General features: G+C 73.0%; 96 protein-coding genes, 2 tRNA genes and 2 pseudogenes (1 of these 100 running past the window's edge). 48 read left to right on the forward strand and 52 right to left on the reverse strand.

Annotation, left to right across the window (positions count from 1 at the left end; translation table 11 throughout):
* Positions 1-974 (reverse strand): LLM class F420-dependent oxidoreductase (locus BAW75_RS24010; protein WP_244206247.1); only part of this gene is annotated, 974 nt, incomplete at its 3' end.
* A gap of 88 nt (positions 975-1,062) precedes the next feature.
* Here BAW75_RS24010 and BAW75_RS24015 point away from each other — a divergent pair.
* Positions 1,063-1,371 (forward strand): ArsR/SmtB family transcription factor, encoded by a 309-nt coding sequence (locus tag BAW75_RS24015; RefSeq protein ID WP_104115004.1) that lies wholly within the window; start codon positions 1,063-1,065, stop codon positions 1,369-1,371.
* A 3-nt stretch (positions 1,372-1,374) separates the two neighbouring features.
* Positions 1,375-1,896 carry an SRPBCC family protein gene (locus BAW75_RS24020; protein ID WP_104115005.1) on the forward strand — a complete coding sequence of 174 codons (522 nt, stop codon included), beginning with the start codon at positions 1,375-1,377 and terminating at the stop codon, positions 1,894-1,896.
* Between the two features lie 9 nt (positions 1,897-1,905).
* Here BAW75_RS24020 and BAW75_RS24025 read toward each other — a convergent pair whose 3' ends face one another.
* Positions 1,906-2,289, reverse strand: coding sequence for a hypothetical protein (locus BAW75_RS24025; RefSeq protein ID WP_043329122.1), 384 nt, complete (start codon positions 2,287-2,289; stop codon positions 1,906-1,908).
* A gap of 126 nt (positions 2,290-2,415) precedes the next feature.
* Here BAW75_RS24025 and BAW75_RS24030 point away from each other — a divergent pair, with 126 nt between their 5' ends.
* Positions 2,416-3,372 carry an ATP-binding cassette domain-containing protein gene (locus BAW75_RS24030; RefSeq protein ID WP_069089112.1) on the forward strand — a complete coding sequence of 319 codons (957 nt, stop codon included), beginning with the start codon at positions 2,416-2,418 and terminating at the stop codon, positions 3,370-3,372.
* On the forward strand, positions 3,369-4,193 hold the full coding sequence (locus BAW75_RS24035) for an ABC transporter permease (protein ID WP_064448199.1): 825 nt from the start codon (positions 3,369-3,371) through the stop codon (positions 4,191-4,193). Before BAW75_RS24030 ends, BAW75_RS24035 begins: the two co-directional genes overlap by 4 nt.
* Here BAW75_RS24035 and BAW75_RS24040 read toward each other — a convergent pair.
* Positions 4,175-7,342, reverse strand: a complete 3,168-nt coding sequence (locus BAW75_RS24040) for an AfsR/SARP family transcriptional regulator (protein ID WP_104115006.1) — start codon at positions 7,340-7,342, stop codon at positions 4,175-4,177. The genes BAW75_RS24035 and BAW75_RS24040 overlap by 19 nt on opposite strands.
* A 47-nt stretch (positions 7,343-7,389) precedes the next feature.
* Here BAW75_RS24040 and BAW75_RS24045 point away from each other — a divergent pair, with 47 nt between their 5' ends.
* Positions 7,390-8,082 carry a hypothetical protein gene (locus BAW75_RS24045; RefSeq protein WP_402928414.1) on the forward strand — a complete coding sequence of 231 codons (693 nt, stop codon included), beginning with the start codon at positions 7,390-7,392 and terminating at the stop codon, positions 8,080-8,082.
* Positions 8,083-8,097: 15 nt separating this feature from the next.
* On the opposite strand, the gene BAW75_RS24050 is transcribed toward BAW75_RS24045, so the two are convergent.
* A complete protein-coding gene (locus BAW75_RS24050; protein ID WP_104115008.1) occupies positions 8,098-8,868 on the reverse strand; it encodes a GNAT family N-acetyltransferase in 771 nt (256 codons plus the stop codon).
* 160 nt (positions 8,869-9,028) lie between these two features.
* On the opposite strand from BAW75_RS24050, the gene BAW75_RS24055 reads away from it, so the two are divergent.
* Positions 9,029-9,496: an SRPBCC family protein gene (locus BAW75_RS24055; RefSeq protein ID WP_043329119.1), complete on the forward strand. Its 468-nt coding sequence runs from the start codon at positions 9,029-9,031 to the stop codon at positions 9,494-9,496.
* Positions 9,497-9,546: 50 nt separating this feature from the next.
* Positions 9,547-10,734, forward strand: a complete 1,188-nt coding sequence (locus BAW75_RS24060; RefSeq protein ID WP_104115009.1) for an FUSC family protein — start codon at positions 9,547-9,549, stop codon at positions 10,732-10,734.
* 5 nt (positions 10,735-10,739) lie between these two features.
* Here the strand turns inward: BAW75_RS24060 and BAW75_RS24065 are convergent, their stop codons facing one another.
* Complete coding sequence (locus tag BAW75_RS24065) at positions 10,740-11,324, reverse strand: GNAT family N-acetyltransferase (RefSeq protein ID WP_104115010.1); 585 nt, start codon at positions 11,322-11,324, stop codon at positions 10,740-10,742.
* 153 nt (positions 11,325-11,477) lie between these two features.
* Here BAW75_RS24065 and BAW75_RS24070 point away from each other — a divergent pair, with 153 nt between their 5' ends.
* Positions 11,478-11,684 (forward strand): hypothetical protein, encoded by a 207-nt coding sequence (locus BAW75_RS24070; RefSeq protein ID WP_244206248.1) that lies wholly within the window; start codon positions 11,478-11,480, stop codon positions 11,682-11,684.
* A 143-nt stretch (positions 11,685-11,827) separates the two neighbouring features.
* On the opposite strand, the gene BAW75_RS24075 is transcribed toward BAW75_RS24070, so the two are convergent.
* From BAW75_RS24075 to BAW75_RS24100, 4 genes are all read right to left on the reverse strand, one after another.
* Entirely contained in the window at positions 11,828-12,862 is a 1,035-nt protein-coding gene (locus tag BAW75_RS24075; RefSeq protein WP_146074895.1) for a hypothetical protein, read from the reverse strand.
* Positions 12,862-13,926: a S1 family peptidase gene (locus BAW75_RS24080; protein WP_104115012.1), complete on the reverse strand. Its 1,065-nt coding sequence runs from the start codon at positions 13,924-13,926 to the stop codon at positions 12,862-12,864. The genes BAW75_RS24075 and BAW75_RS24080 overlap by 1 nt, the downstream gene beginning before the upstream one ends.
* Positions 13,923-14,264: a CU044_2847 family protein gene (locus tag BAW75_RS24085; RefSeq protein ID WP_146074896.1), complete on the reverse strand. Its 342-nt coding sequence runs from the start codon at positions 14,262-14,264 to the stop codon at positions 13,923-13,925. The genes BAW75_RS24080 and BAW75_RS24085 overlap by 4 nt, the downstream gene beginning before the upstream one ends.
* 1,081 nt (positions 14,265-15,345) lie before the next feature.
* Positions 15,346-16,266, reverse strand: coding sequence for an RNA polymerase subunit sigma-70 (locus tag BAW75_RS24100; RefSeq protein WP_104115016.1), 921 nt, complete (start codon positions 16,264-16,266; stop codon positions 15,346-15,348).
* A gap of 137 nt (positions 16,267-16,403) precedes the next feature.
* Between BAW75_RS24100 and BAW75_RS24105 the strand changes: the two genes are divergently transcribed.
* The gene (locus BAW75_RS24105; RefSeq protein WP_104115051.1) at positions 16,404-17,111 is read left to right on the forward strand and encodes a DUF899 family protein; all 708 of its coding nucleotides are present in this window, start codon (positions 16,404-16,406) and stop codon (positions 17,109-17,111) included.
* Between the two features lie 226 nt (positions 17,112-17,337).
* Here the strand turns inward: BAW75_RS24105 and BAW75_RS24110 are convergent, their stop codons facing one another.
* Positions 17,338-17,679, reverse strand: a complete 342-nt coding sequence (locus tag BAW75_RS24110; protein WP_244206252.1) for a hypothetical protein — start codon at positions 17,677-17,679, stop codon at positions 17,338-17,340.
* 593 nt (positions 17,680-18,272) lie between these two features.
* Between BAW75_RS24110 and BAW75_RS24115 the strand changes: the two genes are divergently transcribed.
* The gene (locus tag BAW75_RS24115) at positions 18,273-18,812 is read left to right on the forward strand and encodes an ATP-binding protein (protein ID WP_069088881.1); all 540 of its coding nucleotides are present in this window, start codon (positions 18,273-18,275) and stop codon (positions 18,810-18,812) included.
* A 302-nt stretch (positions 18,813-19,114) separates the two neighbouring features.
* On the opposite strand, the gene BAW75_RS24120 is transcribed toward BAW75_RS24115, so the two are convergent.
* The 4 genes from BAW75_RS24120 to BAW75_RS24135 form a co-directional block, all read right to left on the reverse strand.
* Positions 19,115-19,191: transfer RNA gene (locus BAW75_RS24120), tRNA-Ile, on the reverse strand.
* 125 nt (positions 19,192-19,316) lie between these two features.
* Positions 19,317-20,552: an FAD-dependent oxidoreductase gene (locus BAW75_RS24125; protein ID WP_104115018.1), complete on the reverse strand. Its 1,236-nt coding sequence runs from the start codon at positions 20,550-20,552 to the stop codon at positions 19,317-19,319.
* Complete coding sequence (locus tag BAW75_RS24130; protein ID WP_104115049.1) at positions 20,545-22,680, reverse strand: MMPL family transporter; 2,136 nt, start codon at positions 22,678-22,680, stop codon at positions 20,545-20,547. The genes BAW75_RS24125 and BAW75_RS24130 overlap by 8 nt, the downstream gene beginning before the upstream one ends.
* Before the next feature lie 174 nt (positions 22,681-22,854).
* Positions 22,855-22,927: transfer RNA gene (locus BAW75_RS24135), tRNA-Asn, on the reverse strand.
* Positions 22,928-23,195: 268 nt separating this feature from the next.
* On the opposite strand from BAW75_RS24135, the gene BAW75_RS24140 reads away from it, so the two are divergent.
* The gene (locus BAW75_RS24140) at positions 23,196-23,591 is read left to right on the forward strand and encodes a hypothetical protein (protein WP_104115019.1); all 396 of its coding nucleotides are present in this window, start codon (positions 23,196-23,198) and stop codon (positions 23,589-23,591) included.
* Between the two features lie 96 nt (positions 23,592-23,687).
* Positions 23,688-24,872, forward strand: a complete 1,185-nt coding sequence (locus BAW75_RS24145; protein ID WP_104115020.1) for an ROK family transcriptional regulator — start codon at positions 23,688-23,690, stop codon at positions 24,870-24,872.
* A 115-nt stretch (positions 24,873-24,987) separates the two neighbouring features.
* On the opposite strand, the gene BAW75_RS24150 is transcribed toward BAW75_RS24145, so the two are convergent.
* The 17 genes from BAW75_RS24150 to BAW75_RS24230 all read right to left on the reverse strand — a co-directional run bounded on the left by BAW75_RS24150 (position 24,988) and on the right by BAW75_RS24230 (position 47,032).
* Positions 24,988-25,995, reverse strand: a complete 1,008-nt coding sequence (locus tag BAW75_RS24150) for a sugar phosphate isomerase/epimerase family protein (protein WP_043329109.1) — start codon at positions 25,993-25,995, stop codon at positions 24,988-24,990.
* A 174-nt stretch (positions 25,996-26,169) separates the two neighbouring features.
* Complete coding sequence (locus BAW75_RS24155; protein WP_104115021.1) at positions 26,170-28,266, reverse strand: ThuA domain-containing protein; 2,097 nt, start codon at positions 28,264-28,266, stop codon at positions 26,170-26,172.
* Between the two features lie 20 nt (positions 28,267-28,286).
* Positions 28,287-31,121 (reverse strand): RICIN domain-containing protein, encoded by a 2,835-nt coding sequence (locus tag BAW75_RS24160; protein ID WP_104115022.1) that lies wholly within the window; start codon positions 31,119-31,121, stop codon positions 28,287-28,289.
* A 223-nt stretch (positions 31,122-31,344) separates the two neighbouring features.
* Positions 31,345-32,412: a polyprenyl synthetase family protein gene (locus tag BAW75_RS24165; RefSeq protein ID WP_104115023.1), complete on the reverse strand. Its 1,068-nt coding sequence runs from the start codon at positions 32,410-32,412 to the stop codon at positions 31,345-31,347.
* Complete coding sequence (locus BAW75_RS24170) at positions 32,409-33,803, reverse strand: alkaline phosphatase family protein (RefSeq protein ID WP_104115024.1); 1,395 nt, start codon at positions 33,801-33,803, stop codon at positions 32,409-32,411. Before BAW75_RS24170 ends, BAW75_RS24165 begins: the two co-directional genes overlap by 4 nt.
* Complete coding sequence (gene eboE / locus BAW75_RS24175) at positions 33,800-34,987, reverse strand: metabolite traffic protein EboE (protein ID WP_104115025.1); 1,188 nt, start codon at positions 34,985-34,987, stop codon at positions 33,800-33,802. Before eboE (BAW75_RS24175) ends, BAW75_RS24170 begins: the two co-directional genes overlap by 4 nt.
* On the reverse strand, positions 34,987-35,838 hold the full coding sequence (locus BAW75_RS24180) for a TatD family hydrolase (RefSeq protein WP_104115026.1): 852 nt from the start codon (positions 35,836-35,838) through the stop codon (positions 34,987-34,989). Before BAW75_RS24180 ends, eboE (BAW75_RS24175) begins: the two co-directional genes overlap by 1 nt.
* A gap of 1 nt (position 35,839) precedes the next feature.
* Positions 35,840-36,445 (reverse strand): EboA domain-containing protein, encoded by a 606-nt coding sequence (locus tag BAW75_RS24185; protein WP_104115027.1) that lies wholly within the window; start codon positions 36,443-36,445, stop codon positions 35,840-35,842.
* Between the two features lie 34 nt (positions 36,446-36,479).
* Positions 36,480-37,355, reverse strand: a complete 876-nt coding sequence (locus tag BAW75_RS24190) for a sugar phosphate isomerase/epimerase family protein (protein WP_104115028.1) — start codon at positions 37,353-37,355, stop codon at positions 36,480-36,482.
* Complete coding sequence (locus BAW75_RS24195; RefSeq protein ID WP_104115029.1) at positions 37,352-38,260, reverse strand: SCO3242 family prenyltransferase; 909 nt, start codon at positions 38,258-38,260, stop codon at positions 37,352-37,354. The genes BAW75_RS24190 and BAW75_RS24195 overlap by 4 nt, the downstream gene beginning before the upstream one ends.
* Positions 38,257-39,405: an inositol-3-phosphate synthase gene (locus tag BAW75_RS24200; RefSeq protein ID WP_104115030.1), complete on the reverse strand. Its 1,149-nt coding sequence runs from the start codon at positions 39,403-39,405 to the stop codon at positions 38,257-38,259. Before BAW75_RS24200 ends, BAW75_RS24195 begins: the two co-directional genes overlap by 4 nt.
* 206 nt (positions 39,406-39,611) lie before the next feature.
* On the reverse strand, positions 39,612-40,784 hold the full coding sequence (locus BAW75_RS24205; RefSeq protein ID WP_409073564.1) for a Gfo/Idh/MocA family protein: 1,173 nt from the start codon (positions 40,782-40,784) through the stop codon (positions 39,612-39,614).
* A gap of 53 nt (positions 40,785-40,837) precedes the next feature.
* Positions 40,838-41,890: a substrate-binding domain-containing protein gene (locus BAW75_RS24210; RefSeq protein WP_043329088.1), complete on the reverse strand. Its 1,053-nt coding sequence runs from the start codon at positions 41,888-41,890 to the stop codon at positions 40,838-40,840.
* A gap of 93 nt (positions 41,891-41,983) precedes the next feature.
* The gene (locus tag BAW75_RS24215) at positions 41,984-43,072 is read right to left on the reverse strand and encodes an ABC transporter permease (RefSeq protein WP_064448163.1); all 1,089 of its coding nucleotides are present in this window, start codon (positions 43,070-43,072) and stop codon (positions 41,984-41,986) included.
* Positions 43,069-44,637 carry a sugar ABC transporter ATP-binding protein gene (locus BAW75_RS24220; protein ID WP_104115032.1) on the reverse strand — a complete coding sequence of 523 codons (1,569 nt, stop codon included), beginning with the start codon at positions 44,635-44,637 and terminating at the stop codon, positions 43,069-43,071. Before BAW75_RS24220 ends, BAW75_RS24215 begins: the two co-directional genes overlap by 4 nt.
* Positions 44,634-45,812: an ROK family protein gene (locus tag BAW75_RS24225; protein WP_043329082.1), complete on the reverse strand. Its 1,179-nt coding sequence runs from the start codon at positions 45,810-45,812 to the stop codon at positions 44,634-44,636. The genes BAW75_RS24220 and BAW75_RS24225 overlap by 4 nt, the downstream gene beginning before the upstream one ends.
* Before the next feature lie 203 nt (positions 45,813-46,015).
* A complete protein-coding gene (locus BAW75_RS24230) occupies positions 46,016-47,032 on the reverse strand; it encodes a YihY/virulence factor BrkB family protein (RefSeq protein ID WP_104115033.1) in 1,017 nt (338 codons plus the stop codon).
* A gap of 907 nt (positions 47,033-47,939) precedes the next feature.
* Between BAW75_RS24230 and BAW75_RS24235 the strand changes: the two genes are divergently transcribed.
* The 5 genes from BAW75_RS24235 to BAW75_RS24255 all read left to right on the forward strand — a co-directional run bounded on the left by BAW75_RS24235 (position 47,940) and on the right by BAW75_RS24255 (position 54,960).
* Positions 47,940-50,168 (forward strand): TRAP transporter permease, encoded by a 2,229-nt coding sequence (locus tag BAW75_RS24235; RefSeq protein WP_244206250.1) that lies wholly within the window; start codon positions 47,940-47,942, stop codon positions 50,166-50,168.
* Positions 50,144-51,163, forward strand: a complete 1,020-nt coding sequence (locus BAW75_RS24240) for a TAXI family TRAP transporter solute-binding subunit (RefSeq protein WP_104115035.1) — start codon at positions 50,144-50,146, stop codon at positions 51,161-51,163. The genes BAW75_RS24235 and BAW75_RS24240 overlap by 25 nt, the downstream gene beginning before the upstream one ends.
* Before the next feature lie 64 nt (positions 51,164-51,227).
* A complete protein-coding gene (locus BAW75_RS24245) occupies positions 51,228-53,591 on the forward strand; it encodes a sensor histidine kinase (RefSeq protein ID WP_104115036.1) in 2,364 nt (787 codons plus the stop codon).
* Positions 53,588-53,980, forward strand: coding sequence for a roadblock/LC7 domain-containing protein (locus BAW75_RS24250; RefSeq protein ID WP_030503989.1), 393 nt, complete (start codon positions 53,588-53,590; stop codon positions 53,978-53,980). Before BAW75_RS24245 ends, BAW75_RS24250 begins: the two co-directional genes overlap by 4 nt.
* On the forward strand, positions 53,977-54,960 hold the full coding sequence (locus BAW75_RS24255; RefSeq protein WP_104115037.1) for a TAXI family TRAP transporter solute-binding subunit: 984 nt from the start codon (positions 53,977-53,979) through the stop codon (positions 54,958-54,960). The genes BAW75_RS24250 and BAW75_RS24255 overlap by 4 nt, the downstream gene beginning before the upstream one ends.
* Positions 54,961-54,976: 16 nt before the next feature.
* On the opposite strand, the gene BAW75_RS24260 is transcribed toward BAW75_RS24255, so the two are convergent.
* Positions 54,977-55,516, reverse strand: a complete 540-nt coding sequence (locus BAW75_RS24260; RefSeq protein ID WP_104115038.1) for a GNAT family N-acetyltransferase — start codon at positions 55,514-55,516, stop codon at positions 54,977-54,979.
* A gap of 78 nt (positions 55,517-55,594) precedes the next feature.
* On the opposite strand from BAW75_RS24260, the gene BAW75_RS24265 reads away from it, so the two are divergent.
* Genes BAW75_RS24265 through BAW75_RS24280 form a run of 4 tightly spaced genes read left to right on the forward strand, consistent with a single transcriptional unit; the run spans position 55,595 to position 58,171 of the window.
* Positions 55,595-56,518 carry an ABC transporter ATP-binding protein gene (locus BAW75_RS24265; protein ID WP_104115039.1) on the forward strand — a complete coding sequence of 308 codons (924 nt, stop codon included), beginning with the start codon at positions 55,595-55,597 and terminating at the stop codon, positions 56,516-56,518.
* A gap of 36 nt (positions 56,519-56,554) precedes the next feature.
* Entirely contained in the window at positions 56,555-57,346 is a 792-nt protein-coding gene (locus BAW75_RS24270; RefSeq protein WP_104115040.1) for an ABC transporter permease, read from the forward strand.
* The gene (locus BAW75_RS24275) at positions 57,343-57,894 is read left to right on the forward strand and encodes a TetR/AcrR family transcriptional regulator (RefSeq protein ID WP_104115041.1); all 552 of its coding nucleotides are present in this window, start codon (positions 57,343-57,345) and stop codon (positions 57,892-57,894) included. The genes BAW75_RS24270 and BAW75_RS24275 overlap by 4 nt, the downstream gene beginning before the upstream one ends.
* Before the next feature lie 22 nt (positions 57,895-57,916).
* Entirely contained in the window at positions 57,917-58,171 is a 255-nt protein-coding gene (locus BAW75_RS24280; RefSeq protein WP_043329066.1) for a type II toxin-antitoxin system Phd/YefM family antitoxin, read from the forward strand.
* A gap of 92 nt (positions 58,172-58,263) precedes the next feature.
* Here BAW75_RS24280 and BAW75_RS24290 read toward each other — a convergent pair whose 3' ends face one another.
* The 10 genes from BAW75_RS24290 to ppdK (BAW75_RS24335) all read right to left on the reverse strand — a co-directional run bounded on the left by BAW75_RS24290 (position 58,264) and on the right by ppdK (BAW75_RS24335) (position 69,989).
* A complete protein-coding gene (locus BAW75_RS24290) occupies positions 58,264-58,806 on the reverse strand; it encodes a hypothetical protein (protein ID WP_043329065.1) in 543 nt (180 codons plus the stop codon).
* Positions 58,806-60,704 (reverse strand): DNA primase, encoded by a 1,899-nt coding sequence (dnaG, locus tag BAW75_RS24295; protein ID WP_104115042.1) that lies wholly within the window; start codon positions 60,702-60,704, stop codon positions 58,806-58,808. The genes BAW75_RS24290 and dnaG (BAW75_RS24295) overlap by 1 nt, the downstream gene beginning before the upstream one ends.
* Before the next feature lie 73 nt (positions 60,705-60,777).
* Positions 60,778-61,023, reverse strand: coding sequence for a helix-turn-helix transcriptional regulator (locus BAW75_RS24300; RefSeq protein ID WP_013287928.1), 246 nt, complete (start codon positions 61,021-61,023; stop codon positions 60,778-60,780).
* Between the two features lie 10 nt (positions 61,024-61,033).
* The gene (locus tag BAW75_RS24305) at positions 61,034-61,885 is read right to left on the reverse strand and encodes an ABC transporter permease (RefSeq protein ID WP_043329061.1); all 852 of its coding nucleotides are present in this window, start codon (positions 61,883-61,885) and stop codon (positions 61,034-61,036) included.
* Complete coding sequence (locus BAW75_RS24310; protein ID WP_104115043.1) at positions 61,882-62,856, reverse strand: ABC transporter ATP-binding protein; 975 nt, start codon at positions 62,854-62,856, stop codon at positions 61,882-61,884. Before BAW75_RS24310 ends, BAW75_RS24305 begins: the two co-directional genes overlap by 4 nt.
* A gap of 44 nt (positions 62,857-62,900) precedes the next feature.
* Positions 62,901-64,535: a BCCT family transporter gene (locus BAW75_RS24315; RefSeq protein WP_104115044.1), complete on the reverse strand. Its 1,635-nt coding sequence runs from the start codon at positions 64,533-64,535 to the stop codon at positions 62,901-62,903.
* A gap of 165 nt (positions 64,536-64,700) precedes the next feature.
* A complete protein-coding gene (locus tag BAW75_RS24320) occupies positions 64,701-65,537 on the reverse strand; it encodes a siderophore-interacting protein (RefSeq protein ID WP_104115045.1) in 837 nt (278 codons plus the stop codon).
* Positions 65,538-65,575: 38 nt separating this feature from the next.
* Entirely contained in the window at positions 65,576-66,811 is a 1,236-nt protein-coding gene (locus tag BAW75_RS24325) for a deoxyguanosinetriphosphate triphosphohydrolase (RefSeq protein ID WP_104115046.1), read from the reverse strand.
* Positions 66,798-67,163: a VOC family protein gene (locus BAW75_RS24330; RefSeq protein ID WP_104115047.1), complete on the reverse strand. Its 366-nt coding sequence runs from the start codon at positions 67,161-67,163 to the stop codon at positions 66,798-66,800. Before BAW75_RS24330 ends, BAW75_RS24325 begins: the two co-directional genes overlap by 14 nt.
* Positions 67,164-67,280: 117 nt before the next feature.
* On the reverse strand, positions 67,281-69,989 hold the full coding sequence (ppdK, locus tag BAW75_RS24335; protein ID WP_104115048.1) for a pyruvate, phosphate dikinase: 2,709 nt from the start codon (positions 69,987-69,989) through the stop codon (positions 67,281-67,283).
* 310 nt (positions 69,990-70,299) lie between these two features.
* Between ppdK (BAW75_RS24335) and BAW75_RS24340 the strand changes: the two are divergent.
* A pseudogene (locus tag BAW75_RS24340) lies at positions 70,300-71,946 on the forward strand (beta-N-acetylhexosaminidase); the annotation flags it as partial.
* Here the strand turns inward: BAW75_RS24340 and BAW75_RS33050 are convergent.
* Positions 71,899-73,467: pseudogene (locus tag BAW75_RS33050) on the reverse strand (beta-N-acetylhexosaminidase); the annotation flags it as partial. The pseudogenes BAW75_RS24340 and BAW75_RS33050 overlap by 48 nt on opposite strands.
* Before the next feature lie 310 nt (positions 73,468-73,777).
* On the opposite strand from BAW75_RS33050, the gene ppdK (BAW75_RS24355) reads away from it, so the two are divergent.
* From ppdK (BAW75_RS24355) to BAW75_RS24400, 10 genes are all read left to right on the forward strand, one after another.
* Entirely contained in the window at positions 73,778-76,486 is a 2,709-nt protein-coding gene (gene ppdK, locus BAW75_RS24355; RefSeq protein WP_104115048.1) for a pyruvate, phosphate dikinase, read from the forward strand.
* A 117-nt stretch (positions 76,487-76,603) separates the two neighbouring features.
* The gene (locus BAW75_RS24360) at positions 76,604-76,969 is read left to right on the forward strand and encodes a VOC family protein (RefSeq protein ID WP_104115047.1); all 366 of its coding nucleotides are present in this window, start codon (positions 76,604-76,606) and stop codon (positions 76,967-76,969) included.
* Complete coding sequence (locus BAW75_RS24365; protein WP_104115046.1) at positions 76,956-78,191, forward strand: deoxyguanosinetriphosphate triphosphohydrolase; 1,236 nt, start codon at positions 76,956-76,958, stop codon at positions 78,189-78,191. The genes BAW75_RS24360 and BAW75_RS24365 overlap by 14 nt, the downstream gene beginning before the upstream one ends.
* A 38-nt stretch (positions 78,192-78,229) precedes the next feature.
* Positions 78,230-79,066, forward strand: coding sequence for a siderophore-interacting protein (locus tag BAW75_RS24370; RefSeq protein WP_104115045.1), 837 nt, complete (start codon positions 78,230-78,232; stop codon positions 79,064-79,066).
* A 165-nt stretch (positions 79,067-79,231) separates the two neighbouring features.
* Positions 79,232-80,866 (forward strand): BCCT family transporter, encoded by a 1,635-nt coding sequence (locus BAW75_RS24375; RefSeq protein ID WP_104115044.1) that lies wholly within the window; start codon positions 79,232-79,234, stop codon positions 80,864-80,866.
* Positions 80,867-80,910: 44 nt separating this feature from the next.
* Positions 80,911-81,885, forward strand: coding sequence for an ABC transporter ATP-binding protein (locus BAW75_RS24380; protein WP_104115043.1), 975 nt, complete (start codon positions 80,911-80,913; stop codon positions 81,883-81,885).
* Positions 81,882-82,733 (forward strand): ABC transporter permease, encoded by an 852-nt coding sequence (locus tag BAW75_RS24385; protein ID WP_043329061.1) that lies wholly within the window; start codon positions 81,882-81,884, stop codon positions 82,731-82,733. The genes BAW75_RS24380 and BAW75_RS24385 overlap by 4 nt, the downstream gene beginning before the upstream one ends.
* Before the next feature lie 10 nt (positions 82,734-82,743).
* The gene (locus tag BAW75_RS24390) at positions 82,744-82,989 is read left to right on the forward strand and encodes a helix-turn-helix transcriptional regulator (protein ID WP_013287928.1); all 246 of its coding nucleotides are present in this window, start codon (positions 82,744-82,746) and stop codon (positions 82,987-82,989) included.
* A 73-nt stretch (positions 82,990-83,062) separates the two neighbouring features.
* A complete protein-coding gene (gene dnaG / locus BAW75_RS24395) occupies positions 83,063-84,961 on the forward strand; it encodes a DNA primase (RefSeq protein WP_104115042.1) in 1,899 nt (632 codons plus the stop codon).
* A complete protein-coding gene (locus BAW75_RS24400) occupies positions 84,961-85,503 on the forward strand; it encodes a hypothetical protein (RefSeq protein WP_043329065.1) in 543 nt (180 codons plus the stop codon). The genes dnaG (BAW75_RS24395) and BAW75_RS24400 overlap by 1 nt, the downstream gene beginning before the upstream one ends.
* A gap of 92 nt (positions 85,504-85,595) precedes the next feature.
* Here BAW75_RS24400 and BAW75_RS24410 read toward each other — a convergent pair whose 3' ends face one another.
* From BAW75_RS24410 to BAW75_RS24425, 4 genes are read right to left on the reverse strand one after another with little or no spacing between them, the layout of a single operon-like run.
* Positions 85,596-85,850 (reverse strand): type II toxin-antitoxin system Phd/YefM family antitoxin, encoded by a 255-nt coding sequence (locus BAW75_RS24410; protein ID WP_043329066.1) that lies wholly within the window; start codon positions 85,848-85,850, stop codon positions 85,596-85,598.
* A gap of 22 nt (positions 85,851-85,872) precedes the next feature.
* Positions 85,873-86,424: a TetR/AcrR family transcriptional regulator gene (locus tag BAW75_RS24415; protein ID WP_104115041.1), complete on the reverse strand. Its 552-nt coding sequence runs from the start codon at positions 86,422-86,424 to the stop codon at positions 85,873-85,875.
* Positions 86,421-87,212 carry an ABC transporter permease gene (locus tag BAW75_RS24420; protein ID WP_104115040.1) on the reverse strand — a complete coding sequence of 264 codons (792 nt, stop codon included), beginning with the start codon at positions 87,210-87,212 and terminating at the stop codon, positions 86,421-86,423. The genes BAW75_RS24415 and BAW75_RS24420 overlap by 4 nt, the downstream gene beginning before the upstream one ends.
* A 36-nt stretch (positions 87,213-87,248) precedes the next feature.
* Positions 87,249-88,172 carry an ABC transporter ATP-binding protein gene (locus BAW75_RS24425; RefSeq protein ID WP_104115039.1) on the reverse strand — a complete coding sequence of 308 codons (924 nt, stop codon included), beginning with the start codon at positions 88,170-88,172 and terminating at the stop codon, positions 87,249-87,251.
* Between the two features lie 78 nt (positions 88,173-88,250).
* On the opposite strand from BAW75_RS24425, the gene BAW75_RS24430 reads away from it, so the two are divergent.
* Entirely contained in the window at positions 88,251-88,790 is a 540-nt protein-coding gene (locus BAW75_RS24430) for a GNAT family N-acetyltransferase (protein WP_104115038.1), read from the forward strand.
* Positions 88,791-88,806: 16 nt separating this feature from the next.
* Here BAW75_RS24430 and BAW75_RS24435 read toward each other — a convergent pair whose 3' ends face one another.
* From BAW75_RS24435 to BAW75_RS24455, 5 genes are all read right to left on the reverse strand, one after another.
* Positions 88,807-89,790 (reverse strand): TAXI family TRAP transporter solute-binding subunit, encoded by a 984-nt coding sequence (locus BAW75_RS24435; RefSeq protein WP_104115037.1) that lies wholly within the window; start codon positions 89,788-89,790, stop codon positions 88,807-88,809.
* Complete coding sequence (locus tag BAW75_RS24440) at positions 89,787-90,179, reverse strand: roadblock/LC7 domain-containing protein (RefSeq protein WP_030503989.1); 393 nt, start codon at positions 90,177-90,179, stop codon at positions 89,787-89,789. The genes BAW75_RS24435 and BAW75_RS24440 overlap by 4 nt, the downstream gene beginning before the upstream one ends.
* Positions 90,176-92,539 carry a sensor histidine kinase gene (locus BAW75_RS24445; protein ID WP_104115036.1) on the reverse strand — a complete coding sequence of 788 codons (2,364 nt, stop codon included), beginning with the start codon at positions 92,537-92,539 and terminating at the stop codon, positions 90,176-90,178. Before BAW75_RS24445 ends, BAW75_RS24440 begins: the two co-directional genes overlap by 4 nt.
* Positions 92,540-92,603: 64 nt before the next feature.
* Positions 92,604-93,623 carry a TAXI family TRAP transporter solute-binding subunit gene (locus tag BAW75_RS24450; protein WP_104115035.1) on the reverse strand — a complete coding sequence of 340 codons (1,020 nt, stop codon included), beginning with the start codon at positions 93,621-93,623 and terminating at the stop codon, positions 92,604-92,606.
* Positions 93,599-95,827, reverse strand: coding sequence for a TRAP transporter permease (locus tag BAW75_RS24455; protein ID WP_244206250.1), 2,229 nt, complete (start codon positions 95,825-95,827; stop codon positions 93,599-93,601). The genes BAW75_RS24450 and BAW75_RS24455 overlap by 25 nt, the downstream gene beginning before the upstream one ends.
* 907 nt (positions 95,828-96,734) lie before the next feature.
* Here BAW75_RS24455 and BAW75_RS24460 point away from each other — a divergent pair.
* The 15 genes from BAW75_RS24460 to BAW75_RS24530 all read left to right on the forward strand — a co-directional run.
* Positions 96,735-97,751: a YihY/virulence factor BrkB family protein gene (locus tag BAW75_RS24460; protein WP_104115033.1), complete on the forward strand. Its 1,017-nt coding sequence runs from the start codon at positions 96,735-96,737 to the stop codon at positions 97,749-97,751.
* Between the two features lie 203 nt (positions 97,752-97,954).
* Positions 97,955-99,133: an ROK family protein gene (locus tag BAW75_RS24465; RefSeq protein ID WP_043329082.1), complete on the forward strand. Its 1,179-nt coding sequence runs from the start codon at positions 97,955-97,957 to the stop codon at positions 99,131-99,133.
* On the forward strand, positions 99,130-100,698 hold the full coding sequence (locus tag BAW75_RS24470; protein ID WP_104115032.1) for a sugar ABC transporter ATP-binding protein: 1,569 nt from the start codon (positions 99,130-99,132) through the stop codon (positions 100,696-100,698). The genes BAW75_RS24465 and BAW75_RS24470 overlap by 4 nt, the downstream gene beginning before the upstream one ends.
* Positions 100,695-101,783 carry an ABC transporter permease gene (locus tag BAW75_RS24475; RefSeq protein WP_064448163.1) on the forward strand — a complete coding sequence of 363 codons (1,089 nt, stop codon included), beginning with the start codon at positions 100,695-100,697 and terminating at the stop codon, positions 101,781-101,783. The genes BAW75_RS24470 and BAW75_RS24475 overlap by 4 nt, the downstream gene beginning before the upstream one ends.
* A 93-nt stretch (positions 101,784-101,876) precedes the next feature.
* Positions 101,877-102,929 (forward strand): substrate-binding domain-containing protein, encoded by a 1,053-nt coding sequence (locus BAW75_RS24480; RefSeq protein ID WP_043329088.1) that lies wholly within the window; start codon positions 101,877-101,879, stop codon positions 102,927-102,929.
* Positions 102,930-102,982: 53 nt separating this feature from the next.
* Positions 102,983-104,155, forward strand: a complete 1,173-nt coding sequence (locus tag BAW75_RS24485) for a Gfo/Idh/MocA family protein (protein WP_409073564.1) — start codon at positions 102,983-102,985, stop codon at positions 104,153-104,155.
* A gap of 206 nt (positions 104,156-104,361) precedes the next feature.
* A complete protein-coding gene (locus tag BAW75_RS24490; protein ID WP_104115030.1) occupies positions 104,362-105,510 on the forward strand; it encodes an inositol-3-phosphate synthase in 1,149 nt (382 codons plus the stop codon).
* Complete coding sequence (locus tag BAW75_RS24495; RefSeq protein ID WP_104115029.1) at positions 105,507-106,415, forward strand: SCO3242 family prenyltransferase; 909 nt, start codon at positions 105,507-105,509, stop codon at positions 106,413-106,415. Before BAW75_RS24490 ends, BAW75_RS24495 begins: the two co-directional genes overlap by 4 nt.
* The gene (locus BAW75_RS24500) at positions 106,412-107,287 is read left to right on the forward strand and encodes a sugar phosphate isomerase/epimerase family protein (protein ID WP_104115028.1); all 876 of its coding nucleotides are present in this window, start codon (positions 106,412-106,414) and stop codon (positions 107,285-107,287) included. Before BAW75_RS24495 ends, BAW75_RS24500 begins: the two co-directional genes overlap by 4 nt.
* 34 nt (positions 107,288-107,321) lie before the next feature.
* Complete coding sequence (locus BAW75_RS24505; RefSeq protein WP_104115027.1) at positions 107,322-107,927, forward strand: EboA domain-containing protein; 606 nt, start codon at positions 107,322-107,324, stop codon at positions 107,925-107,927.
* A 1-nt stretch (position 107,928) separates the two neighbouring features.
* Complete coding sequence (locus BAW75_RS24510) at positions 107,929-108,780, forward strand: TatD family hydrolase (protein WP_104115026.1); 852 nt, start codon at positions 107,929-107,931, stop codon at positions 108,778-108,780.
* Complete coding sequence (gene eboE, locus BAW75_RS24515) at positions 108,780-109,967, forward strand: metabolite traffic protein EboE (RefSeq protein ID WP_104115025.1); 1,188 nt, start codon at positions 108,780-108,782, stop codon at positions 109,965-109,967. Before BAW75_RS24510 ends, eboE (BAW75_RS24515) begins: the two co-directional genes overlap by 1 nt.
* Positions 109,964-111,358, forward strand: a complete 1,395-nt coding sequence (locus tag BAW75_RS24520; RefSeq protein WP_104115024.1) for an alkaline phosphatase family protein — start codon at positions 109,964-109,966, stop codon at positions 111,356-111,358. Before eboE (BAW75_RS24515) ends, BAW75_RS24520 begins: the two co-directional genes overlap by 4 nt.
* Complete coding sequence (locus tag BAW75_RS24525) at positions 111,355-112,422, forward strand: polyprenyl synthetase family protein (RefSeq protein ID WP_104115023.1); 1,068 nt, start codon at positions 111,355-111,357, stop codon at positions 112,420-112,422. Before BAW75_RS24520 ends, BAW75_RS24525 begins: the two co-directional genes overlap by 4 nt.
* Positions 112,423-112,645: 223 nt before the next feature.
* Positions 112,646-115,343 carry the 5' portion of an RICIN domain-containing protein gene (locus BAW75_RS24530; protein ID WP_104115022.1) on the forward strand. The gene runs 137 nt beyond the window's last position, so the window shows 2,698 of its 2,835 coding nt (coding positions 1-2,698); its start codon is at positions 112,646-112,648; its stop codon lies beyond the right edge, outside the window.

Genomic DNA, 115,343 nt, shown 5'->3' on the forward strand with positions numbered 1-115,343 from the left:
GAAAAACCGGCCGAGAAATTCGCCACCGGAGGTGATCCGTCCGCGCCGTCGCTCCGTACCTGAGTGGGGAGCAGGGTCGGCCGGTGGGGGCGCCGCCGCGAGACGATCGAGGAGCAGATGGCCCGGGAGCTGCCCGCCTCGGAGTACCGGCCGAGCGTCTCGACCACCTCGGCAGGCGTGCCGGCGGCGCCGTTGGCGCGCAACTCGTCCGGGTCACGACCGATCGCCTCGGCGCGCCGCTTCACCTCGGCCTCGTTGCGGCCGCAGCACAGCACGAGCGCGTTGGACCAGGCCATTGTGGACGGATCGCGGTCGATCTCGGCGCAGGCGTCGCGTACCCGCTGGAACTGCGTGACGGTGTCCTCGACCGAGACGAACGGCAGGTTGAACTCGTCGGCGTACCGGGCGGCCAGGCGGGGCGTGCGCTTCGGTCCCATGCCGCCGAGCAGGATCGGCGGGCGAGGGCTCTGCACCGGCTTGGGCAGCGCCGGCGAGTCGCTGACCGGGTAGTACGTGCCGGGGAAGTCGAACGTGGAGCCCGCCGGGGTGGACCAGAGCCCGGTGATCACCGCGAGCTGCTCCTCCAGCCGGTCGAACCGCTCCCCCAGCGGCGGGAACGGGATGCCGTACGCGGTGTGTTCCTCGGCGTACCAGCCGGTGCCGATGCCCAGCTCGACCCGGCCGCCGCTCATCTGGTCGACCTGCGCCACCGTGATCGCCAGCGGGCCGGGGAGCCGGAACGTGGCGGCGGTCATCAGCGTGCCGAGCCGGATCCGGGTGGTGTCGCGGGCCAGCCCGGCGAGCGTGGTCCAGGCGTCGGTCGGGCCGGGGTCACCGCTCACCGAGCCCATCTTCAGGTAGTGGTCGGAGCGGAAGAACGCGGCGAAGCCGGTCTCCTCCGCGCGCCGGGCCACGGCGAGGAGCTGGTCGTACGTGGCGCCCTGCTGGGGTTCGGTGAAGATCCGCAGTTCCATGCCCCGAGCATATGGAGCCCGGCGGGGCCGGGCACGACGACCCAGCATTCCTTGACAGGCATATAACCAGCGGGGCATATTGCGAGGTGTGACAGTCGACGCCTTCGCCGTGCTGGCCGAGCCCTCCCGGCGCCGCATCCTGGACCGGCTGCGCCGGACCGAGAGCAGCGTCGGCGAGCTGGTGGACGCGCTGGGCATGAGCCAGCCGGCCGTCTCCAAGCACCTGCGCGTGCTCCGCGACGCCGGACTGGTCACCTGCCGTACTGCCGCGCAGCGGCGGATCTACCGGGTCGACACCGCGCCGCTACGAGCAGTCGACGACTGGCTCGAGCCGTACCGGTCGATGTGGACCACGCATCTCGACGCCCTGGAACGCCATCTCGACAGTCAGGAGTGACAGATGGACCGCGCCACGTTCCGCCCCGGCCCACTCGCCCGGGTCAAGCTGACACCCGAAAACGAACTGGTCTTCGTCCGCGACCTGCGGCACCCGCCGGAAACCGTGTGGGCCGCGCTCACCGACCCGGATCGGCTCGCCGAGTGGGCGCCGTTCCTGGCCGACCGTGACCTGGGCCGCCCCGGCGACGCCGTACTCAGCGCCGTCGACGGCGACCAGAGCTACCCGGCGCCGGCCCGGGTGCTGCGCGCCGACCGGCCGCACCTGCTGGAGTACACCTGGGGCGACGACCTGCTGCGCTGGGAGCTGGCCGCCAACGGCGACGGCACCACGCTCACGCTGCGGCACCGGGTCGGCGGTCCCGACCTCGCCGCGATGACTGCCGCCGGCTGGCACGTCTGCCTCGACGTCGCCGCGCATCTGCTCGACGGCGACCCGGTCGGCCCGATCCGGGGCGCGGAGGCGAAGGACTTCGGCTGGGCGGACCTGCGCGACGCGTACGCCGAACGCCTGAACCGCGACTGACGACTGCGGTCACCCGGTCCGGCGGCGCAGCCACCCGGCGGCGCCGCCGACAAGCGTCGTTCCGATGGTGGTGCCGATCGCCACGAGCGCCGCCCCGACCGCCCACAGGCCGGTGTCGTCGGTCGAGGCGGCGTGCACCGCCCACGGCACGGTGAACGCCACTGTCATCACTGTCGCCACCAGCCAGATGTTCAGCCACCAGCCGGCGACGGCGGCCAGCGCGCCCAGGGTCAGCACCGCGGCGGCGACCTGCCAGACCGCGTACGGCCCGCTCATGTCGCCGGTCTGCGGGTCCACGGTCCAGCCGGACTCCCAGCTCAGCCAGGCCACCCACGCGCCGGCCGTGGCCAGCGCCAGGAACAGACCGCCGAGCAGCGTACGTCTCGTCGTCACGCCTTCGATCCTGCCCGGCCGGCGGGGCGGGCGAATGAGCACGCGTACTCGATTTCGCCGCCGCGCACACGGCGGTGTGCGCGGCGTGTGCGCCCGGTGCCAGCGGCCCCGGCCATCGTCGGCGTCATGAGTTACGCATTCGAAGCGGAGGGCCTGGTCAAGCGGTTCGGTACGACGACCGCGCTGGCCGGGATCGACCTCGCCGCACGCCGGGGGACCGTGCTGGGGGTGCTGGGGCCCAACGGCGCCGGCAAGACCACTGCGGTACGGATCCTCGCCACGCTGTTGCGCCCGGACGGGGGGCGCGCGACTGTCGGCGGCTACGACGTGGTCACCGACGCCGCCCGGGTACGGCGGCTGATCGGGCTGACCGGCCAGTACGCCTCGGTGGACGAGGACCTGACCGGCACCCAGAACCTGGTGCTGATCGGCCGGCTGCTCGACCTGAGCCGCCACGAGGCGCGGGCGCGGGCGGCGGAGCTGCTCGCCTGGTTCGGCCTGACCGACGCGGCCGGACGCCCGGCCAAGACGTACTCCGGTGGCATGCGCCGCCGCCTGGACCTGGCGGCGAGCCTGGTCGGCCGGCCGGAGGTGATCTACCTGGACGAGCCGACGACCGGGCTGGACCCGGCGAAGCGGGAGGAGATGTGGGGGGTGGTCCGCTCGCTCGTCGACGACGGGTCGACGGTGCTGCTGACCACGCAGTACCTGGACGAGGCCGACGCGCTCGCCGACGAGATCTCGGTGATCGACCACGGGCGGGTGATCGCGCACGGTACGCCGGGCGAGCTGAAGCGGATCGCGGGCAGCCAGACGATCGTGGTCCGGCCGACCGATCCGGGCCGGATCGGCGCGGTCGCCGAGATCCTGCGCGCCGCCACCGGGGCCGATCCCGAGCTGCCCCGGCCGGGCGTGCTCACCGTGCCGGTGGACGACGACACCCCGTTCACCGCTGTGGTCCGCCGGCTCGACGACGCCGGCATCGGAGTGGTCGAGCTGGCGTTGCGGCTGCCCAGCCTCGACGAGGTGTTCTTCACGTTGACCGGCCACGGCGCCGAGGAGCAGGCGGAGGTGGCGGCATGACCACGACGACCCGTACGGCGACGCCGCCGCCCCGGACCGGCACGCCCCGCGCCTCCGCCCGTCCGTTCGGGCTGGTCCGGCACAGTCTCGCGCTGGCCGGCCGCAGCCTGGTCAAGACGATCCGGACCCCGGAACAACTGCTCGACGTCACGCTCCAGCCGGTCGTCTTCGTGCTGATCTTCGTCTACCTGCTCGGCGGCGCGGTCGCCGGCTCGCAGCACGAGTACCTGCAGTTCCTGCTGCCCGCGATCATGGTGCAGACCGTGCTGTTCGCGTCCATCGCGACCGGCGTCAGCCTCAACACCGACGTCGAGAAGGGCGTCTTCGACAGGTTCCGCAGCCTGCCGATCGCCCGGTCCGCGCCGCTCGTCGGCTCGGTGGTCGGCGACCTGGTCCGGTTCGTGGTCTCCATCGCGGTGCTGCTGGGGTTCGGCTACGCGCTCGGCTTCCGGATCGGCACCGATCCGCTGTCCGCGCTCGCCGCCTGCCTGCTGACCATCGCGTTCGCGTTCGCGGTCAGCTGGATCGGCGTGCTGCTCGGGGTGCTGATGCGCAGCCCGGGCGCGGTGCAGGGCACGGCGTTCCTGCTGCTGTTCCCGCTGACCTTCGGCACCAACATGATGGTGCCGACGGACACGCTGCCCGGCTGGTTGCAGTGGTGGGTCGGGGTCAACCCGGTGGCCGACGTGATGGAGGCGGCCCGGGGTCTGATGATCGGCGGCCCGGTGGCCGGGCCGGTGACCCGGTCGCTGCTCTGGACCGTGGCGATCATCGCGGTGTTCGCGCCGCTCGCCGTCCGCGCCTACCGCCGCCGCGCCTGAGGGCGCCTCATCCCAGCCGGGTCGCCGCCCACGAACGCGAGGGCGTCGGCCCGGCTGCGGCCGTGACCCCGGGCGTACGCGGCGGCGTATCCGTCCTCGCCCAGCTCGGCGCGCAGCCGCTCGGCGAGCCGCTGCGCGTCGGGATTGGAGCGGTCCGGCCGCCCGCGCAGCGAGTCGGAGACGCCGAGCAGTTCGGCCGCGCGCTCGTACCGGCCCTCGGCCACCGCCAACGCGACCCAGCCGACCGTGACGATCGCGACCACCGGCATGTCCCGGGCGGCGAGGGCCCGCGTGGTCGCCTCGTCGAGACAGCGACGCGCACCCGGCAGGTCACCGCGGGCCAGCGCCAGATGGCCCGTCTCGGTCAGCAGCAGGGCGCGGAACTGCGGGGCGGCCAACGGTGTCTCGGCCTGGCGGCGCGTCGCCTCGGCGAGGCACTCCTGCGCCTCGTCCAGCGACCCCTCGGAGCGGGCGATGCTGCCGAGCATCATCAGCCCGAACGCCGCGTCCCGGCCGTTCCGGTCGGTCACGAACCGGCGCAGTTCGGCCTTGGCGCCGGCCACGTCGCCGGAGCGGGCGCGGATCGCGGCGAGCCAGATCAGCTGGAAGCCGGGCTCGGAGGCCGGGTTGAGTTCCCGGGCCAGCCGCACCGACTCCTCCAGCGCCGCGGTCGCCGCCTCGAAGTCGCCGCGTTTGGTGAGCGCGTCGGCGTACTCGCTGAGCACGTGCGACAGGCTCATCCGCTCGCCGACCGCGCGCAGCTCCGCGGCGGCGTCGGTCAGGTCACGCAGCATGCCGTCGGCGTCGCCGTCGTTCTCCTTGAACTTGCCGCGTACCCCCAGCAGCGTGCCGTCGGTCCACGGGTCGGGATGCCCGCGCGCACGGTCGATCGCCGCGATCCCGGCCGCCGTGTCGTCGTCGAAGATCGACAGCATCGGCGCGAGCAGCCCCACGATCGGATGCTTGGTCCCCTCCACCGCCCGCAGGGTCGTGGTCAGCTCGGCGATCTGCTCCGGCGTCGGCCCCCGCTCGCCGCCTGCCAGCTCCGAACCGATGCGGATGGCGAGCACCACCGCCCGCTCCTCCGCCGGGGCCGGGCCGGGCAGCGCCAGCGCGCGGGCCAGCACGTCACCGCCGATGCCGCCGTCGCCCCAGATCACCAGCGGCAACGCCAGCCCCGCGCCGATGCGCAGCGCGGTGTCGGCGTCACCGGCGTCGCAGGCGTAGTGCAGCGCGCCGACGATGTTCTCCCGTTCCGCCTCCAGCAGCCGCAGCCACGGCAGCTGACCGGCCGTGCGCAGGTGCGGCTCCGCGGTCCGGACCAGCTCCCGGAAGTACGCCGCGTGCGCGGCGCGCGCCCCGGCCGACGCCCCGGCGGCGGCGAGCCGTTCCAGCCCGTACTCCCGGATGGTCTCCAGCATCCGGAACCGCCCATCGCCGACCACCTGGAGCAGCGACTTGTCCACGAGCGCGTCGAGCAGCGCGGCGGCGGCCGGGCCGGCGACGCCGGCCGCCGAGTCGGCGGTGACCGACGCCGGGAAGACCGTGAGCCGTTCGGCGAGCTGCCGCTCGTCGTCGGTGAGCAGCCCCCAGCTCCAGTCCACCACCGCCCGCAGCGTGCGGTGCCGGGGCAGCGCGGTGCGGCTGCCGCCGGTCAGCAGCCGGAACCGGTCGTCCAGACCGGCCGCGACCTGCCGCGGTGACAGCGTCCGCAGGCGCGCCGCCGCGAGTTCGATGGCCAGCGGCAGGCCGTCGAGCCGCCGGCAGATCTCCACCACCGCCGCCACGTTCTCGCCGGTCACCGCGAACCCGGGCCGCACGGCGGCGGCCCGGTCGCGCAGCAACTGCACCGACGGGTACGCGAGCGCGTCGCCCGGCGTCGCGTCCGCCGGTGGCAGCCGCAACGGGGGTACGGGTTCCAGCACCTCGCCGACGATGCCGAGCGGCTCCCGGGACGTGGCCAGCACGCGCAGCCCCGGACAGTGGCCGAGCAGGTCCTCGGCGAGCCGGGCGGCGGCCTCGACGACGTGTTCGCAGTTGTCCAGCACGATCAGCGTCTCGTCGGTGGCGATCGTGTCCACCAGGCGGCCGAGCGTGTCGCGGGCCGGCTGGCGTACCGGTTCCAGCTTCCGGTCCCGCCGCCCGAGCGTGTCGAGCACGGCCCGTGGCACGTCCGCCGGGTCGGTGATCGGTGCCAGCTCGACCAGCCACGCCCCGCCGGGTACGCCGTCGGCGAGCCGGCCCGCCGCCACGCTCGCCAGCCGCGTCTTGCCGGCTCCGCCCGGCCCGAGCAGGGTGACCAGCCGGTTGCCGGCGAGCAGCCCGGTGAGCCGGCGCAGGTCCTCGTCGCGCCCGACGAAGGTGGTGAGCGCGGCCCGCAGGTTGCCCCGCGTCACGGCCGTCGGCTGCGGCGGGGCCGCCTCGCCGCGCAGCAGCTCCAGGTGCGCGGCCCGCAACTGCGGCGACGGGTCGACGCCCAGCTCGTCGGCGAGCCGCTGCCGGATCCGCTCGTACGCGGCGAGCGCCTCGGCGGGCCGCCCGGCGGCGGCGAGCGTACGCAGGTGCAGTTCGGCCAGCCGCTCCCGCAGCGGATGCGCGGCGGTCAGCTCCTCCAGCTCGGCGACCAGCAGTTCCGGCCGCCCGGCGCGCAGCTCCGCCTCGATCCGGTCCTCCTGCGCGGTGAGCCGCAGTTCCGCCAGCCGCGCCACCGCTGCCGCCGCGTACGGCGCGTCGGTGACCTCGGCCAGCGCCGGCCCCCGCCACAGCGCGAGCGCGTCGCGCAACATCGTCCGCGCCGTCGCCGGGTCCCCGTCGCGAAGCGCCGCCCGCCCCTGCCGGGTCAGCCGCTCGAACCGCCCCGCGTCCACGTCGTCCGGGTCCAGGTCGAGCCGGTAGCCCGCGGGGCTGCTGCGTACCCCGAGCCCGGGCACCGCCCGGCGCAGCCGGGACACGAGCGTCTGCACCGCGTTCGGGGTATCGGTCGGCGGCTCGTCGCCCCAGAGCGCCTCGGCCAGCGCGGGCACGCTCACCGGCCGGCCCGGATCCAGGGCGAGGCGGATCAGCAGCGCCCGCAGCCGCGCCCCGGCGACGTCGAGCGGCCGGTCGCCGTCGCGGACCTCAAGCGGCCCGAGGATCCCCACCCGCACCATGCCACTCTCTCACCCGCCGTCGAACCGATGGTGGCAAGATCGCGGGCGTGACGAGTGTGTCCCGCCCGCTGCCACGGCTCGTGGGGCCGGAGGCGTTCGCGGACGTCCCCGCCGACCGGCTCCTGGCGGTGCTGGAGGCGGTCACGATGGTCCTCACGCTCCCCCACCGCGCCGCCGAGCGGGTGGACGCGCTGGTGGTGGCCACCGGCCAGGGCGAGGACTGGCGTCTCACCGACGCGATCCGCGCTTGGGAGACCGGCCCGGCGCTGCGGCACCTGCTGGTGGCGAACACCGACTCGGCCGAGCGGACGTACCGCCCGCTCACACTGGACCGGCTGCGCGGACTCGGTCTGCGCCGGGTCGACGGGGTCGTGCTCCAGGCCGAGCCGGTCACCGGCACCGGCCGGCAGGCCACCTGGGTCGTGGAGCAGGTACGGGCGCTGGGCATCGGCAGCGTCGCGCTCGTCGTCTCGCCGTACCACCTGGTCCGGGTCTACCTCACCGTGCTGCGGGCCTGCGACGACGCCGGCCTGCGGATCCCGATGGTCCCGCTACCAGTGGCTGTCGCACCGGACGCCCCGGTGCCGGAGACCGGCGCGGCCGGGTACGACCTGGTGGCCGGCGAGGTCAGCCGGTTGCTCCGCTATCCCGGCCAGGGGTGGATCGCCACCCCGGAACGGCTACGCGACTACCTGCGCTGGCTCTGGTCCGAGCACCGTCCCCTGCTCACCGGCGCCTGAAGGTTCCCCGGCGGGCTACGCGTCGGGGATCCGGACGGTGAGCACCCGGGTGAGGACGCGGAAACCGGCCGCGTCGTACATGCGGCGGGCCGGGTTGCCGTCGACCACCGACAGGCCGACGGACGGCAGTCCCGTCTCCCGCGCGCCGCGCAGCGCGTGGACGAGCAGCGCCCGCCCGAATCCGCGCCGCTGCGCCCGGGGCGCGACACCGAGGTTGAGGATCCAGACGCAGTCGTCGTCGGTCCACGGCACCGGTCCGGCGCACAGCACGTGCCCGGCGCTGCGGCCGTCCGGGTCGATCAGCCGGGCCGAGGCGGGCACCAGCGGCGGCACCGGTTCGCCGGTGTCGAACATCGCCCGCACCTGTTCGGTGTCGCTGGGCTGCCAGCGGCCGTCCGGGTGGTCCGGGCCGTACGCCGCGTCCAGTCCCTCGGCGAGTTCGTCGTCCCAGCCGGGGGCGCCGAGCGACCAGCCGTCCGGCAGCGCCACCGGTTCCGGCACGTCGGTCAGGTCGTGCCGCATGTCCGTGGCGGCCCGGCTCAGCTTCAGCCCGTCGGCCACCAGCGCCGCCGCCAGCGCCTCGTCCGGCGTCTCCAGCCGATGCCCGGCGAGGTCACGCCGCACCTGCGCGACGAGCCGGGTGAGCGGCGCCCCGGCCAGCGGCCTCACGCCGGCCGCGACCCGCGTGCCGTCGTCGTCCCGCAGCCGCATCCGGGCCAGCGGCACGTCGTCGGCATCGAACAGCAGCGAGTCGTCAGGGGCGTCGGGGTGCGGTAGTACCGGCATTCGCGGCAGCGTACCCGGCGCGCCCCGCCCCCGCTTCCCCGCCGATCTTGGAGTTGTGGCGCCTGAATCGCCCTACTCGGTGACATTTGTCAACCGCCACAACTCCAAGATCGGCGTCGGGCGGGACCGGCGAGCGGTGGGAGGCGCCTAGGGTTGGGGGGTGAGCAGGGTCGATCGGGGCAGCAGGACGATCGGGGCCGCGCCGGCAGCGGTGTACGGGGCGCTCGTGGATCGGGCGGCCCTGGAGGCTTGGTTGCCGCCGGACGGGATGCGCGGGCGGATCGAGCGGTGGGATCCTCGGCCCGGGGGCGGGTTCCGGATGGTGCTCACCTATCTCGATCCGGCGGGCAGCCCGGGCAAGACGTCGGACGCCACCGACGTGGTCGACGTCGGGTTCGCCGAACTCGTACCGGCGCGCCGGGTCGTGCAGACCGCCGTGTTCCAGGCCGACGACCCGGCGTACGCGGGCACCATGACCATGACCTGGCACCTCGCAGCGGCCGGCGACGGCACCGAGGTGACGGTCACGGCCACCGGCGTACCACCGGGCATCGACCAGGCGGTGCACGAGGAGGGCATCGCGTCCTCGCTGGCGCACCTGGCCGCGTACCTCGAACCGGGCGGCTGACCTCGGCGGACGCCGGGATTGGCGGCGGTTTTTGCGGGTAGCCGCCGGCGGTGACCGGGCAGTGGGAGGGGCGCGGCGGCCGGCGGGGGTCGTCGCGGCGCGCCGGCCTGGACGCGGAACGGTTCGACGAGGCGTGGGAGCGCGTGAACGAGCGCGGCCGGGCCGCCGGGCGGGACCGGATGCAGCAGCTGCGGGTCAAGTCCGTACTCGCCGTGCAGGCCGGTCTGGCGGCGGCGCTGGCCTGGGCCGTCGCGCGCTGGATCACCGGCATGCCGAGCCCGATCTTCGCCCCGGCGGCCGCGGTCGCGGTGATCACCTCGTCGTTCGGACGGCGCCTCTCCAACACCGTCGAGCTGCTCGCCGGGGTGACGCTCGGCATCATCGTGTCGGACCTGCTGATCGGTGCCGTCGGCGCCGGGGTGTGGCAGACCGGCGTGATCGTCGCGGCGTCCGTCCTGGTCGCGCTGGCCTTGAGTACGCGGGGCGGGATCGTGGGCAACGCCAGCGGTACGGCGGTGCTGCTCGGCGCGCTCTCCTCGTCCCGGCACACGCTGGAGTTCCCCCGCTTCGTGGACGCGCTGATCGGCGGCGGCGTGGGCCTGGTGGTGACGCTGCTGCTGGTGCCGATCAACCCGCTGCGGGTCATGCGGCGGGTGGCCGCGCCGACGTTGCGGCAGCTCGCCGACCAGCTCGCGGCGACCGCCACCGCCCTACGGCGACGCGATCACGAACTGGCCGACCGGGCGCTGAGCCGGTCGCAGGCGATCGGCACGGACCTGGGCCGGTTCTGGGACGTCTTCGGCGGCGCGAAGGAAACCGTCGACCTCGCCCCGGCCCGGTGGCCGAGGCGGCAATCCGTTCAGCATTACCAGCTCGGCGCGCCGGACGTGGACCAGGCGGTCTGGAACACCCGGGTGCTGGCGCGGCGGGCCGTGGTGCTGATCGAGGACGGGGAGCCGATCCCGGAGAGCCTGCCGGACGCCGTGGAGGCGCTCGGCGCGGCGGTGCACGCCGTACAGGAGGAGGTTCTCGCGGACCAGGGTCCGGAGGACGCCCGCCGGCACGCGCTGAGCGCGGTGGCGGCGGCGACGCGCGCGGAGCTGGCCGGGACCGGGCTGTCCGGCACGGTGATCGTGGGGCAGGTCCGGACCGCCGCGAGCGACATCCTCCAGGCGACCGGGATGGAGCGGGAGGAGGCGCTGCGGCGCATCCGGGAGGTGGCCGCCGCGCAGTCGTGACCCGGTCAGTCGTCCCCGCGTACGCGGGCGTGCAGGTGCATGTCGTGCCGTCCGTCGTCGTGCACGGCCGCGCTGCGCTTGGTGCCCTCCAGCCGGAACCCGGCCTTGACCGCCACCCGGCACGACGCGACGTTGCCGGTGGAGTGGTCCAGCCAGAGCCGGTGCAGCCGGCCGTCCGCGAGCGCCCACGCGCTCAGCGCCCGCAGCGCGCCGGAGGCCACGCCGGTGCCGCGGGCGGCCGGAACCACCCAGTACGCGCACGCGGCCTCGCCGTCGTCGAGGTTGACGCCGCCCAACGTCATGCGCCCCACCACCTCGTCGCCCCGGGTCACCGCCCAGCTCGCGCCCGTCTCCTCCTGCCACGATCGACGGGAGTGGGCGAACCACTGGAGGACCTGCTCCGGCGACGCGGGCCGGCGGGTGTGCCAGCGGCGGATCTCCGGATCCTGGTACGCGGCCAGGACGGTCGGCGCGTCCCCGTCCGCCCAGGGGCGCAGGACCAGGCCGCCCTCGGCGGGCAACGTCGGTTGCGGGCCGCCGGCCAACGTACCGGCGGGAACGGCGGGCGGTGTGGACACCTGAAAGCGCATGCCCGACTCTCCCCCGCCGACCACCCCACATGTCAATCGGGTTCAGATCGGCACGTGCGAGGGTCCACGCGCCACGTGGCCGCTCGGCTAGGGTGCGCTGGTGGCAGTGACGGCAGCGGGCGTCTTCCGGCGTACGCCGCGGGAACGGCCTGGGTGTGCCGGGACACCTACCCGGACCGGCCGATCGGTCTCGCGGGGTTGCGGTTCGCGGGCGAGCGCCAGGTCTTCCACGTGTACGCGACCTGGGCGGACTGGGCGTTCGACCACGCCGGATGGAACCGGGAGGCGGACCTGCTCGCCATCACCGCATGCCGCACCAGTACTGGGGTGATCCGCTCCCCCGCGCCCGCGACTACGTGAACCGGCATCCCCGGCCGACGGCCAGGCTGATGTGCCAACGCGCCCTGGTCGACTTCGCGACCGGGTGGATGGCCACCAACCGCACGGGCTGATCGCCGTCCCCGTCCGCCGCCCGGACTCGCACGACGGACGGGGCGCTCGACTCACGCGGGGCGTTGTTCGTTCTCCTCGCCAGGAGGACGCTGGCGGAGCGGCTCGGTCGTGTGACCTTCGGACGGCGGCGGCATCAACAGAGCGGTCGGGTCCGCACCCGACGGTACAGCGGGTCCACTCAACGCCGCGGGCGCGTCGGGATACGCGGCGCCGCTGTGTTCCCGCAAGTGCTCGCGGAGTTGGGAGATCATCCTGTCCACGGAGGACGGCTCCGTCACACCCTGGATACCCATCGCCTCGTTGGGCGCGATCCCCAGCCAGAGGTCGACAGCCACCCGGCCGGAGACGAGCAGTTTGATGATCTGGCGCTGCGTGTAGTGCCCGAACTGTGCACCCATGTTCGGCCCGTTGCCGATGGCTCCCGAGAAGACCCCGCCGCTGTTGCCGTCGGAGCCGGGTTTCCACTGCTCGTTGAAGACGCTCACCCGGTCCGCGGACGTCTCCATCCCGTCCACGTTGCCGAGCGCGTACTCCTTCGTGGAGTCGCGGATCGTGAACCCGGTGGCGATGTCGAGCACGCACTCGTACACCGGCAGGCGCCAGTTCGACATGTAGACGATCATGATCTTGTACGCGGAGTAGCGGAGTTTGCCGTCCCGTCCCCTGTTCCAGTGGAACGGGAGAACCGAGAACAGCTCGGGGATTCCGTAGAAGACGAGATAGGGCTGCCTGCCCTGGGAAAGCTCGGTGGGGTGGATGTTCAGCCGCCGGTAGCCCATCTGCGCGATGGCTTCCTCGGCCCCGTACAGCCAGGCGTCCATCTCCTGATCGGTCGCCCGGGGATAGGCGCGCCGGCGCGCCTCCGCATAGTTCAGGAGCCCGATGAGCCCCAGGACGACGAGCGCGGCGCCGCCGACCCCACAGAGGAATCCGAGACAGATCGCCGCGTCACCGACGGCGAACATCACCAGGGCCATCAGCAGGAGTCCGCCACCGAATGCCAGCTTGACGTACTGGGCTACCGGCGTGGACGGTTCGGGCGCGAAATACTTGCCGGCTCGCTCTGCGCGTTGTTCAGGATGCATCAGATCCCCTGGTTTCGGCTGAGCCCCTGCCAGGTCGGGCACTCGACAGCAGGAACGTGGTTGATGATCTCGCGGGCGCGATCACTGCCGACGCCCGACAGCGCCGCCTGAAGGCCGCGCAGCCTGGAACGGTCGGTCGGAATGCCACGGATTTCGTAGTAGTCCTCGATGATCAGCGCCCAGAGGGCTCGCAAATGGTTGCTCGTATAGCCGGGCTCGATCTGAATGCCGATCTGCAGCAGATTCTCCATCGCCCGGATCACCTCGTACCGGTACCCGCCGGGGCGTCGGCCGCCGAGAGCGGCCAGCACCCGGTAGTAGTAGACATCGACTTCGCGTGGATACATGTTCACGAGCGTGTTGAAGCGCTCCAGGGCCCGCGCGTACGCCCCATTGTTGAGAGCAGCGACCGCCTCGACGAATTCCGGGTCGACGCGGATCTGCTCCGGGAGCAGGTCCGCCAACGGCGGCCAGGCCTCAGCCAGCGTGGCGAGCGGGATGATCCACGAGATCCGCAGGCTCTTGTCCATGTCGGCGGTCGAAACCATGCCGACGACGCGGCCCGACGTGACGTCGACAACGGGGCCGCCGCTGTATCCGCGCTGGATCTGGCCGTCGAATCCGGGCAGACCGTTCACCTGGATGAGCTTCCCGGTCTCATCAGGCCCGATGACCTGGACCCGGGTCCGCTGACCGCGGTCGTCCGCCGCCGAATACTGTTCCGGAAAGCCGAGCGCGTCGAGCGGCGTCTCCGGCCGCGGCGGCGCACTGGGCCCGAGCGGCGCCGCAGGCCAGCTCTCCGGCACGTCGACGACTGCCACGTCGGTCCCGTCGTACCGGCCCGGACTCCAGCCCGGCACCGCGTAGCGGGTGGAACAGACCTGGCCCGAGCCCCAGCCCCCCGGCGCCTCCGCCCAGCACCGGACCCGGCCCTCGACCACGTGAGCGCACGTGAGGGCCACGCCCGGCGCCACGACGAATGCGGTTCCCAGCACCTCCGACGGAGCACCATCATTCGTCGTGGCTCGGATCCGCAGCCGCCAGGGTTCAGAGGAGGTGATCATTTCGGTGCGGAGTCTTCCCGTCGCCAGACCAGTTCGACACCGAGGTTTCCTTCGTACGCGGTCTTCGCGATGACGGCGTTCATCTCAGCCGTCATCTTCACGGCGAAGGTGAGCTTGACCTCGCTCGGCCCCAGGTCCTCGCGGAACACACGCATGGCCTCCAGAGCCGCCGCGCGGACGCTCCGAAGTGACTCCTCGAAGGATCTCGGTTCGGTGCGACCGCTGCGGCCCACCGGCCCGATGCCGGCGCTCTCGCCACGAAGATCCAGGTCCTGGCCATCGACCTCGATGAGGACCGGATCCGCTCCATGCACCGCGAATTGCCTGGTAACTGGCACAGCACTCCTTCGACCGGAAGGAAAAGAGGTCAGCGGGACAATGCAGACGACGCGACAATGCGTCGAGGATCGACCGGCAGCACACCCGCAACTTGCGAGGATCGTTCAACCGGCTTGAAATCGATCCTGGCGTTCGCGCGCTGATGCCAGGATCAGACATTCGGCCGGTTCGGATGTCAGCAACACGACTTCTGGTCGAATATCGCGCTCCACTGAGGACTTGGCCCGATGATCAAATCTGCGTCGGCGCGAGACTGGTAACCGAATGGGCGGAGTGGTGGCGTAGGACGTCGTTGACCTGGCGGGGCGGAGTTCGCATCCGCGACCGTGGGATTACGAGATCAAGATTGGCGGCATCGCACGCATCCCGTTTTCCGGTACGGTGACGCTTCACGAGTCGCGCCCTTACCGGTGATGGCCTCGCCGTTCAGGAGGTGACGCGCGTGAGAAGGACCAGCCGCATGGTGTGGTGGGCGCTCAGCATCTTCCTGATGGCGGCACCGGCAGCCTGTACGTCCTCAAGCGGTTCGAGCCAGGGTGGGGCCAGACCACCCACGCCAACTGCGTCTCTGGGCACCGACCCCAGCGCGACCCCGTCAGCTGACGTGGGCGCCGGGCAGGAGTCGTGCACCAAATCGGTCGATACGATCACGGAACCGCCGGCGGGTTATCGGCTCGTGGGAGAGGACGTCGCGGTACCTGCCCGGCCGGTGCTTCAAGTAGCGGAATCGGGGCAACCGGACCCGGCAGCCCGACTGTTCGCCAAATGGGGCTTGGTCGTACGCGGCGGCGCAGTGGTCGACCTTCGGGTGGCAGCCGGCTGGGAGGACAAGGCGCGTCTCGGATGGGGCTCGTCAGTGGTGCCGGCCGTGAGCGCCCACGTGCGCGCCTGCGCACCTGTCGATGACCGACCTCAGTGGCTGGCCTTCGTCGGCGGCACCTGGGTTGCGCGGCCGGCCTGCCTACCGCTCACCATCACGTCGCGGGGGCAGACGGCGCACGTACAACTAGGTGTCGGTGTCCCCTGCGACGGAACCACGCCGCCGAGTTCGTAGGAATCCTGAGCTTGAAGCTTACTTGTCTAGGGCTCGAGCGTGGTGGGCATGCCGAAGGCGGCGACGTGACGGGCACCGATGAAGGCGTTGCTCTCTGCGATCTTCCCGTTCTCGATCCGGAGTACGTCGACGACCAACGCCTCGTAGTGCCGGCTGCCGGGCCGGCGGAGATAGTTGATCAGTGCCGGGCGCCCGTTGGCCGAGGTGGGGAACGTACGCCAGTCGAGCGGTCGGCCGAGGAACTCCGCGGCCGTGTCGATCCCGACGACCGGCGGCTCGGGCGGCATCGTGATCCGTACGTCCTCGGCGAGCAGTTCCCGTATCGTCTCCGGGTCCTTCGCGTCGGCGTAGCGGCGCAGGATCTCTTCGTCCTCACTGGTGAGCTGCGGGCGGCGCCAGTCCTTCGGGTCCGACGGAGCGCGTCCCCGAAGGGTGTGGCGGGCCCGCTGGAGGAGGCTGTTGACGGCCGCTACGGCGGTGTCGAGCGCGACGGCGATCTCCTGCGGCGTCCAGCCGTGGACGTCGCGCAGCACGAAGGCCGCCCGCTGCCGCGGCGGCAGGTACATGAGCGCCGCGATCACGGCCAGCTCGACGGTCTCCCGAGCGGCGAGACCGGCCTGCGCGTCGTCGGCCAGCAGGGCGTCGGGATAGGGACCGAGCTCGGTGGACCACTCCAGCGGATCACCGTACGGCACCGCCCGTCGACCGGCCGCCTTGCGGCTGTCGAGGAAGACGTTCGTGGCGATCCGGTACAACCAGGTACGCGCCGACGCCCGGCCCTCGAAGCGGTCGCGAGCCCGCCAGGCACGCAGGAAGGTCTCCTGCACCAGGTCGTCCGCGTCGGTGACGTTCCCGGCGAGGCGGTAGCAGTGGACGTGTAGCTCACGCCGGTGCTCGTCGAAGGCGCGCCGCAGCCAGATCGCCTGCTCGTCAGACGAGTCGGGCATGTGATTTCCCCGGGGCTGAGTGGTGCTCACAACCGTACTGACGACCGCGGACCGCATCCGTCATCGGTCACCGATGACACTCGCCGACTCGGTCGTCTGTACCTGTGACCGATCCCCACTCCACGAAGGAGACAGCCATGACGGCAACCCCCGCGTCCAGCGCCGCCGCGCCCCCGGTCGTCGACCGGGAGACCTGGCTGCGCAAGCGCGACGAACTGCTCGTACGGGAGAAGGCCCACACCCGCGAAGGAGACGCGATCGCAGCCGCTCGTCGTCAGCTACCGATGACCTTGATGCCGACGGTGACGGTGCGGGGCCCTGGCGGCGACACCCCGCTGGTGGAGGTGTTCGAGGGCCGCCGGATGCTCATCGCCTACTTCCATATGTGGCACGACGGCAATCCGTACGAGCATCAGTGTGAGGGGTGCACCTTCTCGACCTGTCACATGCAGACGCTGGACTACCTGCATGCTCGGGACGTCACCTACGCCGTCTTCTGCGAGGGTCCCTACGACGAAAGCGCCCCGTTCGCGGAGTTCATGGGCTACAGGTTCCCCTGGTATTCGGCGAAGGACTCCGACCCGGCTCTGGCCGACGGTCGTCACTTCGGGTTCATCGCGTGCTACCTGCGCGACGGCGACAAGGTCTACGAGACCTACTGGACCACCGGGCGGGGCGTGGAGGCGTTGATGACCACCTACCACGCTCTGGATCTCACGGTGTACGGCCGGCAGGAGAACTGGGAGAACTCGCCTGAAGGCTGGCCGCGGGTCACCGGGCACCCGTGGCGTCTCGACGGCCGCCCCACCGCGCAATGGTCGCGCCCCGGCGTTGCACCGCGATGACGTCCTGATCGTAGTTGAGCTGGGAAAACGGCTGGTGGGGCGGGCGGGGTTCGACCCCGCCACCGAGGGAATCATGAGATCAAGATGGGCGACCCACCGACCTGCCTGAATGGGCTCTCACCAGCGGAAACACCTCTCGATATCTCTCACCACTCCCCCAGCGGCGGTCGGCCTCTTGCGGACTGGGTGCGAACTGCCCGCAAGCCTCTCGTCCCGCAAGAGGCGGCTACCCATCGAGCGCCTTCTGCCACGCCGACAGCTCCTGTCGAAGCCGTCCCACCTCATCAGGTGAGGCGTCCGGGAATCTGGGCACTGCTTCAGCGATTCCCTCCACCGCCTCCTCACCGATCACCTGACTGATGGCATCCCATAGGACCCTTCGCGCCCGAGACGCTTGAGGGCCGATCAGCCACTCGTCGATGAAGCGGTCGACGGTCCCGGCGTCTGCATGGCCGCCTGCCATCCTTGAACCGATCCGGTCAATCGAGCGGGTGAGGCACTCAAGGAAGCGAGCTACCTCGATCGCCCGGTCAAGTGGGACGGTCACCGTTGATTCGTCGCGGTTCACATCCAAGGCTGCCCCTCTGGATCAAGATGCCGTCGCAGACCGTCCAGATCCTCGACGGATAGCCGCCAGTCTGCCCCCGTCCCCCGGATAGGTGCCAAGAACTGCGGTGCCCGGTGGGGGTCAAGGATGGCTGTAGGCCATCGGCATACCGACGCGCAGCGCCCTTGACGCCGGGCGGGTGGCGTAGAGGATCGGGCACCCGGGGACGGTTCACGCCCTGGCCCTCATCGTCGTCAAACCGCATTCGGCGACCTACGAGAGGCCGGGGGCAAGCAGTTCCGCTGCGCGGCAGCCGATCGCCCCAACCTCAACTGGGAGCGACGCCTACGCCGATCGTCCCGCCTCACAGCCCTTCAAGCCCTTGGTAGGCCCCGTCAGCGTGGCCGGCCGGCCCGGCCGATGCCGGCGCTTGCGCCGCCAGCAGGCCGCCTTGATCTTAAAGAGGCCAATTCGGCAGTTCGCGGTGTAGAACTCTTGTCTTCCGTCGGCTGATGCGCGACACCCGTCCGCCAACTGATCGGCGACACCTACGCGCTGGTCGCGGCATGAGCGAGCGTCAGCGATGATGGCGCGACCGTTCAGATGGGGAAACGATGACAACACGACCGACTCTGTTCCTGACGGTAGGACTGCCAGGCACCGGGAAGACCACAGAAGCGCGGCGCATAGAAGTCGAGGAGCAGGCTCTTCGCCTCACGAAGGACGAGTGGGTAAAGGCCCTGTACGGCCTCGCGAACCCGCCGTCGGCCTCGGACGTGATCGAAGGACGGCTCATCGAGATTGGGCTGCGCGCCCTCAATCTCGGCATCAACGTCGTCATCGACTTCGGCCTCTGGGGTCGAGATGAGCGCTCCGCGCTACGGCAGGCAGCTGCCGACCTCGGCGCGGCGGTGGAGATGCGCTACTTCGAACTCCCACCGGCCGAGCAACGGAGACGACTCGACCAACGCCAAGCCGAAGAGCCGCACACGACGTGGCACATGTCCGACGAGGAACTCGACAGGTGGGCTGCCCTCATCAGCATCCCGACCGAAGGAGAACTCGACGGCAGTGAACCCGTCGACTGCCCGCCGGCAGAATTCGCGACGTGGGAGGACTGGCGCAGGCATCGCTGGCCTCCGTCGGTCCCCTGACACCAAGGATTCCGAACCAACCACCCATCGGCAGACCGCACGTCCCGACGCCCACTGATGTGCCCCGGTGACGAGCTGGTGTTCACATCCCCAACGGGCGAGGTGTTGCGTAACAACAACTTCCGTCGCCGGGTCTTCGACCGGGCTTCGGCGTCGATCGAGCTTGCGAACCGGACGCCGCACGAGCTGCGGCACAACGGCGGCCAGTGTCGCGGTGGCGGAGGGGCCAATGTGAAGGCGGCCATGACCTCGACGCAGTGCACCCGAGCCGTCGGCACCATGGCTGAGCTGGAGAAACGGCTTGGTGGGGCGGGCGGGGTTCGAACCCGCGACCGAGGGATTATGAGTCCCCTGCTCTAACCGGCTGAGCTACCGCCCCGTCACCGCGCCGGATCGTAACCCGCCGATCGTTTCGCGGACCACCACCGGCCGGGCGGAAAGAGTACCGCGACAGCACGATGGGCTACGCGAGGATAACAACGCGCAACCCACCGGCCAACGGCTCTACGCGCGCCGGAGATCGGCGATGACGGCGCCGACCGTGCGCCAGCCGCTGGCGAGCGCGCCCTGGATGGACGGGCTGTCCCGGTGGTCCCCGGCCACGTACAGGCCGTCGCCGAGCGCGACCGGCTTGCGCAGGCGGCCCTGCGGCGGCGGGGCGGCGGGCAGCGCGTCCGGCACGGTGATGGTGGTGAGGTGGGTCCAGTCGGCGGTGGAGCGGCCGTAGAGGCGGTCCAGTTCGCGGCGGATCACCGGTTCGGGTGGGGTCTGCGGGCCGACCACCGAGGTGGCGACCAGGTGCTGGCCATCCGGGGCGTACGTGGGCGCGGCCCGGCTCACCACCACCGTGTTGGCGATCGTTTCCCGCCGGTCGCCGTCGAGCAGCAGGATCGGCTCGTCCAGTGGCGCCGTCTCGGTGCGGTGGTAGTAGGTGGTGTAGGCGTGCATGCGTACCCTCGGCAGCCCGGGCAGCAGCGTGGCCGCCGCCGGCGGGTCGGCCGCGACCACGACGGCGCGGCAGGTGATCTCGCCGGACGGGGTGCGGACGCGGCCGGGCGCGACCTCGGTGACCGGGGTGTTCAGGTCGATCAGCTCGGCGGGCAGCGGCGCGGCGAGCGCCCGGGGCAGCGCCGCCATGCCGTCCGCGGGCAGGCCGATGCGGCCCCGGGCGAAGGAGCGCATGATGACCGCGAGGACGTGGCTGGAGGTGGCCAGCTCGCGGTCGAGCAGCACGCCGGACAGGAACGGCCGGAGCAGTTCCTCGATGATCGCGTCGGAGAGCCCGGCCCGGCGCAGCGCCTTCTCGGCGCTGGTCTCGGGTGTGTTGAGCAGCCGCCCGACCGGCAGCGTCGCGTAGCCGGCGGCGAGCGCGCCGAAGCGCAGCCGGTCGGTCAGTGTCCCGATGCCGGCGGTGAGCGTGGCGGGCGCGCCGGCGGGTTCGCGCAGCGGGTTGACGAGGCGTTCCAGGCGGTCGCCGCGGCGCACCAGGACGCCGGGCGTGAACCAGCCCATCTCGAGGGCGCCGACGTCGACCAGGCCGGCCAGCCGTGGGTACGCGGTGTTCAGCACCTGGAAGCCGCGGTCCAGCAGGAACCCGTCGACGCGGTCGGTGGCGACCCGCCCGCCGAGCCGGTCGCTCGCCTCCAGCAGCCGCCAGGGCACGCCGGCCCGGTGCAGCCGCCGGGTGGTGGCGAGACCGGCCAGGCCGCCGCCGGCGACCACCACGTCGGTGTCAGGCACGGTCCACCCCCGCGCCGGCCCGGTCGCCCTCGCGGTGCGACCGCGACAACCGGCCTGGCCACCAGACCTTCGGCCCGATGTCGTACGCGAGCGCGGGCACCAGCAGCGAGCGGACCACTATGGTGTCGAGCAGGACGCCGACGGCGACGGCCACGCCCAGCTCGACGAGCACGACGAGCGGCAGTACGGCGAGCGCGGAGAACGTGGCGGCGAGCACGATGCCGGCGGAGGTGATCACGCCGCCGGTGACGGCCAGGCCGACGAGCACACCGGCGCGGGTGCCGCGGCGTACCGATTCCTCCCGGACCCGGCTCATCAGGAAGATGTTGTAGTCGATGCCGAGCGCGACCAGGAAGACGAACGCGAACAGCGGGAACGACTGGTCGACGCCGGGGAAGTCGAACACGTACTTGAACAGCAGCGCGCAGAGGCCGAGCGTGGCCAGGAACGACAGCACCACCGTGGCGATCAGCAGCACGGGGGCGACCAGGGCGCGCAGCAGCACGGCCAGGATGACCGCGATGACCAGCAGCACCACCGGGATGATCACGTTGCGGTCGCGGACGGAGGCGTCGGCGGTGTCCACGTTGATCGCGGTGAAACCGCCGACCACGGCGTCCGCGCCGGGCACGGCGGGCACCGCCTCGCGCAGGTCGCGGATGGTCCGCTCGGCGCCGTTGCTGTCCGGCGCGTCGGCGAGCGTGACGTTGAGCTGCACCCGCCCGTCGACCACCTTGGGGGGCGCGTTCGGGTCGGGCGGCGCGTTCTCGCCGCGCTGGCCGAGCGGCAGCACCGAGGCGACTCCCGGTACGCCCTGCGCCACCTGGGCGACCTGCCGCGCGGTGTCCTGGGTGGTGAAGATGGTGGCGGGGCTGCCGGTGCCGGCCGGGAAGTGCCTGTCGATGACCTCCTGCCCGGCCACCGAGTCGGTGCGCTGGGTGAACAGCTGGGACTGGCCGAGCGTGGTGGCGCCGAGCCGGGTCACCCCGATCGCGAGCACGGCGAGCGCCACGGCGGTGACGACCCAGACCGTACGGGAGCGGCGCGCCACGAAGCCGGCGATCCGCGCCCAGATGCCGTGCTCGGCGCGCGGGTCGGCCTCGTCGTGCCGGGGCCGCCGGGGCCAGAACGCCCATCTCCCGCCGAGGACCAGCAGCGCGGGCAGGAACGTGAGCATCACCAGCAGCGTGGCGGCGATGCCGACGGCGCTCACCGGGCCGAGCGCCCGGTTGGAGTTGAGACTGGACAGCAGCAGGCAGAGCAGGCTGACGATGACTGTGGCGCCGGAGGCGACGATGGCCGGCGCGGCGCCCTTCCAGGCGGTCTTCATCGCGTCCCAGGGCCGCTCGTGCCGGTGCAGTTCCTCCCGGTAGCGGGCGATGAGCAGCAGCGCGTAGTCGGTGCCGGCGCCGAACACGAGCACGGTGAGGATGCCCTGTGCCTGCCCGTTGAGCTTGACGATGTCGTGGTCGGCGAGCAGGTAGACGAAGACGGCCGCCAGCGAGTACGACATCCCGGCGGCCAGCAGCGGGAAGATCCACAGCACCGGGCTGCGGTAGACGACGAGGAGGATGACCAGGACCACGGTGAGGGTGACGAGCAGCAGCGGGCCGTCGATCGCGCCGAACACCTCGATCAGGTCGCCGAGCAGCCCGGCGGGTCCGGCGACGTCGACGGTGAGCCCGTCGCGGTCCGGGCCGGCGATGTCGCGCAGGCGTTCCACCACCGCGCGGATCTGTTCGCCCTCGCCGCTGTCGATCGGCACGATCACCTGGGCGGCCTGCCGGTCCTGGCTGACGACCGGTGGCGGCAGCGGGCCGACCACGCCCGGTACGTCGGCGAAGCGGGCCGCGTCGGCCTGGATCCGTTGCTGGTCGGCCGGGGTGAGGCCGCCGGCGCGTTCGTAGACCACGAGCGCCGGCGTGGTCTCCCGGTCGACGAATCCGGCGGCCAGATCCTGCGCGCGGGTGGCCTCGGCGTCGGCCGGTAGGAAGGAGGCGTTGTCGTTGGTGGAGACCTCGCCGAGCTTGCCCGAGTACGGCCCGGCGACGCCGCCGATGATCAGCCAGCCGAGCACCACGGCTACCGCGATCAGCGTCGCGGTCCAGCGGCTGCGTCCTGCGGCCATCTCCACCGTCCTCGAATCGACGCAACAATCGACGCAGCGGGAGTCTAGGTCGACGCCGACCATCCTGCCGGGCGACTGACGACTCGCGGGCGGAAACCGGGCAGCCGGGACACGCGAGGGGCCGGAACGGGAAACGCCCGCCGGCAGGGCCGACGGGCGTGACGTGGAGCGAAGCTCCCCCGATTGGACTCGAACCAATAACCTGCCGGTTAACAGCCGGCTGCTCTGCCAATTGAGCTACAGGGGACCGTGCACCGCTCGGATCGGATCTCTCCGCTCCGTGCGACGGGGACAAGAGTACAGGACATCGGGGGGTTGTGCGCCAGGGGGTTACCGGAGGAGGACCGGACCGGCGGACGCGCCAGGATTACGGACAAATCGTCATCTCGGCACAGGGAGGCATGAGCGGAGAGCAGGATGGGTAGTTAGCCGTCGACAGAGAACGCAGGCGCAAGATGGTCGTTCCGCCGAGCCGGCGGAAATCGGCAAGAGCGTCAGGTACGGAAGGAGCCGCCATGCGCGGAAAGATCATGTTTCTTGGCGGGCTGGCTGCGGGATTCGTCCTGGGCGCCCGTGCCGGCCGGGAGAAGTACGAGGAGCTGGTGGTCCGGGGGCGCAAGGTGCTCGACCACCCGACCGTCCAGGAGGCGGCCGACGTCGCGCAGGCCCAGGCGACCCGCCTCTACTCCGAGGGCAAGGACAAGCTGGGGCAGACCAAGCTGGGTGAGAAGCTCGCCACCGGCAACGGTGGCAAGCCGGGCATGACCGAGGCCGACAAGCCGTTCGCGGGCACGCCGGCCGCGGTCGGCAGCCGCAGCGCCAACGGCACGGGCTCGACCAGTTCGACCAGCGCGTCCGGCTCGAGCACGACCGGCACGAGCACCAAGCCGTCCACCGGCAACACGCTCTGACGCAAGCGGACAGCGGGCCGGTCACCTCCGGGTGACCGGCCCGCTCCCGTGTGCTCGGGCGCCGATGTGGCACATTCTCCGTGGGGAGGTGACCACATGCCGATGGTCGGACCGGAAACGGCGGATCAGGCGCGGCTGCTGCGCCTGCTGCGCGACGACGGCCCGCGGTCCCGGGTCGAGCTGACCGACCTCCTCGGCCTGCCGCGGGCCCGGTTCGCCGCCGAGGTGGACCGGTTGACCGCGCTGGGCCTGGTGGAGAGCGCCGGCCCGGCTGCCTCGCGGGGCGGGCGACGGTCGTCGCTGCTGCGCATCGGCGCGCAGGTCCGGTTCGGCGCGGTGCTCGTCGGCGGCGGCACGCTGCGGGTCGCGCTCACCGACGGCGAGCTGAACCCGCTGGCCCGGCACGACGAGCCGGTGGACGTCCGGCTCGGCCCGGACGTGGTGGTCGGACGCATGGTCGAGCTGCTCGGCAAGCTTCGCGTCGAGGCGGGGCTGACGTCGCTGACCGGCGTCGGTGTCGCGCTGCCCGCGCCGGTCGAGGTCCGCGACGGCACGCCGGTCTCCCCGCCGGCCCTGCCCGGCTGGCACCGCTTCCCGGTACGCGACACGCTCGCCGCCGAGCTGGGCTGCCCGGTGCAGGTCGACAACGACGCCAACGCGATGGCCCTCGGTGAACGGCACGCCGGCACCGGCCGCCCGTTCGACGACTTCCTCGCCGTCAAGCTGGGCGACGCGGTCGGCTGCGGGCTGGTGCTCGCCGGTTCGCTCTACCGGGGCGCGGCCAGCGGGGCCGGCGACATCGGCCACCTCCAGCTCAGCGAGGACGGACCGCTCTGCGGCTGCGGCAACAACGGGTGCGTCGAGGCGTACTGCGGGGATGCCGCGCTGGGGCGGGAGGCGGTGACGGCCGCGCGGGCCGGGCGCTCGACGGTGCTCGCGGACCGGCTGGCCGCGGCCGGGACGCTGGCGGTGGCCGACGTGGCGGCGGCGGCCACCGAGGGCGACCCGGCGGCGCAGACCATCGTCCGCGACGCCGCCCGCCGGCTCGGGCAGGTGCTGGTCGGGCTGGTCAGCTTCGTCAACCCGGCCATCGTCATCATCGGGGGCGCGCCGGCCGGGATCGGGCCGGTCCTGCTCGCCGAGATCCGGGGCGTGGTCTACCGGCGCTCCACGCCGCTGGCCACCGGCAGCCTGCCGATCGTCCTGTCCGACCTCGGCGACACCGCCGCCCTGATCGGCGCGGCCCACCTGGTCAGCACCCAGACCTACGCCGCCCGCTGACCCCCGCCCCCGCCCTCACCTCACCCCGTCGATCTTGCACTTGCGGCCCTCCCGAAACGGGCATAAGCGGCATCACGTGGGCCGCAAGTGCAAGATCGCGAGCGCAGGAGGAGGGTCAGTCGCGGCTGCTGAAGGCGGCGTCGAAGGCGGCGCTCGGGGCGTCGAACGCCAGGCGGCGGACGAACTGGAGCGCCTCCGGCGCGCCGACCAGGCGGTCCATGCCGGCGTCCTCCCACTCGACCGAGATCGGGCCGTCGTAGCCGATCGCGTTCAGCGCCCGGAAGCAGTCCTCCCACGGCACGTCACCGTGGCCGGTGGAGACGAAGTCCCAGCCGCGCCGCAGGTCGGCCCAGGGCAGGTGGGAGGAGAGCCGGCCACGCCGCCCGTCCCCGGTACGGACCTTCGCGTCCTTGCAGTCGACGTGGTAGATCCGGTCGGCGAAGTCGAAGATGAAGTTCACCGGGTCCAGCTCCTGCCAGACGAAGTGCGACGGGTCCCAGTTGAGCCCGAACGCCTCCCGGTGCCCGATCGCCTCCAGCGTGCGCTTGGTGGTCCAGTAGTCGTACGCGATCTCGCTGGGGTGCACCTCGTGCGCGAACCGCACGCCCACCTCGTCGAACACGTCCAGGATCGGGTTCCACCTGTCGGCGAAGTCCTGGTAGCCGCGCTCGATCATGGCCGGTGGCACCGGCGGGAACATGGCCACCGTGTGCCAGATGGACGAGCCGGTGAAGCCGACGACGGTGCGTACGCCGAGTTTCGCCGCCGCCCGCGCGGTGTCCTTGATCTCCTCGGCGGCCCGCTGCCGCACCCCTTCCGGCTCGCCGTCGCCCCAGATCCGGGCCGGCAGGATGTCCTGGTGCCGCTCGTCGATCGGGTGGTCGCAGACGGCCTGCCCGACCAGGTGGTTGGAGATGGCGAACACCTGAAGGTTGTGCTTGGCCAGGGTGGCCCGCTTGCGCTCGACGTACGAGTCGTCGGCGAGCGCCTTGTCCACCTCGAAGTGGTCGCCCCAGCAGGCGATCTCCAGTCCGTCGTAGCCCCACTCGGCGGCGAGCCGGCAGACCTCGTCGAACGGAAGGTCGGCCCACTGGCCGGTGAAGAGCGTGATGGGTCGCGCCATTGTCCTTCTCCCCTGTGGTGATGGGGGATTCCGTCGCGGACCGGGGCGAGGACGACCGGAGGCGGCGGCCTGAGGGCACCGGTGGACGCCGGAGCGTCTGCCTCCCGGGCGGGTTGCGCCTCCCGCCGGGTCACCGGCCACCTCGCGGTCGCCGCCTCCACTCTATGGCCTACCTCAGGGCAGGGTCCAGCGCTGGTTCGCCGCGCCCGTGCACGTCCACAGGTGCACCGCCGTGCCGTCGGCCGAGTTGTTGCCGGACACGTCCAGGCACTTGCCCGACGACGGGTTGCGCAGCGTCCCGTCCGCCTGCGCCGACCAGTTCTGCGCGCCGGTGCCGTTGCACGACCACAACTGGATCTTCGTGCCGTTCGCGTTGCCGCCGCCGGAGACGTCCAGGCACTTGCCCAGCGCCTTCACCGGCCCGTTCGGCGTCACCGTCCACGTCTGCGCCGTCGAGCCGTTGCAGGTGTAGAGCTGGATCTGGGTGCCGTCGGCCGACGAGGCGTTCCGCACGTCCAGGCACTTGCCGGCCAGCCCCTTGATCGGGCCGGTGCCGCCGCTTGCGGTGCCGCGGACCAGCGTGAAGTCGTCCACGTCGAACAGGCCGGTGCCGCTGCCGGCGAACGTCAGGTGCACGGTCTGCGTACCGGACGGCACGCCGGTGAGCGCGGTGGACACGTCGGCGAACGTGGTCCAGCTCCCGGTGTTCGGCACCGCCACCTGGCCGGTCGCCGGCCCGGTCGGCGAACCGGTCCGCACTTGGAGCGTGCCGCCGGGGCCGCCGGAGACCACCCGGGCGCGCAGCGACGTCACACCGGTCAGGTCCAGCCCCGGGTACGCGGCCCAGTCGCCCGGGTCCACGTACCCCAGGGTCTGGCCGCCGTTGGCGCCGGCCTTGGGGTACGCGCTGACGCCGCTGGCCGAACCGAACGCCTCGGCCTGGACGGTGGTGTTGCCGGTCGGTGGCGGCGTCCCGCCCAGCTCCTTGATCCGGATGTTGCGGAACGACACGTCGTCGCCGGTGCCGTGGTTCTGGATGCCGACGTGCCCGGCGAGCGACCGCACCGGATCGGTGTTTGTGAAGTCGTTGATGCGTACGCCGTTGAGGAACACCTGCAGCCGTTCCCCTTCGACCAGGATCTCGTAGGTGTTCCACTCCCCCGCCGGGTTCAGCGCCGCGTCCCGGGCCGCCAGGTCGGCGGACTTGAAGCCGTAGATCGCGCCGGTGGTCCGGTCGGCGGCGTCGGTGGGGTCGATCTGGATCTCGTAGCCGTTGTCCACCGCCGAGTTCGGGTCGCTCGACGGCGGGAAGCCGACGAACACGCCCGAGTTGTCGTCACCGGCCAGCCGCCAGTCCAGCTTGAGCGAGTAGTTGGTGAACTGCTTCGCGCTGTACCAGTACAGGCCCATGCCGCCGACCGAGGTGAGCGTGGCGTCGGTGTTGGTGAAGCTGCCCGGCCCGGCCTGCGACCAGCCGGTGGTGCCGCCGTTGTAGAGCGTGGTGTAGCCGGTCTCCGGCCGGCAGTCGGCCTTCGTGCGCCCGGCCGCGTAGCGGATGCCGCCGAGCAGGTGGTTGCGGAACGCCGCGTCGGCGTAGGAGGCCTGGGTGTGGCCGCCGCCGGTGTAGAAGGACCGGCCACCGCTGTACGTCTTGCACCAGGCGTGCGGGTGGTCGCCGCCCATCGAGCCTCCTGAGTACGAGGACTCGTCGAGACTGGCCAGCACGTGCGCGGTGGAGCGGGCGTTGGAGCGGTAGTCGTACCACTCGTCGGTGCGGTTCCACTGCTGCGGCAGGTGCGCGGTGGCCGCGTGCGCCCGGTCCTCCACCTTGACAGTGGCCGGCTGGATGGCCGGGTGGGACGCGAACCACGCGCCGACGAGGTTGCCGTAGAACGGCCAGTCGTACTCGGTGTCGGCGGCGGAGTGCACGCCGACGTACCCGCCCCCGGCGCCGATGTACGCCTCGAACGCCGACTGCTGGGTGGCGTTCAGGACGTCCCCGGTGGTGTTGAGGAAGATCACCGCCTCGAAACGGGCCAGGTTGGCGGTGGTGAACTGGGCGGCGTCCTCGGTCGCGGTGACCGTGAAGTTGTTCGCCGCGCCAAGCTCCCGCACGGCCTGCGTGCCGACCGCGATGGAGTCGTGGCGGAAGCCGGCGGTCTTGGAGAAGACGAGCACGTCGTAGGGGCCGTCGGCGGCGCTCGCCGGGGCGGCGGCGCTGGTGGCGGCCACGGCGGTCACCGCGACCAGCGCGATACGGAGGAGTCTCATCGGCGTTCTTCCTTCCCACCTCACGGCAGCGTCCACTTCTGGTTGGCCGCACCCGTGCAGGTCCACAGGTGCACCGCCGTGCCGTCGGCCGAGTTGTTGCCGGACACGTCCAGGCACTTGCCCGACTGCGGGTTGCGCAGCGTCCCGTCGGCCTGCGCGGACCAGTTCTGCGCGCCGGTGCCGTTGCACGCGTAGAGCTGGATCTTCGTGCCGTCCGCGCTGGCCCCGCCGGACACGTCCAGGCACTTGCCGAGCGCCTTCACCGTGGCGTTCGGCGTCACGGTCCACGACTGCGCCGTCGTGCCGTTGCAGGTGTAGAGCTGGATCTGGGTGCCGTCGGCGGTGGCGGCGTTGCGCACGTCCAGGCACTTGCCGGCCAGGCCCTTCACCGGGCCGGTGCGCACGGCCGACGTGGTGAGCGTGAACGCGTCCAGGTCGTAGAGCGCCCCGGTGCCACCGGCGAACGTCAGGTAGAGCGTGGTGGTGCCGGCCGGCGGATTGGCGATCGTGCCGGTGACTGTGGTGAACGTGTCCCAGGCGCCGGTGACCGGGACGGTGGCCGAGCCGAGCACGGCGCCGGTGGCCGAGCCGGCCCGTACCTGGAGCGTGCCGCCGGCCCCGGCGGACGACACCCGGGCGGTGAACCCGGTGGCGTCGGCGAGCAGGTACGGCTGGAACGCGATCCAGTCTCCGTTGTGGATGTCGCCGACGGTCTTGCCGCCCTCGGCGGTGGCCTTGTCGAACGTATTGATCCCGGACGAGGTCCTGAAGTGCTCGGCCTGCCGGTGCCGGGGCTGGAGCGTGTGCTGGGTGTGCGTGGTGAGGCCGCCGGAGTCGGTGTACTCGGCGTCGAAGACCGCGAAGATGTTCGCCGCGTCGTCGTGCTCACCGTCGACGGGTACGGCGATCGAGCCGGTGCAGCCGGTCGCCGAGGTGATCTGGTGGCCGTGCTGGTCGTGGCCGAGCACGTAGGTCATCTTGACCTTCGTGCAGTCGATGGTGGCGTCCTCCGGGTCGGTGACGGTGATCCGGAACGGCACGGTGTCGCCGAAGGAGAACAGCTTGCCGTTGCCGGGTGTCTCGATGACCACTGTCGGGGCGGTGTTGCCGACGGTGATCGTCACGCTGGCGGTGCCGGTGGCGCCCTGCGGGTCGCGCACGGTGAGCGTGGCGGTGTACCTGCCGTTGGCGGTGTAGGTGTGCGAGGGGTTCGCCGCGGTGGAGGTGCCGCCGTCGCCGAACGTCCAGGCGTACGTCAGCGCGCCGCCCTCCGGGTCGGACGAGCCGGCCGAGGAGAAGGCCACCGCGAGCGGCGCGGCGCCGGAGGTCCGGTCGGCGGCGGCGCGGGCCACCGGGGCGCGGTTGGCGCCGCCCAGGTAGTCGAAGCGGTAGAGCGCCGAGTTGGCGTCGCCGTTGAAGTAGCCGGTGCCGTAGTCGAGCACGTAGTACGCCCCGTCCGGGCCGAACGCGGAGTCCATCACCTGCTTGCCGGTCCACGGGAAGCTGTCGATGGTGCCGGGTGAGCCGTCCGCGTTGACGTGGATCGGCTTGATCCAGCCCCGGCCGAACTCGGTGGCGAAGAACTGCCCGTCGAACGACTGCGGGAACTTGGTGGTGGACGGGTTCGCCGCGTCGTACCGGTAGACCGGACCGCCCATCGGCGACTCGGAGCCGCCGCCGAACTCGGGCGGGCTGCCCGCGTCACCGGCGTAGCGGATCCAGGACGGCTTCGCCGCCGGCAGCGTGGTCAGGCCGGTGTTGCGGAACGAGTTGTTCGTCGGGCCGCCCGTGCAGTTGAACTTCGGTCCGGCGGCGCCGGTGGCGAAGTCCCATTCGGCGTACGTCTCGGCGGCCGTGTTGGTGCCGGTGCAGTACGGCCAGCCGTAGTTGCCCGGCCCGGTGACCCGGTTGAACTCGACCTGCCCGGACGGGCCGCGGGCGGTGGTGGTGCCGGCGTCCGGCCCGTAGTCGCCCACGTAGACGATGCCGGTGGCCTTGTCGACGCTGATCCGGAACGGGTTGCGGAAGCCCATCGCGTAGATCTCCGGGCGGGTCCGCGCGGTGCCGGGCGCGAAGAGGTTGCCGGCCGGGATCGAGTACGTGCCGTTGGCGTTCACCTTGATCCGCAGGATCTTGCCCCGCAGGTCGTTGGTGTTGCCGGCGCTGCGCTGCGCGTCGTACCCGGGGTTGCGGTTGGTGCGCTCATCGATCGGCGCGTATCCGGCCGAGTCGAACGGGTTGGTGTCGTCGCCGGTGGACAGGTAGAGGTTGCCGGCGGCGTCGAAGTCGATGTCACCGCCGACGTGGCAGCACAGCCCCCGGTCGGCCGGTACGTCGAGCACGTCGACCTTGCTGGCCTGGTTGAGCGTGAAGTCGGCGTTGAGCGTGAACCGGGACAGCCGGTTGACGCCCTGCCAGGCGGAGAAGTCGGTGCCGGTGGCGGGCGCGTCGCCGGCGGGGGTGGACAGCGGCGGCGCGTAGTAGAGGTAGATGTGCCGGTTGGAGGCGAAGCCGGGGTCGACACCGACGCCCTGCAGCCCCTCCTCGTCGTGGGTGTAGACCGGCAGCGTGCCGATGACTGTGGTGACGCCGGCCGCGTCGGTGCGGCGCAGCGTGCCGTTGCGGGCGGTGTGCAGGACCGACCGGTCGGGCAGCACCGCCAGGGACATCGGTTCGCCGGTCTCGGCGACGCCGCGGGCGAGTTCGACCTGCTGGAAGTCGCTCGCCGTGATCGGGTGGGCGGACGCCGGGACGGGCGCCGCGGCCGCTGTGACGGTGCCGGCGGTGGCGGCGAGCAGCAGCGCTGCGGCAGCGGCGAACGGTCGTCGGGCACGGGGGTGGTGGTGGCTGGACATGCTGTGCTGTCCCTTCCTGACGCGCGCAGCCAGGACCGGGCGCGCGTCGCGCCGGATGCCGAGCGGGGGATGCTGCGCCTCGGCGAGGCGGGCGGTACGGGGGGCGGATCGCCTCGTCGGGTCAGCTAGGTACTGTGCACGACATTAAAACCTTTCGATCAGCCTGTCCATAGCTTCTGATCGATCGGCTTACACTTTCGGCGCTACGCGACAAAAGTTGGTGTCACTCGCGGCGGTCGACAGCCCGTTCCACGAGCGCGGCGAGCACCCGCCGGGCCGGCTCCGCGAGCCCCGCCGCGTCCAGCGCGACAAGCGCCGCGTCGGCCCGGGTACGGATCATCCTCTCCACCGCCTCCCGGGCGCCGGACTCCTCGACGATGCCCCGCACCTCGGCGGCGCCCGCCTGATCCAGCGCCGGATCGCCGACCAGCTCGCGCAGCCGGGCCACGCCGGCCGGGGAGGCGGACGCCCGGGCCAGCGCCAGCAGCACCGTCGGCTTGCCCTCGCGCAGGTCGTCCAGGTTGGACTTGCCGGTCACCGCCGGATCGCCGAAGACGCCGAGGACGTCGTCGCGGAGCTGGAACGCGTCCCCGAGCGGATCGCCGAACCCGGCCAGCGCCGCCACCGGCGCCGGCGTCGCGCCGGCCAGCGCGGCGCCGATCTGCACCGGACGGGTCACCGTGTAACGGGCCGTCTTCAGCCGCACCACGGCGAGCGCGCTCGCCACCGAACCGTCCCCGGCCGCCGCGACCACGTCCAGGTACTCCCCCGCGATCACCTCGGAACGCATCCGGGCCAGCAGGACCTGCCCGCCGCGCAGCCGCTCGGGCGGCAACCCGCAGCCGTGGAACATCTGCGCCGACCAGGTGGCGCAGAGGTCCCCGCAGAGCACCGCCGCCTGCCGGCCGTACGCCGCCGGGTCGCCGCGCCAGCCGGACCGCTCGTGCAGGTCGGCGAAGAAGCGGTGCAGCGTGGGCGCTCCCCGGCGGCGGTCACTGCGGTCCACGATGTCGTCGTGGATCAGCGCGAACGCGTGGAACAGCTCCAGCGACGCCGCGGCCACCACGATCGGCCGCTCGTCCGGGCCGTCGAAGCCCCGCCAGCCCCAGTAGCAGAACAGCGGTCGCAGCCGCTTCCCGCCGGCCAGCACGAACCGGCGCAAAGCGGAGTGAACAGTCCCCGTACCGTCGTCCGGCCGACCCGGCCCTCTCGCGTCCAGGAACGCGGCGAGCTCGGCGTCGAAACGGCCCCGAAGCAGGGCCGGGTCGGTCGGTGCGACGGTCACGGTCATGGTGCCTCCCAGGCCAATCCGGCGAGTTCCAGCAACAACGCCTTCACATCGGTCGCCTCCACCCGGGGCCGGATCGCGGCCGGGTCGGAGCAGAGCAGCACCGGGCCGTCCGCCGGATCGGCCGGCAGGCGCCCGTGCGAACCACGCACCGCCCGCGCCCCGGCGTCCAGCCCGACCACGTTCATCAGATAGCGCAGGCCGAGCTTCTTGCGCGCCAGCGCCACCGCCGCACGACGTTTCGCCGCGCCCGGAGCGGCCGGATCGAAGAACAGCTCGGCCGGGTCGTAGCCCGGCTTACGGTGGATCTCCACCAGCCGCGCGAAGTCGGGTGCCCGCGCGTCGTCCAGCCAGTAGTAGTAGGTGAACCAGGAGTCCGGCTCGGCCACCAGCACCAACTCGCCCGAGCGGGGATGGTCCAGGCCGTACCCGGCCTGCCCGGCGGCGTCCAGCACCTCGGCCACGCCGGGCAGCGCCGCGCAGAGCTTCGCCACCGCCGGCACGTCCGCCGGATCCCGGACGTAGACGTGCGCCACCTGGTGGTCGGCCACCGCGAACGCCCGTGACGTCCACGGGTCGAGGTATTCCATCCCGGCCTGGGTGTAGACCCGCAGCAATCCTTCGGCGCGCAGCAACCGGTTCACGTCCACCGGGCGGGACACGTCGGTGATGGCGTACTCGGACAACGCCACCACAGTAGCGTCCCGATCACGGGCCGCGTCCAGCAGCGGGCCGAGCACGGTGTCCAGCTCCGCCGCCGCGGCGGCGGCCTCCGGCCCGGACGGACCGAACCGTTGCAGGTCGTAGTCGAGATGCGGCAGGTAGACAAGGGTCAGGTCGGGTGCGTGGTCGGCGAGGATGCGCTGCGCCGCCCGGCTGATCCACGCCGAGGACGGCAGCCCCGCGCCCGGCCCCCAGTAGCTGAACAGCGGGAACGTGCCGAGCGCGTCGGTGAGCGTGTCCCGCAGCCGCGGCGGGTCGGTCCAGCAGTCCGGCTCCTTGCGCCCGTCGGCGTGGTAGACCGGGCGCGGCGTGACCGTCCAGTCCACGTCCGCGCCCATCGCGTACCACCAGCAGACGTTCGCGACCCGGTAGCCCGGCTCGACGCGCCGGGCCGCCTGCCACACCTTCTCGCCGCCGACCAGCGCGTTGTGCTGCCGCCAGAGCAGCACCTCGCCCAGGTCGCGGAAGTACCAGCCGTTGCCCACCACGCCGTGCCCGGCGGGCAGCTCGCCGGTGAGGAACGTGGACTGCGCCGAGCAGGTCACCGCCGGCAGCACGGTGCCCAGCTCGGCGGCGAACCCGGCGTCGGCCACCGCGCGCAGCCGGGGCATGTGCGCCAGCAGCCGCGGGGTCAGCCCGACCACGTCGAGCACCACCAGCCGCCGGCTCACGAGGACATCACCGCCGTCGGCGCCAGCCCGAGCGCGGTCAGCTCGTCGCGGGCGAAGGCCAGCTCGGCGGCGATGCCGGCGGCCAGCTCCGCGTCGCCGCGCGGCCGCCGCGCCTCCGGCAGCACCCCCCAGGTGTACGTCTCGACGTCGAGGTGGTCGCAGCCGGCGGCCGGACCGGCGAACAGCGCGGCGAGCGCCTCCCGCAGCACCGGCACCGTGGAGCGCAGCGGCGGCTCGGGCGGGGCGTGCAGCGGCACGTGGTAGTGCACCCGCCAGGCACCGGGCAGCCCCGCGTCGAGCGCGGCGTCGAGGTCGTCGGCCGCGTACGCCGGATCGGCCGGATCGGTGGCGCCGGCGCAACCGGCCGCGCGGGTCTGGTGCAGGAACCTCGGCTCGACGAAGCGGCGCAACGCCGCGCCCGCCCCGACCGGATCGGGCGCCTCGACGGCGGCGGACACCTGGACCTTCACCACGGGGAGACCGGCGGCACGCAGCCCGGCCAGGGCATCCGCCGGCTGCTCCCAGGCGCACGCCAGGTGTGCGAGGTCCAGGCAGATCCCGAGCCGGTCGGTATCCATGGCTGAGAATACCTCGCGTGCTTGTCCCGTCGACTCCACCAGGCAGCCGGGTTCCGGCTCGAAGCCGACCCGGATCACCCGGCCGGTCTCCCGCTGCACCGCGGCCAGCCCGTCGGCCAGCGCGTCGAGCCGGCGCCGGGCAGTCGCGGCGCGCGCGGTGTCCCACGGTGTACGCCAGGCCAGCGGCAGCGTCGAGACCGACCCGTGGACCGCGTCGTCTGGCAGCAGGTCGGCCAGCACCCGGGCCAGGTCCAGCGTGTACGCCGAGCGCTGCGGCGTGGTCCAGTCCGGGTGGTACACCGCGCCCTTGACCACCGGAGCCTGGAACGCGGCGTACGGGAAGCCGTTGAGCGTGACCACCTCCAGGCCCCGTACCGTCAGCTCGTGACGCAGCCGGCGGCGGGCCGCCGGGTCGGCGGCGAGCGCGGCGGCCACCGGCGCGGCCAGCCAGAGCCCGAGCCCGAGCAGGTCGGCGTCGAGCGCCCGGCGCACCGCTACCGCGTACGTGTCGAGCTGGGCGACGATGCCGGGCAGGTCCTCGGCCGGGTGGACGTTCGTGCAGTAGCCGAGATGGACGGTCGTGCCGTCGGCGTGGCGCAGCCGCATCATTCGCCTCCGCGCAGTATCGAGTTGCCGGCGAAGGTGGGGTCGCTCGCCTCCAGGGCGGTCAGGTCGAGCCGGCCGGACTGGCCGTAGAACTCGACCGGGTTGCGCCACAGCACCCGGTCCACGTCGTCGGCGCTGAACCCGGCCAGCTGCATCGCCTCCCCGGTGGCCCGGGTCAGCAGCGGGTCCGACCGCCCCCAGTCGGCGGCCGAGTTGACCAGCATCCGCTCGGTCCCGTACCGCTTCAGCAGCTCGACCATGCGCGGCGGCGACATCTTCGTCTCCGGGTAGATGGAGAAGCCCAGCCAGCAGCCGGTGTCCCGGACCAGCCCCACAGTCACCTCGTTGAGGTGGTCGACGAGCACCCGTTCCGGCGCGATGTCCGACTCGGCGACCACGTCGAGCGTGCGCCGTACGCCGCGTGCCTTGTCCCGGTGCGGCGTGTGCACCAGCGCGGGCAGGTCGTACGCGACGGCCAGGGCGAGCTGCCCGGCCAGCGCGGCGTCCTCGGCCGGCGTCATCGCGTCGTAGCCGATCTCGCCGACGGCCACCACGCCGTCCTTGTCCAGGTAGCGGGGCAGCAGGTCGAGCACCGGGCGGCAGCGCGGGTCGTTCGCCTCCTTCGGGTTGAGCGCCACTGTGGCGTGGTGCCGGATGCCGAACTGCCCGGCCCGGAACGGCTCCCAGCCGATCAGCGAGTCGAAGTAGTCCACGAAGCTGTCCACGCTGGTGCGCGGCTGGCCCAGCCAGAACGCCGGCTCGACCAGCGCGCGGACCCCGGCGGCGGCCATCCGCTCGTAGTCGTCGGTGGTGCGGGACGTCATGTGGATGTGCGGGTCGAAGATGCGCATGTCACGCCTCCGGGGTGGGGATGGTCAGCCGGCGCAGCAGGTCGGCCGCGTCGTCGGGCATGGTCCGGCCGGCGGCGTGCCGCTCGGCGGCGTACGCGGCGAGCATCCGGGCCAGCTCGCCGTCGGCCCGCTCCGGCAGGTCGTCGACGACCGCCAGGGGCACGCCGGTGAACACGCACTTGAGCACCGCCTGCCGCCAGGCCGGCTGCTCCAGGTGCCGGGCGTACGGGCCGAGCGCGGCGGCGACCAGCCGGGTGTCGTTTGTGCGGATCGCGTCGTGCAGCAGCGGCACGCACTCCGCGCCGATGGGCAGCAGCGGCAGCGCGCGCAGCACGGCGCGTTTCTCGGCGGCGTCGCCCTGCCGGTAGAGCGTCTCGGCCGCGGCGGCGTGGCCGTTCGGCAGCGTGGCCAGCAGCAGCGCGCGGGCCGCCTCGTCGGCCGTCCAGCCGGGCGGGTCGGGCAGCGGCCCGCGACCGCACCGCCGGGCGGCGGTGACGAAGAACCGTTCGATCGCCGTGGGTTCGGTCGCGACGCGGCGCAGCGCCGCGTCCAGCCACTGCGGATCGGGTACGCCCCGAAGCGCGGCGCGCAGTCGGTCGGGTGTCATGCCGTCTCCCCTCTGCCGGGTGGAAGGTGGTGGGTCACCGCCCCTCGCCGCGCGAGGCGGCGGCGCGCAGGAAGTCCAGTGAGCGGGCGGCGACGGCCGGTGCCGCGTGCGAGTGCCGGGGCAGCTCCACCGCCACCAGCCCGCGGTAGCCGGCGTCGGCCAGGGCACGCAGCACCGGCGGGAAGTCGATCTCGCCGGCGCCGAACTCCAGGTGCTCGTGCACGCCCCGGCGCATGTCGTCGATCTGCACGTTGACCAGGTGCGCGGCGACCTCGGACACGCACCGCGGCACCGGCAGCGGCTCCAGGCACCGGCAGTGCCCGATGTCGAGCGTGATGCCGAAGCCGGGCGGCGCGCCGAGCGCCTCGCGCAGCCGCCGCCACCCGGCGATGTCCTCGACGAACATGCCCGGCTCCGGTTCGAAGCCCAGCGGCACGCCCGCCTCCGCCGCCTCGGCGCAGACCACCGCGCAGCCCGCTACGAGGCGGTCGGCGGCGACGTCGGGCGGTACGCCGGGCGGGCGTACGCCGGCCCAGAAGGAGACCGCCTCCGCGCCCAGCTCGGCACCGATCCGCACGGCCCGGCGCAGGAGCTCCACCCGCCGGGCCGGGTCGTCGTGCAGCAGCGTCGGCGCGTGCTTGTGCCAGGGGTCGAGCAGGTAGCGGGCGCCGGTCTCGACCACCACCGACAGCCCGAGCGCGTCCAGCCGGCGGCGCACGGCGGCCACCCGGCGGGCCAGGCCGGGGGCGAACGGGTCCAGATGGTCGTGGTCCAGGGTGAGCGCGACGCCCTGGTAGCCGAGGTCGGCGAGAACGGCGAGCGCGTCACCGAGGCGGTGGTTGGCGAAGCCGTTGGTGCCGTACCCGAAACGCAGCGCGCCCGGGCCGGGCAGCGGGTCGGCGGCGGTCATGTCGGGGAGATCAGTCGGGCCAGGCGGCGGCCGAGCGGGGCGGCGCCGGCCACGGCGAGGCCGAGCAACCGCGCCCCGGCGCGGGCGGTGAGCGAACCCTGCAAGGCGGGCAGCCCGGTGATCCCGGCCCCGACGGCGGCCCGCACCCGGGCCGGTGACGGATCGGCGAGCACCCGGGCCTGCGCCCGGCCGTACCGGGCGGCGTACCCGGCCGCGAGCACCTCGGGCACCAGCTCCCCGAGCCGAAGGAAGGGCCCCCTCTTAACGCATCCGGTAGAGGAGGGGGCCCCGCTTAACACGGTGGGCCGGGCCGGGGTGGTGAACGCGATCAGCGCGGTGCCGGCCAGCGTGAGGCCCGGCAGACGCCGGTCCGCGCCGGTCACCTCGCGGCGGGACAGCGCGGTCACCGTCCAGGTGTGCGCGGCGATGGTGAGCGCTGCGGGCAGCGCCCGGACCACCCGGCCGCCGGACGCGCCGAGCAGCACGTCCAGCCCTCGGCAGGCGGCCATCACCGCCGGGCCGGCGGCGGTGTTCTTGGCGCGCAGGTCGTACCCCCAGATCGTGGCGGCGAGCGGGAGCGCGACCGCCGCCGCCCGGCGGCCCCCGGCGGCGGTGGCTACCGCGAGCCCGGCGGCGGTCAGGCCGGACGCGACGCCGAGTGCCACCGACGGGCGCACCCGGCCGGACGGGATCGGCCGCTCCGGCCGTTCGACAGCGTCCAGCCGCCGGTCCGCCCAGTCGTTGGCGGCCATCCCGGCCCAGTAGAGCAGCACCGACGCGCCGGCCAGGGCGGGCGTCCGGCGGTCCAGCGCCCCGGCCGCGGCGGCGCCGGACAGCACGTCCCCGGGTACGGAGAGCGCGGCCGGCGCCCGGACCAGTTCGGCCAGGTCGGCCAGGCGGGTCACGACGTCGCCCGGGCGTGCAGGTCGGCGGCGAAGTCCCGCAGCACCGTCCACTGCTCGCCGAGCGCGTGGCCGGTCGCGCCGAGCGGGTCCTTGAAGAAGAACGCCAGTTCGGTCAGCGGGCCGTGGCGGCCGGCGGCGTGCGCGGCGGCGGTGAGCCGGGCCAGGTCCAGCACGAGCGGCGCGGCGAGCGCCGAGTCGCAGCCGTGCCAGGTGAACTCCATCCGCATGCCGGTGCCGAGGAAACCGGCGAACGTGATCAGGTCCCAGGCGGTCTTGAAGTCGCCCAGTTCCTCGACGTACTCGATCCGGGTGCCGCCCTGGGGCAGGTAGCCGAGCGTCTCGGCGAGCACCCGCTGCTTGCTGCCGACCTTGGCGGCGTTGGCGGCCGGGTCGGCGAGCGTGGCGCCGTCGCCGCCGCCGAGCAGGTTCGTGCCGGACCAGGAGCGCACGGCGAGGTGCCGCATCGCGAACATCGGCGCGAGCACCGACTTGAGCAGCGTCTCGCCGGTCTTGCCGTCGTGCCCGGCGTACGGCAGCCCGCGTTCGGCGGCGAGCGCGGCCAGGGCCGGCAGGCGGGCGCCGGTGGACGGGGTGAAGTCCACGTACGGGCAGCCGGCGGTGAACGCCGCGTACGCGTAGGCGGAGCTGGGCGGCAGCACGCCGGCCGGGCCGGTCAGCGCGTCGCGCAGCGTGGCCAGGTCGTGGTGGGCCGGGTGCGGTGCGGGCGCCGGCTCGGTGGCGGCGACGTTCACCACGACTACCCGGTCCAGCCCGTGCCGGGTGCGGAACCCGGTCAGGTCGCGCACCACCGCGGCGATCCGGTTGCCCTGGTCGCCCTCGACCGGCGCGGGTCGCAGCGCCGCCTCGACGGCGGCCAGGTCGGGCGCGACGGCATCGGCCAGCCGGGCGGGCAGCACGCCGGCGGCGGCGAGCGCCTCGGCGCGTTTGGTGAGCGGGGTCGCGACCACGTCGTGGCCGCCGAAGACGAGATCGGCGAAGCCCGGCAGGGCGGGCCCGCGCAGGTCGGGCAGCTCGGTCACGCATCCGGTCGGCGCGGTGAGCCCGGCCCGCAGGGCCAGCCCGCCGACCACGGCGGTGGTCGGTGTCGAGCCGCGCGCACCCACCAGCCACACACCCGTACGCATTCGCGCTACCTCCCCAGGTAAGGCCGGTCCGCCGGTGCGGCCGGGGAATCCCGGTCCGGCCGCACCGGAGGGCCGTGCTGGTCGTGCCGGCGGACACCGGCGGCACGCTCCCCGGAGCCGGCCTCGTCCCCGCCGCGGGGCGCAACCGCGGCGGGCCCTCGCCGGCCGGCGCCGGTGAGTGTCGGGCGGGCCTGGCCCGCCTCGGATCAGGCGGAAGCTTCGGCCAGCGCTGGCTCCACCTCCGTCCAGGCGGCCCGCTCGGCCGAGCGGGTCACCGCGTCGAGCACGAGCTGGACCTGCAGCGCGTCGGCGAACGACGGGGCCGGGTCGGCGCCGGTGGCGACCGCCTCGACGAAGTCGCGCGCCTGGTGGGTGAAGGAGTGCTCGTAGCCGATGATGTGGCCGGGCGGCCACCACGCGCCCAGGTACGGGTGGTCCGGCTCGGTCACCAGGATCCGGCTGAAGCCCTGTTCGGCGGCGGGCCGGGTGGCGTCCAGGAACTCCAGCTCGTTGAGGCGTTCCAGGTCGAACACGACGCTGCCGCGCGAGCCGTTGATCTCGACCCGCAGCGCGTTCTTGCGGCCGGTGGCGAACCGGGTCGCCTCGTACGTGGCCAGCGCTCCCCCGTCGAGCCGGGCCACGAACACCGCCGCGTCGTCCACCGTCACCTGCCCCATGGCGCTGCCGTTGCCGTCGGCCTGCGCGGCCAGGCCGCTCGACCCGGCGACCAGTGGCCGCTGGCGGACGAACGTCTCGGTCAGCGCGCTGACCCCGGTGACGAGCTGACCGGTGACGTACTGGGTCAGGTCGATGATGTGCGCGCCGATGTCGCCGAGCGCGCCGGAGCCCGCCCTGTCCTTCTGCAACCGCCACACCAGCGGGAACTGCGGATCGACGATCCAGTCCTGGAGGTAGACCGCCCGGACGTGCCGGATCTCGCCGATCCGCCCGTCGGCCACCAGCTGCCGCATCAGGGCGACCGCCGGCACCCGCCGGTAGTTGAAGCCGCACATCGCGCGTACCCCGGACGCCCGGGCACGGGTCGCGGCCTCGGCCATCTCGCGGGCCTCGGCGACGCTGTTCGCCAGCGGCTTCTCGCACAGCACGTGCTTGCCCGCGGCGAGCGCGGCGAGCGCGATCTCGCGGTGACTGTCCCCCGGCGTGCAGATGTCGACCACGTCGATCTCGTCGGACTCGACGAGCCGCCGCCAGTCGGTGGTGTAGCCGTCCCAGCCGAGCCGGTCGGCGGCCTCGGCCACCTTCGGCTCGTCCCGGCCGCAGACGAGCGCCATCCGTACCCGGGACGGCAGGTCGAACACCCGGTTCACGGTGCGCCACGCCTGGGAGTGCGCGGCGCCCATGAACGCGTAGCCGACCATGCCGACCCGCAGGATGCTGTCGTGACTGGACAAGGTGGGTCTCCCCCCGTGTGTCAGAACCCGAGCTTCAGGTAGTCGCTCGCGTTCTCCTTGGTGATCGTCTCGGAGGCGAGCACGATCTCCTTCGGTACCTGGAGTTCGACCAGGTCGGACATGCCCTTGCCCTGGCCGATCAGGCGGGCCAGGGAGATGGCCGAGGAAGCCATCGACGGGCTGTAGGTGACTGTGGCCTTGAGGACCGTGTTGTCGGCGGCGATGTCCTCCATGGCCTTCTTGGAGCCGGCGCCGCCGACCATGATGAATTCCTTGCGGTTGGCCTGGTTGACCGCCGCGAGCACGCCGATGCCCTGGTCGTCGTCGTGGTTCCAGACCGCGTCGATCTTCGGCAGCGCCTGGAACAGGCCGGTGGCGGCCTGCTGACCGGAGTCGACCGTGAACTCCGCCGGACGCCGGTTGGCGACCTTGAACCCGTACGAGGCGAGCGTGTCGGCGAACCCCTTGGACCGTTCCTGGGTCAGCTCCAGCGACTCGATGCCGGGGATCTCGCCGATCACCGGGTTGCTCACGCCCTTGGTCTTGAGCTGCTCGGCGATGTACGTGGCGGCGGCCACCCCCATGCCGTAGTTGTCGCCCTTGATCTGGCACCGGTAGGCGCGCGCGTCCGGGAAGGCCCGGTCCAGGTTCACCACCGGGATGCCGGCCTTCATCGCCTCCAGGCCGAACGCGTTGAGCTCCTTGCCGTCGTGCGGCAGCAGCACGATCACGTCGGGCTTCTGCGAGATCAGCGTGGACAGCGCCGCCCGCTGGGCCGCCGCGTCCGCGCCGGCCTCCACCGACTTCAGCTCCACGTCCTGGTACGCCCCGGCCTGCGCCTTGGCGTTGTTCGTGATGGCGGCGATCCAGCCGTGGTCGGCGGCCGGGGCGGAGAAGCCGATGGTCACCTTCTTGCCCGGCTCGGTGTTGGCGCCGGAACCGGCCGCCTTGGTCTGTGCCTCGGTCGGGCTCTGCTCGTTGCTGGTGCAACCGGCGAGCAGCACCCCGGCGGAGACCGCGGCCCCGCCGAAGAGCAGCCGGCGGCGGGACAGGTCATGGCGCGGTGTTCTCATGACGCCTCCTGGGATGAGGTGGTGGGGTGGTTTCGGGTGTGGCGGGCCGGACCGCAGTCGGTACGACGGCAGCCGGGGTGTGCGCGGGTGGGGTCAGGTGGTGGTGGCCCGGTTGCGGGCGAGGAACTGGGTGAGGCTGCCGAACTGCACCTGCTGGACCAGGACGGCGGCGACGATGATGCCGCCCTTGACCATGTTCTGGGCCTCGGCGGAGAGGTTGTTGATGGCGAACAGGTTGGTGATCGTGGAGAAGATGATCACCCCGAGCAGGGAGCCGATGATCGTGCCCCGCCCGCCGCTGAGCAGCGTGCCGCCGATGATCGCGGCGGCGATCGCGTCCAGCTCGTAGAGGTTGGCCATCGCCGCCTGTGCGGAGGTGGCCTGCGCGGTCAGCATGACCGCGGCGATACCGCAGCACAGGCCGGACAGCGCGTAGAGGAGCACGGTGTGCCGGCGCACGTTGATGCCGGCGAGCCGGGCCGCCTCCGGGTTGCCGCCGACCGCCACCGTACGGCGGCCGAACGTGGTCCGGTTCAACAGCACCCAGCCGGCCGCCACCACCGCCACCAGGATGTAGACCAGCAGCGGGATGCCGAGCACGTTCGTGCTGGCGATGCCGTTGATGAACGTGTTGCCCGACACCTGGGTCTGCTTGTCGGAGATCTCCGCCGCCAGCCCTCGGGCGGCGACGAGCATCGCCAGCGTGGCGATGAACGGCACCAGCCGCCCGTACGACACGAGCAGCCCGTTCACCACGCCGACGGCGAGCCCGACGGTCAGCGCGGTGAAGATCATGCCGCCCGCGCCGTAGCTCTGCGTGGCGACAGTGGTGCACCAGACCCCGGCCAGCGCGACGATCGCGCCGACCGACAGGTCGATGCCGCCGCCGATGATCACGAAGGTCATGCCGACGGTGACCACGCCGACCACCGAGGCGAGCTTGAGAATGGTGAGCGTGTTGCCCCACACCCAGTTCGGATCGCCGTAGAGGTCGGGGCGGGTCAGGATGCCGATGACCACCAGCACGACGAGCGTGGCGAGCAGGCCGAGGTTGCGCTTGACGCCCTCCCCGCCGTCGCCGCGCCACCAGGAGAGCTTCGCCGGCGCGTCGACCTTGGCGGTCTCCGCCCGCTCCACCGGCGGCGACTGCGCGGGCAGGGCGGATTCTCTGACATCGCTCATGCCGGTGCGCCTTCCATGAGGGACCCCGCCATGACGAGGTCGAGCACGGTGTTCTCGTCCAGTTCGCCGGCCGGCGCCTCGCGGACCACCCGGCCCTCCCGCATCACCAGCACCCGGTCGGCCAGGCCCAGCACCTCGGGCACCTCGCTGGAGACCAGCAGCACCCCGACGCCCCGGGCGGCCAGATCGCGGATCACCTGGTACAGCTCGGCGCGGGCGCCAACGTCCACGCCCCGGGTCGGCTCGTCGAGCAGCAGCAGCCGGGTGTCACCGAGCAGCCACCGGCCGACCACCACCTTCTGCTGGTTGCCGCCGGACAGCGTGCGCACCGGCCGCCGAACGTCGCGGGGCCGCAGCTCCAGCGACTCGGCGATCCGGTCCGCCTCGGCGCGTTCCTGCCCGGCGTCGGTGAACCCGAGGCGGGCGTACCTGCCGAACGTGGCGAGCGTGACGTTGCGGTAGATCGGTTCACCCAGCAGCAGCGCCTGGCTCTTGCGCTCCTCCGGCGCCATGCCCATCCCGGCCCGTACCGCAGCGCCCACACTGCCGGGACGCAGCGTCCGGCCGTTCACCCGGACCGTCCCGGCGTGCGCCCGGCGCGCGCCGAAGATGGTCTCCAGCAGCTCCGACCGGCCCGAGCCGACCAGCCCGGCGATGCCGACGATCTCTCCCGCCCGGACCCGGAGCGAGACGTCGGCGAACTCGCCGGGCCGGGTCAGCCCGTCCACCCGCAGCAGCTCCGCGCCGCCCCCGTGGTCGGCCGGGCGCTGCGGGAAGACGTACTCGATGGTCCGGCCCGTCATCCGGGCGACCAGGTCGCGGGTCGGCGTCTCGCGGGCCGGCAGGCTCGCCGCCGTGGTCCGGCCGTCCTTGAGTACGGTGACCCGGTCGCCGATCTCGCGGATCTCCTCCAGCCGGTGCGAGATGTAGATGACAGCGATGCCCTGCGCGGTGAGTTCCCGGATGATCCGGAACAGGTTCGCCACCTCGTCGTGGGCCAGCACCGCGCTCGGCTCGTCCATGATGATCAGCCGGGCCTCGTGGGAGAGCGCCCGCGCCATGCTGACGATCTGCTTGCCGGCGGCGGGCAGGTGCCGCACCAGCCGCCCCGGCGGGATCTCCGGGTGGCCGAGCCGGGCCAGGATCTGCCGGGTACGCCGGGCCATGTGCCCCCGCCGGACGAAGCCGAACCGGCGCGGCTCGTGGCCGAGGAACGCGTTCTCCGCCACCGACAGGTCGTCGACCAGGTCGAGTTCCTGGTAGATGGTGGCGATGCCGGCGCGCATGGCGGCCTGCGGGTTGGCGAACGACGCCGGCTCGCCCCGCCACACGACCTCGCCGGAGTCCGGCCGGTGCACCCCGGCCAGCACCTTGATCAGCGTGGACTTGCCGGCGCCGTTCTGCCCCAGCAGGCAGTGCACCTCGCCGGCGCGTACCTCCAGTTGCACGCCGTCGAGCGCGCGTACCCCCGGGAACGTCTTGACGACGTCGGTGAGGCGCAGGACCACCTCGCCCGCGACGGCGTCCGCGGGCGCCTCGACCAGTGGTTTCCCGGTGTCGCTCATGCTGCTTCTCCGAACGCGAGGTCGCTGGCCAGCACGGCCGCGCCGGCGACGCCGGCGCGCGGGCCCAGTTCGGACAGGACGACCGGCAGGTTGCCGGTGGCCAGCGGCAGCGAACGGCGGTAGACCACGCTGCGGATCTCGGCGAGCAGGATGTGGCCGAGCTGGGCCAGTCCGCCGCCGATCACGATCATCGACGGGTTGGTGAAGCTGACCAGCCCGGCCAGCACGCTGCCGACCCGCCGGCCGCCGTCCCGGATGAGCTGGATGCAGGAGACGTCCCCCTCGATCGCCCCCTGCGCCACGTCCAGCGCGGTCACCACACCCCGGGCGGCGAACCGCTCGGCCAGCGCCGGGGAGACCTCGGTGCGGGCCGCGACAGTCGCCTCGCGGGCCAGCGCGGCGCCGCTGAACACCGCCTCCAGACAGCCGACGTTGCCGCAGGAACACATCGGACCGTTCGGGTCGACCTGGATGTGGCCGATGTCCCCGGCGCAGCCGTCGGTGCCCCGGTAGACCTCGCCGTGCAGGTAGATGCCACAGCCGATGCCGGTGCCGATCTTGATGAACAGGAAGTCGTCGACCGAGTGGGCCACGCCGCCGTGCCGCTCCCCGATCGCCATGATGTTGACGTCGTTGTCCACCACCGCCGGGCAGCCGTGCTCCCGGGTCAGCAGCTCGCGGACCGGGAACCGGTCCCACCCCGGCATGATCGGCGGGGAGACCGGGACGCCGTCACGGAAGCTCACCGGCCCCGGCACGCCGATGCCGACCGCGTCGAGCCGCTCGTACGCGCCGTCCACCTTGGCCTTGTGCAGCAGCTCGTTGACGCGCTGGAGCGTCACCTTCGGGCCGGAGCGGATGTCGGCGGTCTCGGTGTAGGCGGCCACCGGCTCCAGCCGGCCGTTGACCACCTCCACGTCGATCGAGCTGGCGCCCAGGTCGACGGCGGCGAACCGCAGGTGCGGGCTCAGCTCGACCAGGGTGGAGCGCCGCCCGCCCCGGGAGGCGGCCAGCCCGGCCTCGGCCACGTACCCGAGGGAGACGAGCCGTTCCAGCTCGGCGAGCAGGCGCGGGCGGGGCATCTGGAGGCGGTCGCCGAGTTCGGCGCGGGACACCGCGCCCTCGTCCCGGAGCAGCCGCAGGAGCCGTACGTGCAGGGGGTCGACCGTCCGCACCGGCAGTCACCTCCGCATCGGAAGTCCGTCACATCGACCATGGCGATGTGTGTTGTGTCCGACACAGTAGGAGCCTTCCGGGTCGCATGTCCATAGCTTCGGCACGCCTGATGCAAACTTTTGTCCATACGAACAAAAGAGGTGCCGGGCCAGAAAACGCGCCGCCCCGCCCGGGCGCATCCGGGCGGGGCGGCGAGGTGCGGTCAGTGGTGGGAGGAGGCGTTGCCCTTCTTGCGCAGCTTGCGGTCGTCGCGCAGCTCCACGTAGGGCTCCTCGTCGGCCGGGTGCCCGGCCGCGATGGCCCGGCTGCGCTCCAGCTCGGCGTCGAACTCCGCGCCGAGCAGGATGGCCACGTTGCTCAGCCAGAGCCAGACCAGGAAGATGATCACGCCGGCCACCGCGCCGTACGTCTTGTTGTACGAGCCGAAGTTGCTGACGTAGAGCGCGAAGAGGCCGGACACCACGAGCCAGAGCACCACCGCGAGCACGCCGCCGGGGCTGACCCAGCGGAAGCCGCCGTGCCGGGCGTTCGGCGAAGCCCAGTAGAGGATCGCGAACATCAGGCTCACCAGCACCAGCAACACCGGCCACTTGGCGATGTTCCACACCGTGACGGCGGTCGAGCCGAGCCCGATCGCGTTTCCGGCCTGCTCGGCCAGGCCGCCGGTGAACACCACGATCACAGCGCTGATCAGCAGCATCACGCCGATCACCGCGGTCACGCCGAGGCGCACCGGCAGCGTCTTCCAGATCGGCCGCCCCTCCGGCACGTCGTAGATGCTGTTCGAGGCGCGCATGAACGCGGCGATGTAGCCGGAGGCGGACCAGAAGGCCGCGACCAGACCGATGACGGCCGCGATGCTGGCCAGCCCGCCGGACTGGCCGGCCTGGTCGATCGCGCTCTCGATGATTTTGCGGATGTTCTCCTCCGGCACCGCCTGGCCGACGGTGTCCCGGATTCCCTCCGTGGCCCGGTCACCGAGCAGGCCGAGCAGCGAGATCAGCACCAGCACGCCGGGGAAGATGGAGAGCACGCCGTAGTAGGTGAGCGCGGCGGCCCAGTCGGTCAGGCTGTCGTCCTGGAACTCCCGGACGGTCCGCTTGAGCGTCGCCATCCAGCCCGTCGCGGTCAGGTCGGTCGGGCTGTCCGGACCGTCGTCCGGGCCCACCGGCTCCGTGCGGTCGCGCCCGTCACGGGCGGGAGCCTCGTCGGCGGCCATGGCACCTCCTCGTCGCTCGTCGTCAGGCACGACATGCCCTGACCGGGGCGGCGATAACCCCCGTCGGCAAAACCGGCCCGTCCGCCGCCGCCCTTCTCCCGCTCCCCCTTCCCTCCGCTCTGCACCCATCGGCGCACATGGTCACGCAGCGTGTCCGCCGCTCCGGTGGTTGCAGAGCAAGACCGGCGGGCACCCCACCCCCGTCGCACCCAGACGGGTGGGGCGCCGAGGATCGTGCTGAGCCGTCCTTCCCCTCGGACCACCACTCGCCACGCTCTCCTCGACCGTCACGAGGAGTGGAACGGCATGGGTGTCAAAGGGCGGCGGAGGCACCCATGGTGTTCCACTCCGCCGGGCCCGCCGGTCACCGGCGCGCGGCCGGTCCGGTTCTCGGACGGCGCCCGCGCCATTTCCCCGAAGTGGCGGTGTCGGCGCACGACCGATGCCGCCACCTCGGCGAAGTGGCGGCGGTCCCGCGGTTCCGGCCCACGAAACGTGTCCCCGGAGCGCTCCGGGGACACGCGGCAGCATCCGGAACCCGCCCGCCCGGGGGCCAGCCGCCCAGGCTCGGCAAGGACGACCGGTAATACACCCTGAGTGACGACGGCCGATCCCGCAGACCAGTTCTCCATCGTTGGAAAATCGCCTGGAAGTTCACTGGGAAGAGATTGCGGAAGCACCCTTCGTCCATCGGCGAAGCAGTCGCGAAACAGATTCAGAAATCTGTTTGACGAGTGAAAGATTCCCCATTCCGTCACTCATTGCAATCACGTTAAGCAATGTTCCCAACGCGCGCGCAATTCGCGTATCGTGCCCCCTCGTGCCGCCCGTTCGCCCCTCCGACGCGACTCCCCCGAAACCCCGGCCGCCGTCCGGCGGACGACCGGGGTCCGATGTGGACGCCGAGGTGGTGCCGCTCCCGCCGGACGAGGGCGTCGTCGCCGGTCCGGAGTGGTCCGACGACGGGCCGGGCGAGACGCACCACCACAGCCGGTCCGTGCCGCACCACACCGAGGACCACACTCCGGCCGAGACGCAGGACGCCCCGGATCAGGCCCAGCAGGACGCCCGGGAACTGGCCGCCCGGTTCGAGGAGGAGAAGCCGGGACGGGTCCTCGCCGGCGGAGTCGGCTTCCTGTTCACCGGCGTCACCGTCGCGGTCGGGCTGCTGACGCTCTGGCAGGTGTTCTTCCCGCTGGCCCAGGGCAGCAAGTACTACCTCATCTTCTTCCTCGCCGGCGTCCTGCCGATGGTGTTCCTCGCGTACCCCTCGGGGGTGCGGCTGCGACGCACCAAGGCCGACGCGGTCGACGTGGACGACCGGCGCGGACCCACGCCCGTGGACTGGCTGCTGGCGCTCGCGGCGCTCGTGGTCTGCCTCTACCCGGTGCTGCCGGTCGCCGTCGGTGCGGGCGGCGGCGGGTACGACGCCTTCCTGGACCGGCAGGGCCTGCTGGACCCGCTGGACGTGGCGTTCGGCACCGGGCTGCTGCTCCTGCTGCTGGAGGCGTGCCGGCGTACCACCGGGTGGATCCTGCCGGCGGTCTGCGTGCTGTTCCTCGGGTACGGCTACTACGGCGGGCTGCTGCCGCAGTCCTGGCCGGTGGCGCACGCGGGGCTCGACTTCGCGCAGCTGGTCGACGCGTTCTACAACTCCGACAGCGGCTTCTACGGCACGCCGCTGGACGTCGCCGCCTCGTACATCGTGCTGTTCACCATCTACGGCGCGGTGCTCGACCTGTCCGGCGCGGGCCGGTTCTTCGTGGAGCTGTCCGCCGCCGCGTTCCGCCGCTCCCGTACCGCCGCCGGGCGCACCGCCGTCGCGTCGGGTTTCCTGCTCGGCACGGTCTCCGGCTCCGGCGCCGCCACCACCGTCAGCATCGGCGCGGTGACCTGGCCGATCCTGCGCCGCGCCGGCTACCCGGCCGAGCGCGCGGGCGGCATGCTCGCCGCCGCCGGTGTCGGGGCGATCCTGTCCCCGCCCACGCTCGGCGCGGCGGCGTTCATCATCGCCGAGTACCTGGGCGTGTCCTACCTGCAGGTGCTCGGCTGGGCCACGGTGCCGACGATCCTCTACTACCTGGGCATCCTGTTCTCGGTCGAGATCGACGCGCGGCGTTCCGGGGTCCGTCCGGTGGTCATCGACAGCGGCTCGGCCTGGCGGTTGCTGGCCCGTTTCGGCTACCACTTCCTCTCGCTCCTCGTGATCATCGTGGTGCTGGCGCTCGGCGCGTCGGCGATGCGGGCGGTGGTCGTCGCCACCGTGATCGCGGCGGCGCTGTCCTTCCTGGACCAGCGGCACCGCCTCACGCCGGCCCGGCTGGTGGCGGCGCTGCGCGACGGCGTACGCGGGGTGCTCGCGGTGAGCGCCGTGTGCGCCGCGGCCGGCATCATCACCGCCACCACCACGAAGACCGGGCTCGGGCCGCAGGCCGCCTCGCTGCTGATCAGCGGCGCGCAGGCGGTCAGCTCGGAGCCCGCCGTGGTGCTGGCGCTGACCGCCCTGCGCGCCGCCGTCGCGCTCAGCCTGCTGGGCCTCGCCGTGCCGGTCACCGCGTCCTTCGTCATCGGCTGGGTGATCATCGGCCCGGCGCTGCTGAACCTGGGTGTCGAGGCGCCCGCCGCGGCCATGTTCGTCTTCTACTTCGCGGTGCTGTCCGAGGTCTCGCCGCCGACCGCGCTCGCCGCGGTCGCCGCCGCCGCGGTCACCGGCGGCCGCCTGGTGCCGACCATGTGGCAGACCCTGCGGTACGCGCTGCCGGCGTACCTGATCCCGCTGGCCTTCGTGATCACGCCGACCGGCCTCGGACTGCTCGGCATCGGCGGGCCCGGGCGGATCGTGACGGCCGGCCTGGTCTCCGCGCTCGGCGTGGCGGTGCTGGCGGTCGCGGCCGGCGGCTGGCTGCCGGGCGTGGGCCCGGCCGGCGCGCCGGAGCGGATCCTCGGCGCGATCGCCGGGCTGGTCCTGCTCTGGCTGGAACCGCTGCCCATGGCGATCGGCGCGGCGCTCGCCGCGCTCACGGTCGCGGGCGTGTACGTCCGACGTGGCGCCGCCGGGCACCCCGGCCGCCCGGCGGTCGAAGAATCCGTGGATCTTGGGGAGGAGAGAGAGTGGGACGGATCGACGCGAGGATAGTGGCGGGTGTCGGGGCGTTTGTCCTGGTCGCCGCCGGTGCCGCCGGCTGCGGGGGCCGTCAGGACGGCGCGGCGAAGGACGACGCCGCCCGCGAGGTCAGCTGCAAGGTCACCAAGGACACCCGGGTCGGTATCGCCACCGGCAACGCCACCGGCGTCTACTACGTGGTCGGCAACGCGCTCGCCGGTGAGCTGAGCAAGACCACCGACGGCAAGCTCACCGGGACGGCCGCCGAGACGGGCGCCTCGGTGCAGAACGTCGAACAGCTCGTCGCCGGCCAGTACGACGTGGCGTTCTCCCTGTTCGACACCGCTGTCAACGCGGTGCAGGGCAAGGGGAGCTTCACCGCGCCGCAGCCGGTCAAGGCGCTGGCCCGGATCTACGACAACTACACCCAGGTGGTCGTACGGGCCGACGCGGGCATCACGTCGGTGGCCGACATGAAGGGCAAGAAGATCTCCACCGGCTCACCGAAGTCCGGCACCGAGGTCATCGCCAACCGGCTGCTCACCGCCGCCGGGCTGGACCCGGCGAAGGACGTCCAGGCGCAGCGGCTGGACCTCACCAAGACCGTCGACGGCATGAAGGACGGCAGCATCGACGGCTTCTTCTGGTCCGGCGGCGTACCGACCGGCGGCGTCACCGACCTGTTCACCACGTCCGGCGACAAGGTGAAGTTCGTCGACATCACTCCGCTGCTGCCGAAGATGGCCGAGCTGAACCCGGCGTACCAGGCGGGCACCATCGGCAAGGACATCTACCGGACCCCGGCCGACGTGCCCACCATCGTGGTGCCGAACGTGCTGCTGGTGCGGGACAACCTCGACGCCGACGTGGCCTGCGCGATCACCCGGACGGTGTTCGAGTCCAAGGACGCCCTGGCCCAGGCGAACCCGGCGGCGAAGGGCATCGAGCTGGGCAACGCCCGCAAGACCGACCCGGTGCCGCTGCACCGCGGCGCGGAGCGGGCACTGAGCGACCTCGGCGCGAGCTGACCTGAACGGGCCGGGTCCGGACGCGCGTCCGGGCCCGGCCCGCCCGACCCGACCGGAGACCACCGTGCCGCTGCCCCACCCGGCTCGCGTACGCCGGCACCACCGCTCCGCGGACCGCACCGGACGCCTGCGCTCGGTCCGCGTCCAACTGCTGGCCCCGATCCTGGTCGCCACGGCCGGGCTGGTCGTGCTGGGGGCGGCGCAGACCGACGCCGCGCTGGACGCGTCCGCCGACGCCGACCGGGCGCGCGTGCTGGCCGGCACCGCCACCGCGACCGTACGTCTGGTGCACGAGCTGGAACGCGAACTGGGCGAGACGGCCGCGTTGCGCCAGCGCGGCGGTACGTCCGGCCGCCCACTCGTGGACGCGCAGCGCCGCCGGGTCGACACGGCCGTGGAGCGCTACCGCTCGGCGCAGGGTGACGCGCGCCGGGCCGCCCCGGACCTGGCGGGGGTGCTGGACGACGCGCGCGGGCGCTTGGAGCAACTCGCGCCGACCCGGGACCTGACGATGGCCGGTGAGCGCGGCGACCCGGCGTACGTGTCGCTCGTGGAGTCCCTGCTCGCGGTCGCGGACGCGCTGCCCAGTCAACTCCGGGACGCCGACCTGGCCAACCAGGCCCGTGAGGTGGCCTCGGTGGCCGCCCAGGAGCACCTGTCCGCGCTGGAGCGCGACCTGCTGCGGGCGGTGTTCGTCAGAGGCGGACTGGAACGCGGCGAGCTGGCCCGGCTGGGCCGGCTGCGGGGCGCCCGGGAGCAGCGGCAGGCCGAGTTCCTGCGGATCGCCTCCGCCCCGGCGAACGCTGCCTGGTACCGGCTGGTCGACGGCGCCGACGTGACCACGGCCCGGCGGATGCGCGACGCGATGCTCGACACCGACGGCGCGCCGGACGCGCTGAAGACCGACGGCGACGCCTGGTACGTGGCGCAGAGCGGCGCGATCCGCCGGTACAACCTGCTCGGCCGGGACCTGTCCGACGGGCTGGACCGGGACGCGGCCGACCTGGCCGCCGCGGCCCGGCTGCGCGCGGTGCTGACCGCCGGGGCGACGAGCACCGTCGCGCTCGGCTCGCTCGTCACCGCCGTACTGCTCGCGGTGCGCACCAGCCGCCGGTTGCGCCGGCTGCGGGTGGCCGCGCTGACCATGGCGAACCGGGAACTGCCGGAGCGGATCACCGCGATCGCGGCGGGCGAGCGGGCGCCGGCGGATGGTCCGGCGACCCGGATGACCGACGGGATCCGGCGCGGTCAGGACGAGGTGGCGCAGGTCGCCGAGGCGTTCGACACGGTGAACCGGGCCGCGCTGCGGCTCGCCGGGCAGCAGGCCGAGTTGCGGCTGGACGTGACCCGGATGGCGGAGGCGCTGGCCCGGCGCATCCGGACGCTGATCACCCGGCAGTTGCGGCTGCTCGACGACTTCGAGCGCGAGGAGACCGACCCGGACGCGCTGGCCCGGCTCTTCGCGCTGGACCACCTGGCCGCCCGGCTGCGGCGCAACGGGGAGAACCTGCTGGTCCTCGCCGGTGGCGAGCCGGGCCGGGGGCACGAGGGCGCGTTGCTGCTGGACGACGTGGCACGGGCGGCGGCCTCCGAGATCGAGGACTATCCGCGGGTGGAGATCGACGTGCCGACCGCGGCGGTGCACGGCGCTGCGGCCGGCAACCTGGTGCATCTGCTGGCCGAGTTGCTGGAGAACGCCACCGTCTACTCGCCGCCGGAGGCCCGGGTGCTGGTGGACGGCCGGCGCACCGTCGACGGGCTGGTGCTGCGCGTGCACGACCAGGGCATCGGCATCAGCGAGAGCCGGCTGGCCGAGATCAACGAACGGCTCGCCGCGCCGGCCACCCTGTCCAGCGCCGCCGCCGGCAGCATGGGCCTGCACGTGGTGGCCCACCTGGCCGCCCGGCACGGGATCCGGGTGCAGTTGCACAACCCTGGCACCGGCACGGTGGCGCAGGTGGACGTACCGGAGTCGGTGCTGACCCGGGTCGAGTCGGTGGCGTCCCGGCCGCCGGCCGAGCGGCGCCCGCACGGGCGCGGCGCGCCGTGGTTCAAGAACGCGCCCGTCCTGCGGCCGCAGGGCGGTTCCCGCGACCTGGTCACCAGCGCCCCGACGGCCGGCGGGCCGGCGCGCGGCGTGGCCACGGTCCGGGCGCCGGGTGGCGCGCTGCTGGCGCCGAGCGCGGCGTGGATCCGGCCGGTGAGCGTGCCACCGGCGCCGGTGTCGACCACCGCCGCCGGGCTGCCCCGGCGGCCGGTGGGCGGGCATCTGCCGGGACCGATGCCCGCCGCCACCGCGCCGCCGCCCGCGACCGACCTGCTCGACCCCGAAGTGGTACGCGCCCGGCTGTCCGCCCTCGCCGAGGGGGTGGCCAGCGCGACGCGCCGTGCCCCGAACACCACACCACCCAACGGGAGAAGACCATGAATCCACCCGCTTCCACCGGGCTCGACTGGCTGCTGGCGAACTTCGCCGAGCAGGTGCCGGACGTCTCGCACGCGCTCGCGGTCTCCGAGGACGGACTGCGGCTGGCGTCCTCGCCGGATCTCTCCCCGGACCAGGTCGACCAGCTCTCGGCGGTGATCAGCGGCTTGGCGAGCCTTACCGTGGGCGCGGCCCGGCTGATGTCCGCCGGCCGGGTACGCCAGCAGATCGTCGACATGGACGGCGGTGTGATGCTGGTGATGGCGGTCGGGGAACGGGCGCTGCTCGGCGTGCTGGCCGCGCCCGGCTGCGACCTGGGCCAGATCGGTTACGAGACGGCGACGCTGGTGCAGCGGGTGGCGGAGGCGCTGGAACCGGCGGTCCGCCGGTGAGCGGCCGCCCGGCGCGGCTGGTGGCGGCGCTGCTGGCGACGGTGCTGGCGACGGTGCTGGTGGCCGGTTGCGGCGCCGAGGACACCACTGGGCAGGCGTGGCACGGCGGGCGGATCTTCCTGGCCACCGGCAACACCACAGGCGTCTACTACCAGCTCGGCGGCGGGTACGCCGATCTGATCACCCGGCACGTGCCCGGGTACGAGGCGCGCGCGGAGCCGACCGGCGCGTCGGTGGAGAACATCACCCGGGTGGCCGGCGGCGACATGGAGATCGCGTTCAGCCTGGCCGACACGGCGGCGGACGCGGTCGACGGCCGCGGGGCGTTCGACAAGCAACCGCAGCCGGTACGTGCGCTGGCCCGCGTCTACAGCAACTACACGCACGTGATCGTCCGCAGCGACGGCAAGATCAACAGCTTCGCCGACCTGCGCGGCAAGCGCGTCTCGACCGGTTCGCCGAAGTCCGGGACCGACATCATCGCCGGGCGTCTGCTCACCGCCGGCGGCATCGACCCGAACACCGGCATCCAGCGGCTCAACCTGTCGTTGCCGGAGACGGTCAAGCGGATGCGGGCGAACACGCTGGACGCCATGTTCTTCTCCGGCGGCCTGCCCACGCCCGGTGTGAAGGACCTGCTCTCCTCCGCGCCCGGGAAGTTCCGGCTGCTGCCGCTGAACGACCTGATCGAGCCGTTGAGCGCCCGGTTCGGCGGCGTCTACACCACCGCCACGCTGCCGAAGGAGGTCTACGGCACGGCCGAGCCGACGCCCACCATCACGGTGGCGAACGTGATCCTGGTGGCGGCGGACATGCCGGAGCAACTCGCGTACGACCTGACCCGGGTGCTCTTCACCTGGCAGGGCGATCTGATCCAGGTGCATCCGGAGGCGGCGAACTTCAACCGGGCCAGCGCGGCCGCGACCGGCCCGATCCCGCTGCACCCGGGCGCGGCCCGGTTCTACCGCGACGGCGGCTGAGCGCGGCGCGGCCCCGCTACGGCGTCCAGTCGCGCCGCAGCAGACCGTAGAGCGCCATGTCGGCGAAGCCGTCGCCGTCGTACTCGCGGTCGCGCTGGGTGCCCTCGTGGACGAAGCCGCACCGCTCGGCGGTACGCCGCATGGCCGTGTTGCCGGCCAGCGTCTCGATCTCCAGGCGCCGCAGGTTGCGGTTGCGGAAGCCGTACCGGCAGAGCAGCCGGATCACCTCGGTGCCGTAGCCCTGGCCGCGCGCCTCGGGGAGCAGCGTGATGCCGAGGTGGGCGAGCCCGTCGAAGGTGTTGATCCCCCACAGCACGCCGGTGCCGAGGAACGTGCCGTCGGCGACGGTCTCGGCCAGCAGTGACACCGGAGCGCCGGCTTCCGGCTGTTCGGCGGCGCGCTTCTCCAGCCGGGCCCGGACCTGCCCGACATGGTGCGGCAGGAACGGCTCGTCGTCGGTGATCAGGTGCAGCTCCGGGTCGCTGTGCAGGCGGAACAGGTCCGGCGCGTCGTCGGGGGTGGGAGGGCGCAGACGGACGCGCTCGGTGGCGAACATGCCGCGACGCTAGCGGCGACGGAGCGGGTCGGCAATCGGATTTGGCCACCCTACCGACCGGTCGGTAGGGTGGCTGGCATGACCCCGCTCGTCCTCGCCTCCGCCCTGACCAAGACCTACGGGACACGCGACGCCCTGCGCGCGCTCGACCTCGCCGTCGCGCCGGGCAGCCGGTTCGTCGTGCTCGGCCACAACGGCGCCGGCAAGTCCACGCTGCTGGAGATCATCGCCACCCTGCGCACCCCGACCTCGGGCTCGGTGCGCGTCGGCGGCTTCGACACCGTGACGCAGGCGCGGGACGCGCGTCGCCTGATCGGCCTGGCGCCGCAGTCGAACGCGCTGGACCCCCTCGCCACCCCGGCGGAGGTGCTCGACTTCCACGGCGTGGCGCTCGGGCTCGGCCGCCGGCAGCGGGCCCGCCGCACGCGGGAACTCGTCGACCTGTTCGGGCTGGGCGAGCACCGCTCGTCCCGGGTGGCCAAGCTCTCCGGCGGCACCCGCCGCAAGCTGGACCTGGCGGTGGCGCTCGTCGCCGAGCCCGCAGTGGTGATCCTGGACGAGCCGACCACCGGCCTGGACCCGCTCGCACGCATCGACTTCTGGACCGAGCTGACCCGCCTCAACCACAGCGGCACCTCGCTGCTCATCTCGACCCAGGACCTGCACGAGGCCGACGTGCTGGCCACGGAGATCGCCGTGCTACGGGACGGCCGGGTGGTCGCCCAGGGCCCACCGGCGTCGCTCAAGGGGCGCGTCGGCGCCCGAACGCTCACGCTCGACCTGTCCGACGCCGCCGCCGCGACCGCGCTCGTCGCCGCGTCCGAAGCCGGGTTCCGCGCCGACCCCGACCACCTGGACCGGGTACGCCTCAGCGTCCCCGACGACCCCCGCGCGCTGACCGCTGCCCTGCACGAAGCCGGCGCGATCGCCGCCGACATCACCCGGCTCCATCTCGCCGAGCCCTCCCTCGACGACGTCTTCGTCGCCCTCGCCGCCCGCTGAGGCGCGCCCCCACCGCACCCCGAAAGGCCCGACACCGTGCTCCCGCTCGCGCTCACCCCGCCCCGCCGCTCTTCGGCCCCGGTCGTCCTCGCGGCGATCAGACGCTCGACCCGGGCCGTGCTCCGTACCCCGGCGCTGCTCGTGGCCCCGGTCGCCCAGTCCCTGTTCTTCCTGCTCGTCTACGCCGGGCAGCTCGACGCCGTGGGCAGCACCTATCTGGGCGGGACGAGCTTCATCGCGTTCCTGCTGCCGCTGATCCTGCTCACCGGCGTCGGCACCGGCGCGGGCGCGGCCGGCACGCTCGTGCTGGGCGACATCACCAGCGGATACCTGGACCGCCTCCGGCTCGCCCACGGGACCACGACGCCGTTCCTCGTCGGCCCGGTCGTCGCCGCGCTGCTCGCTGTCGTACTCCAGATGGTGGTGACCGTCGCCGGGGCCGTCGCGATCGGCTACCGGCCGGCGAGCTGGTCCGGCGTCGCCGGAATGCTCCTGCTGATGCTCGCGCTCGGACTCGGCGTCGCGCTGCTGAGCACGGCGCTCGCCATCCGGTCGGGCTCGGCGTCCACCACCAACCTGGTCACGCTCGTCGTGTTCGGCCTGTCGTTCTTCACCGGCGTGTTCGCGCCGGTCGACGAACTCGCCGGCTGGATGCGGGTGATCGCCACGGTCAACCCGCTCACCTATATCGTCGACACCGCCCGGCAGCTCGGCGGCGGCACGCCGCTCGCCGCGGCCCCGATCGGCGTCGCGGCGCTCGCCGCCCTCACCGTCGCCGGAACCGCCGCCTGCGCCCTCGCCCTCCACCACGCCAGGAAGAACCGATGAGCGACACCCGCACCCAGATCATGGACGCCTTCGCCGAACAGCTCGCCGCGACCGGCTACCAGGGCATCTCCCTGGTCGGCGTCGGCCGCAGCGTCGGCATCCAGAAGCCGTCCATCTACCACCACTTCCCGGGCGGCAAGGAGGACCTCTACATCGCGGTGGCGGAGCGGTACATCCGGGACGTCGGCGGCAGGATCTCGGCGGCGCTGGCCGGCCCCGGCGACGTGCCGCACCGGCTGCACGCGCTCGCCACCGTCGCCGCCGGTCAGCACGGCGACGCGATCACGTTCGAGCAGCGCATCTACGACACGCTGCCGCTCGTCTCCGCCGAGACCAGCGAGCACGTCTCGGGCCTCTACGTCGCCCTGATGCTGGCCCCGGTCACCCGGTTCTTCGCCGACGCCCGTGCCGAGGGCGCGGTCACCGGCGAACCGGAGTTCCTGATGAACGCGTTCCTGCACCTGGCCCGCGCGACCGACCTCACCGACGAGAACGGCCCCGCCCGGGTCGTCGCGCTCTTCCTCGACGGCGCCCGCCCACGTGCCTAAACTAAGCCAAGGAGGGCGCGCCATGTCGGCTGAGGCTGTGCACTACAACATGCATGATGCCAAGACCCACCTGTCGCGCATCATCGAGCGGGTGGAACGCGGCGAAGAGATCATCATCGACCGGGCGGGCACCCCCGTGGCGAAGGTCGTACCGCTGGTGCGCCGGACCGACCGCACGGCGATCGGCTCCCTCGCGGGGCAGGTGGACCTCTCGGGTGACTGGGATTCGCCACAGACCAACGCCGAGATCGCCGCCGACTTCGGGATCGGCGCATGACCCTGCTGCTGGACACCCACGTCGCGCTCTGGGCCATCACCGGCGACGCCACCATCCCGCTCTACGAGGTCGACGTCCTCAAGGTGTAGACCTCAGACGTCGGCGGGGGTGGTGGCGGCCCGCGCCGCTGCGACCAGCCGGGCGGTCTCGGCGGCCACGTCCTCGTCGTCGGTGGGCGTCCCCGGGTCGTAGCGGACCGTCCAGGTCAGCCCGTCGACGCCGGGCACCCGCCGGGCCGCGATCCGCCCGGAGCCGCCGGGCATCTCGTGGTGCGAGGTGTACGCCACCGAGCCGGTGACCCGGTCCCGGACCTGGTGCGGCAGGTCACCCGGGTCGACGAGCAGGTACGTCTCGGGGAGGCCGTCCGCCACCACCAGGTAGCCGTCGCGCTCGGCGACCGGCTCGGCCGGGGTGACAGTCAGCTCGCGGCCGGACCAGACCGCCTTGAGGATGTCGTGCCAGCCGAGGCGCTCCACCCGGCCGGGCAGCCAGAGGCCACGGTTGCTGGCGACCAGCACGCCGTCGTTGCCGCCCTCGCCGGTGCCGGCGGCGGCCCAGGCGAGCACCCGCTCGTCGGCGGCCAGCGGCGGCCGGTCGGCGGACGGCAGTTTCGGCCGGCGGTTGAACAGTCCCATCACAATCCTCCGGCGGCCTGCTCGCGCAGTGCCCGTGCGTGCTGTTCCAGCGACAGCAGTTCCCCGAACAGGGCGAAGTACTCGTCCTTGTTGCTCACCGGGTTGACCCGCTGGATCTTCGACTTGAGGTCACGGATGCGGCCGGTGACCGAACTCCACTGGAGCCGGGCCATGGTGATCGAGACGTACCTCGGGTCCGGCTCGCCGTCGATGCGCAGCGGCTCCACCGCCAGCTCGCCGATGAGCGCCTGCCCGGCCAGGTCGTCGCAGGCGTCGCGGACCCGTTCGATCCAGACCGCGCCGCCGGTGGCAGTGGACGCTCCGCCGGCCGCCGCCACGGCGGCGCGTACCGCGACGTGCACCGGGTGCTGGTAGTCGGTCACCTCGACCGCGTCGAACATCGGACCGGCCAGCACCGGCTCCTGCAACGCCAGCTTGAGCGCCTCCCGCTCCACCATGGAACGCGGACTGTCCACAGCGGGCGTGGCCCGGCCGGGGCGGGCCGGGGCGGCGGGCGCGGCGCCGCCGGCCTGCGGCCCGTGTGCCGCGTTGAGCACCGCGCGCTGCACCGGCTCGATCTCCATGCCGAGGTCGCCGGCGAGCTTGCGCACGTACTCCGGGCGCTTCTCCCGGTCCTTGATCTTCGCCACGAGCGGCGCGGCGCGACGCATGGCCTCGACCCGGCCGTCGACGGTGTCCAGGTCGAACCGGCTGATCACGTGCCGGAGCGCGAAGTCGACCAGCGGCTCGCGGCGGGCCACCAGGTCACGCACGGCCAGGTCGCCCTTTGCCAGGCGCAGCTCGCACGGGTCCATGTTGTCGGGGCTGACCGCGATGAAGGTACGCCCGACGAAGCGCTGGTCGTCCTCGAACGCGCGCAACGCGGCCTTCTGCCCGGCGGCGTCGCCGTCGAAGGTGAAGATGATCTCGCCGGCCCGTTCGTCGCTGTCGAACAGCACCCGGCGCAGCACCGAGATGTGGTCGCCGCCGAACGCCGTGCCGCAGGTCGCCACCGCCGTCGGCACGTCGGCGAGGTGGCAGGCCATCACGTCGGTGTAGCCCTCGACCACCACCACCTTGCCCTGCTTGGCGATCTCCCGCTTGGCCTGGTCGATGCCGTAGAGCACGTGCGACTTCTTGTAGATCGGCGTCTCGGGGGTGTTCAGGTATTTCGGGCCGTCGTCGTCGTCGAACAGCTTGCGGGCGCCGAAGCCGATCACGTCACCGGTGATGTCCCGGATCGGCCACATCAGGCGGCGGCGGAACCTGTCGATCAGCGAACCGGAGCGGGCCGGACGGGACAGCCCGGCGGTGACCAGCTCGTCGTGGGTGAAGCCCTGCTGACGCAGGTGCTTGGTGAGCAGGTCCCACCCGTCGGGGGCGAAGCCGCAGCCGTACCGCTCGGCGGCGGACCGGTCGAAGCCGCGCCCGGCGAGGAACTCGCGGGCCGGGCGCGCGCCGGCGGTGGTGAGCTGGGCCCGGTAGAAGTCGACGGCGGCGGCGTGCGCGGCCACCAGGCGCTGCCGCTGCCCCTGCTGCGGGCGGGGACGCGGCGCGGACCTGTCGTCCTCGACGTAGCGCAACTGGATGCCGGCGCGGAAGGCCAGCCGCTCGACGGACTCGACGAAGCTGAGGTGCTCGGCGTCCATCAGGAACTTGATCGCGTCGCCGCCGACCCCGCAGCCGAAGCAGTAGAACACGTTGCGGGCGGGCGAGACGTTGAACGACGGGCTCTTCTCGTCGTGGAACGGGCAGAGCCCCTTGAGGTTGCCGCCACCGGCCGACTTGAGCGTCACCACCTCGGAGATGACGTCCGCGATGGCGGTGCGCTCGCGGACCAGCGCGATGTCCTCGTCCCGGATCCGCCCCGCCATGACCGCCACCCCCTCGGCGTACATCCTGCCCTGCCGGACCGACGATCCGGCGGCCGGGGGGACGGGCGTGTGGCCGACCACGCCCGTCCCCGCCGGCTCAGGCCGAGCGGGCCGCCGCGGGGTCGCCGATACGCGGGAACGGCTCGATGGAGAAGACCACCTCGACCGGCACCTCGAAGTACGCGGCGATGCGCAGCGCCAGGTGCAGGCTGGGCCGGAACTCGCCGCGCTCCAGGTAACCGACGGTCTGGTAGTGCACACCGAGCGCGTCGGCCAGTTGCCGCCGGGAGATGCCCCGTTCGGCGCGCAGCACCGCGATCCGGTTGTGCACGGTCTCGCTCATCGACGCCCTCTCATCCGACCCGCTGCATGGCCCGCTCCCGCCGGGCCGCGACCCGCGAGCCGGACTCCCGGCGGGCCATCCGGCGCAGCACCACCGGGGCCAGCACGAGCCCGAGCACCGCCCAGGCGCCGAGCACGCCGACCGTCTCCAGGTGCCGCCAGGAGCCGCCGAGTTCGACTGCTGCCAGGTCGCCGGGGAGCAGCGCCGAGCGCATGCCCAAGCCTAGCCAGTAGAGCGGGAACACCTGGGCGACGCCCTGCAGCCAGCCGGGCAGGCCGTTGATCGGATAGAAGATGCCGGACAGCGCGATCAGGCCGAAGATCGGCATCACCACCAGGCCCATGTTGCGCGGGTTCTCGATCAGCGAGCCGATCACCGCGCCCAGCGGCAGCGTCGCCACCAGCCCGAGCGGCACCACCCAGGCCAGCGTGAGCCAGGCGCCCGGGTCGCCGAGCCGCAGCCCGTCCAGGAAGAACAGCCCGGGCGTGAGCTGGATGACCACGCCGATCAGCGCGACCGCCGAGACCAGCACGATCTTGCCGACCAGGTAGCCGAGCATGCCGTCCGGGATGGCCTTGGCGCGCAGCAGCGTGCCGTCCTCCCGGTCGATGACGAGCTGGTTGGCCAGCCCGAGCAGGCCGCCGAAGAGCAGGCCCATCCCGAGCGCGCTGGGCAGCGTACGGGCGCCGAGCGAGAAGTCGGTGCCCGGCACCGTCGAGCCGCGCATCCAGAACACGGCGATCAGCAGCACCACGGTGGGGAAGAAGTAGGTCCAGAGATCCTGGCCGTTTGTGAACGTCGCGCGCAGCTCGATCACGCCGCGCCGCAGCCCGGCCCGTAGCGCGTTCGTGGTCGGGTTCATCGGTCCGCCTCCTGCTGCCACACCCGCTCGGCCCGGCCGGTACGGATGCCGGTCTCCTCCTCGTGCACCAGCGCCAGGTACGCGTCCTCCAGGCTGGCCCGGCGCACCTCCAGCTCGCCTATCCGGTCGCCGTGCTCGCGGAGCAGGTCGCGCAGGAACGCGGTGGCGTCGGGGGTGGCGTGCACGTACCGCTCGCCGTCGCGGGTCCAGCGCACCTCGGCGTCCCCCGCGACGCGCCGGGCGAGCTGGTCGGGCGACCCCTCGGCGATGATCCGGCCGCCGGCCAGGATGAGGATGCGGTCGGCCAGCTTCTCCGCCTCGGCCAGGTCGTGCGTGGTCAGCACGATCGTGGTCTCGTCCAGGTCGGCCAGGCGGTGCACCAGCTCGTGGAACTCGCGCCGGGCGGCCGGGTCGAAGCCGACAGTGGGCTCGTCCAGGAACAGCAGCTCCGGGCGGCCGACGATGCCGACCGCCACGTCCAGCCGGCGGCGCTGACCGCCGGAGAGCCGCGACACCCGGCTGCCGGCGTGCGCGGTCAGGCCCACCGTCTCCAGCAGCTCGTCGACCGGCCACGGGCGCGGGATCCGGTCGGTGCCGTACGGCGCGTAGAAGTCGCCGAGGTGCGCGAGCAACTCCCGCACCCGCCACTTGCCGTGGTCGCGCCAGGACTGGAGCACCACGCCCAGCCGCGCGCGCCACCGCTCGTCGCCGCGGGCCGGGTCGCTGCCGAGCACGCGCACCGTGCCGGCCGAGGGCAGCCGGAAGCCTTCGAGGATCTCGATGGTGGTGGTCTTGCCGGCGCCGTTGGGCCCGAGCAGCGCCACCACCTCGCCCCGCCGGGCGGTCAGGTCGACGCCGTGCAGCACGTCGACGGCGCCGTAGCGCATACGCAGATCCCGCACGTCGAGGACGAGATCCTCGTCGGGCGGTCGGGGGGACGCGACGGCCCCAGGAAGTTCGACCGCAGTCATGCCTCGAAATGTAGCACCTATGCTACAAACCGAGGTACCCCCACTCAGCGGCGCCGACTGTGGAACCAGCGGGTGACGGGGGCCGGCTCCTCCTCCTCGTACGACCGGGCCGCGTTCACCGCGGCGGCCAGGCCGGAGCGGCGGGGCCGGGGCCCGGCGCGCAGCACCGGATCGGCTGCCATCTCCCGGAGCACCGCGACGGCCAGGCCCAGCATCACCACGACGAACGGCAGCGCGACCAGGATGGTCGCCTGCTGCAGCGCGGCCAGCCCGCCGGCCAGCAGCAACGCCGCCGCGACAGCGCCGATCAGCACACCCCAGAGCACCACCACCCCGCGGTGCGGCCGCAGCGCGCCGCGCGAGCTGAGCGAGCCGAGCACCAGCGACGCCGAGTCCGCGCTGGTGACGAAGTAGAGCGCGATCAGCACCATGGCGAGCACGCTCGTCAGCGTGGCCAGCGGCAGCGCGTCGAGCAGCCCGAACAGCGCCTGCTCGGACCCGGCTTCCACGTCGGCCACCAGGTCCCGGGTGCCGGTGGTCTGCGTACGCAGGGCGGTCCCGCCCATCACCGCGAACCAGACGGTGCTCGCGCCGCTGGGTATCAGCAGCACCCCGATCAGGAACTGGCGGACCGTACGGCCGCGTGAGATGCGGGCGATGAACGTGCCCACGAACGGCGCCCAGGAGATCCACCACGCCCAGTAGAAGATGGTCCACGAGCCCAGCCAGGCCGGATCGGAGAACGCCCCGGTACGCGTCGACATGCGCACCAGGCCGCTCAGGTAGTCACCGACCGAGGCCGGCAACACCTCCAGCGTGTAGACGGTCGGACCGACCACGAACACGAACAGCATCAGTACGACGGCGATCAGCACGTTCGTGGTGGACAGCCACTTGACGCCCCGGTGCAGTCCGGAGAAGGCGGAGACGACGAACGCGAGCGTGAGCGCGCCGATGATCGTCAACTCGACGGCCCGGCCGTCCGGCACACCGGCCACCAGGTCGAGGCCGGCCGCCACCTGGAGCGCGCCCAGCCCGAGACTGGTCGCGGAGCCGAACACGGTGGCGAAGACGGCGAGCAGGTCGATCGCGCGGCCGAGCGGGCCGTCGGTCCGGTCGCCGAGCAGCGGCGTGAACGCGGACGAGATGCGGTTGCCCCGCCCTTTGCGGAACGTCGAGTACGCCAGGGCCAGCGCCGCGATCGCGTAGATGCCCCACGGATGCAGCGTCCAGTGGAAGAGCGTGTACTGCATGGCGGTCGCGGCGGCGGCCCCGGTCTGCGGCGCGACGCCGGAGGCGGGAGGCGGCGTCGCGTAGTGCTGGATCGGTTCGGCGACGGCGAAGAACACCAGGCCGATTCCCATGCCGGCGCTGAACATCATGGCGACCCAGGCCAGCGTGTCGAACTCCGGCTCGTCGTCGTCGGCGCCCAGCCGGATCCGGCCGAACCGGGAGGCGGCCACGACGACCGCCAGCACCAGGAAGGCGTCCGCCGCGAGCACGAAGAACCAGCCGAACGTGCTCACGGTCCAACTCAGCCCGGCCGCGCCGAACGTCGCCAGGGAACCACGCGCGAACACGCCCCAGGCCACCACGGCCAGCACCCCGGCCACGCCGACCCCGAGCACCACCCGGTCGGCCGGCTGCGTCCCGGCCCGCTCCCCCACGTCTTCCCCCATGACCCCATCCTGGGCAGCGCAGCCGCCCGGGTAGGACGAAACGCCCACTCCGCCTCCGTCGATCATGGAGTTGTGGCGCCCAGGATGCCCGCTTCACACCGGTATCAGAGGCGCCACAACTCCAAGATCGCCGTCGGGAGCGAGGGCGGCGGGCGGCGAGGGCGGTCAGGAGGGGACGGTGGTGGCCTCCTCGGCCTCCACCGCGGCGTTCCAGGCCGGCTTGGCGGAGCGCCAGCCCTCGTCGTCCAGGCCCTGCCGCCAGTAGCCGGAGATGGACAGGTCGCCCCGGGGCACGCCGCGCTCGACCCGCAGCAGCCGCCGCAGCTCCTTCACCGCGCCGGCCTCGCCGTGCACGAACGCGTGCACCCGGCCGGGCGGGAACTCCAGCGCCCGTACCGCCTCGACCAGCGGCTCGCCGTACGGGCGGCCGTCGCGGTGCAGCCAGCACACCTCGACAGCGCCCGCACTGGTCAGGGGCAGCTCGTCGGCCGGGCCGCCGACCTCGACGTACACCTTCGCGGGCGCGCCCGCCGACAGCCGCTCCAGGGCGGCGGCGATGGCCGGCAGCGCGCTGTCGTCGCCCGCCAGCAGGTGCCAGTCGGCGGCCGGGTCCGGCGCGTACGCGCCGCCCGGCCCGGTGAACAACACCCGGTCGCCGGGACGCAGCGCCGCCGCCCACGGCCCGGCCAGCCCCTCGTCGCCGTGGTGCACCACGTCCACCGTCATCTCACCCGCCGCGGCGTCCCAGGCCCGCACCGTGTACGCGCGCAGACGCGGCCACTGCTCCGCCGGGAACTCCCGCTTGATCGTCGCCAGGTCGACCGGGTACGGGTAGGTCACCCCGGCCGGCGGGAAGACGAACTTCACGTAGTGGTCGGTGTACGCGCCCACCGGCAGCCCGGCCAGCTCGGGACCGCCCAGGACCAGGCGGATCAGGTGCGGGGTGGGCCGCGTGGTCCGGACGACCGTGGCGGCGGTGAGCTTCTTCGGGCGGTCCGTCATGCCACTTAGGCTAACCTAAGCTCGCCGGGGTGATCCGGTCAGCTCGGCGACACCAGGCGGGCGTGCCAGGCCAGCGCGGCCGGATCGGTGAGCGAGGCGACCTGGTCGATCACCACGAGCAGCCGTCCGGCGTCGTCCGCCGCCTCCCGCCACAACGGCGCGAACACCGGGTCGAGCGCGTCCGGCGCCCGGTCCAGCAGCGCCGTCACCAGCCCGGCCAGGACGTCGCGCTGCCGCGCGTACCGGCCCTCGGCACCGGGGCGGCGCATCACGTACCGCAGCGCGATGCCCTTGAGCAGCGCGCACTGCGCCCGGGTCCGGCGCGGCACCTCCAGGTCGGCGGCGTAGCGGCGGTGCGGGCCGGGACCGTGGCGCTGCTGCGTGGCGGCCACCACGCGGGAGACGAACCGGCCGGTGAGCACGCTCGTGGTGGCCTTCAGCGCGGCGAGCGCACGGTGGCTGCCGTCGTACGCGGCCAGCGGGGCCAGCACCGGGTCGGCGAGCAGGTCGGCGAGCACCTCGCCCAGGTCCTCCGGCGCCTCACCCGAGTACGTGGCGGACACGTCGGCGCAGAGCGCCCGCCGTTCGTCCGCGTCGGCCAGCAGCGGGCGCAGGTCGACGTATCCGCCGTGGATGCCGTCCTCGACGTCGTGCACCGAGTACGCCACGTCGTCGGCCCAGTCCATCACCTGGGCCTCCAGGCAGCGCCGGGTGCCGGGCGGCGCGCCCTCGCGCAGCCAGTCGAAGACCGGGCGGTCATCGGCGTACACGCCGAACTTGCGCTCACCGGGGCGGCGCGGCCACGGGTACTTGCTCACCGCGTCCAGCGCGGCCCGGGTCAGGTTCAGCCCGGCCGAACGCCCGTCCGCTGTGAGCACCTTGGCCTCCAGCCGGGTGAGCACCCGCAGCGTCTGCGCGTTGCCCTCGAACCCGCCGCAGGCGGCGGCCAGCTCGTCCAGCGCGTACTCGCCGTTGTGCCCGAACGGCGGGTGGCCCAGGTCGTGGGCCAGCCCGGCGGTGTCCACCACGTCCGGGTCGCAGCCGAGGCGGGCGCCCATCTCGCGGGCGATCTGCGCGACCTCCAGCGAGTGGGTCAGGCGGGTACGCAGGAAGTCGTCGGTGCCGGCGGTGTGCACCTGCGTCTTCGCGGCGAGCCGCCGGAACGCCGCCGAGTGCAGCACCCGGGCACGGTCCCGCTCGAACGGCGACCGGCCGTACCCGGTGTCCTTCGGCGCCTCGTCGACCAGCCGCGCCGCGTCGTCAGCCCCGGTCACCGTTGCCGCGTTGGCGCAACACGCAGAACTCGTTGCCCTCCGGGTCGGCGAGCACCGTCCACTCCACGTCTCCCTGGCCGATGTCGACGTGCCGCGCGCCCATGTCGACAAGGCGCTCGACCTCGGCCTCCATGTCGGCCGGGCGCAGGTCGATGTGCAGCCGGTTCTTTCCGTCCTTCGGCCCGGCGACCGGGACGAAGACGAGACCGGGCAGCGTGTCGGGGGTGCGGCGGATCTCCACCTCGTCCGGCTTGTCGGTGATCACCTGATAACCGAGCGCCTCCGCCCACCAGCTGGCGAGCCGGGACGGGTCCCGGGCGTCGACTACCAGGTTCTCCCAGACGGCGGTCATGTGGACACCCCTCCTGATCGACACGCGGCGGAAGCTCAGGTTACGCCGAGGAGGCCGGAAAGGCGCGCCAGGCGGTACGCGGGGCCGTCGATGAACACCGGCGGCCCCGCGTCGGCGTCAGCGGGAGTCGGAGCCGGTGGTGGTGATCGCCGCCCGGCCGGCCTCCAGGCGCGCCACCGGCACCCGGAACGGCGAGCAGGAGACGTAGTCCAGGCCGACCTCGTGGAAGAAGTGCACCGAGTCCGGGTCACCGCCGTGCTCGCCGCAGACGCCCAGCTTCAGGCCCGGGCGGGCCGCCCGGCCCTCCTCGGCGGCGATGCGGACCAGCCGGCCGACGCCGTCGGTGTCGATCGACTCGAACGGCGAGATGCCGAAGATGCCCAGCTCCAGGTAGCGCCAGAAGAACGCGCCCTCCACGTCGTCGCGGGAGAAGCCCCAGCCCATCTGGGTCAGGTCGTTGGTGCCGAAGGAGAAGAACTCGGCCGCCTCGGCGATCTGCCCGGCGGTCAGCGCCGCCCGGGGCACCTCGATCATCGTGCCGATCAGCACCTCGACGCCGCTGTCCCCGACCACCTCGGCGATGATCCGCTCGGCCTCGGCGCGTACCGTCTCCAGCTCCTGCACGGCCCCGACGAGCGGCACCATGATCTCCGGGCAGGCCCTGCCGCCGTCGCGGACGACCGCCACGGCGGCCTCGGCGATCGCGCGGACCTGCATGGCGAACAAGCCCGGGATGACCAGGCCGAGCCGGACGCCGCGCAGGCCCAGCATCGGGTTCTCCTCGTGCATCCGCCGGACGGCGGCGAGCAGCGCCTCCTCCTTCGCGACGTCCTCGCCGCGCTCCTGCGCGACCGCGACGTTCACCGCGAGCTGCTCCAGCGGGGGCAGGAACTCGTGCAGCGGCGGGTCGAGCTGCCCCACGGTGACCGGCAGGCCGTCCATCTCCCGGAAGATCTCGATGAAGTCGGCCCGCTGCAGCGGCAGCAGCGCCGCGAGCGCGTCCTCCCGCTCCCGCGCGCCGGAGGCCAGGATGAGCCGCTCGACCAGCTCGCGCCGGTCACCGAGGAACATGTGCTCGGTGCGGCACAGGCCGATGCCCTCGGCGCCGAAGCGCCGGGCCCGGGCCGCGTCCGCGCCGGTGTCGGCGTTCGTGCGCACGCGCAGCCGCCGCGCCGCGTCGGCGTGCGTCATGATCCGGTGTACGGAGCGGACCAGCGCGTCGTCGGTGTTCTCCGGGTCGAGTTCGCCCTCGAAATACTGCACCACCTCGGACGGCATGACCGGCACCTCGCCGAGGTACACCTTGCCGGTGGTGCCGTCGATCGAGACCACGTCGCCCTCGTTCACCACGTGGTCGCCCACTGTGAACCTCTTGGCCGGCACGTTGACGTCCAGCTCGTCGGCGCCGGAGACGCAGGTCTTGCCCATGCCGCGGGCCACCACCGCGGCGTGGCTGGTCTTGCCGCCCCGGGAGGTCAGGATGCCCTTGGCGGCGATCATGCCGTTGAGGTCGTCCGGGTTGGTCTCCCGGCGGACCAGGATGACCGCCTCGCCCTCGGCGGCCAGCTCGACCGCCCGGGCCGAGGTGAAGACGACCTTGCCGGACGCGGCGCCCGGGGAGGCGCCGATGCCCTTGGCGACCGCCTCGAACTCGTGGTCGAGCTGGAAGCGCGGGAACATCAGCTGGGCGAGCTGCGCGCCGTTGACGCGGTGCAGCGCCTCGTCCAGGTCGATCAGGCCCTCGTCGACGAGCTGCCCGGCGATGACGAACGCGGCGGCGGCGGTGCGCTTGCCGACCCGGGTCTGCAGCATCCAGAGCTTGCCGCGCTCGATGGTGAACTCGATGTCGCAGAGGTCCTTGTAGTGCTCCTCCAGCCGGGCCATGATGCCGAGCAGCTGGTCGTAGGAGGTCTTGTCGAGCTGCTCCAGCTCCTGCAACGGCACGGTGTTGCGGATGCCTGCGACCACGTCCTCGCCCTGGGCGTTGGCCAGGTAGTCGCCGTAGATGCCCTGCGCGCCGCTGCCCGGGTCGCGGGTGAACGCGACGCCGGTACCCGAGTCGGGGCCGAGGTTGCCGAAGACCATCGCCACCACGTTGACGGCGGTGCCCAGGTCGGCCGGGATGCGCTCCTGGCGGCGGTAGAGGATCGCCCGCTCCGCGTTCCACGAGTCGAAGACCGCGCGGATGGCGAGGTCGAGCTGCTCGCGCGGCTCCTGCGGGAACTCGCGGCCGGTGTGCTTGGCGAAGATCTTCTTGTACGCGTCGACCAGCCCCCGCAGGTCGTCGGCGTCCAGGTCGAGGTCGTTGTGGGTGCCCTTGGCGCTCTTGATCTCGTCCAGCGCGTGCTCGAACTCCTCGCCCGGCACCTCGCAGACGGTCTTGCCGAACATCTGGATCAGCCGGCGGTACGAGTCCCAGGCGAACCTGTCGTTCCCACCCGCCTGGTTGCTGAGGCCGACCACGCTGCGGTCGTTGAGACCCACGTTGAGGACGGTCTCCATCATGCCGGGCATGGAGAACTTGGCGCCGGAGCGTACCGAGACCAGCAGCGGGTCGTCCGGGTCGCCGAGGCGGCGGCCCATCTCGCGCTCCAGGGACTCCAGGTGCGCCTCGATCTGCGCGGCCAGGCCGTCGGGCTCACGCCCGGTCGTCAGGTACGCCTTGCAGGCCTCGGTGGTGATCGTGAAGCCGGGCGGAACCGGCAGGCCGAGGTTGGTCATCTCGGCCAGGTTGGCCCCCTTGCCGCCGAGCAGATCCTTCAAATCCTTGTTGCCCTCGGCGAAGTCGTACACGTACTTGTGCTCGCCCGATTCCTGCGCTTCCACCAGAGCCTCCAACGCGCGCCATTGACACTTAACGAAGGTTTAGTTCGGACATACCCCGGGAGTGACCACCGGTAATCCCGGCTCGTCAGCGTCGGTGGGCCGAAGGCTAGGCGAGTTTCGTGAAACCTGGGAGCGTTCGGTGACTTTCGGCACAACGGTCGCCACTATGCGCGTTCGTACGGGTTGTTGGGAACGCTTCCACGAGCACGATCACGCAATTCCGCTTCCCCTCGTACTCTTGACTGACTGCGTCCCGCGGATCCTCACCTTTGCCATATCCCGCGCGAATACACCCCTCGGAGCCGTCGCCGTGCCGACCACACCCACCGCCCCGGAGACCGGGCCGGAGCCGACCGAAACCCGTCCCACCAGCACGCCGGGTGAAGTGCTGCCCGGCGTGGCGACGCCTGCCGCCGAGCTGGCGCGTGTCGCCGCTGGCCGTGCCACCGAAGTTCTCGCCGGTCCGGCGCCGGTCCGGCTCGACGACGTGGTGCCCGCGCCCGAGCAGGTGTTCCCGGACCCCGCGGGCGACTTCACGCTGGGCGCGGACGCGGCGCTGCGGGTCAGCCCCGCCGGGCGGGACGTGGCCGAGCAGCTCGCCGCCTGGCTGCGTCCGGCCACCGGCTTCCCGCTGCCGGTCACCGACGTCCCCGCCCGGGGGGACGGCCCGCTGACGCTCACGCTGTCCCCGTCCGCCCCGGATGCCGCCGCTGCTCCCGGGACCCGGGCGACGGACGACGGCTCCGGCGGGCCGGCCGTCGGCGGGCTCGGGGGCGAGGGCTACCGCCTCGACGTGACCGCCACCGGCGTCCGGATCACCGCCGCCACCCCGGCCGGCCTGTTCCACGGTGCGCAGACGCTACGGCAGCTCCTGCCGGCCGCGATCGAGAGCCCCACGCCGGTCGCCACCCGCTGGGCAGTGCCCGGCGGCACGGTCGTCGACCGTCCGCGTTTCCCCTACCGGGGCGCCATGCTCGACGTGGCCCGGCACTTCTTCCCCGTCGAGGACGTGCTGCGGGTGGTCGACCACCTGGCCCGGTACAAGCTCAACCACCTGCACCTGCACCTCACCGACGACCAGGGCTGGCGGATCGCCGTCGACTCCTGGCCCCGGCTCACCGAGGTGGGCGGCGCGACAGCTGTCGGCGGCGGCCCCGGCGGCTGGTACTCCCGCGACGACTACCGGCACATCGTCGCGTACGCGGCCCGCCGGCACGTCACTGTGGTGCCCGAGATCGACCTGCCCGGCCACACCAACGCGGCGCTCGTCGCGTACCCCGAACTGGCGCCCGGCAAGGTCGCGCCACCGCCCTACACCGGCACCGAGGTCGGGTTCAGCTACGTCGACCCCGCCGACGAGCGGACGTACGCCTTCGTCGCGGACGTGGTGGGCGAGGTGGCCGCGCTCACGCCGGGGCCGTGGCTGCATCTCGGCGGCGACGAGGCGTTCAAGGTGCCGGCCGAGAGCTACCGCGCCTTCGTGGAACGGGCGCAGCGACTGGTGCAGGCCACCGGCAAGACGGTGGTCGGCTGGCACCAGCTCGCCCCGGCCGGGCACGTCGACGGGCGCGTCCTGCAGTGGTGGGGCACGAACGGCGACGACCCGGAGACCGCCGACGCGGTACGCCGGGGCGCCCGGCTGATCCTCTCCCCCGCCAACCACGCGTACCTGGACATGAAGTACGCGCCGGACACCCCGATCGGGCACGACTGGGCGGGTCTCATCGACGTGCGCCGGGCGTACGAGTGGGATCCGGGCACCCACGTGCGGGGCGTACCGGCCGAGGCCGTGCTGGGCGTGGAGGCGCCGCTGTGGACCGAGTCGGTGAGTACGCGGGCCGAGGTCGAGTACATGCTCTTCCCCCGCCTGCCCGCCGTCGCGGAGCTGGGCTGGTCACCGCGTGCCACGCACGACTGGCAGCGGTTCCGTAGCCGCCTCGCCGGCCACGGCCCGCGTACTCACCGACTCGGTCCACAGCGGCGCCTCCACGCCCAGCACGGCCTCGGCCGGTACGCCCCGCACGTGGGTGCCCGGATCCCACTCGTACGCCCGGCGCACGTCGATGAGACCCGCCCAGTCGTGCCCGATCGGGGTGTCCGGCGCGTACTTCATGTCCAGGTACGCGTGGTTGGCGGGGGAGAGGATCAGCCGGGCGCCCCGGCGTACCGCGTCGGCGGTCTCCGGGTCGTCGCCGTTCGTGCCCCACCACTGCAGGACGCGCCCGTCGACGTGCCCGGCCGGGGCGAGCTGGTGCCAGCCGACCACCGTCTTGCCGGTGGCCTGCACCAGTCGCTGCGCCCGTTCCACGAAGGCGCGGTAGCTCTCGGCCGGCACCTTGAACGCCTCGTCGCCGCCGAGATGCAGCCACGGCCCCGGCGTGAGCGCGGCCACCTCGCCCACCACGTCCGCGACGAAGGCGTACGTCCGCTCGTCGGCGGGGTCGACGTAGCTGAACCCGACCTCGGTGCCGGTGTAGGGCGGTGGCGCGACCTTGCCGGGCGCCAGTTCGGGGTACGCGACGAGCGCCGCGTTGGTGTGGCCGGGCAGGTCGATCTCGGGCACCACAGTGACGTGCCGGCGGGCCGCGTACGCGACGATGTGCCGGTAGTCGTCGCGGGAGTACCAGCCGCCGGGGCCGCCGCCGACAGCTGTCGCGCCGCCCACCTCGGTGAGCCGGGGCCAGGAGTCGACGGCGATCCGCCAGCCCTGGTCGTCGGTGAGGTGCAGGTGCAGGTGGTTGAGCTTGTACCGGGCCAGGTGGTCGACCACCCGCAGCACGTCCTCGACGGGGAAGAAGTGCCGGGCCACGTCGAGCATGGCGCCCCGGTAGGGGAAACGCGGACGGTCGACGACCGTGCCGCCGGGCACTGCCCAGCGGGTGGCGACCGGCGTGGGGCTCTCGATCGCGGCCGGCAGGAGCTGCCGTAGCGTCTGCGCACCGTGGAACAGGCCGGCCGGGGTGGCGGCGGTGATCCGGACGCCGGTGGCGGTCACGTCGAGGCGGTAGCCCTCGCCCCCGAGCCCGCCGACGGCCGGCCCGCCGGAGCCGTCGTCCGTCGCCCGGGTCCCGGGAGCAGCGGCGGCATCCGGGGCGGACGGGGACAGCGTGAGCGTCAGCGGGCCGTCCCCCCGGGCGGGGACGTCGGTGACCGGCAGCGGGAAGCCGGTGGCCGGACGCAGCCAGGCGGCGAGCTGCTCGGCCACGTCCCGCCCGGCGGGGCTGACCCGCAGCGCCGCGTCCGCGCCCAGCGTGAAGTCGCCCGCGGGGTCCGGGAACACCTGCTCGGGCGCGGGCACCACGTCGTCGAGCCGGACCGGCGCCGGACCGGCGAGAACTTCGGTGGCACGGCCAGCGGCGACACGCGCCAGCTCGGCGGCAGGCGTCGCCACGCCGGGCAGCACTTCACCCGGCGTGCTGGTGGGACGGGTTTCGGTCGGCTCCGGCCCGGTCTCCGGGGCGGTGGGTGTGGTCGGCACGGCGACGGCTCCGAGGGGTGTATTCGCGCGGGATATGGCAAAGGTGAGGATCCGCGGGACGCAGTCAGTCAAGAGTACGAGGGGAAGCGGAATTGCGTGATCGTGCTCGTGGAAGCGTTCCCAACAACCCGTACGAACGCGCATAGTGGCGACCGTTGTGCCGAAAGTCACCGAACGCTCCCAGGTTTCACGAAACTCGCCTAGCCTTCGGCCCACCGACGCTGACGAGCCGGGATTACCGGTGGTCACTCCCGGGGTATGTCCGAACTAAACCTTCGTTAAGTGTCAATGGCGCGCGTTGGAGGCTCTGGTGGAAGCGCAGGAATCGGGCGAGCACAAGTACGTGTACGACTTCGCCGAGGGCAACAAGGATTTGAAGGATCTGCTCGGCGGCAAGGGGGCCAACCTGGCCGAGATGACCAACCTCGGCCTGCCGGTTCCGCCCGGCTTCACGATCACCACCGAGGCCTGCAAGGCGTACCTGACGACCGGGCGTGAGCCCGACGGCCTGGCCGCGCAGATCGAGGCGCACCTGGAGTCCCTGGAGCGCGAGATGGGCCGCCGCCTCGGCGACCCGGACGACCCGCTGCTGGTCTCGGTACGCTCCGGCGCCAAGTTCTCCATGCCCGGCATGATGGAGACCGTCCTCAACGTGGGTCTCAACGACCGCAGCGTGGTCGGCCTCAGCAACCAGGCGGGTGGGAACGACAGGTTCGCCTGGGACTCGTACCGCCGGCTGATCCAGATGTTCGGCAAGACCGTCTGCGAGGTGCCGGGCGAGGAGTTCGAGCACGCGCTGGACGAGATCAAGAGCGCCAAGGGCACCCACAACGACCTCGACCTGGACGCCGACGACCTGCGGGGGCTGGTCGACGCGTACAAGAAGATCTTCGCCAAGCACACCGGCCGCGAGTTCCCGCAGGAGCCGCGCGAGCAGCTCGACCTCGCCATCCGCGCGGTCTTCGACTCGTGGAACGCGGAGCGGGCGATCCTCTACCGCCGCCAGGAGCGCATCCCGGCCGACCTGGGCACCGCCGTCAACGTGGTGGCGATGGTCTTCGGCAACCTCGGCCCCGACTCGGGTACCGGCGTCGCGTTCACCCGCGACCCGGGCAGCGGCGCGCAGGGCATCTACGGCGACTACCTGGCCAACGCCCAGGGCGAGGACGTGGTCGCAGGCATCCGCAACACCGTGCCGTTGCAGGAGCTGGAGCAGCTCGACAAGACCTCCTACGACCAGCTGCTCGGCATCATGGCCCGGCTGGAGGAGCACTACAAGGACCTCTGCGACATCGAGTTCACCATCGAGCGCGGCAAGCTCTGGATGCTGCAGACCCGGGTCGGCAAGCGCACCGCCGCCGCCGCGTTCGTCATCGCCGGGCAGCTCGTCGACGAGGGCCTGATCGACCTGGACGAGGCGCTGCACCGCGTCAACGGCGCGCAGCTCGCCCAGCTGATGTTCCCGCGCTTCCAGCTCGACCACGAGTTCGAGGCGGTCGCCAAGGGCATCGGCGCCTCCCCGGGCGCCGCGTCCGGCAAGGTCGTCTTCACCTCGGCCCGGGCGGTCGAGCTGGCCGCCGAGGGCGAGGCGGTCATCCTGGTCCGCCGGGAGACCAACCCGGACGACCTCAACGGCATGATCGCCGCCAAGGGCATCCTGACCTCCCGGGGCGGCAAGACCAGCCACGCCGCGGTGGTGGCCCGCGGCATGGGCAAGACCTGCGTCTCCGGCGCCGACGAGCTGGACGTCAACGTGCCGGCCAAGAGGTTCACAGTGGGCGACCACGTGGTGAACGAGGGCGACGTGGTCTCGATCGACGGCACCACCGGCAAGGTGTACCTCGGCGAGGTGCCGGTCATGCCGTCCGAGGTGGTGCAGTATTTCGAGGGCGAACTCGACCCGGAGAACACCGACGACGCGCTGGTCCGCTCCGTACACCGGATCATGACGCACGCCGACGCGGCGCGGCGGCTGCGCGTGCGCACGAACGCCGACACCGGCGCGGACGCGGCCCGGGCCCGGCGCTTCGGCGCCGAGGGCATCGGCCTGTGCCGCACCGAGCACATGTTCCTCGGTGACCGGCGCGAGCTGGTCGAGCGGCTCATCCTGGCCTCCGGCGCGCGGGAGCGGGAGGACGCGCTCGCGGCGCTGCTGCCGCTGCAGCGGGCCGACTTCATCGAGATCTTCCGGGAGATGGACGGCCTGCCGGTCACCGTGGGGCAGCTCGACCCGCCGCTGCACGAGTTCCTGCCCCCGCTGGAGCAGCTCGCGGTGAACGTCGCGGTCGCGCAGGAGCGCGGCGAGGACGTCGCGAAGGAGGAGGCGCTGCTCGCCGCCGTCCGGCGGATGCACGAGGAGAACCCGATGCTGGGCCTGCGCGGCGTCCGGCTCGGCCTGGTCATCCCGGGCTTGTTCGCCATGCAGGTCCGCGCGATCGCCGAGGCCGCCGTGGCGGTCGTCCGCGACGGCGGCAGGGCCTGCCCGGAGATCATGGTGCCGCTCGTCGGGGCCGTGCAGGAGCTGGAGACGGTACGCGCCGAGGCCGAGCGGATCATCGCCGAGGTGGTCGGGGACAGCGGCGTCGAGGTGCTGATCGGCACGATGATCGAGGTGCCCCGGGCGGCGCTGACCGCCGGGCAGATCGCCGAGGCGGCCGAGTTCTTCTCCTTCGGCACCAACGACCTGACCCAGATGGGCTGGGGCTTCTCCCGCGACGACGTGGAGGGCGCGTTCTTCTGGCGCTACCTGGAGCTGGGCATCTTCGGCATCTCGCCGTTCGAGTCGATCGACACCGACGGCGTCGGCCGGCTGGTCCGCATCGCCGCCGAGGAGGGCCGGGCGGCCCGCCCGGGCCTGAAGCTGGGCGTCTGCGGCGAGCACGGCGGTGACCCGGACTCGGTGCACTTCTTCCACGAGGTCGGCCTGGACTACGTCTCCTGCTCGCCGTTCCGGGTGCCGGTGGCGCGCCTGGAGGCCGGCCGGGCGGCGATCACCACCACCGGCTCCGACTCCCGCTGACGCCGACGCGGGGCCGCCGGTGTTCATCGACGGCCCCGCGTACCGCCTGGCGCGCCTTTCCGGCCTCCTCGGCGTAACCTGAGCTTCCGCCGCGTGTCGATCAGGAGGGGTGTCCACATGACCGCCGTCTGGGAGAACCTGGTAGTCGACGCCCGGGACCCGTCCCGGCTCGCCAGCTGGTGGGCGGAGGCGCTCGGTTATCAGGTGATCACCGACAAGCCGGACGAGGTGGAGATCCGCCGCACCCCCGACACGCTGCCCGGTCTCGTCTTCGTCCCGGTCGCCGGGCCGAAGGACGGAAAGAACCGGCTGCACATCGACCTGCGCCCGGCCGACATGGAGGCCGAGGTCGAGCGCCTTGTCGACATGGGCGCGCGGCACGTCGACATCGGCCAGGGAGACGTGGAGTGGACGGTGCTCGCCGACCCGGAGGGCAACGAGTTCTGCGTGTTGCGCCAACGCGGCAACGGTGACCGGGGCTGACGACGCGGCGCGGCTGGTCGACGAGGCGCCGAAGGACACCGGGTACGGCCGGTCGCCGTTCGAGCGGGACCGTGCCCGGGTGCTGCACTCGGCGGCGTTCCGGCGGCTCGCCGCGAAGACGCAGGTGCACACCGCCGGCACCGACGACTTCCTGCGTACCCGCCTGACCCACTCGCTGGAGGTCGCGCAGATCGCCCGCGAGATGGGCGCCCGCCTCGGCTGCGACCCGGACGTGGTGGACACCGCCGGGCTGGCCCACGACCTGGGCCACCCGCCGTTCGGGCACAACGGCGAGTACGCGCTGGACGAGCTGGCCGCCGCCTGCGGCGGGTTCGAGGGCAACGCGCAGACGCTGCGGGTGCTCACCCGGCTGGAGGCCAAGGTGCTCACAGCGGACGGGCGTTCGGCCGGGCTGAACCTGACCCGGGCCGCGCTGGACGCGGTGAGCAAGTACCCGTGGCCGCGCCGCCCCGGTGAGCGCAAGTTCGGCGTGTACGCCGATGACCGCCCGGTCTTCGACTGGCTGCGCGAGGGCGCGCCGCCCGGCACCCGGCGCTGCCTGGAGGCCCAGGTGATGGACTGGGCCGACGACGTGGCGTACTCGGTGCACGACGTCGAGGACGGCATCCACGGCGGATACGTCGACCTGCGCCCGCTGCTGGCCGACGCGGACGAACGGCGGGCGCTCTGCGCCGACGTGTCCGCCACGTACTCGGGTGAGGCGCCGGAGGACCTGGGCGAGGTGCTCGCCGACCTGCTCGCCGACCCGGTGCTGGCCCCGCTGGCCGCGTACGACGGCAGCCACCGTGCGCTCGCCGCGCTGAAGGCCACCACGAGCGTGCTCACCGGCCGGTTCGTCTCCCGCGTGGTGGCCGCCACGCAGCAGCGCCACGGTCCCGGCCCGCACCGCCGCTACGCCGCCGACCTGGAGGTGCCGCGCCGGACCCGGGCGCAGTGCGCGCTGCTCAAGGGCATCGCGCTGCGGTACGTGATGCGCCGCCCCGGTGCCGAGGGCCGGTACGCGCGGCAGCGCGACGTCCTGGCCGGGCTGGTGACGGCGCTGCTGGACCGGGCGCCGGACGCGCTCGACCCGGTGTTCGCGCCGTTGTGGCGGGAGGCGGCGGACGACGCCGGACGGCTGCTCGTGGTGATCGACCAGGTCGCCTCGCTCACCGATCCGGCCGCGCTGGCCTGGCACGCCCGCCTGGTGTCGCCGAGCTGACCGGATCACCCCGGCGAGCTTAGGTTAGCCTAAGTGGCATGACGGACCGCCCGAAGAAGCTCACCGCCGCCACGGTCGTCCGGACCACGCGGCCCACCCCGCACCTGATCCGCCTGGTCCTGGGCGGTCCCGAGCTGGCCGGGCTGCCGGTGGGCGCGTACACCGACCACTACGTGAAGTTCGTCTTCCCGCCGGCCGGGGTGACCTACCCGTACCCGGTCGACCTGGCGACGATCAAGCGGGAGTTCCCGGCGGAGCAGTGGCCGCGTCTGCGCGCGTACACGGTGCGGGCCTGGGACGCCGCGGCGGGTGAGATGACGGTGGACGTGGTGCACCACGGCGACGAGGGGCTGGCCGGGCCGTGGGCGGCGGCGCTGCGTCCCGGCGACCGGGTGTTGTTCACCGGGCCGGGCGGCGCGTACGCGCCGGACCCGGCCGCCGACTGGCACCTGCTGGCGGGCGACGACAGCGCGCTGCCGGCCATCGCCGCCGCCCTGGAGCGGCTGTCGGCGGGCGCGCCCGCGAAGGTGTACGTCGAGGTCGGCGGCCCGGCCGACGAGCTGCCCCTGACCAGTGCGGGCGCTGTCGAGGTGTGCTGGCTGCACCGCGACGGCCGCCCGTACGGCGAGCCGCTGGTCGAGGCGGTACGGGCGCTGGAGTTCCCGCCCGGCCGGGTGCACGCGTTCGTGCACGGCGAGGCCGGCGCGGTGAAGGAGCTGCGGCGGCTGCTGCGGGTCGAGCGCGGCGTGCCCCGGGGCGACCTGTCCATCTCCGGCTACTGGCGGCAGGGCCTGGACGACGAGGGCTGGCGCTCCGCCAAGCCGGCCTGGAACGCCGCGGTGGAGGCCGAGGAGGCCACCACCGTCCCCTCCTGACCGCCCTCGCCGCCCGCCGCCCTCGCTCCCGACGGCGATCTTGGAGTTGTGGCGCCTCTGATACCGGTGTGAAGCGGGCATCCTGGGCGCCACAACTCCATGATCGACGGAGGCGGAGTGGGCGTTTCGTCCTACCCGGGCGGCTGCGCTGCCCAGGATGGGGTCATGGGGGAAGACGTGGGGGAGCGGGCCGGGACGCAGCCGGCCGACCGGGTGGTGCTCGGGGTCGGCGTGGCCGGGGTGCTGGCCGTGGTGGCCTGGGGCGTGTTCGCGCGTGGTTCCCTGGCGACGTTCGGCGCGGCCGGGCTGAGTTGGACCGTGAGCACGTTCGGCTGGTTCTTCGTGCTCGCGGCGGACGCCTTCCTGGTGCTGGCGGTCGTCGTGGCCGCCTCCCGGTTCGGCCGGATCCGGCTGGGCGCCGACGACGACGAGCCGGAGTTCGACACGCTGGCCTGGGTCGCCATGATGTTCAGCGCCGGCATGGGAATCGGCCTGGTGTTCTTCGCCGTCGCCGAACCGATCCAGCACTACGCGACGCCGCCTCCCGCCTCCGGCGTCGCGCCGCAGACCGGGGCCGCCGCCGCGACCGCCATGCAGTACACGCTCTTCCACTGGACGCTGCATCCGTGGGGCATCTACGCGATCGCGGCGCTGGCCCTGGCGTACTCGACGTTCCGCAAAGGGCGGGGCAACCGCATCTCGTCCGCGTTCACGCCGCTGCTCGGCGACCGGACCGACGGCCCGCTCGGCCGCGCGATCGACCTGCTCGCCGTCTTCGCCACCGTGTTCGGCTCCGCGACCAGTCTCGGGCTGGGCGCGCTCCAGGTGGCGGCCGGCCTCGACCTGGTGGCCGGTGTGCCGGACGGCCGGGCCGTCGAGTTGACGATCATCGGCGCGCTCACGCTCGCGTTCGTCGTCTCCGCCTTCTCCGGACTGCACCGGGGCGTCAAGTGGCTGTCCACCACGAACGTGCTGATCGCCGTCGTACTGATGCTGTTCGTGTTCGTGGTCGGTCCGACCGTCTACACGCTGGAGGTGTTGCCGGCCTCGGTCGGTGACTACCTGAGCGGCCTGGTGCGCATGTCGACGCGTACCGGGGCGTTCTCCGATCCGGCCTGGCTGGGCTCGTGGACCATCTTCTACTGGGCGTGGTGGATCTCCTGGGCGCCGTTCGTGGGCACGTTCATCGCCCGCATCTCACGCGGCCGTACGGTCCGCCAGTTCCTGATCGGGGTGCTGCTGATACCCAGCGGCGCGAGCACCGTCTGGTTCGCGGTGATGGGCGGGACCGCCCTGCGTACGCAGACCACCGGCACCCGGGACCTGGTGGCCGACGTGGAAGCCGGGTCCGAGCAGGCGCTGTTCGGGCTGCTCGACGCGCTGCCGCTGGCCACGCTGACGAGCGTGCTCGCCATGGTGCTGATCGCGCTCTACTTCGTCACCAGCGCGGACTCGGCGTCGCTGGTGCTCGGCTCGCTCAGCTCGCGCGGCGCGCTGCGGCCGCACCGCGGGGTGGTGGTGCTCTGGGGTGTGCTGATCGGCGCTGTCGCGGCGGCGTTGCTGCTGGCCGGCGGGCTGGCCGCGCTGCAGCAGGCGACCATCCTGGTCGCGCTGCCGTTCGTCGTGGTGATGCTGGGCCTGGCCGTCGCGGTGCTCCGGGAGATGGCAGCCGATCCGGTGCTGCGCGCCGGGCCCCGGCCCCGCCGCTCCGGCCTGGCCGCCGCGGTGAACGCGGCCCGGTCGTACGAGGAGGAGGAGCCGGCCCCCGTCACCCGCTGGTTCCACAGTCGGCGCCGCTGAGTGGGGGTACCTCGGTTTGTAGCATAGGTGCTACATTTCGAGGCATGACTGCGGTCGAACTTCCTGGGGCCGTCGCGTCCCCCCGACCGCCCGACGAGGATCTCGTCCTCGACGTGCGGGATCTGCGTATGCGCTACGGCGCCGTCGACGTGCTGCACGGCGTCGACCTGACCGCCCGGCGGGGCGAGGTGGTGGCGCTGCTCGGGCCCAACGGCGCCGGCAAGACCACCACCATCGAGATCCTCGAAGGCTTCCGGCTGCCCTCGGCCGGCACGGTGCGCGTGCTCGGCAGCGACCCGGCCCGCGGCGACGAGCGGTGGCGCGCGCGGCTGGGCGTGGTGCTCCAGTCCTGGCGCGACCACGGCAAGTGGCGGGTGCGGGAGTTGCTCGCGCACCTCGGCGACTTCTACGCGCCGTACGGCACCGACCGGATCCCGCGCCCGTGGCCGGTCGACGAGCTGCTGGAGACGGTGGGCCTGACCGCGCACGCCGGCAGCCGGGTGTCGCGGCTCTCCGGCGGTCAGCGCCGCCGGCTGGACGTGGCGGTCGGCATCGTCGGCCGCCCGGAGCTGCTGTTCCTGGACGAGCCCACTGTCGGCTTCGACCCGGCCGCCCGGCGCGAGTTCCACGAGCTGGTGCACCGCCTGGCCGACCTGGACGAGACCACGATCGTGCTGACCACGCACGACCTGGCCGAGGCGGAGAAGCTGGCCGACCGCATCCTCATCCTGGCCGGCGGCCGGATCATCGCCGAGGGGTCGCCCGACCAGCTCGCCCGGCGCGTCGCGGGGGACGCCGAGGTGCGCTGGACCCGCGACGGCGAGCGGTACGTGCACGCCACCCCCGACGCCACCGCGTTCCTGCGCGACCTGCTCCGCGAGCACGGCGACCGGATAGGCGAGCTGGAGGTGCGCCGGGCCAGCCTGGAGGACGCGTACCTGGCGCTGGTGCACGAGGAGGAGACCGGCATCCGTACCGGCCGGGCCGAGCGGGTGTGGCAGCAGGAGGCGGACCGATGAACCCGACCACGAACGCGCTACGGGCCGGGCTGCGGCGCGGCGTGATCGAGCTGCGCGCGACGTTCACAAACGGCCAGGATCTCTGGACCTACTTCTTCCCCACCGTGGTGCTGCTGATCGCCGTGTTCTGGATGCGCGGCTCGACGGTGCCGGGCACCGACTTCTCGCTCGGCGCCCGTACGCTGCCCAGCGCGCTCGGGATGGGCCTGCTCTTCGGCGGCCTGCTCGGGCTGGCCAACCAGCTCGTCATCGACCGGGAGGACGGCACGCTGCTGCGCGCCAAGGCCATCCCGGACGGCATGCTCGGCTACCTGGTCGGCAAGATCGTGCTGGTCTCGGCGGTCGCGCTGATCGGCGTGGTCATCCAGCTCACGCCCGGGCTGTTCTTCCTGGACGGGCTGCGGCTCGGCGACCCGGGCGCCTGGCTCACGCTGGCCTGGGTGGTGCCGCTCGGGCTGGTGGCGACGCTGCCGCTGGGCGCGGTGATCGGCTCGCTGATCGAGAACCCGCGCAACATGGGCCTGGTGGTGATGCCGATCTTCGGCCTGATCGCGCTGTCCGGCATCTTCTATCCGATCAACGGCCTGCCCGGCTGGCTGCAGGGCGTCGCCCAGGTGTTCCCGCTCTACTGGCTAGGCTTGGGCATGCGCTCGGCGCTGCTCCCCGGCGACCTGGCAGCAGTCGAACTCGGCGGCTCCTGGCGGCACCTGGAGACGGTCGGCGTGCTCGGCGCCTGGGCGGTGCTCGGGCTCGTGCTGGCCCCGGTGGTGCTGCGCCGGATGGCCCGCCGGGAGTCCGGCTCGCGGGTCGCGGCCCGGCGGGAGCGGGCCATGCAGCGGGTCGGATGAGAGGGCGTCGATGAGCGAGACCGTGCACAACCGGATCGCGGTGCTGCGCGCCGAACGGGGCATCTCCCGGCGGCAACTGGCCGACGCGCTCGGTGTGCACTACCAGACCGTCGGTTACCTGGAGCGCGGCGAGTTCCGGCCCAGCCTGCACCTGGCGCTGCGCATCGCCGCGTACTTCGAGGTGCCGGTCGAGGTGGTCTTCTCCATCGAGCCGTTCCCGCGTATCGGCGACCCCGCGGCGGCCCGCTCGGCCTGAGCCGGCGGGGACGGGCGTGGTCGGCCACACGCCCGTCCCCCCGGCCGCCGGATCGTCGGTCCGGCAGGGCAGGATGTACGCCGAGGGGGTGGCGGTCATGGCGGGGCGGATCCGGGACGAGGACATCGCGCTGGTCCGCGAGCGCACCGCCATCGCGGACGTCATCTCCGAGGTGGTGACGCTCAAGTCGGCCGGTGGCGGCAACCTCAAGGGGCTCTGCCCGTTCCACGACGAGAAGAGCCCGTCGTTCAACGTCTCGCCCGCCCGCAACGTGTTCTACTGCTTCGGCTGCGGGGTCGGCGGCGACGCGATCAAGTTCCTGATGGACGCCGAGCACCTCAGCTTCGTCGAGTCCGTCGAGCGGCTGGCCTTCCGCGCCGGCATCCAGTTGCGCTACGTCGAGGACGACAGGTCCGCGCCGCGTCCCCGCCCGCAGCAGGGGCAGCGGCAGCGCCTGGTGGCCGCGCACGCCGCCGCCGTCGACTTCTACCGGGCCCAGCTCACCACCGCCGGCGCGCGCCCGGCCCGCGAGTTCCTCGCCGGGCGCGGCTTCGACCGGTCCGCCGCCGAGCGGTACGGCTGCGGCTTCGCCCCCGACGGGTGGGACCTGCTCACCAAGCACCTGCGTCAGCAGGGCTTCACCCACGACGAGCTGGTCACCGCCGGGCTGTCCCGTCCGGCCCGCTCCGGTTCGCTGATCGACAGGTTCCGCCGCCGCCTGATGTGGCCGATCCGGGACATCACCGGTGACGTGATCGGCTTCGGCGCCCGCAAGCTGTTCGACGACGACGACGGCCCGAAATACCTGAACACCCCCGAGACGCCGATCTACAAGAAGTCGCACGTGCTCTACGGCATCGACCAGGCCAAGCGGGAGATCGCCAAGCAGGGCAAGGTGGTGGTGGTCGAGGGCTACACCGACGTGATGGCCTGCCACCTCGCCGACGTGCCGACGGCGGTGGCGACCTGCGGCACGGCGTTCGGCGGCGACCACATCTCGGTGCTGCGCCGGGTGCTGTTCGACAGCGACGAACGGGCCGGCGAGATCATCTTCACCTTCGACGGCGACGCCGCCGGGCAGAAGGCCGCGTTGCGCGCGTTCGAGGACGACCAGCGCTTCGTCGGGCGTACCTTCATCGCGGTCAGCCCCGACAACATGGACCCGTGCGAGCTGCGCCTGGCAAAGGGCGACCTGGCCGTGCGTGACCTGGTGGCCCGCCGCGAGCCGCTGGTCGACTTCGCGCTCCGGCACGTGATCAGCCGGTTCGACCTGGACACCGTCGACGGCCGGGTCGAGGCCATGCGTCGCGCCGCGCCGCTCGTGGCGAAGATCAAGGACCGGGAGAAGCGCCCGGAGTACGTGCGCAAGCTCGCCGGCGACCTCGGCATGGAGATCGAGCCGGTGCAGCGCGCGGTGCTCAACGCGGCACACGGGCCGCAGGCCGGCGGCGCCGCGCCCGCCGCCCCGGCCCGCCCCGGCCGGGCCACGCCCGCTGTGGACAGTCCGCGTTCCATGGTGGAGCGGGAGGCGCTCAAGCTGGCGTTGCAGGAGCCGGTGCTGGCCGGTCCGATGTTCGACGCGGTCGAGGTGACCGACTACCAGCACCCGGTGCACGTCGCGGTACGCGCCGCCGTGGCGGCGGCCGGCGGAGCGTCCACTGCCACCGGCGGCGCGGTCTGGATCGAACGGGTCCGCGACGCCTGCGACGACCTGGCCGGGCAGGCGCTCATCGGCGAGCTGGCGGTGGAGCCGCTGCGCATCGACGGCGAGCCGGACCCGAGGTACGTCTCGATCACCATGGCCCGGCTCCAGTGGAGTTCGGTCACCGGCCGCATCCGTGACCTCAAGTCGAAGATCCAGCGGGTCAACCCGGTGAGCAACAAGGACGAGTACTTCGCCCTGTTCGGGGAACTGCTGTCGCTGGAACAGCACGCACGGGCACTGCGCGAGCAGGCCGCCGGAGGATTGTGATGGGACTGTTCAACCGCCGGCCGAAACTGCCGTCCGCCGACCGGCCGCCGCTGGCCGCCGACGAGCGGGTGCTCGCCTGGGCCGCCGCCGGCACCGGCGAGGGCGGCAACGACGGCGTGCTGGTCGCCAGCAACCGTGGCCTCTGGCTGCCCGGCCGGGTGGAGCGCCTCGGCTGGCACGACATCCTCAAGGCGGTCTGGTCCGGCCGCGAGCTGACTGTCACCCCGGCCGAGCCGGTCGCCGAGCGCGACGGCTACCTGGTGGTGGCGGACGGCCTCCCCGAGACGTACCTGCTCGTCGACCCGGGTGACCTGCCGCACCAGGTCCGGGACCGGGTCACCGGCTCGGTGGCGTACACCTCGCACCACGAGATGCCCGGCGGCTCCGGGCGGATCGCGGCCCGGCGGGTGCCCGGCGTCGACGGGCTGACCTGGACGGTCCGCTACGACCCGGGGACGCCCACCGACGACGAGGACGTGGCCGCCGAGACCGCCCGGCTGGTCGCAGCGGCGCGGGCCGCCACCACCCCCGCCGACGTCTGAGGTCTACACCTTGAGGACGTCGACCTCGTAGAGCGGGATGGTGGCGTCGCCGGTGATGGCCCAGAGCGCGACGTGGGTGTCCAGCAGCAGGGTCATGCGCCGATCCCGAAGTCGGCGGCGATCTCGGCGTTGGTCTGTGGCGAATCCCAGTCACCCGAGAGGTCCACCTGCCCCGCGAGGGAGCCGATCGCCGTGCGGTCGGTCCGGCGCACCAGCGGTACGACCTTCGCCACGGGGGTGCCCGCCCGGTCGATGATGATCTCTTCGCCGCGTTCCACCCGCTCGATGATGCGCGACAGGTGGGTCTTGGCATCATGCATGTTGTAGTGCACAGCCTCAGCCGACATGGCGCGCCCTCCTTGGCTTAGTTTAGGCACGTGGGCGGGCGCCGTCGAGGAAGAGCGCGACGACCCGGGCGGGGCCGTTCTCGTCGGTGAGGTCGGTCGCGCGGGCCAGGTGCAGGAACGCGTTCATCAGGAACTCCGGTTCGCCGGTGACCGCGCCCTCGGCACGGGCGTCGGCGAAGAACCGGGTGACCGGGGCCAGCATCAGGGCGACGTAGAGGCCCGAGACGTGCTCGCTGGTCTCGGCGGAGACGAGCGGCAGCGTGTCGTAGATGCGCTGCTCGAACGTGATCGCGTCGCCGTGCTGACCGGCGGCGACGGTGGCGAGCGCGTGCAGCCGGTGCGGCACGTCGCCGGGGCCGGCCAGCGCCGCCGAGATCCTGCCGCCGACGTCCCGGATGTACCGCTCCGCCACCGCGATGTAGAGGTCCTCCTTGCCGCCCGGGAAGTGGTGGTAGATGGACGGCTTCTGGATGCCGACGCTGCGGCCGACGCCGACCAGGGAGATGCCCTGGTAGCCGGTCGCGGCGAGCTGTTCGGCGAAGGCGTCCATGATCTGGGTGCGGGTGTCGCTCATCGGTTCTTCCTGGCGTGGTGGAGGGCGAGGGCGCAGGCGGCGGTTCCGGCGACGGTGAGGGCGGCGAGCGCCGCGACGCCGATCGGGGCCGCGGCGAGCGGCGTGCCGCCGCCGAGCTGCCGGGCGGTGTCGACGATATAGGTGAGCGGGTTGACCGTGGCGATCACCCGCATCCAGCCGGCGAGTTCGTCGACCGGCGCGAACACGCCGGTGAAGAACGACAGGCCGAACACGACGAGCGTGACCAGGTTGGTGGTGGACGCCGAGCCCGACCGGATGGCGAGCGCCGTGCTCAGCAGCGCGACGCCGAGTCCGAGCGCGAGCATCAGCAGGAGCATTCCGGCGACGCCGGACCAGCTCGCCGGCCGGTAGCCGATCGCGACGGCCCCGGCGACGGTCACCACCATCTGGAGTACGACAGCGAGCAGCGCGGCGACGACCGGGCCGACGAGGAACGGCGTCGTGGTCCCGTGGGCGAGCCGGAGGCGGTCCAGGTATCCGCTGGTGATGTCGCCCAGCACGAGCGTGCCGGCCGCGCCCGCGCCGGTGCCGACGCCGGTGAGCAGGATCAGCGGCAGCAGGAACGCGATGAAGCTCGTCCCGCCCAGATAGGTGCTGCCCACGGCGTCGAGCTGCCCGGCGTAGACGAGCAGGAAGAACAGGGACTGGGCGACCGGGGCCACGAGCAGCGCCGGGGTACGGAGCACGGCCCGGGTCGAGCGTCTGATCGCCGCGAGGACGACCGGGGCCGAAGAGCGGCGGGGCGGGGTGAGCGCGAGCGGGAGCACGGTGTCGGGCCTTTCGGGGTGCGGTGGGGGCGCGCCTCAGCGGGCGGCGAGGGCGACGAAGACGTCGTCGAGGGAGGGCTCGGCGAGATGGAGCCGGGTGATGTCGGCGGCGATCGCGCCGGCTTCGTGCAGGGCAGCGGTCAGCGCGCGGGGGTCGTCGGGGACGCTGAGGCGTACCCGGTCCAGGTGGTCGGGGTCGGCGCGGAACCCGGCTTCGGACGCGGCGACGAGCGCGGTCGCGGCGGCGGCGTCGGACAGGTCGAGCGTGAGCGTTCGGGCGCCGACGCGCCCCTTGAGCGACGCCGGTGGGCCCTGGGCGACCACCCGGCCGTCCCGTAGCACGGCGATCTCCGTGGCCAGCACGTCGGCCTCGTGCAGGTCCTGGGTCGAGATGAGCAGCGAGGTGCCGCTGTGGTTGAGGCGGGTCAGCTCGGTCCAGAAGTCGATGCGTGCGAGCGGGTCCAGGCCGGTGGTCGGCTCGTCCAGGATCACCACTGCGGGCTCGGCGACGAGCGCCACCGCCAGGTCCAGCTTGCGGCGGGTGCCGCCGGAGAGCTTGGCCACCCGGGACGAGCGGTGCTCGCCCAGCCCGAACAGGTCGACGAGTTCCCGCGTGCGGCGGGCCCGCTGCCGGCGGCCGAGCCCGAGCGCCACGCCGTGGAAGTCGAGCACCTCCGCCGGGGTGGCGAGGGGGTCCAGCGCGTTCGACTGCGGCGCCAGGCCGATCAGGCGACGCGCGTCCCGCGCCTGCGTCACGGTGTCGAAGCCGCCGACGCGCACCGAGCCCGAGGTCGGGGTGCGCAGGGTGGCGATGATCTCCAGCAGCGTGGACTTGCCGGCGCCGTTGTGGCCGAGCACGACGAACCGGCTGCCCGGCGCGACGGCGAGGTCGAGCGCGCGCAGGGCGTCGCGTGTCCCGTAGGTCTTGGTCAGGGCGGAGGCGAGGACGAGCGGGGTCATGCCAGCCACCCTACCGACCGGTCGGTAGGGTGGCCAAATCCGATTGCCGACCCGCTCCGTCGCCGCTAGCGTCGCGGCATGTTCGCCACCGAGCGCGTCCGTCTGCGCCCTCCCACCCCCGACGACGCGCCGGACCTGTTCCGCCTGCACAGCGACCCGGAGCTGCACCTGATCACCGACGACGAGCCGTTCCTGCCGCACCATGTCGGGCAGGTCCGGGCCCGGCTGGAGAAGCGCGCCGCCGAACAGCCGGAAGCCGGCGCTCCGGTGTCACTGCTGGCCGAGACCGTCGCCGACGGCACGTTCCTCGGCACCGGCGTGCTGTGGGGGATCAACACCTTCGACGGGCTCGCCCACCTCGGCATCACGCTGCTCCCCGAGGCGCGCGGCCAGGGCTACGGCACCGAGGTGATCCGGCTGCTCTGCCGGTACGGCTTCCGCAACCGCAACCTGCGGCGCCTGGAGATCGAGACGCTGGCCGGCAACACGGCCATGCGGCGTACCGCCGAGCGGTGCGGCTTCGTCCACGAGGGCACCCAGCGCGACCGCGAGTACGACGGCGACGGCTTCGCCGACATGGCGCTCTACGGTCTGCTGCGGCGCGACTGGACGCCGTAGCGGGGCCGCGCCGCGCTCAGCCGCCGTCGCGGTAGAACCGGGCCGCGCCCGGGTGCAGCGGGATCGGGCCGGTCGCGGCCGCGCTGGCCCGGTTGAAGTTCGCCGCCTCCGGATGCACCTGGATCAGATCGCCCTGCCAGGTGAAGAGCACCCGGGTCAGGTCGTACGCGAGTTGCTCCGGCATGTCCGCCGCCACCAGGATCACGTTCGCCACCGTGATGGTGGGCGTCGGCTCGGCCGTGCCGTAGACCTCCTTCGGCAGCGTGGCGGTGGTGTAGACGCCGCCGAACCGGGCGCTCAACGGCTCGATCAGGTCGTTCAGCGGCAGCAGCCGGAACTTCCCGGGCGCGGAGGAGAGCAGGTCCTTCACACCGGGCGTGGGCAGGCCGCCGGAGAAGAACATGGCGTCCAGCGTGTTCGCCCGCATCCGCTTGACCGTCTCCGGCAACGACAGGTTGAGCCGCTGGATGCCGGTGTTCGGGTCGATGCCGCCGGCGGTGAGCAGACGCCCGGCGATGATGTCGGTCCCGGACTTCGGCGAACCGGTCGAGACGCGCTTGCCGCGCAGGTCGGCGAAGCTGTTGATCTTGCCGTCGCTGCGGACGATCACGTGCGTGTAGTTGCTGTAGACGCGGGCCAGCGCACGTACCGGCTGCGGTTGCTTGTCGAACGCCCCGCGGCCGTCGACCGCGTCCGCCGCCGTGTCGGCCAGGCTGAACGCGATCTCCATGTCGCCGCCGGCCACCCGGGTGATGTTCTCCACCGACGCGCCGGTCGGCTCCGCGCGCGCCTCGTACCCGGGCACGTGCCGGGTGATCAGATCGGCGTACCCGCCGCCGAGCTGGTAGTAGACGCCTGTGGTGTTGCCGGTGGCCAGGAAGATCCGCCCGCCGTGCCACGCCTGCCCAGTGGTGTCCTCGGCGCCGCAACCGGCCACCAGCACCGTCGCCAGCACCGTCGCCAGCAGCGCCGCCACCAGCCGCGCCGGGCGGCCGCTCACCGGCGGACCGCCGGTTCCAGCGCCTCCGCCACCCGCTGCACCAGCGTCGCCGTCTCGTAACCGATCTGGCCCAGGTCGCAGCCGGGCGCGGCCAGCACGCCGAGCAGCGCCCGTTCCCCGACCGCCATCACCAGCATCACACCGCCGTCCATGTCGACGATCTGCTGGCGTACCCGGCCGGCGGACATCAGCCGGGCCGCGCCCACGGTAAGGCTCGCCAAGCCGCTGATCACCGCCGAGAGCTGGTCGACCTGGTCCGGGGAGAGATCCGGCGAGGACGCCAGCCGCAGTCCGTCCTCGGAGACCGCGAGCGCGTGCGAGACGTCCGGCACCTGCTCGGCGAAGTTCGCCAGCAGCCAGTCGAGCCCGGTGGAAGCGGGTGGATTCATGGTCTTCTCCCGTTGGGTGGTGTGGTGTTCGGGGCACGGCGCGTCGCGCTGGCCACCCCCTCGGCGAGGGCGGACAGCCGGGCGCGTACCACTTCGGGGTCGAGCAGGTCGGTCGCGGGCGGCGGCGCGGTGGCGGCGGGCATCGGTCCCGGCAGATGCCCGCCCACCGGCCGCCGGGGCAGCCCGGCGGCGGTGGTCGACACCGGCGCCGGTGGCACGCTCACCGGCCGGATCCACGCCGCGCTCGGCGCCAGCAGCGCGCCACCCGGCGCCCGGACCGTGGCCACGCCGCGCGCCGGCCCGCCGGCCGTCGGGGCGCTGGTGACCAGGTCGCGGGAACCGCCCTGCGGCCGCAGGACGGGCGCGTTCTTGAACCACGGCGCGCCGCGCCCGTGCGGGCGCCGCTCGGCCGGCGGCCGGGACGCCACCGACTCGACCCGGGTCAGCACCGACTCCGGTACGTCCACCTGCGCCACCGTGCCGGTGCCAGGGTTGTGCAACTGCACCCGGATCCCGTGCCGGGCGGCCAGGTGGGCCACCACGTGCAGGCCCATGCTGCCGGCGGCGGCGCTGGACAGGGTGGCCGGCGCGGCGAGCCGTTCGTTGATCTCGGCCAGCCGGCTCTCGCTGATGCCGATGCCCTGGTCGTGCACGCGCAGCACCAGCCCGTCGACGGTGCGCCGGCCGTCCACCAGCACCCGGGCCTCCGGCGGCGAGTAGACGGTGGCGTTCTCCAGCAACTCGGCCAGCAGATGCACCAGGTTGCCGGCCGCAGCGCCGTGCACCGCCGCGGTCGGCACGTCGATCTCCACCCGCGGATAGTCCTCGATCTCGGAGGCCGCCGCCCGTGCCACGTCGTCCAGCAGCAACGCGCCCTCGTGCCCCCGGCCCGGCTCGCCACCGGCGAGGACCAGCAGGTTCTCCCCGTTGCGCCGCAGCCGGGCGGCCAGGTGGTCCAGCGCGAAGAGCCGGGCCAGCGCGTCCGGGTCGGTCTCCTCGCGCTCGAAGTCGTCGAGCAGCCGCAACTGCCGGGTGATCAGCGTCCGGATGCGCCGGGCCAGCGCCTCCGCCATCCGGGTCACGTCCAGCCGCAACTCGGCCTGCTGCCCGGCGAGCCGCAGCGCGGCCCGGTTCACCGTGTCGAACGCCTCGGCGACCTGCGCCACCTCGTCCTGACCGCGCCGGATCCCGTCGGTCATCCGGGTCGCCGGACCATCCGCCGGCGCCCGCTCGCCCGCCGCGATCGCGGTGATCCGCTCCGGCAGTTCCCGGTTCGCCATGGTCAGCGCGGCCACCCGCAGCCGGCGCAACCGGCGGCTGGTGCGCACCGCGAGCAGTACGGCGGTGACGAGCGAGCCGAGCGCGACGGTGCTCGTCGCCCCGGCGGTCAGCACCGCGCGCAGCCGGGCCGCGGCGGCCAGGTCGGCCGCGTCCCGGTCCAGCCCGTCGGACAGGTCCCGGCCGAGCAGGTTGTACCGGCGGATCGCGCCGCTCTGCGCCACGTACCAGGCGTCGCCGTCGGTCTTCAGCGCGTCCGGCGCGCCGTCGGTGTCGAGCATCGCGTCGCGCATCCGCCGGGCCGTGGTCACGTCGGCGCCGTCGACCAGCCGGTACCAGGCAGCGTTCGCCGGGGCGGAGGCGATCCGCAGGAACTCGGCCTGCCGCTGCTCCCGGGCGCCCCGCAGCCGGCCCAGCCGGGCCAGCTCGCCGCGTTCCAGTCCGCCTCTGACGAACACCGCCCGCAGCAGGTCGCGCTCCAGCGCGGACAGGTGCTCCTGGGCGGCCACCGAGGCCACCTCACGGGCCTGGTTGGCCAGGTCGGCGTCCCGGAGTTGACTGGGCAGCGCGTCCGCGACCGCGAGCAGGGACTCCACGAGCGACACGTACGCCGGGTCGCCGCGCTCACCGGCCATCGTCAGGTCCCGGGTCGGCGCGAGTTGCTCCAAGCGCCCGCGCGCGTCGTCCAGCACCCCCGCCAGGTCCGGGGCGGCCCGGCGCGCGTCACCCTGCGCCGAGCGGTAGCGCTCCACGGCCGTGTCGACCCGGCGGCGCTGCGCGTCCACGAGTGGGCGGCCGGACGTACCGCCGCGCTGGCGCAACGCGGCCGTCTCGCCCAGTTCGCGTTCCAGCTCGTGCACCAGACGTACGGTCGCGGTGGCGGTGCCGGCCAGCACGCGCGCCCGGTCGGCGTCGGCGGACGCGTCCAGCGCGGCGTCGGTCTGCGCCGCCCCCAGCACGACCAGCCCGGCCGTGGCGACCAGGATCGGGGCCAGCAGTTGGACGCGGACCGAGCGCAGGCGTCCGGTGCGGTCCGCGGAGCGGTGGTGCCGGCGTACGCGAGCCGGGTGGGGCAGCGGCACGGTGGTCTCCGGTCGGGTCGGGCGGGCCGGGCCCGGACGCGCGTCCGGACCCGGCCCGTTCAGGTCAGCTCGCGCCGAGGTCGCTCAGTGCCCGCTCCGCGCCGCGGTGCAGCGGCACCGGGTCGGTCTTGCGGGCGTTGCCCAGCTCGATGCCCTTCGCCGCCGGGTTCGCCTGGGCCAGGGCGTCCTTGGACTCGAACACCGTCCGGGTGATCGCGCAGGCCACGTCGGCGTCGAGGTTGTCCCGCACCAGCAGCACGTTCGGCACCACGATGGTGGGCACGTCGGCCGGGGTCCGGTAGATGTCCTTGCCGATGGTGCCCGCCTGGTACGCCGGGTTCAGCTCGGCCATCTTCGGCAGCAGCGGAGTGATGTCGACGAACTTCACCTTGTCGCCGGACGTGGTGAACAGGTCGGTGACGCCGCCGGTCGGTACGCCGCCGGACCAGAAGAAGCCGTCGATGCTGCCGTCCTTCATGCCGTCGACGGTCTTGGTGAGGTCCAGCCGCTGCGCCTGGACGTCCTTCGCCGGGTCCAGCCCGGCGGCGGTGAGCAGCCGGTTGGCGATGACCTCGGTGCCGGACTTCGGTGAGCCGGTGGAGATCTTCTTGCCCTTCATGTCGGCCACCGACGTGATGCCCGCGTCGGCCCGTACGACCACCTGGGTGTAGTTGTCGTAGATCCGGGCCAGCGCCTTGACCGGCTGCGGCGCGGTGAAGCTCCCCTTGCCCTGCACCGCGTTGACAGCGGTGTCGAACAGGGAGAACGCCACGTCGTACTGGCCGGCGACGAGCTGTTCGACGTTCTGCACCGAGGCGCCCGTCTCGGCGGCCGTCCCGGTGAGCTTGCCGTCGGTGGTCTTGCTCAGCTCACCGGCGAGCGCGTTGCCGACCACGTAGTAGACGCCGGTGGCGTTGCCGGTGGCGATACCGACCCGGGTGTCCTTGGTGACCTTGCAGCTGACCTCGCGGGCGGCGTCGTCCTTCGCCGCGCCGTCCTGACGGCCCCCGCAGCCGGCGGCACCGGCGGCGACCAGGACAAACGCCCCGACACCCGCCACTATCCTCGCGTCGATCCGTCCCACTCTCTCTCCTCCCCAAGATCCACGGATTCTTCGACCGCCGGGCGGCCGGGGTGCCCGGCGGCGCCACGTCGGACGTACACGCCCGCGACCGTGAGCGCGGCGAGCGCCGCGCCGATCGCCATGGGCAGCGGTTCCAGCCAGAGCAGGACCAGCCCGGCGATCGCGCCGAGGATCCGCTCCGGCGCGCCGGCCGGGCCCACGCCCGGCAGCCAGCCGCCGGCCGCGACCGCCAGCACCGCCACGCCGAGCGCGGAGACCAGGCCGGCCGTCACGATCCGCCCGGGCCCGCCGATGCCGAGCAGTCCGAGGCCGGTCGGCGTGATCACGAAGGCCAGCGGGATCAGGTACGCCGGCAGCGCGTACCGCAGGGTCTGCCACATGGTCGGCACCAGGCGGCCGCCGGTGACCGCGGCGGCGGCGACCGCGGCGAGCGCGGTCGGCGGCGAGACCTCGGACAGCACCGCGAAGTAGAAGACGAACATGGCCGCGGCGGGCGCCTCGACACCCAGGTTCAGCAGCGCCGGGCCGATGATCACCCAGCCGATGACGAAGGACGCGGTGACCGGCACGGCGAGGCCCAGCAGGCTGAGCGCGACGGCGGCGCGCAGGGCGGTCAGCGCCAGCACCACGGCGGGCTCCGAGCTGACCGCCTGCGCGCCGCTGATCAGCAGCGAGGCGGCCTGCGGCCCGAGCCCGGTCTTCGTGGTGGTGGCGGTGATGATGCCGGCCGCGGCGCACACGGCGCTCACCGCGAGCACCCCGCGTACGCCGTCGCGCAGCGCCGCCACCAGCCGGGCCGGCGTGAGGCGGTGCCGCTGGTCCAGGAAGGACAGCGCCGCCGCGATCACGGTGGCGACGACCACCGCCCGCATCGCCGACGCGCCGAGCGCCAGCACCACGATGATCACGAGGAGCGAGAGGAAGTGGTAGCCGAAACGGGCCAGCAACCGCCAGGCCGAGCCGCTGTCGATGACCACCGGACGGACCCCGGAACGCCGCGCGTCGATCTCGACCGAGAACAGGATGCCCAGGTAGTAGAGGATCGTCGGCACCGTGGCCCAGCCGAGCACCTGCAGGTAGGACACGCCCAGGTACTCGGCGATGATGAACGCCGCCGCGCCGAGCGTGGGCGGGGACAGGATCGCCCCGACACCGGCGGCGGCGAGCATGCCGCCCGCGCGCTCGGCCGGGTAGCCGGCGCGGCGCAGGATCGGCCAGGTCACCGCGCCGATGCTGACGGTGGTGGCGGCGCCGGAGCCGGAGACCGTGCCGAGCAGGAAACCCGACGCGACGGCGGTGCGCCCGGCGGCGGTACGGGAGCGGCGGAACGCGGCGGCGGACAGCTCCACGAAGAACCGGCCCGCGCCGGACAGGTCGAGCACCGCGCCGTAGATGGTGAACAGCACGATGTACGAGGCGGCGACGTCCAGCGGCGTGCCGTAGAAGCCGCTGTCGGAGTTGTAGAACGCGTCGACCAGCTGCGCGAAGTCGAGCCCCGCGTGCGCCACCGGCCAGGACTGCGGCAGCAGCCCGCCGTAGTAGCCGTACCCGAGGAACAGCACGCAGACCGCCGGCAGGATCCACCCGGTGGTACGCCGGCACGCCTCCAGCAGCAGGAGCAGCAGCCCGGTGCCGAACGCCACGTCCAGCGGGTCCAGCAGGCCCTGCCGGTCCAGGAAGGCGTCGTACCCGCCGCCGCCCGCACCGACGGCGACCGGCAGCACCGGGTAGAGGCAGACCACGAGCGCCGCGAGCGCCAGCAGCCAGTCCACGGGCGTGGGTCCGCGCCGGTCGTCCACGTCGACCGCGTCGGCCTTGGTGCGTCGCAGCCGCACCCCCGAGGGGTACGCGAGGAACACCATCGGCAGGACGCCGGCGAGGAAGAAGATGAGGTAGTACTTGCTGCCCTGGGCCAGCGGGAAGAACACCTGCCAGAGCGTCAGCAGCCCGACCGCGACGGTGACGCCGGTGAACAGGAAGCCGACTCCGCCGGCGAGGACCCGTCCCGGCTTCTCCTCCTCGAACCGGGCGGCCAGTTCCCGGGCGTCCTGCTGGGCCTGATCCGGGGCGTCCTGCGTCTCGGCCGGAGTGTGGTCCTCGGTGTGGTGCGGCACGGACCGGCTGTGGTGGTGCGTCTCGCCCGGCCCGTCGTCGGACCACTCCGGACCGGCGACGACGCCCTCGTCCGGCGGGAGCGGCACCACCTCGGCGTCCACATCGGACCCCGGTCGTCCGCCGGACGGCGGCCGGGGTTTCGGGGGAGTCGCGTCGGAGGGGCGAACGGGCGGCACGAGGGGGCACGATACGCGAATTGCGCGCGCGTTGGGAACATTGCTTAACGTGATTGCAATGAGTGACGGAATGGGGAATCTTTCACTCGTCAAACAGATTTCTGAATCTGTTTCGCGACTGCTTCGCCGATGGACGAAGGGTGCTTCCGCAATCTCTTCCCAGTGAACTTCCAGGCGATTTTCCAACGATGGAGAACTGGTCTGCGGGATCGGCCGTCGTCACTCAGGGTGTATTACCGGTCGTCCTTGCCGAGCCTGGGCGGCTGGCCCCCGGGCGGGCGGGTTCCGGATGCTGCCGCGTGTCCCCGGAGCGCTCCGGGGACACGTTTCGTGGGCCGGAACCGCGGGACCGCCGCCACTTCGCCGAGGTGGCGGCATCGGTCGTGCGCCGACACCGCCACTTCGGGGAAATGGCGCGGGCGCCGTCCGAGAACCGGACCGGCCGCGCGCCGGTGACCGGCGGGCCCGGCGGAGTGGAACACCATGGGTGCCTCCGCCGCCCTTTGACACCCATGCCGTTCCACTCCTCGTGACGGTCGAGGAGAGCGTGGCGAGTGGTGGTCCGAGGGGAAGGACGGCTCAGCACGATCCTCGGCGCCCCACCCGTCTGGGTGCGACGGGGGTGGGGTGCCCGCCGGTCTTGCTCTGCAACCACCGGAGCGGCGGACACGCTGCGTGACCATGTGCGCCGATGGGTGCAGAGCGGAGGGAAGGGGGAGCGGGAGAAGGGCGGCGGCGGACGGGCCGGTTTTGCCGACGGGGGTTATCGCCGCCCCGGTCAGGGCATGTCGTGCCTGACGACGAGCGACGAGGAGGTGCCATGGCCGCCGACGAGGCTCCCGCCCGTGACGGGCGCGACCGCACGGAGCCGGTGGGCCCGGACGACGGTCCGGACAGCCCGACCGACCTGACCGCGACGGGCTGGATGGCGACGCTCAAGCGGACCGTCCGGGAGTTCCAGGACGACAGCCTGACCGACTGGGCCGCCGCGCTCACCTACTACGGCGTGCTCTCCATCTTCCCCGGCGTGCTGGTGCTGATCTCGCTGCTCGGCCTGCTCGGTGACCGGGCCACGGAGGGAATCCGGGACACCGTCGGCCAGGCGGTGCCGGAGGAGAACATCCGCAAAATCATCGAGAGCGCGATCGACCAGGCCGGCCAGTCCGGCGGGCTGGCCAGCATCGCGGCCGTCATCGGTCTGGTCGCGGCCTTCTGGTCCGCCTCCGGCTACATCGCCGCGTTCATGCGCGCCTCGAACAGCATCTACGACGTGCCGGAGGGGCGGCCGATCTGGAAGACGCTGCCGGTGCGCCTCGGCGTGACCGCGGTGATCGGCGTGATGCTGCTGATCAGCGCTGTGATCGTGGTGTTCACCGGCGGCCTGGCCGAGCAGGCCGGAAACGCGATCGGGCTCGGCTCGACCGCCGTCACGGTGTGGAACATCGCCAAGTGGCCGGTGTTGCTGGTGCTGGTGAGCCTGATGTTCGCGATCCTCTACTGGGCTTCGCCGAACGCCCGGCACGGCGGCTTCCGCTGGGTCAGCCCCGGCGGCGTGCTCGCGGTGGTGCTCTGGCTCGTGGTGTCCGGCCTCTTCGCGCTCTACGTCAGCAACTTCGGCTCGTACAACAAGACGTACGGCGCGGTGGCCGGCGTGATCATCTTCCTGGTCTGGCTCTGGCTGAGCAACGTGGCCATCCTGCTCGGCGCGGAGTTCGACGCCGAGCTGGAGCGCAGCCGGGCCATCGCGGCCGGGCACCCGGCCGACGAGGAGCCCTACGTGGAGCTGCGCGACGACCGCAAGCTGCGCAAGAAGGGCAACGCCTCCTCCCACCACTGACCGCACCTCGCCGCCCCGCCCGGATGCGCCCGGGCGGGGCGGCGCGTTTTCTGGCCCGGCACCTCTTTTGTTCGTATGGACAAAAGTTTGCATCAGGCGTGCCGAAGCTATGGACATGCGACCCGGAAGGCTCCTACTGTGTCGGACACAACACACATCGCCATGGTCGATGTGACGGACTTCCGATGCGGAGGTGACTGCCGGTGCGGACGGTCGACCCCCTGCACGTACGGCTCCTGCGGCTGCTCCGGGACGAGGGCGCGGTGTCCCGCGCCGAACTCGGCGACCGCCTCCAGATGCCCCGCCCGCGCCTGCTCGCCGAGCTGGAACGGCTCGTCTCCCTCGGGTACGTGGCCGAGGCCGGGCTGGCCGCCTCCCGGGGCGGGCGGCGCTCCACCCTGGTCGAGCTGAGCCCGCACCTGCGGTTCGCCGCCGTCGACCTGGGCGCCAGCTCGATCGACGTGGAGGTGGTCAACGGCCGGCTGGAGCCGGTGGCCGCCTACACCGAGACCGCCGACATCCGCTCCGGCCCGAAGGTGACGCTCCAGCGCGTCAACGAGCTGCTGCACAAGGCCAAGGTGGACGGCGCGTACGAGCGGCTCGACGCGGTCGGCATCGGCGTGCCGGGGCCGGTGAGCTTCCGTGACGGCGTCCCGGTCTCCCCGCCGATCATGCCGGGGTGGGACCGGTTCCCGGTCCGCGAGCTGCTGACCCGGGAGCACGGCTGCCCGGCGGTGGTGGACAACGACGTCAACATCATGGCGATCGGGGAGCGGCACGGCGGCGTGGCCCACTCGGTCGACGACTTCCTGTTCATCAAGATCGGCACCGGCATCGGCTGTGGCATCTACCTGCACGGCGAGGTCTACCGGGGCACCGACGGCTGCGCCGGGGACATCGGCCACATCCAGGTCGACCCGAACGGTCCGATGTGTTCCTGCGGCAACGTCGGCTGTCTGGAGGCGGTGTTCAGCGGCGCCGCGCTGGCCCGCGAGGCGACTGTCGCGGCCCGCACCGAGGTCTCCCCGGCGCTGGCCGAGCGGTTCGCCGCCCGGGGTGTGGTGACCGCGCTGGACGTGGCGCAGGGGGCGATCGAGGGGGACGTCTCCTGCATCCAGCTCATCCGGGACGGCGGCCGGCGGGTCGGCAGCGTGCTGGCCGGGCTGGTCAGCTTCACCAACCCGTCGATGATCGTGATCGGCGGCGGACTGGCCCAGCTCGGCCACATCCTGCTCGCCGAGATCCGCAGCGTGGTCTACCGCCGTTCGCTGCCGCTGGCCACCGGCAACCTGCCGGTCGTCCTGTCCGAACTGGGCCCGCGCGCCGGCGTCGCCGGCGCGGCCGTGCTGGCCAGCGACCTCGCGTTCGGAGAAGCAGCATGAGCGACACCGGGAAACCACTGGTCGAGGCGCCCGCGGACGCCGTCGCGGGCGAGGTGGTCCTGCGCCTCACCGACGTCGTCAAGACGTTCCCGGGGGTACGCGCGCTCGACGGCGTGCAACTGGAGGTACGCGCCGGCGAGGTGCACTGCCTGCTGGGGCAGAACGGCGCCGGCAAGTCCACGCTGATCAAGGTGCTGGCCGGGGTGCACCGGCCGGACTCCGGCGAGGTCGTGTGGCGGGGCGAGCCGGCGTCGTTCGCCAACCCGCAGGCCGCCATGCGCGCCGGCATCGCCACCATCTACCAGGAACTCGACCTGGTCGACGACCTGTCGGTGGCGGAGAACGCGTTCCTCGGCCACGAGCCGCGCCGGTTCGGCTTCGTCCGGCGGGGGCACATGGCCCGGCGTACCCGGCAGATCCTGGCCCGGCTCGGCCACCCGGAGATCCCGCCGGGGCGGCTGGTGCGGCACCTGCCCGCCGCCGGCAAGCAGATCGTCAGCATGGCGCGGGCGCTCTCCCACGAGGCCCGGCTGATCATCATGGACGAGCCGAGCGCGGTGCTGGCCCACGACGAGGTGGCGAACCTGTTCCGGATCATCCGGGAACTCACCGCGCAGGGCATCGCTGTCATCTACATCTCGCACCGGCTGGAGGAGATCCGCGAGATCGGCGACCGGGTCACCGTACTCAAGGACGGCCGGACCACGGCGGCGAGCCTGCCGGCCCGCGAGACGCCGACCCGCGACCTGGTCGCCCGGATGACGGGCCGGACCATCGAGTACGTCTTCCCGCAGCGCCCGGCCGACCACGGGGGCGGCGCGGAGCTGCTGCGGGTGGACGGGCTGACCCGGCCCGGCGAGTTCGCCGACGTCTCGCTCCGGGTCCGGGCGGGAGAGATCGTCGGCATCGCCGGGCTGGTCGGCTCGGGCCGGTCGGAGCTGCTGGAGACCATCTTCGGCGCGCGCCGGGCGCACGCCGGGACGGTCCGGGTGAACGGCCGGACGCTGCGTCCCGGCAGTGTGGGCGCTGCGGTACGGGCCGGGATGGGCATGGCGCCGGAGGAGCGCAAGAGCCAGGCGCTGCTGCTGGGTGAACCGATCTACCGCAACGTCACGCTCGCCACGTTCGGCAGGTACGCCCGCCTCGGGTTCACCGACGCCGGGCAGGAACGCGCCGAGGCGGACCGGATCGCCGAGTCGCTGGAGCTGCGGCCCCGCGACGTTCGGCGGCCGGTGCGCACGCTGTCCGGCGGCAACCAGCAGAAGGTGGTGGTCGGCCGGTGGCTGCTCGGTGACACCCGGCTGCTGCTGCTCGACGAGCCGACCCGGGGCGTGGACGTTGGCGCCCGCGCCGAGCTGTACCAGGTGATCCGCGATCTGGCCGCCCGGGGCGTCGGGGTGCTGCTGGTCTCCAGCGAGGTGCCCGAGGTGCTGGGCCTGGCCGACCGGGTGCTGGTGATGCGGGAGGGCCGGGTGGTCCGCGAGGCGCCGGCCGGCGAACTGGACGAGAACACCGTGCTCGACCTCGTCATGGCGGGGTCCCTCATGGAAGGCGCACCGGCATGAGCGATGTCAGAGAATCCGCCCTGCCCGCGCAGTCGCCGCCGGTGGAGCGGGCGGAGACCGCCAAGGTCGACGCGCCGGCGAAGCTCTCCTGGTGGCGCGGCGACGGCGGGGAGGGCGTCAAGCGCAACCTCGGCCTGCTCGCCACGCTCGTCGTGCTGGTGGTCATCGGCATCCTGACCCGCCCCGACCTCTACGGCGATCCGAACTGGGTGTGGGGCAACACGCTCACCATTCTCAAGCTCGCCTCGGTGGTCGGCGTGGTCACCGTCGGCATGACCTTCGTGATCATCGGCGGCGGCATCGACCTGTCGGTCGGCGCGATCGTCGCGCTGGCCGGGGTCTGGTGCACCACTGTCGCCACGCAGAGCTACGGCGCGGGCGGCATGATCTTCACCGCGCTGACCGTCGGGCTCGCCGTCGGCGTGGTGAACGGGCTGCTCGTGTCGTACGGGCGGCTGGTGCCGTTCATCGCCACGCTGGCGATGCTCGTCGCCGCCCGAGGGCTGGCGGCGGAGATCTCCGACAAGCAGACCCAGGTGTCGGGCAACACGTTCATCAACGGCATCGCCAGCACGAACGTGCTCGGCATCCCGCTGCTGGTCTACATCCTGGTGGCGGTGGTGGCGGCCGGCTGGGTGCTGTTGAACCGGACCACGTTCGGCCGCCGTACGGTGGCGGTCGGCGGCAACCCGGAGGCGGCCCGGCTCGCCGGCATCAACGTGCGCCGGCACACCGTGCTCCTCTACGCGCTGTCCGGCCTGTGCTGCGGTATCGCCGCGGTCATGCTGACCGCGCAGGCCACCTCCGCACAGGCGGCGATGGCCAACCTCTACGAGCTGGACGCGATCGCCGCCGCGATCATCGGCGGCACGCTGCTCAGCGGCGGGCGGGGCACGATCATCGGCTCCCTGCTCGGGGTGATCATCTTCTCCACGATCACCAACCTGTTCGCCATCAACAACCTCTCCGCCGAGGCCCAGAACATGGTCAAGGGCGGCATCATCGTCGCCGCCGTCCTGGTCCAGCAGGTGCAGTTCGGCAGCCTCACCCAGTTCCTCGCCCGCAACCGGGCCACCACCACCTGACCCCACCCGCGCACACCCCGGCTGCCGTCGTACCGACTGCGGTCCGGCCCGCCACACCCGAAACCACCCCACCACCTCATCCCAGGAGGCGTCATGAGAACACCGCGCCATGACCTGTCCCGCCGCCGGCTGCTCTTCGGCGGGGCCGCGGTCTCCGCCGGGGTGCTGCTCGCCGGTTGCACCAGCAACGAGCAGAGCCCGACCGAGGCACAGACCAAGGCGGCCGGTTCCGGCGCCAACACCGAGCCGGGCAAGAAGGTGACCATCGGCTTCTCCGCCCCGGCCGCCGACCACGGCTGGATCGCCGCCATCACGAACAACGCCAAGGCGCAGGCCGGGGCGTACCAGGACGTGGAGCTGAAGTCGGTGGAGGCCGGCGCGGACGCGGCGGCCCAGCGGGCGGCGCTGTCCACGCTGATCTCGCAGAAGCCCGACGTGATCGTGCTGCTGCCGCACGACGGCAAGGAGCTCAACGCGTTCGGCCTGGAGGCGATGAAGGCCGGCATCCCGGTGGTGAACCTGGACCGGGCCTTCCCGGACGCGCGCGCCTACCGGTGCCAGATCAAGGGCGACAACTACGGCATGGGGGTGGCCGCCGCCACGTACATCGCCGAGCAGCTCAAGACCAAGGGCGTGAGCAACCCGGTGATCGGCGAGATCCCCGGCATCGAGTCGCTGGAGCTGACCCAGGAACGGTCCAAGGGGTTCGCCGACACGCTCGCCTCGTACGGGTTCAAGGTCGCCAACCGGCGTCCGGCGGAGTTCACGGTCGACTCCGGTCAGCAGGCCGCCACCGGCCTGTTCCAGGCGCTGCCGAAGATCGACGCGGTCTGGAACCACGACGACGACCAGGGCATCGGCGTGCTCGCGGCGGTCAACCAGGCCAACCGCAAGGAATTCATCATGGTCGGCGGCGCCGGCTCCAAGAAGGCCATGGAGGACATCGCCGCCGACAACACGGTCCTCAAGGCCACAGTCACCTACAGCCCGTCGATGGCTTCCTCGGCCATCTCCCTGGCCCGCCTGATCGGCCAGGGCAAGGGCATGTCCGACCTGGTCGAACTCCAGGTACCGAAGGAGATCGTGCTCGCCTCCGAGACGATCACCAAGGAGAACGCGAGCGACTACCTGAAGCTCGGGTTCTGACACACGGGGGGAGACCCACCTTGTCCAGTCACGACAGCATCCTGCGGGTCGGCATGGTCGGCTACGCGTTCATGGGCGCCGCGCACTCCCAGGCGTGGCGCACCGTGAACCGGGTGTTCGACCTGCCGTCCCGGGTACGGATGGCGCTCGTCTGCGGCCGGGACGAGCCGAAGGTGGCCGAGGCCGCCGACCGGCTCGGCTGGGACGGCTACACCACCGACTGGCGGCGGCTCGTCGAGTCCGACGAGATCGACGTGGTCGACATCTGCACGCCGGGGGACAGTCACCGCGAGATCGCGCTCGCCGCGCTCGCCGCGGGCAAGCACGTGCTGTGCGAGAAGCCGCTGGCGAACAGCGTCGCCGAGGCCCGCGAGATGGCCGAGGCCGCGACCCGTGCCCGGGCGTCCGGGGTACGCGCGATGTGCGGCTTCAACTACCGGCGGGTGCCGGCGGTCGCCCTGATGCGGCAGCTGGTGGCCGACGGGCGGATCGGCGAGATCCGGCACGTCCGGGCGGTCTACCTCCAGGACTGGATCGTCGATCCGCAGTTCCCGCTGGTGTGGCGGTTGCAGAAGGACAGGGCGGGCTCCGGCGCGCTCGGCGACATCGGCGCGCACATCATCGACCTGACCCAGTACGTCACCGGTCAGCTCGTCACCGGGGTCAGCGCGCTGACCGAGACGTTCGTCCGCCAGCGGCCACTGGTCGCCGGGTCGAGCGGCCTGGCCGCGCAGGCCGACGGCAACGGCAGCGCCATGGGGCAGGTGACGGTGGACGACGCGGCGGTGTTCGTGGCCCGGCTCGACGGGGGAGCGCTGGCCACGTACGAGGCGACCCGGTTCGCCACCGGCCGCAAGAACGCGCTGCGGGTCGAGATCAACGGCTCGCGCGGCAGCGTCGTGTTCGACCTGGAACGCCTCAACGAGCTGGAGTTCCTGGACGCCACCCGGCCCGCCGCCGAACAGGGCTTCAGCCGGATCCTGGTGACCGAGCCGGACCACCCGTACCTGGGCGCGTGGTGGCCGCCCGGCCACATCATCGGCTACGAGCACTCCTTCACCCACCAGGCGCGCGACTTCGTCGAGGCGGTCGCCACCGGCGCCGACCCGGCCCCGTCGTTCGCCGACGCGCTGCAGGTCCAGCTCGTGCTCGACGCGGTGACCCGCTCGGCCGAGCGGGCCGCCTGGACGGAGGTGGAGCCAGCGCTGGCCGAAGCTTCCGCCTGATCCGAGGCGGGCCAGGCCCGCCCGACACTCACCGGCGCCGGCCGGCGAGGGCCCGCCGCGGTTGCGCCCCGCGGCGGGGACGAGGCCGGCTCCGGGGAGCGTGCCGCCGGTGTCCGCCGGCACGACCAGCACGGCCCTCCGGTGCGGCCGGACCGGGATTCCCCGGCCGCACCGGCGGACCGGCCTTACCTGGGGAGGTAGCGCGAATGCGTACGGGTGTGTGGCTGGTGGGTGCGCGCGGCTCGACACCGACCACCGCCGTGGTCGGCGGGCTGGCCCTGCGGGCCGGGCTCACCGCGCCGACCGGATGCGTGACCGAGCTGCCCGACCTGCGCGGGCCCGCCCTGCCGGGCTTCGCCGATCTCGTCTTCGGCGGCCACGACGTGGTCGCGACCCCGCTCACCAAACGCGCCGAGGCGCTCGCCGCCGCCGGCGTGCTGCCCGCCCGGCTGGCCGATGCCGTCGCGCCCGACCTGGCCGCCGTCGAGGCGGCGCTGCGACCCGCGCCGGTCGAGGGCGACCAGGGCAACCGGATCGCCGCGGTGGTGCGCGACCTGACCGGGTTCCGCACCCGGCACGGGCTGGACCGGGTAGTCGTGGTGAACGTCGCCGCCACCGAGCCGGCGCCCGCACCGCACCCGGCCCACCACGACCTGGCCACGCTGCGCGACGCGCTGACCGGCCCGGCCGGCGTGCTGCCGCCCAGCTCCGCCTACGCGTACGCGGCGTTCACCGCCGGCTGCCCGTACGTGGACTTCACCCCGTCCACCGGCGCCCGCCTGCCGGCCCTGGCCGCGCTCGCCGCCGAACGCGGGCTGCCGTACGCCGGGCACGACGGCAAGACCGGCGAGACGCTGCTCAAGTCGGTGCTCGCGCCGATGTTCGCGATGCGGCACCTCGCCGTGCGCTCCTGGTCCGGCACGAACCTGCTCGGCGGCGGCGACGGCGCCACGCTCGCCGACCCGGCCGCCAACGCCGCCAAGGTCGGCAGCAAGCAGCGGGTGCTCGCCGAGACGCTCGGCTACCTGCCCCAGGGCGGCACCCGGATCGAGTACGTCGAGGAACTGGGCGACTTCAAGACCGCCTGGGACCTGATCACGTTCGCCGGTTTCCTCGGCACCGGCATGCGGATGGAGTTCACCTGGCACGGCTGCGACTCGGCGCTCGCCGCGCCGCTCGTGCTGGACCTGGCCCGGCTCACCGCCGCCGCGCACGCCGCCGGCCGCCACGGCCCGCTGACCGAACTGGCGTTCTTCTTCAAGGACCCGCTCGGCGCGACCGGCCACGCGCTCGGCGAGCAGTGGACGGTGCTGCGGGACTTCGCCGCCGACCTGCACGCCCGGGCGACGTCGTGACCCGCCTGGCCGACCTGGCCGAACTGGTCCGGGCGCCGGCCGCGCTCTCCGTACCCGGGGACGTGCTGTCCGGCGCCGCCGCGGCCGGGGCGCTGGACCGCCGGACGCCCGCCCTGGCCGGCGCGTCGGTGCTGCTCTACTGGGCCGGGATGGCCGCCAACGACTGGGCGGACCGGCGGCTGGACGCTGTCGAACGGCCGGAGCGGCCGATCCCGTCCGGCCGGGTGCGCCCGTCGGTGGCACTCGGCGTCGCGTCCGGCCTGACCGCCGCCGGGCTCGCGGTAGCCACCGCCGCCGGGGGCCGCCGGGCGGCGGCGGTCGCGCTCCCGCTCGCCGCCACGATCTGGGGGTACGACCTGCGCGCCAAGAACACCGCCGCCGGCCCGGCGGTGATGGCCGCCTGCCGAGGGCTGGACGTGCTGCTCGGCGCGTCCGGCGGCCGGGTGGTCCGGGCGCTGCCCGCAGCGCTCACCATCGCCGCGCACACCTGGACGGTGACCGCGCTGTCCCGCCGCGAGGTGACCGGCGCGGACCGGCGTCTGCCGGGCCTCACGCTGGCCGGCACCGCGCTGATCGCGTTCACCACCCCGGCCCGGCCCACCGTGTTAAGCGGGGCCCCCTCCTCTACCGGATGCGTTAAGAGGGGGCCCTTCCTTCGGCTCGGGGAGCTGGTGCCCGAGGTGCTCGCGGCCGGGTACGCCGCCCGGTACGGCCGGGCGCAGGCCCGGGTGCTCGCCGATCCGTCACCGGCCCGGGTGCGGGCCGCCGTCGGGGCCGGGATCACCGGGCTGCCCGCCTTGCAGGGTTCGCTCACCGCCCGCGCCGGGGCGCGGTTGCTCGGCCTCGCCGTGGCCGGCGCCGCCCCGCTCGGCCGCCGCCTGGCCCGACTGATCTCCCCGACATGACCGCCGCCGACCCGCTGCCCGGCCCGGGCGCGCTGCGTTTCGGGTACGGCACCAACGGCTTCGCCAACCACCGCCTCGGTGACGCGCTCGCCGTTCTCGCCGACCTCGGCTACCAGGGCGTCGCGCTCACCCTGGACCACGACCATCTGGACCCGTTCGCCCCCGGCCTGGCCCGCCGGGTGGCCGCCGTGCGCCGCCGGCTGGACGCGCTCGGGCTGTCGGTGGTGGTCGAGACCGGCGCCCGCTACCTGCTCGACCCCTGGCACAAGCACGCGCCGACGCTGCTGCACGACGACCCGGCCCGGCGGGTGGAGCTCCTGCGCCGGGCCGTGCGGATCGGTGCCGAGCTGGGCGCGGAGGCGGTCTCCTTCTGGGCCGGCGTACGCCCGCCCGGCGTACCGCCCGACGTCGCCGCCGACCGCCTCGTAGCGGGCTGCGCGGTGGTCTGCGCCGAGGCGGCGGAGGCGGGCGTGCCGCTGGGCTTCGAACCGGAGCCGGGCATGTTCGTCGAGGACATCGCCGGGTGGCGGCGGCTGCGCGAGGCGCTCGGCGCGCCGCCCGGCTTCGGCATCACGCTCGACATCGGGCACTGCCGGTGCCTGGAGCCGCTGCCGGTGCCGCGGTGCGTGTCCGAGGTCGCCGCGCACCTGGTCAACGTGCAGATCGACGACATGCGCCGGGGCGTGCACGAGCACCTGGAGTTCGGCGCCGGCGAGATCGACTTCCCGCCGGTGCTGCGTGCCCTGGCCGACGCCGGCTACCGCGGGCTGGTGGCGGTGGAGCTGCCCCGGCACTCGCACGCGGCACCGGCCGTCGCCGCCCGCTCACTGGACTTCCTGCGCGCCGCCGCCTCGCGCGGCGAGGGGCGGTGACCCACCACCTTCCACCCGGCAGAGGGGAGACGGCATGACACCCGACCGACTGCGCGCCGCGCTTCGGGGCGTACCCGATCCGCAGTGGCTGGACGCGGCGCTGCGCCGCGTCGCGACCGAACCCACGGCGATCGAACGGTTCTTCGTCACCGCCGCCCGGCGGTGCGGTCGCGGGCCGCTGCCCGACCCGCCCGGCTGGACGGCCGACGAGGCGGCCCGCGCGCTGCTGCTGGCCACGCTGCCGAACGGCCACGCCGCCGCGGCCGAGACGCTCTACCGGCAGGGCGACGCCGCCGAGAAACGCGCCGTGCTGCGCGCGCTGCCGCTGCTGCCCATCGGCGCGGAGTGCGTGCCGCTGCTGCACGACGCGATCCGCACAAACGACACCCGGCTGGTCGCCGCCGCGCTCGGCCCGTACGCCCGGCACCTGGAGCAGCCGGCCTGGCGGCAGGCGGTGCTCAAGTGCGTGTTCACCGGCGTGCCCCTGGCGGTCGTCGACGACCTGCCGGAGCGGGCCGACGGCGAGCTGGCCCGGATGCTCGCCGCGTACGCCGCCGAGCGGCACGCCGCCGGCCGGACCATGCCCGACGACGCGGCCGACCTGCTGCGCCGGCTGACCATCCCCACCCCGGAGGCGTGACATGCGCATCTTCGACCCGCACATCCACATGACGTCCCGCACCACCGACGACTACGAGCGGATGGCCGCCGCCGGGGTCCGCGCGCTGGTCGAGCCGGCGTTCTGGCTGGGCCAGCCGCGCACCAGCGTGGACAGCTTCGTGGACTACTTCGACTCGCTGATCGGCTGGGAGCCGTTCCGGGCCGGGCAGTTCGGCATCCGGCACCACGCCACAGTGGCGCTCAACCCGAAGGAGGCGAACGACCCGCGCTGCCGCCCGGTGCTCGACCTGCTGCCCCGCTACCTGGACAAGGACGGCGTGGTGGCCGTCGGCGAGATCGGCTACGACGCGATGACGCCGGCCGAGGACGCCGCGCTGGCCGGGCAGCTCGCCCTGGCCGTCGCGTACGACCTGCCCGCGCTGGTGCACACGCCGCACCGGGACAAGGCACGCGGCGTACGGCGCACGCTCGACGTGGTCGCCGAGTCGGACATCGCGCCGGAACGGGTGCTCGTCGACCACCTCAACGAGGTGACTGTGGGGCTGGTCCGGGACACCGGCTGCTGGCTGGGCTTCTCCATCTACCCGGAGACGAAGATGTCGCCGCCGCGCATGGTCGAGCTGCTGAAGCGGTACGGGACCGAGCGGATGCTGGTCAACTCGGCCGCCGACTGGGGGCGGTCGGACCCGCTGCTGACCCGGGCCACCGGGGAGGCGATGCAGCTGGCCGGGTTCAGCGCCGACGACGTGGACCGGGTGCTGTGGCGCAACCCGGTCGAGTTCTACGGCCAGTCCGGCCGGCTCGACCTGACCGCCCTGGAGGCGAGCGACCCCACCTTCGCCGGCAACTCGATACTGCGCGGAGGCGAATGATGCGGCTGCGCCACGCCGACGGCACGACCGTCCATCTCGGCTACTGCACGAACGTCCACCCGGCCGAGGACCTGCCCGGCATCGTCGCCCAGCTCGACACGTACGCGGTAGCGGTGCGCCGGGCGCTCGACGCCGACCTGCTCGGGCTCGGGCTCTGGCTGGCCGCGCCGGTGGCCGCCGCGCTCGCCGCCGACCCGGCGGCCCGCCGCCGGCTGCGTCACGAGCTGACGGTACGGGGCCTGGAGGTGGTCACGCTCAACGGCTTCCCGTACGCCGCGTTCCAGGCTCCGGTGGTCAAGGGCGCGGTGTACCACCCGGACTGGACCACGCCGCAGCGCTCGGCGTACACGCTGGACCTGGCCCGGGTGCTGGCCGACCTGCTGCCAGACGACGCGGTCCACGGGTCGGTCTCGACGCTGCCGCTGGCCTGGCGTACACCGTGGGACACCGCGCGCGCCGCGACTGCCCGGCGCCGGCTCGACGCGCTGGCCGACGGGCTGGCCGCGGTGCAGCGGGAGACCGGCCGGGTGATCCGGGTCGGCTTCGAGCCGGAACCCGGCTGCCTGGTGGAGTCGACGGGACAAGCACGCGAGGTATTCTCAGCCATGGATACCGACCGGCTCGGGATCTGCCTGGACCTCGCACACCTGGCGTGCGCCTGGGAGCAGCCGGCGGATGCCCTGGCCGGGCTGCGTGCCGCCGGTCTCCCCGTGGTGAAGGTCCAGGTGTCCGCCGCCGTCGAGGCGCCCGATCCGGTCGGGGCGGGCGCGGCGTTGCGCCGCTTCGTCGAGCCGAGGTTCCTGCACCAGACCCGCGCGGCCGGTTGCGCCGGCGCCACCGATCCGGCCGATCCGGCGTACGCGGCCGACGACCTCGACGCCGCGCTCGACGCGGGGCTGCCCGGTGCCTGGCGGGTGCACTACCACGTGCCGCTGCACGCCCCGCCCGAGCCGCCGCTGCGCTCCACGGTGCCGGTGCTGCGGGAGGCGCTCGCCGCGCTGTTCGCCGGTCCGGCCGCCGGCTGCGACCACCTCGACGTCGAGACGTACACCTGGGGGGTGCTGCCGGAGGCGCGGCGGCCGCGCGGCGACGCGGAGCTGGCCGCCGGCATCGCCGCCGAGCTGGCCTTCGCCCGCGACGAGCTGACCGCGCTCGGGCTGGCGCCGACGGCGGTGATGTCCTCGTGAGCCGGCGGCTGGTGGTGCTCGACGTGGTCGGGCTGACCCCGCGGCTGCTGGCGCACATGCCCCGGCTGCGCGCGGTGGCCGACGCCGGGTTCGCCGCCGAGCTGGGCACCGTGCTGCCGGCGGTGACCTGCTCGGCGCAGTCCACGTTCCTCACCGGCGAGCTGCCCGCCGGGCACGGCGTGGTGGGCAACGGCTGGTACTTCCGCGACCTGGGCGAGGTGCTGCTCTGGCGGCAGCACAACGCGCTGGTCGGCGGCGAGAAGGTGTGGCAGGCGGCCCGGCGCGTCGAGCCGGGCTACCGGGTCGCGAACGTCTGCTGGTGGTACGCGATGGGCGCGGACGTGGACTGGACGGTCACGCCGCGCCCGGTCTACCACGCCGACGGGCGCAAGGAGCCGGACTGCTGGACCGACCCGCCGCGGCTGCGGGACACGCTCACCGACGCGCTCGGCACGTTCCCGCTGTTCAGCTACTGGGGGCCGGGCGCGGGGCTGCCGTCCTCGGCGTGGATCAGCCGGGCGGCGCAGCGCATCCTCGCCGACCACGCACCCGACCTGACCCTTGTCTACCTGCCGCATCTCGACTACGACCTGCAACGGTTCGGTCCGTCCGGGCCGGAGGCCGCCGCCGCGGCGGCGGAGCTGGACACCGTGCTCGGCCCGCTGCTGGACGCGGCCCGTGATCGGGACGCTACTGTGGTGGCGTTGTCCGAGTACGCCATCACCGACGTGTCCCGCCCGGTGGACGTGAACCGGTTGCTGCGCGCCGAAGGATTGCTGCGGGTCTACACCCAGGCCGGGATGGAATACCTCGACCCGTGGACGTCACGGGCGTTCGCGGTGGCCGACCACCAGGTGGCGCACGTCTACGTCCGGGATCCGGCGGACGTGCCGGCGGTGGCGAAGCTCTGCGCGGCGCTGCCCGGCGTGGCCGAGGTGCTGGACGCCGCCGGGCAGGCCGGGTACGGCCTGGACCATCCCCGCTCGGGCGAGTTGGTGCTGGTGGCCGAGCCGGACTCCTGGTTCACCTACTACTACTGGCTGGACGACGCGCGGGCACCCGACTTCGCGCGGCTGGTGGAGATCCACCGTAAGCCGGGCTACGACCCGGCCGAGCTGTTCTTCGATCCGGCCGCTCCGGGCGCGGCGAAACGTCGTGCGGCGGTGGCGCTGGCGCGCAAGAAGCTCGGCCTGCGCTATCTGATGAACGTGGTCGGGCTGGACGCCGGGGCGCGGGCGGTGCGTGGTTCGCACGGGCGCCTGCCGGCCGATCCGGCGGACGGCCCGGTGCTGCTCTGCTCCGACCCGGCCGCGATCCGGCCCCGGGTGGAGGCGACCGATGTGAAGGCGTTGTTGCTGGAACTCGCCGGATTGGCCTGGGAGGCACCATGACCGTGACCGTCGCACCGACCGACCCGGCCCTGCTTCGGGGCCGTTTCGACGCCGAGCTCGCCGCGTTCCTGGACGCGAGAGGGCCGGGTCGGCCGGACGACGGTACGGGGACTGTTCACTCCGCTTTGCGCCGGTTCGTGCTGGCCGGCGGGAAGCGGCTGCGACCGCTGTTCTGCTACTGGGGCTGGCGGGGCTTCGACGGCCCGGACGAGCGGCCGATCGTGGTGGCCGCGGCGTCGCTGGAGCTGTTCCACGCGTTCGCGCTGATCCACGACGACATCGTGGACCGCAGTGACCGCCGCCGGGGAGCGCCCACGCTGCACCGCTTCTTCGCCGACCTGCACGAGCGGTCCGGCTGGCGCGGCGACCCGGCGGCGTACGGCCGGCAGGCGGCGGTGCTCTGCGGGGACCTCTGCGCCACCTGGTCGGCGCAGATGTTCCACGGCTGCGGGTTGCCGCCCGAGCGGCTGCGCGGCGGGCAGGTCCTGCTGGCCCGGATGCGTTCCGAGGTGATCGCGGGGGAGTACCTGGACGTGGTCGCGGCGGCCGGGGACGGTTCGGTGGCGAGCGCGCTCGCCGTGGTGCGGCTGAAGACGGCCCGTTACACGGTGACCCGTCCGGTGCAGATCGGCGCCGCGCTGGCCGGCGCGACGCCGGCGCCGGTGGCGGCGCTGGCCGGGTTCGGCGATCCGCTCGGGGACGCGTTCCAGCTCCGCGACGACGTCCTCGGCGTCTTCGGCGATCCGGCGGTGACCGGCAAGTCCAACCTGGACGACCTGCGCGAGGGCAAGCCGACGGTGCTGCTGGCGCTGGCCCGGGCGTCCGCCTCCCCGGCCGGCGTGGCCCGGCTGCGCGAGCTGGTCGGCGATCCGGCGCTGGATCAGGCGGGCGCCGCCGAGGTGCGGGGCATCGTCGAGGAGTCCGGCGCCCGGGAGGCGGTGGAGAGGATGATCCGTACCCGGGCCGACGCGGCGCTTGTCGCGCTGGACGCGGCGGGGCTCGCGGAGCCGGCCCGGCGGGTGCTCGCCGCGCTCGTGGAACGGGCTGTCGACCGCCGCGAGTGACACCAACTTTTGTCGCGTAGCGCCGAAAGTGTAAGCCGATCGATCAGAAGCTATGGACAGGCTGATCGAAAGGTTTTAATGTCGTGCACAGTACCTAGCTGACCCGACGAGGCGATCCGCCCCCCGTACCGCCCGCCTCGCCGAGGCGCAGCATCCCCCGCTCGGCATCCGGCGCGACGCGCGCCCGGTCCTGGCTGCGCGCGTCAGGAAGGGACAGCACAGCATGTCCAGCCACCACCACCCCCGTGCCCGACGACCGTTCGCCGCTGCCGCAGCGCTGCTGCTCGCCGCCACCGCCGGCACCGTCACAGCGGCCGCGGCGCCCGTCCCGGCGTCCGCCCACCCGATCACGGCGAGCGACTTCCAGCAGGTCGAACTCGCCCGCGGCGTCGCCGAGACCGGCGAACCGATGTCCCTGGCGGTGCTGCCCGACCGGTCGGTCCTGCACACCGCCCGCAACGGCACGCTGCGCCGCACCGACGCGGCCGGCGTCACCACAGTCATCGGCACGCTGCCGGTCTACACCCACGACGAGGAGGGGCTGCAGGGCGTCGGTGTCGACCCCGGCTTCGCCTCCAACCGGCACATCTACCTCTACTACGCGCCGCCGCTGTCCACCCCCGCCGGCGACGCGCCCGCCACCGGCACCGACTTCTCCGCCTGGCAGGGCGTCAACCGGCTGTCCCGGTTCACGCTCAACGCCGACTTCACGCTCAACCAGGCCAGCAAGGTCGACGTGCTCGACGTACCGGCCGACCGGGGGCTGTGCTGCCACGTCGGCGGTGACATCGACTTCGACGCCGCCGGCAACCTCTACCTGTCCACCGGCGACGACACCAACCCGTTCGACTCGGCCGGATACGCGCCGATCGATGAGCGCACCAACCGCAACCCCGGGTACGACGCGCAGCGCAGCGCCGGCAACACCAACGACCTGCGGGGCAAGATCCTGCGGATCAAGGTGAACGCCAACGGCACGTACTCGATCCCGGCCGGCAACCTCTTCGCGCCCGGCACCGCGCGGACCCGCCCGGAGATCTACGCGATGGGCTTCCGCAACCCGTTCCGGATCAGCGTCGACAAGGCCACCGGCATCGTCTACGTGGGCGACTACGGGCCGGACGCCGGCACCACCACCGCCCGCGGCCCGTCCGGGCAGGTCGAGTTCAACCGGGTCACCGGGCCGGGCAACTACGGCTGGCCGTACTGCACCGGCACCAACACGGCCGCCGAGACGTACGCCGAATGGGACTTCGCCACCGGCGCCGCCGGACCGAAGTTCAACTGCACGGGCGGCCCGACGAACAACTCGTTCCGCAACACCGGCCTGACCACGCTGCCGGCGGCGAAGCCGTCCTGGATCCGCTACGCCGGTGACGCGGGCAGCCCGCCCGAGTTCGGCGGCGGCTCCGAGTCGCCGATGGGCGGTCCGGTCTACCGGTACGACGCGGCGAACCCGTCCACCACCAAGTTCCCGCAGTCGTTCGACGGGCAGTTCTTCGCCACCGAGTTCGGCCGGGGCTGGATCAAGCCGATCCACGTCAACGCGGACGGCTCACCCGGCACCATCGACAGCTTCCCGTGGACCGGCAAGCAGGTGATGGACTCCGCGTTCGGCCCGGACGGGGCGTACTACGTGCTCGACTACGGCACCGGCTACTTCAACGGCGACGCCAACTCGGCGCTCTACCGCTTCGACTACCTGGGCGGCGCCAACCGCGCCCCGGTGGCCCGCGCCGCCGCCGACCGGACCTCCGGCGCCGCGCCGCTCGCGGTGGCCTTCTCCTCGGCCGGCTCGTCCGACCCGGAGGGCGGCGCGCTGACGTACGCCTGGACGTTCGGCGACGGCGGCACCTCCACCGCGGCGAACCCCTCGCACACCTACACCGCCAACGGCAGGTACACCGCCACGCTCACCGTGCGCGACCCGCAGGGCGCCACCGGCACCGCCAGCGTGACGATCACCGTCGGCAACACCGCCCCGACAGTGGTCATCGAGACACCCGGCAACGGCAAGCTGTTCTCCTTCGGCGACACCGTGCCGTTCCGGATCACCGTCACCGACCCGGAGGACGCCACCATCGACTGCACGAAGGTCAAGATGACCTACGTGCTCGGCCACGACCAGCACGGCCACCAGATCACCTCGGCGACCGGCTGCACCGGCTCGATCGCCGTACCCGTCGACGGTGAGCACGACGACGCGGCGAACATCTTCGCGGTCTTCGACGCCGAGTACACCGACTCCGGCGGCCTCACCACGCACACCCAGCACACGCTCCAGCCCCGGCACCGGCAGGCCGAGCACTTCAGGACCTCGTCCGGGATCAATACGTTCGACAAGGCCACCGCCGAGGGCGGCAAGACCGTCGGCGACATCCACAACGGAGACTGGATCGCGTTCCAGCCGTACCTGCTCGCCGACGCCACCGGGTTCACCGCCCGGGTGTCGTCCGCCGGGGCCGGCGGCACGCTCCAGGTACGGGCCGGCTCGGCCACCGGCGCCGTGCTCGGCTCGGCCACCGTCCCGGTCACCGGCGCCTGGGACACGTTCACCACAGTCACCGGCACGATCGCCAATCCGCCGGCCGGCACCACCACGCTCTACCTGACGTTCGCCGGTGGCACCGGGGCGCTCTACGACCTGGACGCGTTCACGCTCACCACGTCGGCCGTGCGCACCGGCCCGGTGAAGGGCCTGGCCGGCAAGTGCCTGGACGTGCGCAACGCCGCCACCGCCGACGGCACCCAGATCCAGCTCTACACCTGCAACGGCACGACGGCGCAGTCGTGGACCGTGACGCCGAACGCCACGGTGAAGGCGCTCGGCAAGTGCCTGGACGTGTCCGGCGGGGCCAGCGCGGACGGCACGAAGATCCAGCTCTACGCGTGCAACGGCACCGGCGCGCAGAACTGGTCCG

The sequence above is a fragment of the Micromonospora chalcea genome, assembly GCF_002926165.1.
Lineage (GTDB): Bacteria > Actinomycetota > Actinomycetes > Mycobacteriales > Micromonosporaceae > Micromonospora > Micromonospora chalcea.

Coding starts and splice junctions, on each gene's coding strand:
- BAW75_RS24020 (WP_104115005.1), top strand. CDS start 1,375: ATGGACCGCGCCACGTTCCGCCCCGGCCCACTCGCCCGGGTCAAGCTG.
- BAW75_RS24030 (WP_069089112.1), top strand. CDS start 2,416: ATGAGTTACGCATTCGAAGCGGAGGGCCTGGTCAAGCGGTTCGGTACG.
- BAW75_RS24035 (WP_064448199.1), top strand. CDS start 3,369: ATGACCACGACGACCCGTACGGCGACGCCGCCGCCCCGGACCGGCACG.
- BAW75_RS24040 (WP_104115006.1), bottom strand. CDS start 7,342: ATGGTGCGGGTGGGGATCCTCGGGCCGCTTGAGGTCCGCGACGGCGAC.
- BAW75_RS24050 (WP_104115008.1), bottom strand. CDS start 8,868: ATGCCGGTACTACCGCACCCCGACGCCCCTGACGACTCGCTGCTGTTC.
- BAW75_RS24065 (WP_104115010.1), bottom strand. CDS start 11,324: ATGCGCTTTCAGGTGTCCACACCGCCCGCCGTTCCCGCCGGTACGTTG.
- BAW75_RS24075 (WP_146074895.1), bottom strand. CDS start 12,862: ATGCATCCTGAACAACGCGCAGAGCGAGCCGGCAAGTATTTCGCGCCC.
- BAW75_RS24080 (WP_104115012.1), bottom strand. CDS start 13,926: ATGATCACCTCCTCTGAACCCTGGCGGCTGCGGATCCGAGCCACGACG.
- BAW75_RS24100 (WP_104115016.1), bottom strand. CDS start 16,266: ATGCCCGACTCGTCTGACGAGCAGGCGATCTGGCTGCGGCGCGCCTTC.
- BAW75_RS24105 (WP_104115051.1), top strand. CDS start 16,404: ATGACGGCAACCCCCGCGTCCAGCGCCGCCGCGCCCCCGGTCGTCGAC.
- BAW75_RS24115 (WP_069088881.1), top strand. CDS start 18,273: ATGACAACACGACCGACTCTGTTCCTGACGGTAGGACTGCCAGGCACC.
- BAW75_RS24130 (WP_104115049.1), bottom strand. CDS start 22,680: ATGGCCGCAGGACGCAGCCGCTGGACCGCGACGCTGATCGCGGTAGCC.
- BAW75_RS24140 (WP_104115019.1), top strand. CDS start 23,196: ATGCGCGGAAAGATCATGTTTCTTGGCGGGCTGGCTGCGGGATTCGTC.
- BAW75_RS24145 (WP_104115020.1), top strand. CDS start 23,688: ATGCCGATGGTCGGACCGGAAACGGCGGATCAGGCGCGGCTGCTGCGC.
- BAW75_RS24150 (WP_043329109.1), bottom strand. CDS start 25,995: ATGGCGCGACCCATCACGCTCTTCACCGGCCAGTGGGCCGACCTTCCG.
- BAW75_RS24155 (WP_104115021.1), bottom strand. CDS start 28,266: ATGAGACTCCTCCGTATCGCGCTGGTCGCGGTGACCGCCGTGGCCGCC.
- BAW75_RS24160 (WP_104115022.1), bottom strand. CDS start 31,121: ATGTCCAGCCACCACCACCCCCGTGCCCGACGACCGTTCGCCGCTGCC.
- BAW75_RS24165 (WP_104115023.1), bottom strand. CDS start 32,412: ATGACCGTGACCGTCGCACCGACCGACCCGGCCCTGCTTCGGGGCCGT.
- eboE (WP_104115025.1), bottom strand. CDS start 34,987: ATGCGGCTGCGCCACGCCGACGGCACGACCGTCCATCTCGGCTACTGC.
- BAW75_RS24180 (WP_104115026.1), bottom strand. CDS start 35,838: ATGCGCATCTTCGACCCGCACATCCACATGACGTCCCGCACCACCGAC.
- BAW75_RS24185 (WP_104115027.1), bottom strand. CDS start 36,445: ATGACACCCGACCGACTGCGCGCCGCGCTTCGGGGCGTACCCGATCCG.
- BAW75_RS24190 (WP_104115028.1), bottom strand. CDS start 37,355: ATGACCGCCGCCGACCCGCTGCCCGGCCCGGGCGCGCTGCGTTTCGGG.
- BAW75_RS24200 (WP_104115030.1), bottom strand. CDS start 39,405: ATGCGTACGGGTGTGTGGCTGGTGGGTGCGCGCGGCTCGACACCGACC.
- BAW75_RS24205 (WP_409073564.1), bottom strand. CDS start 40,784: ATGGTCGGCTACGCGTTCATGGGCGCCGCGCACTCCCAGGCGTGGCGC.
- BAW75_RS24210 (WP_043329088.1), bottom strand. CDS start 41,890: ATGAGAACACCGCGCCATGACCTGTCCCGCCGCCGGCTGCTCTTCGGC.
- BAW75_RS24215 (WP_064448163.1), bottom strand. CDS start 43,072: ATGAGCGATGTCAGAGAATCCGCCCTGCCCGCGCAGTCGCCGCCGGTG.
- BAW75_RS24220 (WP_104115032.1), bottom strand. CDS start 44,637: ATGAGCGACACCGGGAAACCACTGGTCGAGGCGCCCGCGGACGCCGTC.
- BAW75_RS24230 (WP_104115033.1), bottom strand. CDS start 47,032: ATGGCCGCCGACGAGGCTCCCGCCCGTGACGGGCGCGACCGCACGGAG.
- BAW75_RS24250 (WP_030503989.1), top strand. CDS start 53,588: ATGAATCCACCCGCTTCCACCGGGCTCGACTGGCTGCTGGCGAACTTC.
- BAW75_RS24260 (WP_104115038.1), bottom strand. CDS start 55,516: ATGTTCGCCACCGAGCGCGTCCGTCTGCGCCCTCCCACCCCCGACGAC.
- BAW75_RS24265 (WP_104115039.1), top strand. CDS start 55,595: ATGACCCCGCTCGTCCTCGCCTCCGCCCTGACCAAGACCTACGGGACA.
- BAW75_RS24275 (WP_104115041.1), top strand. CDS start 57,343: ATGAGCGACACCCGCACCCAGATCATGGACGCCTTCGCCGAACAGCTC.
- BAW75_RS24280 (WP_043329066.1), top strand. CDS start 57,917: ATGTCGGCTGAGGCTGTGCACTACAACATGCATGATGCCAAGACCCAC.
- BAW75_RS24290 (WP_043329065.1), bottom strand. CDS start 58,806: ATGGGACTGTTCAACCGCCGGCCGAAACTGCCGTCCGCCGACCGGCCG.
- dnaG (WP_104115042.1), bottom strand. CDS start 60,704: ATGTACGCCGAGGGGGTGGCGGTCATGGCGGGGCGGATCCGGGACGAG.
- BAW75_RS24300 (WP_013287928.1), bottom strand. CDS start 61,023: ATGAGCGAGACCGTGCACAACCGGATCGCGGTGCTGCGCGCCGAACGG.
- BAW75_RS24305 (WP_043329061.1), bottom strand. CDS start 61,885: ATGAACCCGACCACGAACGCGCTACGGGCCGGGCTGCGGCGCGGCGTG.
- BAW75_RS24310 (WP_104115043.1), bottom strand. CDS start 62,856: ATGACTGCGGTCGAACTTCCTGGGGCCGTCGCGTCCCCCCGACCGCCC.
- BAW75_RS24315 (WP_104115044.1), bottom strand. CDS start 64,535: ATGGGGGAAGACGTGGGGGAGCGGGCCGGGACGCAGCCGGCCGACCGG.
- BAW75_RS24320 (WP_104115045.1), bottom strand. CDS start 65,537: ATGACGGACCGCCCGAAGAAGCTCACCGCCGCCACGGTCGTCCGGACC.
- BAW75_RS24330 (WP_104115047.1), bottom strand. CDS start 67,163: ATGACCGCCGTCTGGGAGAACCTGGTAGTCGACGCCCGGGACCCGTCC.
- BAW75_RS24360 (WP_104115047.1), top strand. CDS start 76,604: ATGACCGCCGTCTGGGAGAACCTGGTAGTCGACGCCCGGGACCCGTCC.
- BAW75_RS24370 (WP_104115045.1), top strand. CDS start 78,230: ATGACGGACCGCCCGAAGAAGCTCACCGCCGCCACGGTCGTCCGGACC.
- BAW75_RS24375 (WP_104115044.1), top strand. CDS start 79,232: ATGGGGGAAGACGTGGGGGAGCGGGCCGGGACGCAGCCGGCCGACCGG.
- BAW75_RS24380 (WP_104115043.1), top strand. CDS start 80,911: ATGACTGCGGTCGAACTTCCTGGGGCCGTCGCGTCCCCCCGACCGCCC.
- BAW75_RS24385 (WP_043329061.1), top strand. CDS start 81,882: ATGAACCCGACCACGAACGCGCTACGGGCCGGGCTGCGGCGCGGCGTG.
- BAW75_RS24390 (WP_013287928.1), top strand. CDS start 82,744: ATGAGCGAGACCGTGCACAACCGGATCGCGGTGCTGCGCGCCGAACGG.
- dnaG (WP_104115042.1), top strand. CDS start 83,063: ATGTACGCCGAGGGGGTGGCGGTCATGGCGGGGCGGATCCGGGACGAG.
- BAW75_RS24400 (WP_043329065.1), top strand. CDS start 84,961: ATGGGACTGTTCAACCGCCGGCCGAAACTGCCGTCCGCCGACCGGCCG.
- BAW75_RS24410 (WP_043329066.1), bottom strand. CDS start 85,850: ATGTCGGCTGAGGCTGTGCACTACAACATGCATGATGCCAAGACCCAC.
- BAW75_RS24415 (WP_104115041.1), bottom strand. CDS start 86,424: ATGAGCGACACCCGCACCCAGATCATGGACGCCTTCGCCGAACAGCTC.
- BAW75_RS24425 (WP_104115039.1), bottom strand. CDS start 88,172: ATGACCCCGCTCGTCCTCGCCTCCGCCCTGACCAAGACCTACGGGACA.
- BAW75_RS24430 (WP_104115038.1), top strand. CDS start 88,251: ATGTTCGCCACCGAGCGCGTCCGTCTGCGCCCTCCCACCCCCGACGAC.
- BAW75_RS24440 (WP_030503989.1), bottom strand. CDS start 90,179: ATGAATCCACCCGCTTCCACCGGGCTCGACTGGCTGCTGGCGAACTTC.
- BAW75_RS24460 (WP_104115033.1), top strand. CDS start 96,735: ATGGCCGCCGACGAGGCTCCCGCCCGTGACGGGCGCGACCGCACGGAG.
- BAW75_RS24470 (WP_104115032.1), top strand. CDS start 99,130: ATGAGCGACACCGGGAAACCACTGGTCGAGGCGCCCGCGGACGCCGTC.
- BAW75_RS24475 (WP_064448163.1), top strand. CDS start 100,695: ATGAGCGATGTCAGAGAATCCGCCCTGCCCGCGCAGTCGCCGCCGGTG.
- BAW75_RS24480 (WP_043329088.1), top strand. CDS start 101,877: ATGAGAACACCGCGCCATGACCTGTCCCGCCGCCGGCTGCTCTTCGGC.
- BAW75_RS24485 (WP_409073564.1), top strand. CDS start 102,983: ATGGTCGGCTACGCGTTCATGGGCGCCGCGCACTCCCAGGCGTGGCGC.
- BAW75_RS24490 (WP_104115030.1), top strand. CDS start 104,362: ATGCGTACGGGTGTGTGGCTGGTGGGTGCGCGCGGCTCGACACCGACC.
- BAW75_RS24500 (WP_104115028.1), top strand. CDS start 106,412: ATGACCGCCGCCGACCCGCTGCCCGGCCCGGGCGCGCTGCGTTTCGGG.
- BAW75_RS24505 (WP_104115027.1), top strand. CDS start 107,322: ATGACACCCGACCGACTGCGCGCCGCGCTTCGGGGCGTACCCGATCCG.
- BAW75_RS24510 (WP_104115026.1), top strand. CDS start 107,929: ATGCGCATCTTCGACCCGCACATCCACATGACGTCCCGCACCACCGAC.
- eboE (WP_104115025.1), top strand. CDS start 108,780: ATGCGGCTGCGCCACGCCGACGGCACGACCGTCCATCTCGGCTACTGC.
- BAW75_RS24525 (WP_104115023.1), top strand. CDS start 111,355: ATGACCGTGACCGTCGCACCGACCGACCCGGCCCTGCTTCGGGGCCGT.